This window comes from Variovorax sp. 05T418 (assembly GCF_056396385.1).
Map to the genome: position 1 here is coordinate 57,672 of NZ_JBFTLJ010000004.1, position 108,681 is coordinate 166,352.

The 108,681-nt window shown below is 66.9% G+C and carries 118 protein-coding genes, 2 tRNA genes and 1 riboswitch (2 of these 121 running past the window's edge); of the genes, 56 read left to right on the forward strand and 64 right to left on the reverse strand.

All coding sequences use genetic code 11. The features are described 5' to 3' along the window. The 4 genes in view from AC1DMS_RS08705 to msuE are tightly spaced (at most 51 nt apart) and all read right to left on the reverse strand, a layout consistent with a single transcriptional unit that may run on beyond the window. Positions 1-418, reverse strand: the beginning of a protein-coding gene (locus tag AC1DMS_RS08705; RefSeq protein WP_027729411.1) for a MetQ/NlpA family ABC transporter substrate-binding protein. Its footprint begins 446 nt before the window's first position; only the first 418 of its 864 coding nucleotides appear in the window; it begins with the start codon at positions 416-418; its stop codon lies off the left edge, out of view. A 46-nt stretch (positions 419-464) separates the two neighbouring features. Further along, on the reverse strand, positions 465-1,700 hold the full coding sequence (locus tag AC1DMS_RS08710; RefSeq protein WP_049805733.1) for an SfnB family sulfur acquisition oxidoreductase: 1,236 nt from the start codon (positions 1,698-1,700) through the stop codon (positions 465-467). A 51-nt stretch (positions 1,701-1,751) separates the two neighbouring features. Next, entirely contained in the window at positions 1,752-3,023 is a 1,272-nt protein-coding gene (locus tag AC1DMS_RS08715) for an SfnB family sulfur acquisition oxidoreductase (RefSeq protein WP_062362036.1), read from the reverse strand. A gap of 11 nt (positions 3,024-3,034) precedes the next feature. Then, positions 3,035-3,613, reverse strand: coding sequence for an FMN reductase (msuE, locus tag AC1DMS_RS08720; RefSeq protein ID WP_027729414.1), 579 nt, complete (start codon positions 3,611-3,613; stop codon positions 3,035-3,037). Positions 3,614-3,801: 188 nt separating this feature from the next. Between msuE and AC1DMS_RS08725 the strand changes: the two genes are divergently transcribed. Genes AC1DMS_RS08725 through AC1DMS_RS08740 form a run of 4 tightly spaced genes read left to right on the forward strand, consistent with a single transcriptional unit; the run spans position 3,802 to position 7,375 of the window. Continuing rightward, positions 3,802-4,863 carry an ABC transporter substrate-binding protein gene (locus AC1DMS_RS08725; RefSeq protein ID WP_049805735.1) on the forward strand — a complete coding sequence of 354 codons (1,062 nt, stop codon included), beginning with the start codon at positions 3,802-3,804 and terminating at the stop codon, positions 4,861-4,863. 13 nt (positions 4,864-4,876) lie between these two features. Next, entirely contained in the window at positions 4,877-5,686 is an 810-nt protein-coding gene (locus tag AC1DMS_RS08730) for an ABC transporter ATP-binding protein (RefSeq protein ID WP_478180873.1), read from the forward strand. Continuing rightward, positions 5,683-6,510, forward strand: coding sequence for an ABC transporter permease (locus AC1DMS_RS08735; RefSeq protein ID WP_478180874.1), 828 nt, complete (start codon positions 5,683-5,685; stop codon positions 6,508-6,510). The genes AC1DMS_RS08730 and AC1DMS_RS08735 overlap by 4 nt, the downstream gene beginning before the upstream one ends. Continuing rightward, positions 6,503-7,375 carry a substrate-binding periplasmic protein gene (locus tag AC1DMS_RS08740; protein WP_436035602.1) on the forward strand — a complete coding sequence of 291 codons (873 nt, stop codon included), beginning with the start codon at positions 6,503-6,505 and terminating at the stop codon, positions 7,373-7,375. The genes AC1DMS_RS08735 and AC1DMS_RS08740 overlap by 8 nt, the downstream gene beginning before the upstream one ends. Positions 7,376-7,387: 12 nt before the next feature. On the opposite strand, the gene AC1DMS_RS08745 is transcribed toward AC1DMS_RS08740, so the two are convergent. The 8 genes from AC1DMS_RS08745 to AC1DMS_RS08780 form a co-directional block, all read right to left on the reverse strand. Beyond that, positions 7,388-8,359 (reverse strand): ABC transporter substrate-binding protein, encoded by a 972-nt coding sequence (locus AC1DMS_RS08745; RefSeq protein ID WP_027729419.1) that lies wholly within the window; start codon positions 8,357-8,359, stop codon positions 7,388-7,390. Positions 8,360-8,397: 38 nt separating this feature from the next. Continuing rightward, a complete protein-coding gene (locus AC1DMS_RS08750) occupies positions 8,398-8,727 on the reverse strand; it encodes a 4Fe-4S dicluster domain-containing protein (RefSeq protein ID WP_027729420.1) in 330 nt (109 codons plus the stop codon). Then, entirely contained in the window at positions 8,724-10,346 is a 1,623-nt protein-coding gene (locus tag AC1DMS_RS08755) for an FAD-dependent oxidoreductase (protein ID WP_027729421.1), read from the reverse strand. Before AC1DMS_RS08755 ends, AC1DMS_RS08750 begins: the two co-directional genes overlap by 4 nt. A 127-nt stretch (positions 10,347-10,473) precedes the next feature. Further along, complete coding sequence (locus AC1DMS_RS08760) at positions 10,474-12,366, reverse strand: family 2A encapsulin nanocompartment cargo protein cysteine desulfurase (RefSeq protein ID WP_478181060.1); 1,893 nt, start codon at positions 12,364-12,366, stop codon at positions 10,474-10,476. A 66-nt stretch (positions 12,367-12,432) separates the two neighbouring features. Then, positions 12,433-13,365, reverse strand: a complete 933-nt coding sequence (locus AC1DMS_RS08765; RefSeq protein WP_478180875.1) for a family 2A encapsulin nanocompartment shell protein — start codon at positions 13,363-13,365, stop codon at positions 12,433-12,435. 59 nt (positions 13,366-13,424) lie between these two features. After that, positions 13,425-13,694 carry a helix-turn-helix domain-containing protein gene (locus AC1DMS_RS08770; RefSeq protein ID WP_012747027.1) on the reverse strand — a complete coding sequence of 90 codons (270 nt, stop codon included), beginning with the start codon at positions 13,692-13,694 and terminating at the stop codon, positions 13,425-13,427. Further along, positions 13,691-14,605, reverse strand: a complete 915-nt coding sequence (epsC, locus tag AC1DMS_RS08775) for a serine O-acetyltransferase EpsC (RefSeq protein WP_027729423.1) — start codon at positions 14,603-14,605, stop codon at positions 13,691-13,693. Before epsC ends, AC1DMS_RS08770 begins: the two co-directional genes overlap by 4 nt. Positions 14,606-14,645: 40 nt before the next feature. Then, the gene (locus AC1DMS_RS08780) at positions 14,646-15,131 is read right to left on the reverse strand and encodes a rhodanese-like domain-containing protein (protein ID WP_012747025.1); all 486 of its coding nucleotides are present in this window, start codon (positions 15,129-15,131) and stop codon (positions 14,646-14,648) included. Positions 15,132-15,427: 296 nt separating this feature from the next. Here AC1DMS_RS08780 and AC1DMS_RS08785 point away from each other — a divergent pair, with 296 nt between their 5' ends. The 7 genes from AC1DMS_RS08785 to AC1DMS_RS08815 all read left to right on the forward strand — a co-directional run bounded on the left by AC1DMS_RS08785 (position 15,428) and on the right by AC1DMS_RS08815 (position 21,582). Beyond that, positions 15,428-16,234, forward strand: a complete 807-nt coding sequence (locus AC1DMS_RS08785) for a transporter substrate-binding domain-containing protein (protein WP_478180876.1) — start codon at positions 15,428-15,430, stop codon at positions 16,232-16,234. Positions 16,235-16,244: 10 nt separating this feature from the next. Next, a complete protein-coding gene (locus tag AC1DMS_RS08790; protein WP_436289102.1) occupies positions 16,245-16,988 on the forward strand; it encodes an amino acid ABC transporter permease in 744 nt (247 codons plus the stop codon). Then, positions 16,978-17,799, forward strand: a complete 822-nt coding sequence (locus tag AC1DMS_RS08795; protein WP_278875109.1) for an amino acid ABC transporter permease — start codon at positions 16,978-16,980, stop codon at positions 17,797-17,799. The genes AC1DMS_RS08790 and AC1DMS_RS08795 overlap by 11 nt, the downstream gene beginning before the upstream one ends. After that, positions 17,786-18,649, forward strand: a complete 864-nt coding sequence (locus AC1DMS_RS08800; protein WP_436289101.1) for an amino acid ABC transporter ATP-binding protein — start codon at positions 17,786-17,788, stop codon at positions 18,647-18,649. The genes AC1DMS_RS08795 and AC1DMS_RS08800 overlap by 14 nt, the downstream gene beginning before the upstream one ends. 21 nt (positions 18,650-18,670) lie before the next feature. Continuing rightward, entirely contained in the window at positions 18,671-19,309 is a 639-nt protein-coding gene (locus tag AC1DMS_RS08805) for a cysteine dioxygenase family protein (protein ID WP_369664361.1), read from the forward strand. Then, positions 19,306-20,511, forward strand: coding sequence for a cystathionine beta-lyase (metC, locus tag AC1DMS_RS08810; RefSeq protein ID WP_436289100.1), 1,206 nt, complete (start codon positions 19,306-19,308; stop codon positions 20,509-20,511). Before AC1DMS_RS08805 ends, metC begins: the two co-directional genes overlap by 4 nt. 123 nt (positions 20,512-20,634) lie before the next feature. After that, complete coding sequence (locus tag AC1DMS_RS08815) at positions 20,635-21,582, forward strand: TRAP transporter substrate-binding protein (RefSeq protein ID WP_478180877.1); 948 nt, start codon at positions 20,635-20,637, stop codon at positions 21,580-21,582. A gap of 17 nt (positions 21,583-21,599) precedes the next feature. Here AC1DMS_RS08815 and AC1DMS_RS08820 read toward each other — a convergent pair whose 3' ends face one another. Continuing rightward, the gene (locus tag AC1DMS_RS08820) at positions 21,600-23,819 is read right to left on the reverse strand and encodes a rhodanese-like domain-containing protein (protein ID WP_369664359.1); all 2,220 of its coding nucleotides are present in this window, start codon (positions 23,817-23,819) and stop codon (positions 21,600-21,602) included. A 186-nt stretch (positions 23,820-24,005) separates the two neighbouring features. Here AC1DMS_RS08820 and AC1DMS_RS08825 point away from each other — a divergent pair, with 186 nt between their 5' ends. Beyond that, a complete protein-coding gene (locus AC1DMS_RS08825) occupies positions 24,006-24,974 on the forward strand; it encodes a tripartite tricarboxylate transporter substrate binding protein (protein WP_478180878.1) in 969 nt (322 codons plus the stop codon). A gap of 29 nt (positions 24,975-25,003) precedes the next feature. Here AC1DMS_RS08825 and AC1DMS_RS08830 read toward each other — a convergent pair whose 3' ends face one another. Next, positions 25,004-25,405, reverse strand: coding sequence for a hypothetical protein (locus tag AC1DMS_RS08830; protein ID WP_150106756.1), 402 nt, complete (start codon positions 25,403-25,405; stop codon positions 25,004-25,006). Positions 25,406-25,592: 187 nt separating this feature from the next. After that, positions 25,593-26,141: a helix-turn-helix domain-containing protein gene (locus tag AC1DMS_RS08835; RefSeq protein ID WP_012747015.1), complete on the reverse strand. Its 549-nt coding sequence runs from the start codon at positions 26,139-26,141 to the stop codon at positions 25,593-25,595. A 294-nt stretch (positions 26,142-26,435) separates the two neighbouring features. On the opposite strand from AC1DMS_RS08835, the gene AC1DMS_RS08840 reads away from it, so the two are divergent. Beyond that, positions 26,436-26,648, forward strand: a complete 213-nt coding sequence (locus AC1DMS_RS08840) for a helix-turn-helix domain-containing protein (protein WP_012747014.1) — start codon at positions 26,436-26,438, stop codon at positions 26,646-26,648. Positions 26,649-26,952: 304 nt separating this feature from the next. Here AC1DMS_RS08840 and AC1DMS_RS08845 read toward each other — a convergent pair. From AC1DMS_RS08845 to thrS, 9 genes are all read right to left on the reverse strand, one after another. Continuing rightward, positions 26,953-27,029 (reverse strand) — tRNA-Pro (locus tag AC1DMS_RS08845). A 26-nt stretch (positions 27,030-27,055) separates the two neighbouring features. Next, positions 27,056-27,535 (reverse strand): MerR family transcriptional regulator, encoded by a 480-nt coding sequence (locus tag AC1DMS_RS08850; protein ID WP_012747013.1) that lies wholly within the window; start codon positions 27,533-27,535, stop codon positions 27,056-27,058. A 65-nt stretch (positions 27,536-27,600) separates the two neighbouring features. After that, positions 27,601-27,972 (reverse strand): integration host factor subunit alpha, encoded by a 372-nt coding sequence (locus AC1DMS_RS08855; protein ID WP_012747012.1) that lies wholly within the window; start codon positions 27,970-27,972, stop codon positions 27,601-27,603. Between the two features lie 5 nt (positions 27,973-27,977). Then, positions 27,978-30,419 carry a phenylalanine--tRNA ligase subunit beta gene (gene pheT, locus AC1DMS_RS08860; protein WP_012747011.1) on the reverse strand — a complete coding sequence of 814 codons (2,442 nt, stop codon included), beginning with the start codon at positions 30,417-30,419 and terminating at the stop codon, positions 27,978-27,980. A gap of 42 nt (positions 30,420-30,461) precedes the next feature. Next, positions 30,462-31,538: a phenylalanine--tRNA ligase subunit alpha gene (gene pheS / locus AC1DMS_RS08865; protein ID WP_062362120.1), complete on the reverse strand. Its 1,077-nt coding sequence runs from the start codon at positions 31,536-31,538 to the stop codon at positions 30,462-30,464. A gap of 113 nt (positions 31,539-31,651) precedes the next feature. Continuing rightward, positions 31,652-32,011, reverse strand: a complete 360-nt coding sequence (rplT, locus tag AC1DMS_RS08870; protein ID WP_012747009.1) for a 50S ribosomal protein L20 — start codon at positions 32,009-32,011, stop codon at positions 31,652-31,654. Between the two features lie 24 nt (positions 32,012-32,035). Next, positions 32,036-32,239 carry a 50S ribosomal protein L35 gene (rpmI, locus tag AC1DMS_RS08875; RefSeq protein ID WP_007832497.1) on the reverse strand — a complete coding sequence of 68 codons (204 nt, stop codon included), beginning with the start codon at positions 32,237-32,239 and terminating at the stop codon, positions 32,036-32,038. 170 nt (positions 32,240-32,409) lie between these two features. Continuing rightward, positions 32,410-33,030, reverse strand: coding sequence for a translation initiation factor IF-3 (infC, locus tag AC1DMS_RS08880; protein ID WP_080515731.1), 621 nt, complete (start codon positions 33,028-33,030; stop codon positions 32,410-32,412). Positions 33,031-33,135: 105 nt separating this feature from the next. Beyond that, complete coding sequence (gene thrS / locus AC1DMS_RS08885) at positions 33,136-35,043, reverse strand: threonine--tRNA ligase (protein ID WP_412510663.1); 1,908 nt, start codon at positions 35,041-35,043, stop codon at positions 33,136-33,138. Here thrS and AC1DMS_RS08890 point away from each other — a divergent pair. Beyond that, on the forward strand, positions 35,042-35,428 hold the full coding sequence (locus AC1DMS_RS08890) for a hypothetical protein (RefSeq protein ID WP_478180879.1): 387 nt from the start codon (positions 35,042-35,044) through the stop codon (positions 35,426-35,428). The two genes, thrS and AC1DMS_RS08890, sit on opposite strands and share 2 nt — an antisense overlap. Here the strand turns inward: AC1DMS_RS08890 and aceA are convergent. After that, entirely contained in the window at positions 35,338-36,657 is a 1,320-nt protein-coding gene (gene aceA / locus AC1DMS_RS08895) for an isocitrate lyase (protein ID WP_012747006.1), read from the reverse strand. The two genes, AC1DMS_RS08890 and aceA, sit on opposite strands and share 91 nt — an antisense overlap. A gap of 247 nt (positions 36,658-36,904) precedes the next feature. Then, a complete protein-coding gene (locus AC1DMS_RS08900) occupies positions 36,905-37,333 on the reverse strand; it encodes a gamma-glutamylcyclotransferase family protein (protein ID WP_012747005.1) in 429 nt (142 codons plus the stop codon). Between the two features lie 39 nt (positions 37,334-37,372). Between AC1DMS_RS08900 and AC1DMS_RS08905 the strand changes: the two genes are divergently transcribed. Both AC1DMS_RS08905 and AC1DMS_RS08910 read left to right on the forward strand, forming a co-directional pair. Continuing rightward, entirely contained in the window at positions 37,373-38,299 is a 927-nt protein-coding gene (locus AC1DMS_RS08905) for a DMT family transporter (protein WP_012747004.1), read from the forward strand. A gap of 155 nt (positions 38,300-38,454) precedes the next feature. Continuing rightward, a complete protein-coding gene (locus AC1DMS_RS08910) occupies positions 38,455-38,898 on the forward strand; it encodes an SWIB/MDM2 domain-containing protein (protein ID WP_012747003.1) in 444 nt (147 codons plus the stop codon). 88 nt (positions 38,899-38,986) lie between these two features. Here the strand turns inward: AC1DMS_RS08910 and AC1DMS_RS08915 are convergent, their stop codons facing one another. Next, the gene (locus AC1DMS_RS08915) at positions 38,987-40,705 is read right to left on the reverse strand and encodes a thiamine pyrophosphate-binding protein (protein WP_478180880.1); all 1,719 of its coding nucleotides are present in this window, start codon (positions 40,703-40,705) and stop codon (positions 38,987-38,989) included. A 93-nt stretch (positions 40,706-40,798) separates the two neighbouring features. Here AC1DMS_RS08915 and AC1DMS_RS08920 point away from each other — a divergent pair, with 93 nt between their 5' ends. The 13 genes from AC1DMS_RS08920 (at position 40,799) to arsC (ending at position 53,345) form a co-directional block, all read left to right on the forward strand. Next, positions 40,799-41,455: a TetR/AcrR family transcriptional regulator gene (locus AC1DMS_RS08920; RefSeq protein WP_478180881.1), complete on the forward strand. Its 657-nt coding sequence runs from the start codon at positions 40,799-40,801 to the stop codon at positions 41,453-41,455. Between the two features lie 157 nt (positions 41,456-41,612). Next, on the forward strand, positions 41,613-42,596 hold the full coding sequence (locus AC1DMS_RS08925) for a tripartite tricarboxylate transporter substrate binding protein (protein WP_012747000.1): 984 nt from the start codon (positions 41,613-41,615) through the stop codon (positions 42,594-42,596). Between the two features lie 33 nt (positions 42,597-42,629). Continuing rightward, positions 42,630-43,403, forward strand: coding sequence for an ABC transporter permease (locus tag AC1DMS_RS08930; protein WP_012746999.1), 774 nt, complete (start codon positions 42,630-42,632; stop codon positions 43,401-43,403). A 44-nt stretch (positions 43,404-43,447) separates the two neighbouring features. Beyond that, positions 43,448-44,467, forward strand: coding sequence for an ABC transporter substrate-binding protein (locus tag AC1DMS_RS08935; RefSeq protein WP_436287628.1), 1,020 nt, complete (start codon positions 43,448-43,450; stop codon positions 44,465-44,467). 47 nt (positions 44,468-44,514) lie between these two features. Beyond that, positions 44,515-45,294 (forward strand): ABC transporter ATP-binding protein, encoded by a 780-nt coding sequence (locus AC1DMS_RS08940; RefSeq protein ID WP_012746997.1) that lies wholly within the window; start codon positions 44,515-44,517, stop codon positions 45,292-45,294. Positions 45,295-45,303: 9 nt separating this feature from the next. After that, positions 45,304-46,734, forward strand: coding sequence for an enolase C-terminal domain-like protein (locus AC1DMS_RS08945; RefSeq protein WP_478180882.1), 1,431 nt, complete (start codon positions 45,304-45,306; stop codon positions 46,732-46,734). A 32-nt stretch (positions 46,735-46,766) separates the two neighbouring features. Next, positions 46,767-47,930: a Gfo/Idh/MocA family protein gene (locus AC1DMS_RS08950; protein ID WP_478180883.1), complete on the forward strand. Its 1,164-nt coding sequence runs from the start codon at positions 46,767-46,769 to the stop codon at positions 47,928-47,930. 16 nt (positions 47,931-47,946) lie between these two features. Beyond that, positions 47,947-49,134 (forward strand): dihydrodipicolinate synthase family protein, encoded by a 1,188-nt coding sequence (locus AC1DMS_RS08955; RefSeq protein WP_478180884.1) that lies wholly within the window; start codon positions 47,947-47,949, stop codon positions 49,132-49,134. Positions 49,135-49,142: 8 nt separating this feature from the next. Then, positions 49,143-50,021, forward strand: a complete 879-nt coding sequence (locus AC1DMS_RS08960; RefSeq protein WP_436311015.1) for a sugar phosphate isomerase/epimerase family protein — start codon at positions 49,143-49,145, stop codon at positions 50,019-50,021. A gap of 217 nt (positions 50,022-50,238) precedes the next feature. After that, positions 50,239-51,336: a DNA glycosylase AlkZ-like family protein gene (locus AC1DMS_RS08965; RefSeq protein WP_307594137.1), complete on the forward strand. Its 1,098-nt coding sequence runs from the start codon at positions 50,239-50,241 to the stop codon at positions 51,334-51,336. Positions 51,337-51,454: 118 nt separating this feature from the next. Next, positions 51,455-51,624, forward strand: a riboswitch (FMN riboswitch). 95 nt (positions 51,625-51,719) lie between these two features. After that, the gene (locus AC1DMS_RS08970; RefSeq protein WP_307594135.1) at positions 51,720-52,235 is read left to right on the forward strand and encodes a 6,7-dimethyl-8-ribityllumazine synthase; all 516 of its coding nucleotides are present in this window, start codon (positions 51,720-51,722) and stop codon (positions 52,233-52,235) included. A 32-nt stretch (positions 52,236-52,267) separates the two neighbouring features. After that, positions 52,268-52,951: a glutathione S-transferase family protein gene (locus AC1DMS_RS08975; RefSeq protein ID WP_478180885.1), complete on the forward strand. Its 684-nt coding sequence runs from the start codon at positions 52,268-52,270 to the stop codon at positions 52,949-52,951. A gap of 10 nt (positions 52,952-52,961) precedes the next feature. After that, positions 52,962-53,345: an arsenate reductase (glutaredoxin) gene (gene arsC / locus AC1DMS_RS08980; protein ID WP_018902987.1), complete on the forward strand. Its 384-nt coding sequence runs from the start codon at positions 52,962-52,964 to the stop codon at positions 53,343-53,345. A gap of 18 nt (positions 53,346-53,363) precedes the next feature. Here the strand turns inward: arsC and AC1DMS_RS08985 are convergent, their stop codons facing one another. After that, positions 53,364-54,617, reverse strand: coding sequence for an MFS transporter (locus tag AC1DMS_RS08985; RefSeq protein WP_307594132.1), 1,254 nt, complete (start codon positions 54,615-54,617; stop codon positions 53,364-53,366). An 88-nt stretch (positions 54,618-54,705) separates the two neighbouring features. Between AC1DMS_RS08985 and AC1DMS_RS08990 the strand changes: the two genes are divergently transcribed. From AC1DMS_RS08990 to AC1DMS_RS09015, 6 genes are all read left to right on the forward strand, one after another. Next, positions 54,706-55,548 (forward strand): AraC family transcriptional regulator, encoded by an 843-nt coding sequence (locus AC1DMS_RS08990; RefSeq protein WP_012746986.1) that lies wholly within the window; start codon positions 54,706-54,708, stop codon positions 55,546-55,548. Between the two features lie 87 nt (positions 55,549-55,635). Beyond that, complete coding sequence (locus tag AC1DMS_RS08995; protein WP_012746985.1) at positions 55,636-56,352, forward strand: phosphatase PAP2 family protein; 717 nt, start codon at positions 55,636-55,638, stop codon at positions 56,350-56,352. Positions 56,353-56,445: 93 nt separating this feature from the next. Then, a complete protein-coding gene (locus tag AC1DMS_RS09000; RefSeq protein ID WP_012746984.1) occupies positions 56,446-56,688 on the forward strand; it encodes an acyl carrier protein in 243 nt (80 codons plus the stop codon). Beyond that, on the forward strand, positions 56,685-57,896 hold the full coding sequence (locus tag AC1DMS_RS09005; RefSeq protein ID WP_478180886.1) for a beta-ketoacyl-[acyl-carrier-protein] synthase family protein: 1,212 nt from the start codon (positions 56,685-56,687) through the stop codon (positions 57,894-57,896). The genes AC1DMS_RS09000 and AC1DMS_RS09005 overlap by 4 nt, the downstream gene beginning before the upstream one ends. Positions 57,897-57,971: 75 nt before the next feature. Further along, the gene (locus AC1DMS_RS09010; protein ID WP_478180887.1) at positions 57,972-58,394 is read left to right on the forward strand and encodes a DUF2501 domain-containing protein; all 423 of its coding nucleotides are present in this window, start codon (positions 57,972-57,974) and stop codon (positions 58,392-58,394) included. 354 nt (positions 58,395-58,748) lie between these two features. After that, on the forward strand, positions 58,749-60,494 hold the full coding sequence (locus AC1DMS_RS09015; protein WP_307594125.1) for a SulP family inorganic anion transporter: 1,746 nt from the start codon (positions 58,749-58,751) through the stop codon (positions 60,492-60,494). A 5-nt stretch (positions 60,495-60,499) separates the two neighbouring features. Here AC1DMS_RS09015 and AC1DMS_RS09020 read toward each other — a convergent pair whose 3' ends face one another. From AC1DMS_RS09020 to clpB, 5 genes are all read right to left on the reverse strand, one after another. Further along, complete coding sequence (locus AC1DMS_RS09020; RefSeq protein WP_012746980.1) at positions 60,500-61,078, reverse strand: DUF3299 domain-containing protein; 579 nt, start codon at positions 61,076-61,078, stop codon at positions 60,500-60,502. Positions 61,079-61,138: 60 nt separating this feature from the next. Beyond that, positions 61,139-61,546 carry an alternative ribosome rescue aminoacyl-tRNA hydrolase ArfB gene (gene arfB / locus AC1DMS_RS09025; RefSeq protein ID WP_012746979.1) on the reverse strand — a complete coding sequence of 136 codons (408 nt, stop codon included), beginning with the start codon at positions 61,544-61,546 and terminating at the stop codon, positions 61,139-61,141. 16 nt (positions 61,547-61,562) lie between these two features. Further along, positions 61,563-62,747, reverse strand: coding sequence for an acetyl-CoA C-acyltransferase family protein (locus AC1DMS_RS09030; RefSeq protein ID WP_478180888.1), 1,185 nt, complete (start codon positions 62,745-62,747; stop codon positions 61,563-61,565). A 121-nt stretch (positions 62,748-62,868) separates the two neighbouring features. Continuing rightward, on the reverse strand, positions 62,869-63,210 hold the full coding sequence (locus tag AC1DMS_RS09035; protein WP_230537705.1) for a hypothetical protein: 342 nt from the start codon (positions 63,208-63,210) through the stop codon (positions 62,869-62,871). A 9-nt stretch (positions 63,211-63,219) separates the two neighbouring features. Then, positions 63,220-65,841, reverse strand: a complete 2,622-nt coding sequence (gene clpB, locus AC1DMS_RS09040; protein WP_027730342.1) for an ATP-dependent chaperone ClpB — start codon at positions 65,839-65,841, stop codon at positions 63,220-63,222. Between the two features lie 140 nt (positions 65,842-65,981). On the opposite strand from clpB, the gene AC1DMS_RS09045 reads away from it, so the two are divergent. Beyond that, positions 65,982-66,974 (forward strand): Bug family tripartite tricarboxylate transporter substrate binding protein, encoded by a 993-nt coding sequence (locus tag AC1DMS_RS09045; RefSeq protein ID WP_478180889.1) that lies wholly within the window; start codon positions 65,982-65,984, stop codon positions 66,972-66,974. Here the strand turns inward: AC1DMS_RS09045 and AC1DMS_RS09050 are convergent, their stop codons facing one another. Beyond that, on the reverse strand, positions 66,975-67,451 hold the full coding sequence (locus tag AC1DMS_RS09050) for a molybdenum cofactor biosynthesis protein MoaE (RefSeq protein WP_062362134.1): 477 nt from the start codon (positions 67,449-67,451) through the stop codon (positions 66,975-66,977). A 251-nt stretch (positions 67,452-67,702) separates the two neighbouring features. On the opposite strand from AC1DMS_RS09050, the gene AC1DMS_RS09055 reads away from it, so the two are divergent. Then, positions 67,703-68,599 (forward strand): 4-hydroxy-tetrahydrodipicolinate synthase family protein, encoded by an 897-nt coding sequence (locus AC1DMS_RS09055; RefSeq protein WP_369664350.1) that lies wholly within the window; start codon positions 67,703-67,705, stop codon positions 68,597-68,599. Here AC1DMS_RS09055 and moaD read toward each other — a convergent pair. The 6 genes from moaD to AC1DMS_RS09085 form a co-directional block, all read right to left on the reverse strand. Beyond that, positions 68,586-68,837: a molybdopterin converting factor subunit 1 gene (gene moaD / locus AC1DMS_RS09060; protein WP_062362136.1), complete on the reverse strand. Its 252-nt coding sequence runs from the start codon at positions 68,835-68,837 to the stop codon at positions 68,586-68,588. The genes AC1DMS_RS09055 and moaD overlap by 14 nt on opposite strands. 12 nt (positions 68,838-68,849) lie before the next feature. Continuing rightward, entirely contained in the window at positions 68,850-70,127 is a 1,278-nt protein-coding gene (locus AC1DMS_RS09065) for a molybdopterin molybdotransferase MoeA (RefSeq protein WP_478180890.1), read from the reverse strand. Then, on the reverse strand, positions 70,120-70,665 hold the full coding sequence (mobB, locus tag AC1DMS_RS09070; protein WP_012746970.1) for a molybdopterin-guanine dinucleotide biosynthesis protein B: 546 nt from the start codon (positions 70,663-70,665) through the stop codon (positions 70,120-70,122). Before mobB ends, AC1DMS_RS09065 begins: the two co-directional genes overlap by 8 nt. An 83-nt stretch (positions 70,666-70,748) precedes the next feature. Beyond that, positions 70,749-72,164, reverse strand: a complete 1,416-nt coding sequence (gene thrC / locus AC1DMS_RS09075) for a threonine synthase (protein WP_478180891.1) — start codon at positions 72,162-72,164, stop codon at positions 70,749-70,751. Between the two features lie 21 nt (positions 72,165-72,185). After that, a complete protein-coding gene (locus tag AC1DMS_RS09080; protein WP_478180892.1) occupies positions 72,186-73,508 on the reverse strand; it encodes a homoserine dehydrogenase in 1,323 nt (440 codons plus the stop codon). Between the two features lie 88 nt (positions 73,509-73,596). After that, complete coding sequence (locus AC1DMS_RS09085) at positions 73,597-74,826, reverse strand: pyridoxal phosphate-dependent aminotransferase (RefSeq protein WP_012746967.1); 1,230 nt, start codon at positions 74,824-74,826, stop codon at positions 73,597-73,599. A 103-nt stretch (positions 74,827-74,929) separates the two neighbouring features. On the opposite strand from AC1DMS_RS09085, the gene AC1DMS_RS09090 reads away from it, so the two are divergent. From AC1DMS_RS09090 to AC1DMS_RS09120, 7 genes are all read left to right on the forward strand, one after another. Further along, positions 74,930-75,310: an Mth938-like domain-containing protein gene (locus AC1DMS_RS09090; RefSeq protein ID WP_012746966.1), complete on the forward strand. Its 381-nt coding sequence runs from the start codon at positions 74,930-74,932 to the stop codon at positions 75,308-75,310. Between the two features lie 133 nt (positions 75,311-75,443). Further along, the gene (locus AC1DMS_RS09095; RefSeq protein WP_007830801.1) at positions 75,444-75,920 is read left to right on the forward strand and encodes a peroxiredoxin; all 477 of its coding nucleotides are present in this window, start codon (positions 75,444-75,446) and stop codon (positions 75,918-75,920) included. A 211-nt stretch (positions 75,921-76,131) separates the two neighbouring features. Further along, positions 76,132-77,919, forward strand: coding sequence for a PhoH family protein (locus AC1DMS_RS09100; protein ID WP_412510648.1), 1,788 nt, complete (start codon positions 76,132-76,134; stop codon positions 77,917-77,919). A 156-nt stretch (positions 77,920-78,075) separates the two neighbouring features. Then, positions 78,076-78,447 (forward strand): VOC family protein, encoded by a 372-nt coding sequence (locus tag AC1DMS_RS09105; protein ID WP_478180893.1) that lies wholly within the window; start codon positions 78,076-78,078, stop codon positions 78,445-78,447. Positions 78,448-78,455: 8 nt separating this feature from the next. Then, the gene (locus AC1DMS_RS09110; protein WP_412510646.1) at positions 78,456-78,905 is read left to right on the forward strand and encodes an EVE domain-containing protein; all 450 of its coding nucleotides are present in this window, start codon (positions 78,456-78,458) and stop codon (positions 78,903-78,905) included. Positions 78,906-78,932: 27 nt separating this feature from the next. Further along, complete coding sequence (locus tag AC1DMS_RS09115; protein ID WP_478180894.1) at positions 78,933-79,400, forward strand: GyrI-like domain-containing protein; 468 nt, start codon at positions 78,933-78,935, stop codon at positions 79,398-79,400. 55 nt (positions 79,401-79,455) lie between these two features. After that, positions 79,456-80,163, forward strand: coding sequence for a helix-turn-helix transcriptional regulator (locus tag AC1DMS_RS09120; RefSeq protein ID WP_478180895.1), 708 nt, complete (start codon positions 79,456-79,458; stop codon positions 80,161-80,163). A gap of 19 nt (positions 80,164-80,182) precedes the next feature. Here AC1DMS_RS09120 and dnaB read toward each other — a convergent pair whose 3' ends face one another. The 7 genes from dnaB to ppsA form a co-directional block, all read right to left on the reverse strand. Beyond that, positions 80,183-81,592 (reverse strand): replicative DNA helicase, encoded by a 1,410-nt coding sequence (dnaB, locus tag AC1DMS_RS09125; protein ID WP_018903000.1) that lies wholly within the window; start codon positions 81,590-81,592, stop codon positions 80,183-80,185. Positions 81,593-81,762: 170 nt separating this feature from the next. Further along, positions 81,763-82,215 (reverse strand): 50S ribosomal protein L9, encoded by a 453-nt coding sequence (rplI, locus tag AC1DMS_RS09130; RefSeq protein ID WP_007830783.1) that lies wholly within the window; start codon positions 82,213-82,215, stop codon positions 81,763-81,765. Between the two features lie 15 nt (positions 82,216-82,230). Beyond that, on the reverse strand, positions 82,231-82,512 hold the full coding sequence (gene rpsR, locus AC1DMS_RS09135; protein WP_007830781.1) for a 30S ribosomal protein S18: 282 nt from the start codon (positions 82,510-82,512) through the stop codon (positions 82,231-82,233). A gap of 21 nt (positions 82,513-82,533) precedes the next feature. Further along, on the reverse strand, positions 82,534-82,851 hold the full coding sequence (gene priB, locus AC1DMS_RS09140; RefSeq protein WP_230537706.1) for a primosomal replication protein N: 318 nt from the start codon (positions 82,849-82,851) through the stop codon (positions 82,534-82,536). A gap of 4 nt (positions 82,852-82,855) precedes the next feature. Beyond that, on the reverse strand, positions 82,856-83,230 hold the full coding sequence (rpsF, locus tag AC1DMS_RS09145) for a 30S ribosomal protein S6 (RefSeq protein ID WP_012746958.1): 375 nt from the start codon (positions 83,228-83,230) through the stop codon (positions 82,856-82,858). A gap of 115 nt (positions 83,231-83,345) precedes the next feature. Beyond that, positions 83,346-83,864 (reverse strand): hypothetical protein, encoded by a 519-nt coding sequence (locus AC1DMS_RS09150; RefSeq protein ID WP_478180896.1) that lies wholly within the window; start codon positions 83,862-83,864, stop codon positions 83,346-83,348. Between the two features lie 196 nt (positions 83,865-84,060). Beyond that, positions 84,061-86,454 (reverse strand): phosphoenolpyruvate synthase, encoded by a 2,394-nt coding sequence (gene ppsA, locus AC1DMS_RS09155; RefSeq protein ID WP_478180897.1) that lies wholly within the window; start codon positions 86,452-86,454, stop codon positions 84,061-84,063. A 190-nt stretch (positions 86,455-86,644) separates the two neighbouring features. Here ppsA and ppsR point away from each other — a divergent pair, with 190 nt between their 5' ends. Next, positions 86,645-87,466: a posphoenolpyruvate synthetase regulatory kinase/phosphorylase PpsR gene (ppsR, locus tag AC1DMS_RS09160; protein WP_012746955.1), complete on the forward strand. Its 822-nt coding sequence runs from the start codon at positions 86,645-86,647 to the stop codon at positions 87,464-87,466. On the opposite strand, the gene ahpF is transcribed toward ppsR, so the two are convergent. Both ahpF and ahpC read right to left on the reverse strand, forming a co-directional pair. Continuing rightward, positions 87,460-89,031 (reverse strand): alkyl hydroperoxide reductase subunit F, encoded by a 1,572-nt coding sequence (gene ahpF / locus AC1DMS_RS09165; protein ID WP_012746954.1) that lies wholly within the window; start codon positions 89,029-89,031, stop codon positions 87,460-87,462. The genes ppsR and ahpF overlap by 7 nt on opposite strands. 90 nt (positions 89,032-89,121) lie before the next feature. Next, positions 89,122-89,685 carry an alkyl hydroperoxide reductase subunit C gene (gene ahpC, locus AC1DMS_RS09170; RefSeq protein ID WP_007830764.1) on the reverse strand — a complete coding sequence of 188 codons (564 nt, stop codon included), beginning with the start codon at positions 89,683-89,685 and terminating at the stop codon, positions 89,122-89,124. Positions 89,686-89,947: 262 nt separating this feature from the next. Between ahpC and bfr the strand changes: the two genes are divergently transcribed. Beyond that, the gene (gene bfr / locus AC1DMS_RS09175; protein ID WP_012746953.1) at positions 89,948-90,424 is read left to right on the forward strand and encodes a bacterioferritin; all 477 of its coding nucleotides are present in this window, start codon (positions 89,948-89,950) and stop codon (positions 90,422-90,424) included. A 27-nt stretch (positions 90,425-90,451) separates the two neighbouring features. Here bfr and AC1DMS_RS09180 read toward each other — a convergent pair whose 3' ends face one another. Genes AC1DMS_RS09180 through AC1DMS_RS09195 form a run of 4 tightly spaced genes read right to left on the reverse strand, consistent with a single transcriptional unit; the run spans position 90,452 to position 94,322 of the window. Continuing rightward, positions 90,452-91,006, reverse strand: coding sequence for a cytochrome b/b6 domain-containing protein (locus AC1DMS_RS09180; RefSeq protein ID WP_478180898.1), 555 nt, complete (start codon positions 91,004-91,006; stop codon positions 90,452-90,454). Positions 91,007-91,017: 11 nt separating this feature from the next. Next, positions 91,018-91,314 carry a PepSY domain-containing protein gene (locus tag AC1DMS_RS09185; protein WP_369664344.1) on the reverse strand — a complete coding sequence of 99 codons (297 nt, stop codon included), beginning with the start codon at positions 91,312-91,314 and terminating at the stop codon, positions 91,018-91,020. Between the two features lie 37 nt (positions 91,315-91,351). Further along, the gene (locus AC1DMS_RS09190) at positions 91,352-92,038 is read right to left on the reverse strand and encodes a Fe2+-dependent dioxygenase (protein ID WP_478180899.1); all 687 of its coding nucleotides are present in this window, start codon (positions 92,036-92,038) and stop codon (positions 91,352-91,354) included. A 19-nt stretch (positions 92,039-92,057) separates the two neighbouring features. Beyond that, entirely contained in the window at positions 92,058-94,322 is a 2,265-nt protein-coding gene (locus AC1DMS_RS09195) for a TonB-dependent receptor (protein WP_478180900.1), read from the reverse strand. Positions 94,323-94,627: 305 nt separating this feature from the next. Here AC1DMS_RS09195 and AC1DMS_RS09200 point away from each other — a divergent pair, with 305 nt between their 5' ends. The 5 genes from AC1DMS_RS09200 to hemP all read left to right on the forward strand — a co-directional run bounded on the left by AC1DMS_RS09200 (position 94,628) and on the right by hemP (position 97,175). Then, positions 94,628-94,900, forward strand: a complete 273-nt coding sequence (locus tag AC1DMS_RS09200) for a (2Fe-2S)-binding protein (protein ID WP_018903007.1) — start codon at positions 94,628-94,630, stop codon at positions 94,898-94,900. A 108-nt stretch (positions 94,901-95,008) separates the two neighbouring features. Then, positions 95,009-95,710 (forward strand): energy transducer TonB, encoded by a 702-nt coding sequence (locus tag AC1DMS_RS09205; RefSeq protein ID WP_412556318.1) that lies wholly within the window; start codon positions 95,009-95,011, stop codon positions 95,708-95,710. Between the two features lie 22 nt (positions 95,711-95,732). Continuing rightward, positions 95,733-96,449 (forward strand): MotA/TolQ/ExbB proton channel family protein, encoded by a 717-nt coding sequence (locus AC1DMS_RS09210; RefSeq protein WP_012746947.1) that lies wholly within the window; start codon positions 95,733-95,735, stop codon positions 96,447-96,449. Positions 96,450-96,453: 4 nt separating this feature from the next. Beyond that, positions 96,454-96,867 carry an ExbD/TolR family protein gene (locus AC1DMS_RS09215; RefSeq protein WP_478180901.1) on the forward strand — a complete coding sequence of 138 codons (414 nt, stop codon included), beginning with the start codon at positions 96,454-96,456 and terminating at the stop codon, positions 96,865-96,867. A 95-nt stretch (positions 96,868-96,962) separates the two neighbouring features. Then, on the forward strand, positions 96,963-97,175 hold the full coding sequence (gene hemP, locus AC1DMS_RS09220; protein ID WP_018903010.1) for a hemin uptake protein HemP: 213 nt from the start codon (positions 96,963-96,965) through the stop codon (positions 97,173-97,175). Positions 97,176-97,351: 176 nt separating this feature from the next. On the opposite strand, the gene AC1DMS_RS09225 is transcribed toward hemP, so the two are convergent. Further along, positions 97,352-97,759 (reverse strand): GlcG/HbpS family heme-binding protein, encoded by a 408-nt coding sequence (locus AC1DMS_RS09225; protein WP_012746944.1) that lies wholly within the window; start codon positions 97,757-97,759, stop codon positions 97,352-97,354. Between the two features lie 165 nt (positions 97,760-97,924). Here AC1DMS_RS09225 and AC1DMS_RS09230 point away from each other — a divergent pair, with 165 nt between their 5' ends. Beyond that, entirely contained in the window at positions 97,925-98,626 is a 702-nt protein-coding gene (locus AC1DMS_RS09230; protein WP_012746943.1) for a Bax inhibitor-1/YccA family protein, read from the forward strand. A gap of 60 nt (positions 98,627-98,686) precedes the next feature. Here AC1DMS_RS09230 and rlmD read toward each other — a convergent pair whose 3' ends face one another. From rlmD to surE, 5 genes are read right to left on the reverse strand one after another with little or no spacing between them, the layout of a single operon-like run. After that, complete coding sequence (gene rlmD, locus AC1DMS_RS09235; protein ID WP_478180902.1) at positions 98,687-100,135, reverse strand: 23S rRNA (uracil(1939)-C(5))-methyltransferase RlmD; 1,449 nt, start codon at positions 100,133-100,135, stop codon at positions 98,687-98,689. A gap of 54 nt (positions 100,136-100,189) precedes the next feature. Next, positions 100,190-101,194 (reverse strand): sigma-70 family RNA polymerase sigma factor, encoded by a 1,005-nt coding sequence (locus tag AC1DMS_RS09240; protein ID WP_478180903.1) that lies wholly within the window; start codon positions 101,192-101,194, stop codon positions 100,190-100,192. A gap of 4 nt (positions 101,195-101,198) precedes the next feature. After that, positions 101,199-102,095, reverse strand: a complete 897-nt coding sequence (locus tag AC1DMS_RS09245; protein WP_012746940.1) for a peptidoglycan DD-metalloendopeptidase family protein — start codon at positions 102,093-102,095, stop codon at positions 101,199-101,201. Between the two features lie 11 nt (positions 102,096-102,106). Next, a complete protein-coding gene (locus AC1DMS_RS09250; RefSeq protein WP_062362153.1) occupies positions 102,107-102,880 on the reverse strand; it encodes a protein-L-isoaspartate(D-aspartate) O-methyltransferase in 774 nt (257 codons plus the stop codon). Positions 102,881-102,882: 2 nt separating this feature from the next. Then, positions 102,883-103,641 (reverse strand): 5'/3'-nucleotidase SurE, encoded by a 759-nt coding sequence (surE, locus tag AC1DMS_RS09255; RefSeq protein WP_018903013.1) that lies wholly within the window; start codon positions 103,639-103,641, stop codon positions 102,883-102,885. A 127-nt stretch (positions 103,642-103,768) separates the two neighbouring features. Between surE and AC1DMS_RS09260 the strand changes: the two genes are divergently transcribed. After that, on the forward strand, positions 103,769-104,755 hold the full coding sequence (locus AC1DMS_RS09260; RefSeq protein ID WP_012746937.1) for an NADPH:quinone oxidoreductase family protein: 987 nt from the start codon (positions 103,769-103,771) through the stop codon (positions 104,753-104,755). Positions 104,756-104,840: 85 nt separating this feature from the next. Here the strand turns inward: AC1DMS_RS09260 and AC1DMS_RS09265 are convergent, their stop codons facing one another. From AC1DMS_RS09265 to AC1DMS_RS09275, 3 genes are all read right to left on the reverse strand, one after another. Next, a complete protein-coding gene (locus AC1DMS_RS09265; protein WP_012746936.1) occupies positions 104,841-105,185 on the reverse strand; it encodes an H-NS histone family protein in 345 nt (114 codons plus the stop codon). Positions 105,186-105,449: 264 nt separating this feature from the next. Then, positions 105,450-105,525: transfer RNA gene (locus tag AC1DMS_RS09270), tRNA-His, on the reverse strand. Between the two features lie 75 nt (positions 105,526-105,600). Beyond that, complete coding sequence (locus tag AC1DMS_RS09275; RefSeq protein WP_478180904.1) at positions 105,601-106,293, reverse strand: YbhB/YbcL family Raf kinase inhibitor-like protein; 693 nt, start codon at positions 106,291-106,293, stop codon at positions 105,601-105,603. On the opposite strand from AC1DMS_RS09275, the gene AC1DMS_RS09280 reads away from it, so the two are divergent. Genes AC1DMS_RS09280 through AC1DMS_RS09290 form a run of 3 tightly spaced genes read left to right on the forward strand, consistent with a single transcriptional unit; the run spans position 106,292 to position 107,052 of the window. Next, the gene (locus AC1DMS_RS09280; RefSeq protein ID WP_155247783.1) at positions 106,292-106,453 is read left to right on the forward strand and encodes a hypothetical protein; all 162 of its coding nucleotides are present in this window, start codon (positions 106,292-106,294) and stop codon (positions 106,451-106,453) included. The genes AC1DMS_RS09275 and AC1DMS_RS09280 overlap by 2 nt on opposite strands. Beyond that, a complete protein-coding gene (locus AC1DMS_RS09285) occupies positions 106,450-106,698 on the forward strand; it encodes a GlsB/YeaQ/YmgE family stress response membrane protein (protein ID WP_012746934.1) in 249 nt (82 codons plus the stop codon). The genes AC1DMS_RS09280 and AC1DMS_RS09285 overlap by 4 nt, the downstream gene beginning before the upstream one ends. A 21-nt stretch (positions 106,699-106,719) precedes the next feature. Continuing rightward, the gene (locus tag AC1DMS_RS09290; RefSeq protein ID WP_012746933.1) at positions 106,720-107,052 is read left to right on the forward strand and encodes a hypothetical protein; all 333 of its coding nucleotides are present in this window, start codon (positions 106,720-106,722) and stop codon (positions 107,050-107,052) included. A gap of 21 nt (positions 107,053-107,073) precedes the next feature. Here AC1DMS_RS09290 and AC1DMS_RS09295 read toward each other — a convergent pair whose 3' ends face one another. Together AC1DMS_RS09295 and AC1DMS_RS09300 are read right to left on the reverse strand one after the other, a co-directional pair. Then, positions 107,074-107,748, reverse strand: a complete 675-nt coding sequence (locus tag AC1DMS_RS09295; RefSeq protein ID WP_478180905.1) for a histidine phosphatase family protein — start codon at positions 107,746-107,748, stop codon at positions 107,074-107,076. Between the two features lie 111 nt (positions 107,749-107,859). After that, positions 107,860-108,681: the final stretch of a SurA N-terminal domain-containing protein gene (locus AC1DMS_RS09300; protein ID WP_012746931.1), read on the reverse strand. The gene runs 1,089 nt beyond the window's last position; only the last 822 of its 1,911 coding nucleotides appear in the window; its start codon lies beyond the right edge, outside the window; its stop codon occupies positions 107,860-107,862.

Below are 108,681 nucleotides of genomic sequence, written 5' to 3' on the forward strand. Positions count from 1 at the left end.
CCTTGAACGATTTGAACTTGCGCGAATAGATCGCGATGGGGCCGATCCAGGTGCGGCCGAAGCCGACGATCCTGTAGCCGCGCGAACGCACCTGCGCCGCGAGGAAGGGCCGGTGCTGGAAGCTGTTGGCGTCCAGGTCGCCGGCATCGAGCGCGGCGTTGGGCCGGCTGTAGTCGGTGAAGGGCACGATCTGGATCTTCAGGCCGTAGTCGCGCTCGGCCACGCGCTTGGCGACCTCGAAGGTCTGCTCGTGCGGCCCGGTCGTGACGCCTACCTTCAGGACCTTGGTGGTGCCGGGCGGCTCCTTGAGGGCCGCGAAGGCGGGCAGGCCCGCGCCGGCGGCGGTGGCGGCGGCCGAGGCGAATTGCAGCAGGCGGCGGCGCGACAGCGCGGCGGAAAGCGATGGGAAGCGGCTCAAGCAAGACTCCGAAGAAGAACGGGAAAAGAAGAAAAAGAATCGGTGCTCACAGCGCGCCGTGCCGCGGCGGGAACCGGTCGTTGAGGTGGTAGTTGCCGATGTGGTGGTACTTCCAGCGCACCGGGTCGTGCAGCGTGTGGGTGCGCGCGTTGCGCCAGAAGCGGTCCAGCCCCAGGCCGTCGAGCGTGGCGCCGGTGCCGGCCAGCTCGAACAGGCGGTTGCCGGCGTCGAGCGAGGCGGTGGTGCTCAGCACGCGGGCCTCGGCCACTGCGATCGATGCCGCGGCCACGCTGTGCTCGCCGGGCGCGCGCTGGGCCGCTTCGACGAAGCGCGCGGCGCGGCGCAGCAGGGCCTCGGCCGCGCGCAGGCGCACCGCCACCTCGCCGGTCAGCTGGATCGCGAGCGGGTCTTCGCTGGCGCGTTCCACGCCGGCATCGATCCACGGCCGCGCTCGCTCGCGCACGAAGGGCAGCGTGGCCTCGAAGGCGCCGCGCCCGATGCCAAGGTCGATGGCGGCATGCAGCAGCTGCGCGAACGGGCCGATGGTGGTGGGCCGTTCGAAGGAGGCCAGGAAGGGAACGACCCAGGCCGGGTCGATCTGCACCCCCTCGAAGCGCACCGAGCCGCTGCCCGTCACGCGCTGGCCGAAGCCGTCCCAGTCGTCCACGATGCTCACGCCCTCGGCGCGGCGCGGCACGAAGGCGAGCTTGGTCACTTCGCGTTCGCCCTCCTGTGCCACGACCAGCGTGGGAATCCAGTGCGCGAACAGTGCGCCGGTGCAGTAGAACTTCTGCCCGTCGACCTGCAGGCTGCCGCCCTCCTCGTGCAGGCGCGTTCGGCGCTTGAAGTCCTTGTGGCCGATCTCCGCGAGCGCATTGCCGAAGCGCTCGCCTTCGAGCACGCGGCGGTAGAAAAAGCTTTTCTGGGCCTCGGTGCCGCCGACGCGCAGCACCTCCAGCGCGTAGTAGTGGTTCTGCGGAATCTGCCCGAGCGAGCCGTCGGCGGCCGAGATGATGGCGATCACCTCCGCCAGCGTGCGTGCCGACACGCCGGCGCCGCCATGCTCGCGCGGCACCGTGATGGCCCAGAGCCCGCTGGCGGTGAAGCGCTCCAGCTCGTCCCAGGGCAGGCGCCGCTCGCGGTCGCGCACCGCGGCATCGCGCGCGAAGTCGGCGGCGAGCTCGCGCGCGATCTGCAGCGCCTGGGCATCGTCGCGGATGCGCAGCGGCCTCTGCGCAGGGACGGGTGCGGGCTGTGCATCGGCGCGGGCGGGAGCTCGCATCGCGGGCGCCTCGGATGTGCGATCGGGAAGAAGAGCGGTGAGCGTCATCGATCAGTTCCAGGAATGCCGCGGCGGTGGCACGTGGTTGAGCAGGTAGTTGCCGATCAGGTGCGCCTTCCAGCGCACCGGGTCGTGCAGGGTGTGGGTGCGGGCGTTGCGCCAGTGGCGGCCGAGGTTGTGGGCTTCGCGCGTGGCCGAGGAGCCGGCGAGCTCGAACAGCTTCTCGCTGGCATCGAGCGCGATGCGCGTCGTCAGCACCTTGGCCTCGGCCACGGCAACCGAGGCGCGCGCGCTGGATTCGGCGGTGACGGGCCGGGCCGCCATGGCATCGAGCGTGCGGCCACTTTCCAGCAGCACCTCGTGCGCGGCATGCAAGTCCACCTCGAGGCGGCCCACGTCCTGGATGATGTAAGGGTCGTCCGCCGCGCGGGCCACGCCGGCATCGGTCCAGGGCCGCGCATACTCGCGCACGAAGGCGATTGCCTCGGCGAGCGCGGCCTGCGCAATGCCCTGGTCGATGGCCGCCTGCAGGAGCTGCGAGCCGGGGCCGAACAGGCCGGGCCGGTCGGCCAGCTGCCACAGCGGCAGCACGTCCGCCTCGTCGACCGGCACGGCCTCGAAGCGCACCGTGCCGCTGGCCGTGGTGCGCTGGCCGAAGGAGGACCAGTCGTCGACCACCGTGAGCCCGGGCGCATCGCGCGGCAACCACACCTGCACGGCGCGGCCCTGGTCGTCGAGCGCGCGTGCCGGCACGCGGTGGGCGAACAGCGCACCGGTCGAATAGAAGCGCTCGCCGTCCAGGCGCAGTCCCTGGGGCGTGCGGCGCAGCCGTGTCGCGCCCTCCGCGATGGTCTTCGATCGCCGCTCCGGCCCCGCATTGCCCAGGCGCTGGCCCGCGAGCACCTCGGCGTAGAAGCGGGTCTTCTGCGGCTCGGTGCCGATCTCGCGGAGCACGCCCAGCACGCCGAAGTGGTTCTGCGGGATCTGGCCGAGCGAGGCGTCGGCGGCCGACAGGATCACGAAGACCTCGGCCAGCGTGGCGTAGGACACGTCGGCACCGCCATGCGCGCGCGGCACGGTGATGCCGCCGAGCCCGCTCTCGGACCAAAGGTCGAGCTCATCCCACGGCAAGCGCCGCTCGCGGTCGCGCGCAGAAGCACCGGGGGCGAACAGCGCGGCAAGGCGGTGGGCGGCCTCCAGCGCTTCGCCGTCGCTGCGGATGCGCCGCACGCGCGCGGGATCGGGGTCGCGCGGTTTGCGCGGTTTGCGCGGTTTGCGCGGCACGGCGAATCCGTCGGGAAGAAGTTCAAGCGGGGAGGACATCGGCGAATCGCTCAGGCCAGCGCCAGCGAAGGCACTTCGAGCGGCCTGCCCGCGCGCTGGCGCAGCACGGGCAATGCGCGCTCGACGGCCAATGCGATGCGTGCGCGCAGTGCATCGCCGCTCACGCGGTAGTTGTCGAATTCCTTGTCGGTCGCATAGACGCCGACTGGCAGCGTGTGGGCCTGGAAGAAGCTGAACAGCGGGCGCAGCTGGTGGTCGATGGCCAGTGCGTGGCGGTCGCTGCCGCCGGTGGCCGCAAGCAGCACCGGCACGTCGATCAACGCTTCGTGATGAACGAAGTCGAAGAAGTGCTTGAAAAGCCCGGTGTACGAACCGCGATAGATCGGGCTCGCCACCAGCAGCAGGTCGGCGGATTCCACGTCCTTGAGCGACTGCTCGACCTCGGCTGGAAGCTGGCCGCGCTGCAGCACGCCGCCGAACTTCGGCACCAACTGGCCCAGTTCGACGAGGCGCGTCTCGGCGGGCCAGGCGTCGGTCAGGCCCTCCAGCAGTTCCTCGACCAGCGCGAGCGTGCGCGAAGGGCGTTGCAGGCCGCCGGAGACAGCGACGATCTTGAATTTGTGAGTCATGGTGGAAGAGCAGAAGAAGAAAAAGGCCAGGCCATGAATGTGCCGGCCGCGCGGCGCTTTTGGCGCATGGCTGCTAGAAGCATTTCAGCTATGGATGCGCGGTTTTCTTCGTTGAGGAAGCAGGCGTGGCTTCCTAGGATCGGCGCTTCGCAACCAGCCAGACCGCTCCCGCGCCGGAGCGCGCCGCCATGCCCATCGAGACGCCCTCCTCTTCCCATGCCAGCGCCCCGCCTTCGAGGCGCCTGGCGCTCAAGACCTTCGCTTCGCTCGCCTCCGTGGCGGCCATCGGCAGCCTCGGGCTTTCGGGCTGCTCGCGCGAGGCCGGTGGCCCGGCCGTGGTGAAGAAGACCGGCGACAAGGTGGCGTTCAAGTACCCGAACAACCCGTCGTTCGACCTGATCTACCTGGCCGACGAGCTCGGCTACTTCGACGGCACCAACACCCGCCCCGAGTACGTCGGCAAGATCGCCGCGCCGCAGATCATTCCGCTGGTGGGCACGGGCGAGATCGACTTCGGCAGCCGCATGGTGCCGCTGGTGATCTCGGCCATTGCGTCGGGCGCGGACCTCAAGGTGGTGGCCGCGGGCGGCAAGACGCTGCAGGAGGCGCCGCACATGAAGTACTTCGTTCGCAAGGACTCGGGCATCCGCAACCCGAAGGACCTGGAGGGCAAGACCATCGGCTTCAACAGCTTCGGCGCCTGCGCCGAGTTCGTGACCAAGAAGTACCTGCGCCAGCACGGCGTGGACGTGGCGAAGATCAACTTCGTCGTGGTGCCCGACGAGCAGGCCGAGCAGACGCTGGTGACCGGCAACACCGACCTCGCGATCATCCACGCGCCCTTCTCGGGCCGGGCCGACAACGCCGAGCCCCTGGTGCGGCTGTGGAGCGACTACGACCTGGACGGCGGCCTGGGCGGCATGGCGCCGTACAGCGCGCATGGCCAGTTCATCCGCCAGCACCCCGAGGCGGTGCGCGATGTGGTGGCGGCGCTCGCCAAGGCCGGCAACTGGGTCAACGCCAACACCGAGGAAGCGCGCAAGCTGGTGGCCAAGCGCATCAACATGGACCTGAAGAACGTCGACCGCTACGCCTATGTCGACGACCTGGTGGTGACCGAGCCGCCGATCCAGTACTACATCGACATCCTGCAGTCCGAGGGCAAGCTCGCGGCCGGCAAGGTGGCGGTGAAGGACGTCTACACGAACGAGTTCAATCCCTTCGCGCAGCAGCAGGCCGCGAAGTCCTGACCCCACGCCCGCCATGAGCTTCAAGATCTCGGCCCGCGACCTGCGGATGGACTATGCGGCGCGCGGTGCGAGCGAGCGCGTGCGCGTGCTCGAAGGCTTCGACCTGGATGTGCGCGACGGCGAATTCCTCTCGGTGCTCGGCCCCTCGGGCTGCGGCAAGTCGACCTTCCTCGGCATCCTGGCCGGGCTGACGGAGCGCACCGGCGGGCGCATTGCCATCAACGGCCAGCCGCTTGCGGGCATCAACCGCAACCAGGGCGTGGTGTTCCAGGGCTATGCGCTGTTTCCGTGGCTCTCGGTGCTCGACAACATCGCCGTGGGGTTGGAGATTCGCGGCATTGGCAAGGCCGAGCGCCGCCGCACCGCGCACGAATACCTCGAACTGGTGGGCCTGCATGGGTTTGCAGACCGCTACCCGCACGAGATCTCGGGCGGCATGAAGCAGCGCGTGGCCATTGCACGCTCGCTGGCCTACAGGCCCGACGTGCTGCTGATGGACGAGCCGTTTGCGGCGCTCGATGCGCAGACGCGCGAGGTGCTGCAGGGCGAGCTGCTGCGCATCTGGGAGCAGTACCGCAAGACCATCGTCTTCATCACGCACAGCCTGGAGGAAGCGGTGTACCTCTCCGACCGCGTGGCGGTGACGACGCAGCGGCCCGGGCGCATCAAGGACATCATCGACATTCCGCTCGCGCGCCCGCGCTTGGCGCAGGTGCGCCATACGGCCGAGTTCGCGGCGCTGCGCCAGCGCGCGTGGGAGGTGCTGAAGGATGAAGTGCAGCTCGGGCTGAAGCCGCGGTCGCTCGAGGGAGTGGTGTCATGAGCGCGGTGCTCGATGCGCCGGCGGCCCGCCCGCCGGGCCGCTTCTTCAGGTTCGCGCGCAGCCTTGGCCGCGTGGCCGAACGCGGCATTGGCATCGTGATCTTCCTGGCGCTGTGGGAGGCATTGCCGCGCCTGAGCGTCGTGAGCGATGCCTACCTGAGCCCACCGTCCGCCGTGCTCGCGAGCATCGCCCAGCTCGTCGACACCGGCCAGCTCTGGAAGCATGTGGCGGCGAGCCTGCAGCGCTCGCTGTGGGGCCTGCTGCTCGCGAGTTTCTCGGGCGTGGTGCTGGGTCTCCTGATCGGTAGCTCGAAGCGGCTGGCGGCCATCGTCGATCCGGTGCTGCAGCTGTTTCGCCAGACCTCGGCCTTCGCGCTGTTCCCGGTGTTCATCCTGTTCCTGGGCATCGGCGAGCTGTCGAAGGTGGCGATCATCTTCTGGGCCTCGTTCTGGCCCGTGCTGCTGAGCACGGTGAGCGGCGTGAAGCAGGTCGACCGGCTGCTCGTCAACTCGGTGCTGTCGATGGGCGCCTCGCAGCGCTTCGTCTTCTTCAAGGTGGTACTGCCGGCGTCGCTGCCGTCGATCTTCACCGGCGTGCGGCTGGCGGGCGCCTACAGCATCACGGCGCTGGTGGCGGCCGAGATGATTGGCGCGCATTCGGGCCTGGGCTTTCTCACGCTCAATTCGCAGGAGACCTTCCAGATCCCGACGATGTACGCCGGCATCCTGCTGCTGGCCGTGCTCGGCCTGCTGCTCAACTACCTGCTGGCCTTGCTGGAGCGCCGGCTGCTGCGCTGGCGCAAGGGGCTGAGCCTCGATGACTGAGCACAGGTTGCCCAAGCGCGGGCTGGCACTGGCCGGCACGGCGCTCGTGCTGGCCATGGCGGTCGCGGGCCTCGGCGGCGCCCGGGCTTTCACGACGCCGCCGCTGTCGGGCCTGCCCAAGGGACCGGTGCTCGCCCATGCGATCGAGCGCGGCAAGCTGGTCGTCGGCGTGCGCCGCTATCCGCGCCCTGCCCCGCCCGAGGCGCCAACGCCGCCGGAACCCGACGGTTTCGACGCCACGCTCGCACGGCAACTGGCGGCTTCGCTCGGCGTGCCGCTGGAGCTGGTCGGCCTCGACCCTGCGGCGCAAGAGGCTGCGCTGCGCGAAGGCCGCGTCGACCTGCTGGTGGCCGGCGTGCCCGCGCAAGCCACCTCCGGCATCGCGGCCGCCCCCGGCAGCTACGACATCGGCCGCGGCCTGGTTGTCTCGCTCAGGCGCGGCAAGGTTCAGGAGCCATCTGCGCTGCGCGGCGCACCGGTCTGCGTAGGCGAAGGTTCGGGCTACGCCGCCGCGGTGTCGCAGCGCTATGGCGCGCAGCCGCGCAGCTATCCCTCTTCGGTGCATGCGGCGTCGGCCTTCATGGCCGGCGAATGCGCGGCGCTCGCCGAGGACGCCGAGGTGCTGGAACGGCTCATGCGGAGCGAGGAATGGCGCTTCTACAAGCCGCTGGCGAGCGGCCTGCGTCCACCGTCGGATGCAGCCATCCGCCTGCCCGAGAGCGATGTCGTCTCGCGCGATTACCTGGCGGCGGCCCTGCGCCAATGGCGTGCCGACGGTACGCTGGACAAGGCGCGCGGCGCGCGCGTGGGCAACCTGCAGTTCGAGATCACGCTGCTCAAGGACGGCTTCGTCTGCCATTCCTGAGCACGGTGCGCATCAGTCTTCCTGGGCGCGCCATTGCGCGAGCGCGAAATCGCGGCTCACGAGGTTCTCGGCGAGCAGGAACTTCTTGACCTCGTCCAGCAGCGCCAGGCCTTCGGGCGGATACGCGGCCTCGGGGAAGTGGGAGAGCGGGTGCGAGATCTTCACGATCTCGAGCGGAAAGCCGCTCACCTCCGAGTGAAAGGCGTAATAGTCCGCGCTGTTGCGCCGGATCTCCTGCAGCGCCGTGCGGCGTGCGCGCGTCCAGGCCGCAGGCAGTCCGGGCGCGGCCGCCAGCAGCTTGCTCGACGCAACGATCACCGAGGTGCCGCGCAGCGCCGGGTGCTTCTCGGCCTCGTCGATGACCGGATAGCCGCGCGAAGCGAGCAGCGGTCCCACGTCGACCTGCGCTGCGAAGGCCGCGATCGAGCCCTGGTCGAGCGCCGCCTCGCCGTCGCGCGGGAACATGTGGATCACCTTGACGGATTTCTGCAGCCCGTTCTCCTTGAGCAGGCCCAGCACGTAGCGGTGCATGTAGGAGCCGCGCGCCACGCCGATGGACTGGCCTTCGAGCGCCTTCACGCTGCGCACGCCGTCGCGCGGCGTGAGCAGCCAGACGTTCATGCCCACCGCGTCGAAACCGATGAGCTGGCCCTCGAGGCCGCGCGAGCGGGCCACCACGGCGGGCGTGTCGCCGTAGATGCCGACATCGAGCGCGCCCGAAAGAAAAGCCTCGTTGAGATCGGGCCCGTTCGGAAAATTGCGCGTCGTCACTTCCTTGAAACCGAGCGGGGCCAGCTCGCGCAGCAGGTGGCCCTGGCGCAGCGCCCAGCCGGTGGCGGCCGCGGGCTTCTTGCCGGGGCCGATGTAGCCGAGACGCAGCACCTGGCCGCTGCCCTGCGCAAAGGAGAAACGGGGCAATGCGCTCGCGGCGGTTGCGGCAACGGCGCCGCGCAGCAACCGGCGGCGGCTGGAGAGATCGGACATCGGGAGGACTCGCAGCAGGAAGGAAGAAAAAAAAGGGCTCAGTGCGCCCGCCGCAGGAGCTCGAAGCTCGCATCGGCCGAAGCGGTCGACTGCCGGCCGCGGCCCCAGCCGATGGCACTGCGGTAGCTGCCCATCAGGGCCGCGGCCGCGGCATCGCGCTCCTCGGCGGTGGCACTGCGGTCGGCAATGGGCGCGACGTAGAGCGCATCCTCGGGGCAGTACAGCTCGCACATGAAGCAGGTCTGGCAGTCGTCCTGCCGGGCGATGCGCGGCGGGCCGCCCGGCACCGCCTCGAACACGTTGGTCGGGCAGGCGTTCACGCAGATGTTGCAGCCGGTGCAGCGCTCGGCGCTGATGACTTCGATCATGCGGCCACCTCGTCCCGCACGGCATGACGCTGCACCCAGACCTCGTCGAGCCCGCCGCTGAGCAGCCGGTGGCGCTGCGCCGGGTCGGCCGCACCGTGTTCGCGCCGGCGGTGCATGCCGCGCGTTTCGGTGCGCTGCAGGGCGCTGCGATACATCCAGCGCGAGGTGGCCAGCATGGCGGCGGCTTCGCGTGCGCGAACAGCCTCTGTCGCCGTGGCAGCCGGCGCGCTGGTGCGCAGGCGGGTCCAGAGGGCATCGAGCCGTGCGAGTGAATCGCGCAGCGCATCGCCTTCGCGGAACCAGTTGCGCTGGTAGGGGAAGACTTCCGCCTGGACGGTGCGAATCACTTCCTGGCTGTCGAAGGCCGCGGCGCCGCGCGAGGAAAGCGCCACGCCGCCGGCGCGCAAGGCCGTGCGGCTGGAACCCACGGCGCGCGCGTCGCGTCCGAAGGCCGCCGCGCCTGCGCCGGCCCAGAAGCCGGAGGACAGGGCCCAGGCCGCGTTGTGGCTGCCGCCGCCCGTGAAGCCGCCGCAGATCAGCTCGCGCGTTGCCGCATCCCCCGCGGCGTAGAGGCCGGGCACGGAGGTGGCGCAGCTGTCGTCCACCAGGTGCAGGCCGCCCGTGCCGCGCACCGTGCCTTCGAGCCGCAGCGTCACCGGAAAGTGCTGCGTGAACGGATCGATGCCCTGGCGGTCGAAGGAGACGAAGAAGTTGGGCTGCGCCGTGCGCATCCATGCGCGGATCTGCGCGTCGGCGCGGTCGAGGCAGGCGAACACCGGTTGCGATTGCAGCGTCTGCGCGATGACGCCGCGCCCTTTGGAGGAGCCCGCACCTTCGATGGCCGTGCCGTCGGCCGTGTAGAAAGTCGCCCAGTTGTAGAACAGCGACTTGGTGACCGACGAGAAGGCCGGCCCCAGTCCGTAGGCGTTCGAGAACTCCATGCCCGACAGCGCCGCGCCGACCTCGGCCGCCATCAGCTGGCCGTCGCCGGTGAGCACATTGCAGCCGAGCGCCCGGCTCAGGAAGGCACAACCGCCGGTGGCGATGACGACCGCGCCGGCACGCACCACCCAGGTGCTGCCGCTTTGGCGGTTCACGCCGGTGGCGCCGCAGACAGTGCCGTGCTCGTCCACCAGCAATTCCAGCGCCGGGCTGTGGTCGAGGATGCGCGCGCCCGCTTCCTTCACCCGCTTGCGCATCAGCCGCATGTATTCGGGCCCTTGCAGCGAAGTGCAGCGCAGCGCGCCCTGGTCGTCGGCGGGGAACGGATAGCCCCAGTCCTTGAGCCGCTCGACGTTGGCCCAGGTCTGCTCGAGCACCCGGTCCATCCAGGCATGCTCGGCGAGATGGCCGCCCATGGCAAGCCGGCTGGCCTTGGCCTCTTCGCGCGCCGAGCCGTCCGGTGGCACATGCCACAGGCCGGTGCCCGAGGGCGCGGTGGCGCCCGAGGTGCCGCAGAAGCCCTTGTCGGCCAGCAGCACGCGCGCGCCCTGCGCGGCCGCGCTCACCGCGGCCCATGCGCCCGCCGGGCCGCCGCCGATCACCAGGACATCGGCCTGATGCCTGTCGGAGCCGTCGCTCCCCGAAAGAAGCTGCCGCTCGAAATCTCTCGCGCCCATGGTTGGTTGCCTCGCAATGCAAAGAAGGCGACCGTATCAACGGCCGCCTGCGTGCACAACGAAGAAAAGCAGGGATCGATATGCGCCCGGCGCACGAAGCCGCCGAGCCGGCCCGGCCCCCCGGCGTTCAGCCGCGCCGCTGCCCTGCCAATCGCCGCACCACCGACACCAGCCGGTCGATCTCGTCGAAGGTGTTGTAGAACGCCAGCGACGGCCGCACGGTGGTCTCGACACCGAAGCGGCGCAGGATCGGCTGCGCGCAATGGTGGCCCGTGCGCACGGCAATGCCTTCGTCGTTGAGCGCGTGGCCCACCTCTTCGGTGGTGTAGCTGTCGAGCACGAAGGACATCACGCTGGCCTTGTCGGCCGCCGTGCCGATCAGCCGCACACCCGGAATCGCGCCGAGCTGCGCCATGCCGTACACGAGCAGGTCGTGCTCGTAGCGCGCGATGTTCTCGATGCCGACCTTGTTCACGTAGTCGATGGCCGCGCCCAGCCCCACGGCATCGGCAATGTTGCCGGTGCCGGCCTCGAACTTGTTCGGGATCGGCTGGAACACGGTCTTCTCGAAAGTTACGTCGGCAATCATGTTGCCGCCGCCCTGCCAGGGCGGCATGTCCTCCAGCACTTCGCGCTTGCCCCAGACCACGCCGATGCCGGTCGGGCCGAACACCTTGTGGCCGGAGAACACGAAGAAGTCGGCGCCGATGTCCTGCACATCGACCCGCATGTGCGAGACCGATTGCGCGCCGTCGACCAGCGCCTTGGCGCCCGCGCGGTGCGCCAGCTCGACGATCTCCTTCACCGGCACCACGGTGCCCAGCGCGTTCGAGACCTGCGTGACGGCGACGATCTTCGTGCGGTCGTTCAGCAGCTTGGGGTATTCGTCGAGCAGCACCTGGCCCGAATCGTCCACCGGGATGACGCGCAGCTTCGCGCCCTTGGCGGCGGCGAGCTGCTGCCACGGCACGATGTTGGCGTGGTGCTCGAGGTTGGAGACGATGATCTCGTCGCCCTCGCCCACATGCTGCCCGCCCCAGCTCTTGGCCACGAGGTTGATGGCCTCGGTGGTGCCGCGCACGAAGATCACTTCTTCGACCTCGGGTGCGTTGATGAACTTTCGCACGCGCTCACGCGCGCCTTCGTAGGCATCGGTGGCGCGTGCGGCCAGTTCATGCGCCGCGCGGTGGATGTTGGAGTTCTCGTGTTCGTAGAAGTACGCGATGCGGTCGATGACCGATTGCGGCTTGTGCGTGGTGGCGGCGTTGTCGAACCACACGAGCTGCCGGCCGTTCACGCGCTCCTGCAGGATCGGGAAGTCGCGGCGCACGGCGTGGACGTCGAACGGCGGATGCCGGCCGCTGCCCGCGAGCGGCACCGCATCGGGCCCGCGCGGATCGGGCTTGGCCGGCGTGACGAAGCCATTGGGCAGGCGCACCGCGTCAACGAAGTAGAACTGCGGCTTCTCACTCCCTTGCATCCGGGATTGGCTCCCTCGCCCCTCCGGGGAGAGGGCTGGGGTGAGGGGCTGCGGCGACGGAACGCCAGCAAGTGGTTGAACGCTCCCGCCCTCCCCCGCAAGCGGGAGAGGGGGCAACACCTGCCCGGGGGGCGAGATGGCGGGGGTCGTGCCAGCGGATGGATGGCCGTAACCGTCGCTCAAGAAGTAGAACGGCGAGGCCCCGGCCTGCGGCGCCACGGGTGCGCCGACTTGCTGCGGCACGCCCTGCACCGCACCGCCCGAACGCGGCTCGAAAGCCGGCGCCACCGACAGCACCGTGTCGGGCACGCCATTGCCCGCCACCGCGTGCGGCGCCAGCGCCGGCGCGCGATTCGCGAGCGAAGGCAGCTGCGTGGGCGATGCCGGCAGCAGGTTGGCGCCCGGAATCTGCCCCTGCGGAATCGGCGTGCCGGGCACGCTGGGCCCGAAGCCCGCGGGGCTCGCCAGCGGCGACCCCGGGGGCGCGATGTTGGCAGGAAACTGCGCGCCCGGCGGTGCGGAGAACATGGCGCTCGCCATGCGTGCGAGAACGGCCGGATCGAACGGCGCCTCGCCTGGAATCGAGGGTGTGCTGCTCACCGCGGCTTACTTGTAGGTGTCGGGATAGTCGTGGTACTTGCCGATCTCGACGTCGTCGAGCACGGCCAGCGCATCGGTGGTCAGCACCGCCAGCGAGCAGTACAGCGAGATCAGGTACGACGCGATCGCATGGTTGTTGATGCCCATGAACCGCACCGACAGGCCCGGGCCCTGCTCGYCCGAGAGCCCCGGCTGGAACAGCCCCACCACGCCCTGGCGCTTGTCGCCCACGCGCAGCAGCAGGATCTTGCTCTTGCCGTCGGCCACGGGCACCTTGTTCGACGGGATCAGCGGAATGCCGCGCCAGGTGATGAACTGCGAGCCGAACAGGCTCACCGTCGGCGGCGGCGTGCCGCGGCGCGTGGCCTCGCGGCCGAAGGCGGCAATGGCCAGCGGATGCGTGAGGAAGAAGGCGGGCTCCTTCCACACCTTGGTCAGCAGCTCGTCGAGGTCGTCGGGCGTGGGCGCGCCGGTCAGCGGGAAGATGCGCTGCTCTTCGCTCACCTGGGCCAGGAGGCCGTAGTCGGGGTTGTTGATGAGTTCGCTCTCCTGGTTCTCCTTGATCGTTTCGATCGTGAGGCGCAGTTGTTCCTTGATCTGGTCGTGCGGGCTGCTGTAGAGGTCGGAGATGCGCGTGTGCACGTCCAGCACGGTGCTCACGGCGTTGAGGTAGTGCTCGCGCGGGTTCTCTTCGTAGTCGACGAAGGTGCGCGGCAGTTGGTTCTCTTCTTCGCGCGAGGTGCAGGTGACCTTGATCGATTCGGGATTCCTGACCTTGTTGACGCGGTAGATGCCCGCCTCCACCGGCACCCATTGCAAGAGGTGTGTCAGCCAGCGCGGGCTGATGGTCTCCAGCTGCGGGACTGTCTTGGTGGCGTTGGCCAGCTGGCGGGCGGCGTTGTCGCCAAGGGCGGTGATACCACCGACTGTTGCGCTCATGAATCAAGGCTCCGTATGGGGAAGGTGGCCGCAAGTGTCAGGCGGCCTGGGGTTTTCCCTCAACAGGCTATAGCCGCCAAGTTGATCCTGCGCACCAGGCGCGATTGCTCCAGCTGCTCGCAACGCAGCAGCAGGCCGACCATGTTGATGTCCAGCGCCGCGGCCAGCTTGTGCGCCGTGACGATCGACGGAATGACGCGTCCGCGCTCCACCTCGCCGACATAGGAGCGGTTCAGGTCGGCGCGCTCGGCCAGCGCCTCCTGCGACCAGCCCTTGCCTTCGCGCAGCTGGCGGATGGTCACGCCGAAGTCTTCGACGAAGTCCTTCATGCGCCCGCTCCCTGCGGCGCGTTCTGCAGGCTGGCCTGCGTGACGCTCGCGCCCGGCCTCACATCCTCCGTGATCCAGACATTGCCGCCAATGACCGCGCCCTTGCCGAGCGTCACGCGCCCGAGGATGGTGGCGCCGGCGTAGATCACGACGTCGTCCTCCACCACCGGGTGGCGCGGCAGGCCCTTCTGCAGGTTGCCTTCGGCATCGGTCGGAAAGCGCTTGGCACCGAGCGTGACGGCCTGGTACAGGCGCACGCGGTTGCCGATGACCGCCGTCTCGCCGATGACGACGCCCGTGCCGTGATCGATGAAGAAGCCCGCATCGATCTGCGCGCCGGGGTGGATGTCGATGCCGGTCTGCGCATGCGCGAGCTCGGCCACGATGCGCGCCAGCAGCGGCAATTCAAGCTTGTAGAGCTCGTGCGCCAGCCGGTGGTGGATCATCGCGAGCACGCCGGGATAGCACAGCAGCACCTCGTCCACGCTGCGCGCGGCCGGATCGCCCTGGTAGGCCGCGAGCACGTCGGTGTCGAGCAGGCGGCGCAGGCCCGGCAGCGCGCTCGCGAAACGGCGCACCGCATCGGTCGCGGCATCGTCGATCTCGCCCGGGGAACGCGGCTCGTGGCGGGCGTTGAATTCGAGCTCGAGGCGGGCCTGCGCCAGCAAGGCCTGCAAAGCGGAATCGAGCGAGTGGCCGACGTAGAAGTCTTCGCTCTCATGGCGCAGGTCGGGCGGGCCGAGCCGCATCGGAAACAGCGCGCCCTTGAGCGATTCGACGATCTGCGCGAGCGCGTCGCGCGACGGAAACTCGCGTGCGCCGGGCTCGCGCGAGCGCCGCTGTGAATCGCGCCATTCGTCGCGCACGCCATGCAGCGCGCGCACGATGCCGCCCACCTCGAAATGAGCCATGTGGTTGTTCTCCCTGGAAAGGAATGCTGGAACGCTGCCGTCAGTCCTGCACCCACGGCAGGCCGTGGAAGCGCCAGCCGTCGGAGGCGCCGCGGTGCTGGCGTGCGTCGATCTCGCCCTCGAAGCCTTCGAGCACGTTGAACACGTGCGTGAAGCCGGCCTTGGCGGCCGCTTCCGCCGCGAGTGCCGAGCGCTTGCCGCTGCGGCACAGCAGCAGCGCCACCGCGTCCTTGCCGCCGTGCTTCGCCAGCCTGGCCTCCAGCTCGCGCACGAAGCGCGGATTGCGCGTGAGCGCCGTGCCGGTCGCCCAGGCCACGTGCAGGCTCTCGGGCACATGGCCCACGAACTTGCGCTCTTCGCCCGAGCGCACATCCACCAGCACGGCCCGGCCGCCCTGCACCAGCGCCCATGCGACGGGCGGCGTCACGCCGCCGGCATAGGGCCATCCCGCATCGGCCGCACGAATGCGCGCTTCCTCCAGGGCGGGCGGCAAGAGGGCGAGATCTTCTTCAACTTCCACTGACATGCGCTTGGGCTCCTGTGCGTTGCTTCTTCATTCGCCATCCGGCTTGGTGGCGATGGCCATCACTCTAGGAGCGGGGCGATGAAGTTCAAACAACCGAAAAGTCGATTCCAAACAACCAAATGGTCTAACGACCCGATCCGTCTTCGCACGAAAAAATGCATATCGATAGTCGAAGGCATTCGTTGCGGCGGCGGACGCGGCCTCGCAAGATCGCCGGCTCTCTCTCCGCCCGATTCCTTCGCTCTTCCCATTCGATGACCTCCCGCCTCCGACCCACCCCCCTCTTCTCTTCCCGCATGGCCATCGCACTGGCCGCGGTTCTGGGCCTGGGCGCAGCTGCGGCGCACGCCGACGCCACGCTCGATCGCATCAAGCAGCGCGGCAAGGTGGCCATCGGTGTGGTGGTGGGCGGCGGTCCCTTCGGCTCGATCGATCCGGCCACGCAGCAGTTGGTGGGCTGGAACCCCGACCTGGCGCGTGATCTTGCAAAGCAGCTCGGCGCCGAGGCCGAGCTGGTGCAGGTGCAGCCTTCGAACCGCGTGCAGTTCCTGCAGTCGGGCAAGGTCGACCTGCTGATCGCCTCGATGGAATACAACGCCGACCGCGGCGAAATCCTGGGCCATGCGCCCACGCCCTTCTACCGCGTGGGCGGCACCGCCGCGGTACTCAAGACCAGCGGCATCGCCAAGTGGGAAGACCTGCGCGGCAAGGTGGTCTGCGCCTCCCAGGGCAGCAGCTACGTGAAGCCGCTGCAGGAACAATACGGCGCGCAGGTGCGCGGCTTCAAGACCTCTGCGGAATCGCTGCTCGCGCTGCGCGGCGGCAACTGCGTGGCGGCCGTGCACGACGCCACGCTGATCCAGCCGCTTCTTCGCAGCAACGCCGAATGGGCCGCCTACGCGGCGCCGATCCGCGACGAGATATTGCCCGCGCCCTCGGTGGTGTGGACCCGCAAGGGCGAGGCCGACACCATCGCCGCCGTCGACAAGGTCGTGCAGCAATGGCACCGCAGCGGCTGGCTGATTGCCACCGAAAAGCGCAACGGCATCGAGCCGCCGCAGCCGCTGCTGACCGAACTGCAGGCCAGGTTCAAGGCGCCCTGATGAGCGTCGGATGAGCGAAGCACTGCTCGCGCAGGCCGTGGCCGCCCTCAAGACGGTGGGGCTGAACTACGCCTTCGTGCTCGACCTGGGCGAGCGCAGCGCCTTCCTGCGCGGACTCGGCGTCACGCTGCAGCTGTGCCTGCTGACCATTCCCGCAAGCCTTGCGGCCGGCGTGCTGATCGCATCGGCGCTGACGTCGGGCCGTGCCTGGCTGGTGCAGCCGGCGCGCGCCTTCGTCGAGGTCACGCGCAACACGCCGACGCTGGTGCAGCTGTACTGCGCGTTCCTCGTGCTCAACATGCTGATCACGCAGCACGTGAAGCTGCCCGGCGGCAATCCGCTCACGCCCTTCGTGTGGGTGGTGATCGTGGTGTCGCTGCACAAGGGCGTGTTCCATGCCGAGGCGCTGCGCGCGGGCATCGAGGCCGTGCCGCGCGTCACGCTGGAGGCGGCGCGCTCGCTCGGCTTCTCGCAGCGCCAGCTGCTGTGGCGCGTGGAGCTGCCGCTTGCGCTGCGCTTCGCACTGCCCGCGCTGGTGAACAACCTGGTCGACCTGGTCAAGATGACCGCGGTGGCCTCGGCCATCGCGGTGGGCGACGTGACCTACGAATCGATCATGATCTGGACGCAGCGGGACAACGTGCTCGAACTGCTGTTGCTGATCCTGGTCTTCTTCGGCCTCTTGACCTGGCTCGTGAGCCTGGTGGGCCGCTGGCTCGAGGAACGATTGAGGATGTCCGGCTATGGCCAGTGAGATCGCGCTTCCTCAAGGCAGCGCCCCGGCCATCGCCGCGGACGCCGGCACGCCCGCGTGGCGCAGGCCGTGGGCCCTGGCCGCGTGGGCCGCCTTGGCGCTCGTGGCTTTCTGGGCCGCCACCGGCACCACGCCCACGGCCTTCGTCCATCTCTGGACATGGCTGCCCGCGCTGCTGCGCGGCCTCCTGGCGAACATCGAGATCAGCGTGCTCGCAATGGTGCTGGGCACGCTGGCCGGGCTGCTGGTCGGGGCGCTGTCGCTCTCGCCGCTGCGGGTGCTGCGCGTCGCCGCGCGCTGGTATGTGCAGGTCTTTCGCAATGCGCCCGTGCTGGTGCTGGTCTATTTCACGACCTATGTGTTCCCGTTCGAGCTGCACCTGGTGTCGTGGACTTTTCCTTTCCCCGACTGGATCAAGGTGGTGCTGGGCCTGGCACTGCCGGCCAGCGCGAACGTGGCGGAGATCTTCCGCGGCGCGATCCAGTCGATCCCGAGCGCGCAGTGGGAGGCGGCGCAATCGCTGGCCTTCAGGCGCAGCGAGATCTTTCGCCTGATCGTGCTGCCGCAGTGCCTGCGCCGCATGCTGCCGCCGTGGATGAACCTCTATGCCAGCATCACCATGAGCACGGCGCTGGCCTCGCTGGTGGGCGTGCACGACGTGGTCGACACGGCACAGATCGCGAGCAACACGGTGGCGCGCACCGACTTCACCATCCTTGTCTATTTCACGCTGCTGGGCCTGTTCTTCGCCTGCTGCTATCCGATCGCGCGCGCCACCCGCGCGCTGGAGCGTCGCCATGACCGCCACTGATAGATCCTCCGCCACCACGGCTGCCGCACACGAAGCGCCGCTCGTGGCGCTGCGCGATGTGCACCTGCGTTTCGGTGCCAACGAGGTGCTCAAGGGCATCGACCTGGAGGTGCGGCGCGGCGAGGCCGTGTCCATCATCGGCCCCTCGGGGTCGGGCAAGTCGACCATCCTGCGCTGCATCACCGGCCTGCTGCGGCCGCAGCGCGGCGCGATCCGCGTGGGCGACACGCAGGTGGACGCGCTGCGCTCCGAAGCCGAGCTGATCGCGCTGCGCAAGCGCGTGGGCTTCGTGTTCCAGCAGTACAACCTGTTCCCGCACCTCACCGTGCTGGAAAACCTGGTGATCGCGCCCACGCGCGTGGCGGGCCGCGACCGCGCCGCGGCACAGCGCGAAGCGCGTGCGCTGCTCGACAAGGTGAGGCTGTCGCACAAGGAGGCGGCCTATCCCGGCGAGCTTTCCGGCGGGCAGCAGCAGCGCGTTGCGATCGCGCGGGCGCTGGCGATGCGGCCCGAGCTGATGCTGTTCGACGAAGTGACCTCGGCCCTCGACCCCGAGACCGTCGGCGAGGTGCTGACCGTGATCCGCGACCTGGTGCAGGAGGGCCTGACCTGCGTGCTGGTGACGCACGAGATGCGCTTTGCCGAGGAGATCAGCGACCAGGTGTATTTCACCGAGGCCGGGGTCATCGTCGAGCACGGCCCTGCGCCGCGCATCTTCGGCCAGCCCGAAAGCGAGCGCACCCGCGCCTTCCTGCGCCGCGCGCTCGGCGAAGGCGCGCGCACGGCGCCTGCACGGCCCGCTCCCCTTCCTGAAGCGCTGCCCTTCGAGCGGCTGCGCTTTGCGCTCTGAACCCACCACTGCCCTCAAGCCATGACCACCACCCACAGCCTCTCCGGCACTGCATTGGCCGCCCGGCGCCGCGTCGCCGTCGACCAGGCACTGACCGATATCCGCGGCATCGCGAGCACGCAGCCCTTCGACCGCACCGTTCTTGCGCGCATCACGGCGCGCCTCGAAAAGCTCGCGCAGCAGACCGAGCTTTTCACCCGCACCGACTTTCCGCCGCCGGCCGCCACGGAAGGCGTGGGCGCCTCCACGCGCTACCGCCTGAACCCCGAGGACGGCGACGACGACATCGCGCTCTACCTGAACTCCATCAACCCGGGCAAGACCTCGATCCCGCACAACCACACGACCTGGGCGGCCATCGTGGCCGTCGAAGGGCAGGAGGAGAACCGCATCTACCGCCGCACCGACGATGGCCGCGACCCGGCCGTGGCCCGGCTGGAGCTCGACCGCGAAGTGACGGTTCAGCCCGGCACGCCGATCGCCTTCCTGCCCGACGACCTGCACAGCATCCACGTGATCGGCAACGAGCCCACGCTGCACTTCCACCTGTATGGCCGTCCGCTCGAAACGCTCTCGCAGCGCATCGGCGTGAACCTGGAGACTGGCGCGATCGTCAACTACAACGCCACGCAGCTCAAGCCGGGCAAGGCGGTGGCATGACCGCGGCACCTCCCCGAAAGCGCCTGCATTCCGCCACCCGGCTGCTGCATGCGGGCGCCCCCGCGCTGCGCGACGGCGCGGGGCCGGTCAACGTGCCCGTGGTGCGAACCAGCACCGTGCGCTTCGAGAACACGGCCGCCCAGGCCGACCATCACCACCGCCGCACGGCGGGCGAACGCGTGGCCTCCTATGGCCGCCATGGCCTGGACACCCACCGCGCGCTCGAAGACGCGGTGGTCGGCCTCGAGGGCGGGCACCGCGCCTTCCTCACGCCCTCGGGGCTGTCGGCGATCACGCTGGTGCTGCTCGCACTGCTTTCGCCCGGCGACCACGCGCTGGTGGCCGATGGCGTGTATGCACCGCTGCGCCGGGTCGACAGCACGCTGCTGCAGCGCCTGGGCATCACGGTCGAGTATTTCTCGCCCACGCACGACGACCTCGCCAGCCGGCTGCGGCCGAACACGCGCCTGCTGTACCTCGAGTCTCCGAGCTCGCTGCTCTACGAGGTGCTGGACGTGCCCGCGCTGAGCGCCGTCGCACGCGACCGCGGCGTGACCGTGGCCACCGACAACACCTGGAGCGGCGGCTGGTTCCATCAGCCGCTGGCGCTGGGCGCCAACATCTCGATCCAGGCGGCCACCAAGTACATCTCTGGCCATTCCGACCTGATGCAGGGCATCGTGGTGGTCGACAGTCCTGCGCTGGCCGCCAAACTCTCGACCGCCTACGAGGCGCTCGGCCTCACCATCGGCGCCGACGATGCCTACCTCGCCCTGCGCGGCCTGCGCACGCTGCCGGTTCGGCTGGCACAGCACCAGCGCAATGCCACCGCCGTGGCCGAGTTCCTGCAGCAGCAGCCGCAGGTGTCGCGCGTCTTCTACCCGGCGCTGCCCACCGACCCCGGCCATGCACTGTGGAAGCGCGATTTCAGCGGCGCGAGCGGCCTGGTCTCCTTCGAATTCCGCCATGCCACGCCGGCCGCTGCCAATGCCTTCGTCGATGCGCTCAGACTGTTCGGCATCGGTGCCTCGTGGGGCGGCTACGAAAGCCTGGCGTTGGCCGCCCAGCCCGAAAGGCTGCGCGAGCACAGGCAGTGGACCGGCGATGCGCCCGTGGTGCGGCTGCACATCGGGCTCGAAGATCCGCGGGACCTGATCGCCGACCTGGCGCAAGCCTTCGCTGACGCTGCGCCGGCACTCTGAACACAGGCAAAAAGTAGTTTCAACCTGACTGGATGTTCAGGTTTTCCAGGCCTCCCGCTGTTATTCTGCGCAACATATTTGTTAGCGAAAGTATTCATGCGCGCTGGATCCTGGAGTTTTGCATTGACCATCCTCTGCTTGGGAAACCTTGCTGCCGAAGCTCAAACACCATTGCGCGCCTGGAACACCCACCCCGACGGCTACCCGGTCACGGAGGCCATGAAAAGCTTCATCCAGGAAGTGGACGCGGMAACCAAGGGCAAATACAAGATCGAGCTTTTCTCCAACGCCGTGCTGGGCGACCAGGGCAAGGCCGTCGCCATGCTCAAGGCCGGCGAGATCGACGTGGCCGAGTTCAATTCGGCGCCGCTGTCCGAGGCCGCGCCGGGGCTCAAGGCATTCAATCTCCCGTTCCTGTTCCACGACTCTGCGCACATGTTCCGGTATCTGGATGGCGAGATGGGCACGCGCCTGGCGGAGACGCTGAAGGCTTCGGGCTACGTGGTGCTGGGCTGGTACGACGGCGGTGCGCGTTCGTTCTACTGCGCCAACAAGCCGGTGACGAAGCGCGAGGATCTGGTGGGGCAAAGAATCCGGGTGCAGCAATCGGAGGTGTACATCGAGATGGTCAAGCTGCTGGGTGCCACCCCGGTGGTCGTGCCCTACAAGGAAGTGCTCGATGGATTCCAGAAGGGAACGATCGACTGCGCCGAAGGCAACATGGCCTCGTACGAAGCCACCGGGCACTACAAGGTGGCCAAGTACATGCTGCTGGACAGCCACATGATTTCTCCCGAGGCACTGGTTGTCTCCAGCAAGCTGTGGAACCGGCTCAGCGCCGAGGAGCGCACCGTGTTCCAGAAGGCCGGTAAAAAATCGGCGGTCCTGATGCGCGAGCTGTGGGAGAAACGAAGCATCGCGGCGCGTGCCGCGGTAGCCAAGGACGGCGTCCAGTTTGCCAACGTGCAGGACTTTTCTCCCTACATCCGGAAGATGTCGCCGCTCTATACCAAGTACATGACCGACCCGGCCACCCGAGCCGAATTGTTCGCCATCGTCGGGAACCAGTAAGCGCTGCCCGGCCCCGTTCAGGCCGAGGCCGGCTCGACAAGGCGGATGCCCACGTCGCCCTCGCGCTCGAGCTGCGCCACCAGGCCCACCTCCCAATCCAGGTACTGCTTGAAGCCGGCGTCGCGCCTGGCAAGGTCGGCGTGTGCGTAGGGGCTGTGCCCATGGTCGTCGTCGCCCGTCAGCACGCCCTCGGGCCCGCTGCCCGTGGGCAGCCGCGCGGCGGCCCAGGCCTGCGTGCCGCCCGCGAGCGCGTGGACCTCGCGGCCGATGCGCGCACCCAACTCCGCGGCCACGATGCGCGCGAGCACGCCGTCCGACGAGGTGAGCACGATTTGCTGCGATGCAGGCAGGTCGGCGATGAACTCCTGCAGCCGGTCGGGTACCGCGAAGCGCGCGCCTGCGACATGCCGGCGCTCGTAGGCCGAGCGGCGCTCCACGTCGAACACCACCGCCGTGCCGGCCTCGAGCGCGGCAGCGGCTTCGCGCGGCGCGATCTGCGGTGTGCCCGTGCGCAGCTGCAGCACGCGCACGGCTTCGGGGCCGAGCACCAGCACCGGCAAGGCCGGCGGTGAAAGCACGAACACCTCGTGGCCGCCCAATTGCGCGAGCCATGCGCCGGTGGTCAGCGCGCGCACGCCGTCCCAGTCGGCCAGCACGATGCGTGCGCCGCGGGTGCCCACGTATTCGTCGGTGGCCTGCACCAGCTGGCCGCCGGGCGCCCAGCGCCAGCCTTCGAGATGGCCGGCCTCGTATTCCTGGCGCGTGCGCACGTCGAAGCGGTAGAGCGAGCGCTCGCCGGCCTCGGCTTCGAAGCGCGCCAAGGTGGCTGTGTCGATGCGGCGCACGCCTGCGCGCGCCGCCACGCTCTCGGCTCGGGCGCGGGCCTGCTGCCGCGCGTGCGCGTCCGGCTCGGGCAGCGGCGCCGCGCGGCCATGGCTGAGCTTGCGGCCCGCCAGCAGCCAGGCCATGGTGCCGTCCTTGAGCGAGACCACCGGGTTGGGAATGCCCGCGTCGATGAGCGTCTGCGCGCCCACGATGCTGCGCGTGCGGCCGGCGCAGTTGACCACCACCAGCGTCTCGGGCCGGGGCGCGAGCGCCTGGATGCGGTAGACCAGCTCGGCACCCGGCAGGCTGTGGGCGAACGGCAGGCTGAAGTCGGCAAACTCCTCGGGCGTGCGACTGTCGACCACCACGATGTCGTCGCCGCGCTCCACGCGCTCGTGCAGTTCGTCGACCGAGATCCACGGCGTGTGCTTCCGGTGCTCGATGACTTCGCCGAAGGCCTTGCTCGGCACGTTGCTGCCGCTGAAGAGTTCATAGCCCGCGGCGGCCCACCCTTGCGTGCCGCCGGCCAGCACCGACACGTTGCGCCAGCCCAGGCGCACGAGCTTGGCGGCGGCCTGGTGCGCGAGCGATTCGTCGGCATCGGCCAGCACGATGCGGGTGCTGCGGCGCGGCACGAGGCGGTCGATCAGCACTTCCAGCCGCCACAGCGGCGCCGAGGCCGCAAGCAGGATGTGGCTGCGCACGAAGACGCCGGCCTCGCGCACGTCGAGCAGCGCGATCTCCTCGCCATCGGCCAGCGCGGCCTTCAGTGCCTGCGGCGTGATCGCCGGATGGCGGATGTTCTTCGGCGCCGCGAATTGGCGATAGCTGCCGCCCGCCGCGCCTTCGAACACCACGCGCTTGTCGAGCAGCTCGAGCGCGCGGCCGTAGAAGTGCAGGTGGCGCCCGTCCTGGCCGCCGACCAGCTCGATGGTGTGCACATCGTCGGGCAGCAGCACGACGACGCTTCCGGCAGCGACGTCGACGGTGCGCTGGTGTACCAGCGCATCGCGTGCGGGATCGCCCGTCTTCTCGCGGCGATAGAGCTCGTTGCGTTCGCTGCCCTCCACGCCGGCGATCACCGCCCAGGTCGTGTGGTCGTGCGGCGGCTGGGCCTTGCCTGCCACGCCGGCCGACAGGTACAGCGCGAAGCCGCCGTCGGTGTCCTCGGCCAGCCGGTAGACCTGCGCGGGGTGCTCGGCATCGACCGGGAAGTGAGCGGCCGGAAACAGTGCGCGGCGCTGCCCCAGCCGGACCAGCGCATCGGCCACGGGCTGCAGCGTGTCGTGGGAGGCGGCTGCGCCGGGAAGCAGCAGGCTTCGGACCTGCGCGAGGAAGGCTTCGACGGCGCGCGCGCGTTCACTGGCAACATCGTTTCCCGCGGTTTCGACAGACAGTTCGCTCAGGCTCATGGGGGGCGGCTTTCAGGCAAGAGAAGACAACAGGGCTGCGGACAGCCTACGCAGCCGGCCGCGCGCTCCCAACGAAGTTTTTCTTCTACGCATATCCGGATTGCTTCGTTGGCCGGCGCCGGGCGCGCCTCTAGATTGCGCCACCTGATGCAAATATTCTTCCTACCCCGCGTCCCACGTCGCGCCATGCTGCTGAGCGCGCTCGCATTTGCAGCCCTTCTTCACCCGTTCACCGCCGCCGCCGCCGACGAGGCGGCCGGATTCCCTTCGAAACCGGTACACATCGTGGTGCCCGTGGCCGCAGGCGGCAGCGCCGACAAGCTCACGCGCCTCATCGCCGAATGCCTGACCGAACGCTGGGGCCAGAACGTGGTGGTCGAGAACGTCGCGGGCGCCAGCGGCACCATCGGCGCCGCGCGCGTGGCCAAGGCCACGGCCGACGGCCACACGCTGCTGCAGCAGGGCGAGGGCCTGACGCTCAACGCCATTCTTTTCGAGCGCCTGCCCTACGACGGACAGAAGGCCTTCACGCCGGTGATCAAGGCGGTGGTCAATCCGCAGATCCTCGTGGTCAACCCGAAGACCGGCATCAACGACTTCCGCAGCTACCTGGCCCGCGCCAAGGCGCAGCCGCAGTCGATCAGCCTCGGCCTGCCGGGCAACGGCGGCATCGCGCACGTGGCGCACGAAATGATCGCGCAGGACACCGGCGCGCAGGTGAACTACATCCCCTACTCCGGCGGCGGCCCCGCGACCCTCGACGTGCTCGCGGGGCATGTGGACGCCACCCTGATCACGCTGGCCGCGGTGACCGACCATGTGCGCGCCGGCAAGCTGCGCGCGCTGGCCGTGACCACCGGCTACCGCTCGAGCGCCCTGCCCGACGTGCCGACCATGAGTGAAGCCGGCCTGCCCGGCTTTGCCGTGGAGAGCTGGCAGGGCTACTTCGCACCGGCCGGCACGCCCGCCGCAGTGGTGGCAAAGATCAACCGCGACATCCAGGCCGTGATCTCCGCGCCGGAAACCCAGGCGAAGCTGGAGGACATGGGCTTCAAGGTCGCAGGCGGCACGCCTTCCGACATGGCGCGCACGCTGTCGGCCGAACGATTGCGCTACGCGAAGACCATCCAGACGGCGGGCATCACGCTGCGCTGACAACACCGGCGTTGGCCTTGGCAACCAGCCTACCTGCTTGCGGTCAGGCGGACAGGAGGCTTTGTCCCCCCCACCTGGCGCCGGCAGTCGCCGGATTTCAGTGCATGCCCCTGGTCGCGATTCGCCAACTTCCCCAATGAAAAAGAGCGTCCGGAGGATGATTCCCGACGCGTGTGAAACCGATCGAAGATGCCTTGCAGCCCGCATGAGCACTGGCTTATGGAATGCTCCCGGTCCAAATCGGAGCTGTAGACCGCCTGCAGCTTGGCGAAGCGTTCCAGAGTGATATCTAGTTCTGCCGCCCGCGCGGTGAGTTCCTGGCGACGGTCAACTGCGGCACGCCGCTCGGCCGCGTTGTCATCCTGCACGGTCTGCAACTCGGCCGTGGTCATAGTCCCACTGGCTTCCATTTCCGCGAGCTGGGCGTCCACCTGCGTCCGGTCTGCCGGCGCGTCGCCCCCCATTTTCTGGGGCGGCAGCATCGACTACGTCGACTCGGCCGGCCCATCGCATCCCACGTGCGAAACCAGACGAGATGACTGTCGGCGGCGAAGCCTATCGGCGCGCGCATTGCATGCGCCCTATCAGTTGACGGTCAGGGAAATTGGCTCAGCAGGTTCAGCCACGCAATGTGAATACGACCGAGAGGTATGAGAGCGGCGTTTCAAGGATCGCTTCCACACCATGAGGCACGCTGGCCTCGAAAAGAAGCGAGTCGCCCTGCCCGACGTTCACGATTTTGCCGCCGTACCTGTACTGCGCGCGTCCCGAGATCACGTACAGGAACTTGATCCCCGGGTGCTGAAAACTGCTATAGGGCTCAGCCTGCGGCAGGAGCGTCACCAGATAGGGCTCAACGAACAAGTTGCCCGACAGCAAATGGCCAAGCAACTCATAGCGGTAGTCCTTCACCGCGCCAATACGGCCGACGACGATTCCGCGACCGGCCGGCACGAATGACCAGTCCGTACGGCGTGCGTGGTCGCAGAAGAATCGCGACAGCGGAACGTTCAGGCCGACAGCGATGCGGTTGAGTGTCTCCACGGAAGGAGACACGAGACCACGCTCGACGCGGGAAAGCAGCGAACCGGAGACGCCGCAACGGTGGGCCAGCTCGTTGCCGGAGATCCCGGCGGCCATCCGAAGCGCTTTTATCTGAAGCCCCAATTGCGCCGTGGACTCGCTCCGCGGAGGAACGGAAGGACGGCGGCGCGGGCGCGACAGCGCGACCGGGACGTGCGGCTTCCCTGCCGTTGGGAATGGCGAGGCTGGAGCTATCTTCCTCACGATAGCCAACGCACCCGGCGGGCAGGACAACTCGTCCGCGCATTCAGAGGGAAATTGGCGACTGTCTGCGGCATGGATTCAGCCCTCGAATCGTCCAAAAGTGATGATTAGTCTACATGATATGTGACGATAAGTCCGTGGTCAATTGGTCTACAAAGAAGCCCAATCGCGGCCGTGATTTCACTGTCCGTTCGATTCGGGAAACGTCTGCGGGAGCTCCGCAAAGAACGCGATCTTTCGCAAGAAGAATTCGCGGCTCACTGCGGCCTTGACCGTACCTACGTCAGTGGAATGGAACGCGGCGTGCGAAACCCCTCCCTCGCGGTGATCGAGACCCTGGCAGGCGCTTTGGGAATCCGCGTCGAGGAGTTGTTCAGAGGACTGTAGTTTCCAATGCGTCCGCCGCGCCCCGATGTACGCGCATAGGCTGCAGCGAGCAGCTCTCGAGGGTGGCTGTCTCACCTGCAAACGGTCGGCCGCATGCGCGTCGAGGGATTGGGCCCCGGGGACCGATGGGTCGCCACAACAGAGTAGCGGGCCACAGACTTCGGCATGAGGTGGCATTAGCCGATCGGCCAACGCCACTCTAGCTGCGCGGATCCACCGCATCAGGCAGTAGGCGGCAAGCAGGCGGACGCGGAAAAATGACGAAGGGGTTAGCAACTTCAACGCTGCTAACCCCTGTCAATATTGGTCGGTGTGAAAGGATTCGAACCTTCGACCCCTTGCACCCCATGCAAGTGCGCTACCAGGCTGCGCCACACACCGAAGCTCTCAATTATAGCCGGCTGAAATCACCGTCCGACGGTCAGCAGCTCACGAATTTCAAAAAGCTCGCGGCGCAGGTGCAGCAACTGCGACGGATCGACCGTGCGAGGCGCGGCCTTGGGCTCGGCCTCGGGGCCGGTCCTGTCTTCTTCCTGGTGGATGGCCGCATCGAATTCTTCCTGGTCGATCTCGACGGCCTCCATGCCCTCGAGCGGCACCACCCCGGCCTTGCGCCGGTCGCGTTCGCCCTGCACGAGTTCTTGCAGTTTGTTGCGCGCGCCGCTGATGGTGAAGCCCTGGTCGTAGAGCAGGTCGCGGATGCGGCGGATCATGAGCACCTCATGGTGCTGGTAGTAGCGCCGGTTGCCTCGCCGCTTCATGGGCCGCAGTTGCGTGAACTCCTGCTCCCAATAGCGCAGCACGTGCGGCTTGACGCCGCAAAGCTCGCCGACCTCACCAATGGTGAAGTAGCGTTTGACGGGAATGGGCGGGAGCGTTTTCTCCATTGAAATCAAGACCGTGCGCGGGAAACCTTAGAGATTACTCTACGCACGCGCCGGGCACCAAGCACTTATTCGGCGCCCAGGCTCCACTCGACCTCGGAAGTACCGCTCTGCTCGATGCTTCCGTGGATTTGTTCCTTGAGCTTGGCGCTCGCATGGAAGGTGGCGACGCGGCGCTCGCCGATGGGAATGGCCTCGCCGGTGCGCGGGTTGCGGCCCGGCCGCGGCGCCTTCACGCGGATCTGGAAGTTGCCGAAGCCCGAGATCTTGACGTCGGTGCCCTCGATCAGGCTGTTGGCGATGAGGTCGAAAAACGCCTCGACCATGTCCTTGGATTCGCGCTTGTTGAGGCCGATCTGCTCGAACAGCAGGTCGGCCAGGTGCGCCTTGGTGAGTGCGGGCGTTTCGAGGGCTTCGAGCGTGAATTCCGCGGCGTTCATTCTCATCAACCTCTCAGGCGTGCGCCGAGTCTGGCGCTCAGTTGTTCGACGATGGCGCGCACGGCGGGTTCCACCTGCTCGTCGGTCAGCGTGGCGCTGTCGTCCTGGAAGCTCAGGCGCACCGCCATGCTTTTTTCCCCTTGCGCCAGGCCGCCGGATGCCGGCGCCGCGCCGTCGCGCGCGGGTTGCGGACGGTAGATGTCGAACAGCGTGGCGTCGCGCAGCAGCCCCTGCCCCGCTGCCGCCGATTGGATGGCCTGCATCAACGCATTGTGCGTGACGGCTTCGGCCACCACCACCGCAATGTCGCGCTCCACGGCCTGGTGCTTGGGCACCGGCCGCGCCAGGGGCACGGGGCGCGCGGCAACCGCGTCGAGGTCGAGCTCGAACAGCACCGGCGCCAGTGCGAAGTCCCACTTCTGGCGCCAGCGCGGATGCAGTTCGCCGATGAAGCCGATGGCCTTGCCATCGACCAGCACGCGCGCCGAGCGGCCGGGGTGCAGGGCCGGGTGCTCGGCCAGCTCGAAGCTGGCCACCCGCGGCGCGAGCAGCGCTTCGACGTCGCCCTTGGCATCGTAGAAGTCGACGCGCTGCGGCTTGCCGTCCCAGCGCGCTTCTTCCGCATCGCCCCAGGCGAGGCCGGCCACGCGCATGGGCTGGTCGACGCCGCGCACGGTGCTGTCGGTGGTGGCCACGCTGTCGTCGCGCATGAACACGCGGCCCACTTCGAACACGCGCACGCGCGGCGCCTTGCGGTCGAGGTTGAACTTGAGCACCTGCAGCAGCGAGCCCAGCAGGGACGAGCGCATCACGCTCATCTGGCTGGCAATGGGGTTGAGGAGCCTCACCGGATTGGCATTGCCGGCCAGGTCCTGCTCCCAGTGCGCTTCGACAAAACTGAAGTTGATGGTTTCCTGGTAGCCGAGCGCGGCCAGGCTGCGGCGCACCGCGAAGCGGCTGCGCCGGGACTCGGGCCGCACGCGCGCGGTGATGGGCGCGAGCGGCGCATTGGTCGGCAGGTTGTTGAAGCCGATCAGGCGCGCAACCTCTTCGATCAGGTCTTCCTCGATCAAGAGGTCGAAGCGGTGCGGCGGCGGCGTGACGGTCAAGGTGCCCTCGCCTTCGCGCAGCGCAAAGCCGAGGCGGCGCAGCGCATCGGCGCATTGCGCCTGCGTGAGCGGCATGCCGATGACGCGCGCGGCACGCGCCACGCGCAGCGTGACGGGCATGGCCTCGGGCACGTTCAGGATCTTGTCGTCCATGGCGCCGGCCTGGCCGCCGCAGATCTCGATGATGAGCTGCGTGATGCGCTCGATGATTTCCACCGTGCGGCTCGGATCGACGCCGCGCTCGTAGCGGTGCCCCGCATCGGTCGAGAAGTTGAAGCGGCGCGAGCGGCCCTGGACGGCCTCGGGCCACCAGAACGCGGCCTCGACGTAGATGTTGCGCGTGTCGTCGGACACCGAGGTGGCATCGCCGCCCATGATGCCGGCGAGCGATTCGACCGCCTGGTCGTCGGCGATCACGCCGACCTTGTCGTCCACGCTGATCGTGTTGCCGTTCAGCAGCTTGAGCTGCTCGCCCGCCTTGCCCCAGCGCACCGTGAGGCCGCCGTGGATCTTGTCGAGGTCGAAGATGTGGCTGGGCTGGCCGTACTCGAACATGACGTAGTTCGAGATGTCGACCAGCGGCGTCACGCTGCGCTGGCCGCAGCGCGCCAGGCGCTCGACCATCCATGCGGGCGTGGCCACCTGGGTGTTCACGCCGCGCACGATGCGGCCCGAAAAACGGCCGCAGAGCTCGGGCGCTTCCACCTTGACCGGCAGCACGTCGGCAAACGATGCGGCCACCGGCGCGATGGCGGGCGTCTTGAGTGGCGCACCGGTCAGTGCCGCGAGCTCGCGCGCCACGCCGTACACGCTCAGGCCGTGCGCAAGGTTGGGCGTGAGCTTGAGCGTGAGCAGCGCGTCGTCGAGCTTGAGCATGTCGCGCACATCGGCACCAATGGGCGCGTCGGCATCGAGCTCGAGCAGGCCGCCGTGGTCTTCGCTGAGCTTGAGCTCGCGCGCCGAGCACAGCATGCCCTGGCTCTCGACGCCGCGCAGCTTGCCGAGCTTGATGAGAAAGGGCTTGCCGTCTTCACCGGGCGGCAGTTCGGCGCCGACCAGTGCGCAGGGCACCTTGATGCCGACGCGCGCATTGGGCGCGCCGCACACGATGTTGAGCAAGGCACCCTGCCCCGCGTCGACCTGGCACACACGCAGGCGGTCGGCATTGGGATGCTGCACGGCTTCCTTGATTTCGCCGACCACGATGCGGCTGAAGGGCGGCGCCACGGGGCGGCGCTCTTCGACCTCGAAGCCGCCCATGGTGAGCGTTTCGGCCAGTTCGGCGCTGCCAAGGGGCGGATTGCAGAACTCGCGCAGCCAGGATTCCGGGAATTGCATCTCTTCGATCTCGTATTCGGTTTTGTTTCTATGGACGGGTGCTTACTGGAACTGCGAGAGAAAGCGCAAGTCGCCGTCGAAGAACAGCCGCAGGTCGTTCACGCCGTAGCGCAGCATGGTGAGCCGGTCGGGGCCCATGCCAAAGGCAAAGCCGATGTAGCGCTCGGGGTCCAGCCCCATGTTGCGCACCACGTTCGGATGCACCTGGCCCGAACCCGCCACTTCGAGCCAGCGGCCGGCCAGCGGGCCGCTCGCAAACTGGATGTCGATCTCGGCGCTGGGCTCGGTGAACGGGAAGAAGCTCGGGCGGAAACGCAGCACGAGGTCGTCGCTCTCGAAGAAGGTGCGGCAGAAGTCGGTGAACACCACCTTCAGGTCCTTGAAGCTCACGTTCTCGCCGAGCCACAGGCCTTCGCACTGGTGGAACATCGGCGAGTGCGTGGCGTCGCTGTCGACGCGGTAGGTGCGGCCCGGCGCAATCACGCGGATCTCGGGCGCCTTGACGGTGCCGGTGGCGTCGGCCGCGGCCGCCGCGAATTCGGCGGCGTACTTCTTGATGTGCTGATGCGCATAGCGCACCTGCATCGGGCTGGTGTGCGGACGCAGGTTGTAGGGAATGCCGTCGTCGCCGTTGAGGTCGACGTAGAAGGTGTCCTGCATCGAGCGCGCCGGATGGTTCGGCGGGTTGTTGAGCGAGGTGAAGCTGTGCCAGTCGCTCTCGATCTCGGGGCCGTCGGCCACGTCGAAGCCCATGCTCGAGAAGATCTCCTCGATGCGCTCCAGCGTGCGGCTCACGGGGTGCAGGCCGCCCGGAATGCGGCGGCGTCCGGGCAGGCTCACGTCGAGCGCCTCGGCGCGCAGCTGCAGCGAAAGCTCTTCGTCGGCCAGCTGCTGGCGGCGGTCGGTCAGCGCGGCTTCGATCGCCTGCTTGGCCACGTTGATGGCGGCGCCGCGCGACTTCTTCTCGTCGACGCTGAGCGCGGCCATGCCCTTCATGAGCTCGGTGATGCGGCCCGACTTGCCGAGGAACTGGGCCTTGGCGTTTTCGAGCTCGGCGGGCGTTTTCGCTTCGGCGAAGGCGGCGCGGGCGGTGGCGACAAGGGAGTCCAACTCGTTCATAGCAACAAAAATTAGGCGGGGAAATAAAAAAAGAGCTGGAGCCTTTTCAAGCGCCAGCCCTTGTGCCGTGGGCGCAGGAAACCGCCCGAAGGCGGCACTCCTGCTGTGCAGAATCAAGCAGCCAGCTTGGCCTTGACCTGCTCCACGATGCCGGCAAAAGCGGCCTTGTCGTGCACTGCGATGTCCGCAAGCATCTTGCGGTCGATCTCGATCCCGGCCTTGCGGATGCCGTTGGCGAACTGGCTGTAGGTCAGGCCCAGTTCGCGCGAGGCGGCGTTGATACGCGCGATCCACAGTTGACGGAAAACGCGCTTCTTGGTGCGGCGGTCACGGTAGGCGTATTGCCCAGCCTTCATCACCGCCTGTTTGGCGATGCGGAAGACATTGCCGCGGCGACCGCGGAAACCCTTGGCGAGTGCGAGAACTTTCTTGTGGCGGGCGCGAGCCGTTACACCACGTTTGACGCGAGGCATGTGTGTACTCCTTGTTCGTCTGAGTTAAATGCCACGGCCGGGCAGCATGGCGGCGACAGAAACCATGTTGGTCTCATGCACTGCGACTGCACCACGCAGGTGACGTTTGTTCTTGGTGGTCTTCTTCGTCAAGATGTGACGCTTGAAGGCTTGACCGCGCTTGACGGTGCCACCGGGACGAACGCGGAAACGTTTTTTCGCGCTGCTCTTGGTCTTCATTTTGGGCATGTGAATGCTCCTTTAGTTTGTGCTCGTGAGGCGCCGCGGATACTCCACGGACTTGTTGGCCCCGAGACACTTCTTTATCCCGCCACTGCCTGCCCTTCTTGCGAAGCGCCGGCAGCGGCGAAATTCTTCATCAAACCCTGCTATCTCTACCCGCTGCCGTAGCAGCCTTTTCAGGCCGCCGCGGGCGCCGAAGCTTCCGAAGAAGCCGGCTTTGCGGCACCACCGCCGCCGCCCGGCTTCTTGCGGCCCGGCGCGATCATCATGATCATCTGCCGGCCTTCGAGCTTTGGAAACTGCTCCACGACGATCAGGTCGCCCAGCTCATCGCGGATCCGCTGCAGCAGCGCCAGACCGAGCTCCTGGTGCGTGATCTCGCGACCGCGGAAGCGCAGCGTGATCTTGCATTTGTCGCCCTCTTCAAGAAAGCGCTTGATGTTGCGCATCTTGATGTTGTAGTCGCCGTCGTCGGTACCGGGGCGGAACTTGATTTCCTTGACCTCGATGACCTTCTGCTTCGACTTGGCCTCGGCCGCCTTCTTCTGCTCGTGGTACTTGAACTTGCCGTACTCGATCAGACGGCACACGGGCGGATTGGCCGCGGCAACGACCTCTACCAGATCCACGTCAGCCTCACCGGCGAGGCGCAAGGCCTCGGAGAGACTCATAACACCCAATGGCTCGTTTTCCGGGCCTACAAGGCGGACTTCCGGGGCCATGATTTCCCGGTTCAGGCGGTGTTGGCGTTCCTCGCGGTGGCGGCGGTCGCGAAATGCAGTAGCGATGGTCAGAATCCTTCAAAAATTGCTACAAAATCTGTAGCGGACGCCGGGTCAGTCCTCGCGGACAAGCGGCATGATTTGGACGAGAAGCACATATGAGGGTGCTTCCGGGACAAATCAACGCTTGTCAGCAACATCCTGGACGAGCCGTTGCACGAACGATTCGAGGGACATTGCACCGAGGTCTTGATTGCCCCGGGCGCGCACTGCGACGGCACCAGCTTCTCTCTCTTTGTCGCCTACGACAAGGATGTAGGGAAGCTTTTGCAACGAATGCTTGCGTATTTTATACGTAATCTTCTCGTTGTGCAGATCCAGCTGGACCCTAAGCCCTTGATTCTGCAGCGTTTTCGCCACTGAAGCGGCGTAGTCGGCCTGGCCTTCGCTGATGTTGAGCACCGCCACCTGCACCGGAGCGAGCCATGCGGGCAGCGCGCCGGCATGGTGTTCGATCAGCATGCCGATGAAGCGCTCCAGGCTGCCGACGATGGCGCGGTGCAGCATGACGGGATGGGCGCGGCCGCTCGTTTCCGTGACGTACTCGCCGCCCAGGCGCTCGGCCGTGTTGAAGTCGACCTGCATCGTGCCGCATTGCCACTGGCGGCCCAGCGCGTCCTTCAGCGTGTATTCGATCTTGGGGCCGTAGAAGGCACCGTCGCCGGGCGAGATGATGAAGTCGACGCCCGAACGGCGCAGCGCCTCCATCACCGCGTGCTCGGCCTTGTCCCAGAGCTCGTCGGAGCCCACGCGGTTGTCGGGGCGCGTGGCCACCTTGTAGAGGATTTCCGTGAAGCCGAAGTCGGCGTAGACCTTCTGCAGCTGCGCCGTGTAGGCCACGCATTCTTCGAGGATCTGGTCTTCCGTGCAGAAGATGTGGCCGTCGTCCTGCGTGAAGCCGCGCACGCGCATGATGCCGTGCAGCGCGCCGCTGGGTTCGTTGCGGTGGCACTGGCCGAACTCGCCGTAGCGCAGCGGCAGGTCGCGGTAGCTGCGCAGGTCGCTCTTGAAGATGAGCACGTGGCCCGGGCAGTTCATCGGCTTGAGCGCGTATTCGCGCTTTTCCGACTCCGTCGTGAACATGTTGTCGCGGTAGTTCTGCCAGTGGCCCGTTTTCTCCCACAGGCTCTTGTCGAGGATCTGCGGGCCCTTCACTTCCCAGTAGCCCGTGTCGCGGTAGATGCCGCGCATGTACTGCTCCACCGCCTGCCACAGGGCCCAGCCCTTGGGGTGCCAGAACACCACGCCCGGCGCCACTTCGTCGATGTGGAACAGGTCGAGTTCCTTGCCCAGCTTGCGGTGGTCGCGCTTCTCGGCTTCCTCGATGCGCTGGATGTACTGGTCGAGCTGCTTCTTGTCGGCCCAGGCCGTGCCGTAGATGCGCTGCAGCTGTTCGTTCTTGGCGTCGCCGCGCCAGTAGGCGCCGGCGAGCTTCGTGAGCTTGAAGACCTTCAGGAAGCGCGTGTTCGGCACGTGCGGGCCGCGGCACATGTCGACGTATTCCTGGTGGTAGTACAGGCCCATGGCCTGTTCGTCGGGCATGTCCTCGACCAGGCGCAGCTTGTAGTCCTCGCCGCGCGACTTGAAGACCTCGATGACCTCGGCGCGCGGCGTCATCTTCTTGACCACGTCGTAGTCCTGCGCAATGAGCTCGCGCATGCGCGCCTCGATGGCGGCCATGTCCTCGGGCGTGAAGGGGCGCTCGTAGGAGATGTCGTAGTAGAAGCCCTCCTCGATCACCGGGCCGATGACCATCTTGGCCGTCGGGTAGAGCTGCTTCACGGCGTGGCCAACCAGGTGGGCCGTCGAGTGGCGGATGATCTCCAGGCCCTCGTCGTCCCTGGGCGTGATGATCTGGAGCTTGGCGTCATGGTCGATGACGTCGCTGGCATCGACGAGCTTGCCGTCGACCTTGCCGGCCACCGTCATCTTGGCGAGCCCGGGTCCGATGGACTGGGCAACTTCGGCCACCGAAACCGGGCCGGGGAACTCGCGGCGCGAGTTGTCGGGAAGCGTGATCTGGATCATGGAAAACCTCGGGCGAAAAAACAAAAAGCGCGGTGACTGGCCGCGCTTTGCTTGGGATGAGAGCTGGCAGAAACCAGCGAGCGCGGGCTACCGGCCCTTTTCTTCGGAGACGAAGAAAAAGCCGCTGAATCCTTGCGGAGTAGTTCGCGGTGTCATAACCAAGGTGCCTTTCTCGCTCTTGTTGGGTGCAGAGAGCCGCAATTCTATCCGCTGGCCGCCAGGCCAAAAAAAAGCCCGGCGCTCGGCCGGGCTCGAAGGTGACAGCGAAATCGTTGTGCTGGCGGAATCAGCGGATCAGTGGAACTGCTCTTCCTCGGTCGAGCCGGTCAGCGCCGTGACGCTGGACTTGCCGCCCTGGATGACCGTGGTCACCTCGTCGAAGTAGCCGGTGCCGACTTCCTGCTGGTGCGACACGAAGGTGTAACCGCGATCGCGCGCCGCGAATTCGGGCTCCTGCACCTTCTCGACGTAGGCCGACATGCCGCGCTGCACGTAATCTTGCGCCAGGTCGAACATGTTGAACCACATCGAGTGGATGCCGGCCAGCGTGATGAACTGGTACTTGTAGCCCATGGCGCCGAGTTCCTTCTGGAACTTGGCAATGGTGGCGTCGTCGAGGTTCTTCTTCCAGTTGAAGGACGGCGAGCAGTTGTAGGCCAGCATCTTGCCGGGGTGCACCTTGTGGACCGCATCGGCGAAGCGCTTGGCAAACTCGAGGTCGGGCGTGCCGGTTTCGCACCACACCAGGTCGGCGTAGTGGGCGTAGGCAATGGCGCGGCTGATGGCCTGGTCGATGCCCTTCTTCGTCTTGTAGAAGCCTTCGGCGGTGCGTTCGCCGGTGAGGAAGGGCTTGTCGTTCTCGTCGTAGTCGCTGGTGATGAGGTCGGCGGCTTCGGCGTCGGTGCGGGCAATCACGAGCGTCGGCGTGCCGCAGACGTCGGCGGCCATGCGCGCGGCGATGAGCTTCTGCACGGCCTCGGTGGTGGGCACGAGCACCTTGCCACCCATGTGGCCGCACTTCTTGACCGAGGCGAGCTGGTCTTCGAAGTGCACGCCGCCGGCGCCGGCCTTGATCATGGCCTTCATCAGCTCGAAGCCGTTCAGCACGCCGCCAAAGCCGGCTTCGGCATCAGCGACGATGGGCGCGAAGTAGTCGACATAGCCCTTGTCGCCGGGGTTCACGTTCTTGGACCACTGGATCTCGTCCGCGCGGCGGAAGGTGTTGTTGATGCGCTCCACCACGGTCGGCACCGAGTCCACCGGGTACAGCGACTGGTCGGGGTACATCGACGAGTAGGTGTTGGCGTCCGCGGCAACCTGCCAGCCCGACAGGTAGATGGCCTTCACGCCGGCCTTCACCTGCTGCATGGCCTGGCCGCCCGTGAGCGCGCCGAGGCAATTGACGTAGGGCTCGTTGTTCACCAGCTCCCAGAGCTTCTCGGCGCCGCGGCGCGCAAGCGTGTGCTCGATGGGGAAGGAGCCGCGAAGGCGAACCACGTCGGCGGCGCTGTAGCCGCGCTTGATGCCCTTCCAGCGGGGATTGGTGGCCCATTCTTTCTCGAGGGCGGCAATTTGCTGTTCGCGGCTCAATTGTTCGGTGAGGGTCTGGGGCATGGTCACTCCGTGAGGTTGGTTGAAAGGATCGGGCGCTGCGGCCGTGGAGCTACTCTAAACCGAAGCCAGACTCTTATGTCTTATAGAAGACATATTTTTAGTCCATCAAAATCAACCACTTACGAAGACATTTCTCCATGCAAAATTATTTTTCTCATATTGAGAAAAAATATTGCGCCGCAGCAGCCGCTCTTTTCGCAATGTGCAATCGACCTTTCAGGCGTGAAAACGAAGCGCCGCGCACGCCTCAGCTGGCAGCGGCATGGGCCATCCAGTCGCCGCTGTCGATCACCGCGCGCCCCTCGATGCGCGATGGATGGATCTCGTAGACCAGGCATTCGAAACGCTGCGCACCTGCTGCCACGATCAGGTGGCGGCGGATGTATTCGCCGGAGCCGTCGTCGGCGACGCCCTCGAGCCGGTCGAGCTCGGCCTCCACCTGGGGCGCGACGCGGTAGATCTCGCCGAAGACGCGCCGCTGCCCGCCGAGCACCGCGCCGGGGTAGGCGCCGAGGTCGTACAGCGTGGCGGCAATGCTTGCGTCGGCCACGTGGACCGGCACGGGCCGATAGCGCGCGATGTCGTTGCGCCCGCCGCGGCGCAGGGTGCCGTAGACGAAGACGTGGCGCTGCGCGCCTGCGTCCGGCGCGACATCGGGCCCGGGAGATTGGGGCATCATCGAATCCATCGTTCCAACAACAAGCCGTCCAGTCTATTGAACACCGCTGCTCCCGCCAGCCGCCTGCTGGCCTATGGTTGCCTGGCCCTGAGCATGTCGCTCGTCGGCGGCTACGTCGCCCTCTCCAAGCCGCTGGTGGCGGCCTTCCCGGTGCTGTTGCTCGCCTGGCTGCGCTTCGGCATCGCGGCGCTCGCCATGCCGCACTGGCTGCGGCGCGCTCCGGGGGAACCGCCGATGAGTGCACGCACGCGCGGGCTGGTCTTTCTCGAATCGTTCCTCGGCAACTTCCTGTTCTCGATCTGCATGCTGTTCGGCGTGAGCCTGACCAGCGCGGTGTCCGCCGGCGTGATCATGGCTTCGATCCCGGCGGCCGTGGCGGTGGCGAGCTGGCTCTTCCTGCGCGAGCGCATCACGGTGCGCATCGGCCTGGCCATAGGCTGCGCTGCGATCGGCATCGGCCTGCTGGCCCTGACGCCCGCGCATGCACCGGCAGCGGGCGACAACGGCGCCGCCGCGCCTTCGATGCCTTGGCTCGGCAATCTGCTCGTGTTCTGCGCGGTGCTGTGCGAAACCGCCTATGCGGTGATCGGCAAGTCGCTCACCGGCCGGCTCGGCCCCAAGCGGATCTCCTCGCTCATCAACCTCTGGGGCTTCGTGCTGTCGATGCCCTTCGGCATCTGGTTTGCGCTGCAGTTCGACTTCACGGCGGTGCGCCTCGGAACCTGGGCACTGCTCGTGGTCTATGCGCTGGCCGCGAGCATCTGGACCGTGTGGCTCTGGATGACCGGATTGCGCCATGTGCCCGCTGCGCAAGCGGGCGTGTTTGCCGTGATGCTGCCCGTGAGCGCGGCCCTCGTGGGCGTGCTGGTGCTCGGCGAAAGCCTCTCCGCGGCGCAGCTGCTTGCGTTCGCTCTTGCACTCGTTGGCGTGGTGCTGGCGACCTGGCCCGCGCGCCGAAGCTGAAAACCACGGGTTCTCCCCTCTGAAAAAACAACAACTCCCAATGAAAAAACCGCTTTTTCCCTTGGAAACGCGTTTTTTCTCCTTTAGCATCCGCAATGCCACTGGAGACGCAAGTTTTTCATTGGTGACTGTTTAACCAAAAAAGGAAATCAACCATGGCAACTGCAAAGAAGGCTCCGGCCAAGAAAGCTCCGGCAAAGAAGGCCGCTCCCGCAAAGAAGGCTGCGGCTCCTGCGAAGAAGGCCGCACCGGCCAAGAAGGCGGCTCCCGCAAAGAAGGCTGCTGCTCCTGCGAAGAAGGCTGCACCCGCGAAGAAGGCTCCTGCAAAGAAGGCCGCTCCCGCCAAGAAGCGCACGCCCAACGCTGCGTTCATGAAGGCCCTGACCCCCAGCCCGGCACTCGCCGCCGTTGTGGGCTCGACGCCTCTGCCACGCACCGCAGTCGTGAGCAAGCTGTGGGACTACATCAAGAAGAACAACCTGCAGGACAAGGCCAACAAGCGCAACATCAACGCCGACGCCAAGCTGAAGGAAATCTTCGGCAAGCCGCAAGTGTCGATGTTCGAACTGGCCGCGCTGATCGGCAAGCACGTCAAGTAAGCACCCGGGGGCCCCGCGCTCCCGCATCAAAAAGCCGGCTCATGCCGGCTTTTTTTTCGCCTGTGGCAACCGCGCGCCGCGGCTCTCTTCACCCCCGCGCCTGCGCCGCCCGCGTGATCGACGCGAGCGTGCCGCGCGTGGTGATCACCTCCGGGTCCAGCGGGATCTCGATCAGCGTGCCCGTATCGGCCGCCAGCGCGCGCAGCAGCGCGGCCTCGAACTGCGCGGTTTCGGTCACGCGCTCGGCCGCGTAGCCGTAGGCCCGCGCGAGGCCGCAGAAGTCGGGATTGCGCAGCGCGGTGCCGCTCTCGCGCTCGGGGTACTCACGCTCCTGGTGCATGCGGATGGTGCCGAACATGCCGTTGTTCAGCAGCACGATGATGCTCTTGCCTCCATGCTGCGCAGCGCTCGCGAGCTCTTGCCCGGTCATCAGGAAATCGCCGTCGCCCGCGATCGTGAAGGCCACGCGCCCCGTTGCCAGGTTGGCCGCGATGCCCGCCGGCACGCCGTAGCCCATCGCGCCGCTGGTGGGTGCCAGCTGCGTCTTGTGGCCCTTTGCGAGGCCGTGATAGCGGAAGTAGCGGTGCACCCAGCTCGCGAAGTTGCCGGCGCCGTTGGTGATGGCCGCGTCCGGCGGCAGGTGCTTTTGCAACAGCGCGACCACTGCGGCCATGTCGATGGGGCCGCGCGGCGTTTCGGCCGGCATGCCGGCGAGCGGCTGCGGCTCGAGGTTCGCCTCGTAGTCCGCATGGGCCTGCAACGTCCATTCTTCCCACGGCAGCGTGGGCGGTGCGCTCAGCACCTCGAGGCTGCGCGCGGCGGCGCTCATGCCGGCGTTGATGGCCAGGTCGGCCTGGTAGACGCGGTTGAGTTCCTCGGCACTGGCGTGGATATGCACCAGTTTTTGTTGGGCCTTCGGCGCCTCGAGCAGCGTATAGCCGCCGGTGGTCATCTCGCCAAGGCGCGGGCCGATCGCGAGGATCAGGTCCGCGTCCTTCACGCGCTGTGCGAGCTTCGGATTGATCGCAATGCCGACGTCGCCCGCATACAGCGGATGGTGGTTGTCGAAGGTGTCCTGGAAGCGGAAGGCATTGGCCACCGGCAGCCGCCAGTTCTCGGCAAAGCGCTGCAGCGCCTGCGCGGCCTGCGCCGTCCAGCCGCCGCCGCCGGCAATCACCAGCGGCCGCTCGGACTTCAGCAGCAGTTCGCGCAGCGTGCGCAGCGCGCCCGGGTCGCTCCATGGCTGGACCGCCTCCACGCGCTTCAGCGGCCGCGCCGCGGTCTGGCTGCGCAGCATGTCCTCCGGCAGCACCAGCACCACCGGCCCCGGACGGCCGTTCATCGCGGTGGCGAAGGCGCGCGCCACGTATTCGGGAATGCGGTCGGCGTCGTCGATGCGCTCCACGCGCTTGGCAAAGCCCTTGGTGCCCGGGCCGAAGAAGCTGCCGTAGTCCACTTCCTGGAAGGCTTCGCGGTCGCGGAAGTCGCTGCCCACGTCGCCGACGAAAAGCACCATCGGCGTCGAATCCTGGAACGCGGTGTGCACGCCGATCGATGCGTTGGTGGCGCCGGGTCCGCGCGTCACGAAGCAAACGCCCGGTCGGCCCGTGAGCTTGCCGTGCGCCTCGGCCATGAAGGCCGCGCCGCCCTCCTGCCGGTTGACGATGAAGCGGGCCCGATCGCGGTAGGCGTGGAAGCCGTCGAGCACCGCGAGAAAGCTCTCGCCGGGCACGCCGAACGCGATCTCCATGCCCTGCTCGACCAGGCATTCGACGATCAGGTGGCCGGCCGGTTGTGATGTACTCATGGGAAGTCGAACCTCAGCTGCAATGTCTCCGGCAATTATGTGCGCCCGCTCCCAACGCCTTGCGTTAATTCACCAATTGGTTAAATTCGCGCCATGAAGGCCCCCAAGGATTCCCCGCCCGAAACGGCCGAGCCGCGTTCGCGCGATGCCGACCGCTCGCAACTCGCCATCCTTGCGTCGGCGCGCGACGAGTTCGCCCAGCGGGGCCTGGCCGGCGCACGCATGGACAGCATCGCCGAGCGCGCAGGCCTGAACAAGCGCCTCATCTACTACTACTTCGGCAGCAAGGACGACCTGTTCCTGGCGGTGCTCGAGCGCACCTACGCCGACATCCGCGAGGCCGAGCAGCGGCTGCACCTGGACGAGATCGACCCGGTCGAGGCGATCCGCCAGCTGGTCTCCTTCACCTGGCACTACTACCTGGAGCACCCCGAGTTCATCACGCTGCTGAACAGCGAGAACCTGCATTGCGCGGCGCACCTCAAGCGCTCCGAACGCATCCAGGAGATGAACTCGCCGCTGGTGCAGCTGCTGGACGCGGTGCTCGAGCGCGGCCGGCGCGACAAGCTGTTCCGCGCCGGCGTGGACCCGGTGCAACTGTACATCTCGATCGCGTCGCTGTGCTACTTCTATCTCTCGAACAACCACACGCTCTCGGCCATCTTCGGCCGTGACCTGCGTGCGCCCAAGGCCATGGCCCAGCGCCTGTCGCACATGACCGACCTCGTGCTGGGCTACGTGCTGCACTGAGCCTGCGGGCCCCTGCGGCCTTTCCAGACCTCCTTCGGGTATTCACTAGGCAGCGGCGGTTGACGCTGCGGCGCAGCCCTTCCTAAAATCGCTAATTCACTTATTGGTGAATTGATCGATTCAAGACAGCGGCCCCACCGCGCGGAGACAACCGACCATGAAGCAACTCGCACGCACCACCGCCCTTGCGGCGCTCACCTGCCTGGGCGCACTGCTGCCCGGCCTCGCATCCGCGCAGAACGGCTATCCCAGCAAGCCGATCCGCGTGATCGTGCCCTTTGCGGCAGGCAGCACCACCGACATCATTGCCCGCGCCATCGCCGACAAGATGAGCCAGAGCATGGGCCAGACGCTGGTCATCGACAACCGCGGCGGCGCGAGCGGCACCATCGGCCAGCAGGCAGTGGCCACGGCCGCGCCGGACGGCTACACGGTCATGATCCACTCGTCGTCGCACACGGTGAGCCCCTCTACCTTCGCCAAGCTGCCGTTCGACACGGTGGGCGACTTCGCCGGCATCACGCCGATCTCGTCGCTGCCCAACGCGCTGGTGATCTCGCCGGCGAAGAACATCAAGACGCTGCCGCAGCTTTTGGCCGCCGCACGCGCCAAGCCCGGCAGCATGAACTTCGCATCGGCCGGCCAGGGCAGCGCCACGCACCTGAACGCCGAGAAGTTCAAGATGGCCGCGAAGATAGACGCGACCAACATTCCCTTCAAGGGATCGGGCGAGGCCGTCACCGAGGTGCTCTCGGGCCGCGTCGACTACTACTTCTCGCCCATCGCGCCGGTGATAGGCCAGATCAAGGAGGGCCAGCTGCTCGCGCTCGCCGTCGGCTCGCCCAAGCGCGCCGCCGCCCTGCCCGACGTGCCCACCACCAGCGAGGCCGGCGTGCCCGGCTCGGAGTTCAATTTCTGGATCGGGATGATGGCGCCGGCCAAGACGCCGCGCGACATCGTCCACCGCCTGCACGACGAAGTGGCAAAGGCGCTGGCCACGCCCGAGGTGAAGGAGCGCTTTCTCAAGCTGGGCGCCGATGCCTGGACGCTCAAGCCCGAGCAGTTCGACGCCTACATCAAGGACGAGATCGCGAGCAATGCCCAGCTCGTGAAGGCCGCGGGCCTGTCGGTCCAGCAGTAGCAAGCCTCCGTCGACAAGCCCCGAGTCGTCTTCATGCTCCGCAAGCTCCTGCTTTCTCCGGCCCTGCGCCCGTTCCTCTTGATCCTGCTGCTGCTGGTGCTGTGGGACGTGGCGATCCGGCTCTTCAGGATTCCGGCCTACCTGATTCCACCGCCGTGGGAAGTGGTGAAGCAGCTCGTGGCCGAATGGCCGCGCCTGTTGGCCGAGAGCTGGAAGACCACGCTCGCCACGCTCGGCGGCTTCGGCCTGACGATCTTGATCGGCATACCGATTGCGATGGTCATCGCCTACTCGCGGCTGGTCGAGTCGTACGTGTACCCGCTGCTGGTGTTCTCGCAGAGCATTCCCAAGGTGGCGATTGCGCCTCTCTTCGTGGTGTGGTTCGGCTTCGGCATCTTTCCGAAGGTGATCAGCGCGTTCCTGCTGGGTTTCTTTCCGGTGGTGGTGTCGACGGTGATGGGCTTCAAGTCGGTCGAGCCCGACATGCTCGACCTGGCCCGCTCGATGGGCGCGAGCCGGCTGCAGACCTTCTTCAAGATCAGCCTGCCGCAGGCCATGCCCGCGATCTTCAGCGGCCTGAAGGTGTCGGTGACGCTGGCCGTGGTGGGTGCGGTGGTCGGCGAGTTCGTCGGCTCCAACTCGGGCATCGGCTACGTGCTGCAGGTGGCCAACGGCAACTTCGACCTGCCGCTGATGTTTGCCGCGCTCGTGGTGCTGTCGAGCATCGGCGTGATTCTTTTCGTCGCGGTCGACATCGTCGAGCGCGTGATGATTCCGTGGCATGCCTCGCAGCGCCACGCGAACTGAGTTCCTTTCTTCGTCATACCCAGAAAACTCCAGGAGACAACGTCATGAAGAAACTGCTTCCCTCGCTGCTCGCCATCTCGGTCCTTGCCGCGCTCGCCAGCTTTGCCATCGCTCCCGCACATGCGCAGGCCGACAAGCCCAAGGACAAGGACAAGGTCACGCTGATGCTCAACTGGTACCTGTACAGCGAGCATGCGCCCTTCTTCCTCGGCAGGGAAAAGGGCTTCTACGCCGACGAGGGCATCGAGCTGGAGATCCAGGAAGGCCGCGGCTCCGCCGTCACGGCGCAGGCGGTGGCCGCGAAGTCGGCGACCTTCGGCTACATCGACGTCACGACCATGATCAAGGCCGCCGCCAAGGGCGCGCCGCTCAAGTCGACCGGCGTGCTGTTCCAGGTGAGCCCGATGTCGGTCATGGGCTTCAGCGAGAAGAACATCAAGGTGCCCAAGGACATCATCGGCAAGACCGTGGCCGTCACGCCGGGCGACTCGATGTCGCAGATGTGGCCTCTTTTCCTCAAGGTCAACAACATCAAGCCCGAGCAGGTGAAGATCGTCTCGGGCGATGGCCAGACCAAGCTCAATGCGGTGATCAACGGCCAGGCCGACCTGCTGCTGGGCTACGTGATGGACCAGGCCATCAAGCTGCAGGACGCCACCGGCAAGCCCGTGACGCCGATCCGCTTTGCCGACTCGGGCGTGAACCAGATCAGCTCCGGCATCATCGCCAACAAGAACCTGCTGGCCGAGAACCCCGACCTCGTGAAGCGCTTCATGCGCGCATCGACCAAGGCCGCCGAAGCCGCCGAGAAGAGCCCCGAAGCCGCGGTCGACGCCATGCTCAAGGCCAACCCGAAGGCCGGCGTGCGCGACACGCTGATCGTGGGCATGAAGCAGAGCGTGGCGCTCTACCACACGAAGGAAACGGCCAACCAGCGCCCGTTCCGCGTGGCGATGAAGAACGTGAACGACTCGCTCGACCTGCTGGTGCAGTACGGCGGCATGGACGCCTCGACGCGCGGCAAGCCGGAAGACTACGTCACCCTCGACTTTCTCCCGAACTGATCTTTCGTCCGCGCGCCCGCTCGCTGTTGCCACCCCTCACGCACTCCATGTCCCAAGCCAACCTGATCGAAGCGCGCGGCGTCGCCAAAACCTACCAGAGCAAGGACGGCCCGGTCGAGTCGCTGAAGCCGCTCGACTTTGCCATCCGTGAAGGCGAGTTCGTCTCGGTCGTCGGCCCTTCGGGCTGCGGCAAGAGCACGCTGCTCAAGATGGTGGCCGGCCTGCTGCCGATCAGCGGCGGCGAGCTCACGCTGGCGGGCAAGCCGATCAAGGGGCCGCAGAAGGACGTGGGCATCGTGTTCCAGAGCGCGGTGCTGCTGCCCTGGCGCAGTGTGCAGGACAACATCCTGCTGCAGGCCGAGATGCGCCACCTGCCCAAGGCCGCCTCCGAGGCCCGGGCGCGCGAGCTGATGGAGATGGCGGGCCTCAAGGGCTTCGAGGGCAAGTACCCCTGGCAGCTTTCGGGCGGCATGCAGCAGCGCGCGTCGATCTGCCGCGCGCTGCTGCACGACCCCTCGGTGCTGCTGATGGACGAACCCTTCGGCGCGCTCGACGCGATGACGCGCGAGAAGATGAACCTGGAGCTGCAGCGCATCTGGATGGCCTCCAGGAAAACCGTGATGCTGATCACGCACAGCATCCCCGAGGCGATCTTTCTCTCGGACCGCGTGATCGTGATGAGCGAGCGCCCCGGCTCGATCGCCGCGGTCTACGACATCGACCTGCCGCGCCCTCGCACGCTCGACGTCATGGCCTCGGCCGAGTTCGGCGCCTACACCAAAGAGGTGCGCGCGCACTTTTTCTCGCAGGGCATCCTGGACCACTGAGCCGCACCCATGGACGCGCCCCGTTTCCACGTCGAGGAGATCCGGTTTGCCGAGCGCGACGTCGCGCTCAGGCTGCCGTTCCGCTTTGGCGCCGCCACCGTCACGGCCTGCCCGCAGGTCTACGTGCGGGCGCGCATCCGCTTCGAGAACGGCCGCACGGCCGAGGGCTGTGCGGCCGAGATGATGGTGCCCAAGTGGTTCGACAAGAACCCGGCGCTCACCAACGAGCAGAACTTCGAGCAGCTTCGCTTTGCGCTGCGCGATGCGCGCGAAGCCTATCTGGCCGAGGACGAAGCGCAGACCGCCTGGACGCACTTCGCATCGAACTACGCCGCGCTGCAGGCCCGCGCGAAGTCCAAGGGCCTGCAGGCGCTGGTGGCGAGCTACGGCCCCGCGCTGATCGACCGCGCGCTGATGGATGCGCTGTGCCTGCACATGGGCCAGAGCTTTGCCGCGGCGATGAGCGCCAACCTGTGCGGCATCGATGTTGCGGGCAGCGGGCTGGCCGACGATCTCGCGGGCTTCGGCATGCCCGGCTTCCTGGCCGGCCGATCGCCGCGCGCGCGCATCGCGGCGCGCCACACGGTCGGCTTGGCCGATGCCATCGACGACAGCGACCCGCTGCCCGATGCACCGGCCGACGGCCTGCCCACCACGCTGGCCGCGGCGGTGCAACGCTACGGCCTTACGCATTTCAAGCTCAAGCTCTGCGGCCACACGGCGCAGGACATCGCGCGCCTGGAGCGCATCGCCCGCGTGATCGATGGCCACGCGCAACTCGTGACGCTCGACGGCAACGAGCAGTACGCCGATGCCGGCGACTTCGCCGTCTTTCTCGACCGCATGCTGTCGACGCCCGTGCTGTGGAAGCTCGCGCAGAAGACGGCCTTCGTCGAACAGCCGATCCGCCGCGATGCCGCCCTGCAGCGCAACGTGGCGGCACTGGGCAAGCGCATTCCCCTGCTCATCGACGAATCCGACGCCACGCTCGATGCCTTCGTGCAGGCCCGTGCGCTGGGCTACACCGGCGTGTCGAGCAAGAGCTGCAAGGGCTTCTACAAGTCGGTGGTCAATGCGGCGCGCTGCGCGCACTGGAACGCTTCCGAGAAAGCGGACCGCTTTTTCCTGTCCGGCGAAGACCTGACCATGCAGGCCGGCATCGGCGTGCAGCAGGACCTCGCGCTGGTCGGCTGGCTCGGCCTCTCGCATGTCGAGCGCAACGGACACCATTACGTCAACGGCCTTGCGGCCGTGCCCGAGGCGGAGCAGCAGGCCTTGCTGAAGCTGCATCCCGGCCTCTACGAACCGAGCGACGGCGCCGTGCGCCTCGCCATCCGCGGCGGACAGCTAGCCCTGTCGCCGCTCGCCACCGCGCCCGGCTTTGCCACCGGCAAGCCCGGCGCCGGCATCTCGTGGGACGCCATGCGTTCCGTCTATTGAAGCACCCCTCTCGCATCCCAAGGAAGAAAACGATGGCCACCCAACGACTCGGAATCATCATGCACGGCGTCACCGGCCGCATGGGCATGAACCAGCATTTGATCCGCTCCATCTGCGCGATCCGCGCCCAAGGCGGCGTCACGCTGTCGAATGGCGACAAGGTGATGCCCGACCCGATCCTCATCGGCCGCAACGCCGAGAAGATGGAAGCGCTCGCCAAGGCCCACAACATCGCGCGCTGGGGCACCGACCTGGACGCGGCGCTCGCCAACAAGGACGACACGATCTTCTTCGACGCCGGCACCACGCAGATGCGCCCGACGCTGCTGGCCAAGGCGATCCGCGCCGGCAAGCACGTGTACTGCGAAAAGCCCATCGCCACCAATCTCAATGAGGCCGTCGAGATCGCGCGCCTGGCGGAAGGCTCGGGCCTGAAGCACGGCGCGGTGCAGGACAAGCTGTTCCTCCCGGGCCTGCGCAAGCTCGACATGCTGCGCCGCGCGGGCTTCTTCGGCCGCATGCTCAGCGTGCGCCTGGAGTTCGGCTACTGGGTGTTCGAGGGCGACCTGCAGCCGATCCAGCGTCCGAGCTGGAACTACCGCAAGGAAGACGGCGGCGGCATGATCCTGGACATGATGTGCCACTGGCGCTACGTGCTGGACAACCTGTTCGGCGAAGTGAAGTCTGTGTCGTGCATTGGCGCGACCCACATCCCCAGGCGCTGGGACGAGGCCGGCAAGCCCTACGAGGCCACCGCCGACGACGCGGCCTACGCCACCTGCGAGCTCACGGGCCATAACGGCGAGCCGGTGATCGCGCAGATCAACATGAGCTGGGCGACGCGCGTGCGCCGCGACGACCTCGTGACCTTCCACGTCGACGGCACCGACGGTTCGGCCGTGGCGGGCCTGTCGAGCTGCCGCGCGCAGTCGCGCGTGGCCACGCCGCGGCCGGTGTGGAACCCGGACGAGAAGCAGATGATGAATTTCTTCGACCAGTGGCAGGAGATTCCGGATTCGCAGGTCTACGACAACGGCTTCAAGATCCAGTGGGAGCACTTCATCCGCCACGTGGTCGAGAACGAGCCCTACAAGTGGACCTTGCCCGAAGGCGCCAAGGGCGTGCAATTGGTCGAGGCTGCGCTCGAATCGTGGAAGGGCCGCCGCTGGGTCGACGTGCCTGCGCTGAAGGTCTGAAGAAGAAGCACAAGCCATGGCATTGACGCTGAACCTTCCCACCGCGAGCGGCGCGCTCGCGCCTTACGCCCTGCGCGGCACCGCGCCGGTGAAGCCCGATGCGGGCATCAAGTTCAACCGCATCGCCTACTCGGCCGCGCACGTGGTGGCCGACCCGCTGGCCGCGGTCGACCCCTGGCTGCAGGCCGCCGTCGACTGGGACGCGACCATCGCCTACCGCCGCCACCTGTTCTCGCTGGGCCTGGGCGTGGCCGAAGCCATGGACACCGCGCAGCGCGGCATGGGCCTGGACTGGCCGACCTCGCTCGAGCTGATCCGCCGCTCGCTCGATGCCGCGAAGGACGTGCCCGGCGCGCTGGTCGCCTCGGGCTGCGGCACCGACCACCTGAACCTCGACGAGGTGAAGAGCGTCGACGACGTGATCCGCGGCTACGAAGAGCAGATGGCGGCGATCGAGGCGCTCGGCGGCAAGCTGATCGTGATGGCGAGCCGTGCGCTCGCGCGCGTGGCCAGGAGCCCTGCCGACTACGAGCGCGTGTACGACCGCATCCTGTCGCAGGCCAGGCAGCCGGTGGTGCTGCACTGGCTGGGCGAGATGTTCGATCCGGCGCTGGCCGGCTACTGGGGCACGAAGGACACCGACGCCGCGATGGACACCGCGATCGGCATCATCGCGGCGCACCCCGACAAGGTCGACGGCATCAAGATTTCTCTGCTCGACAAGGACAAGGAAATCGCGATGCGCCGGCGCCTTCCGCCCGGCGTTCGCATGTACACGGGCGACGACTTCAACTACGCCGAGCTGATCGCCGGCGACGGCTTCGGCCGCGAGCCCACGCACGGCAAGAGCGACGCGCTGCTGGGCATCTTCGACGCCATCGCGCCGGCTGCGAGCGCGGCGCTGGGTGCACTGGCCCAAGGCAATACGGAAAAATTCCACGCGATCCTCGGCCCGACGGTGCCGCTGTCGCGCCACATCTTTGCGGCGCCCACGCGCTTCTACAAGACCGGCGTGGTGTTCATGGCCTGGCTCAACGGCCACCAGAAGCACTTCACGATGGTGGGCGGCCAGCAGAGCACGCGTTCGCTGCAGCACTTCGCCGAGCTGTTCCGGCTGGCCGACGCGGCCAACCTGCTGGAGCAGCCGGAACTGGCGGTGCGGCGCATGAAGACGCTGCTTGCGCTGCACGGCGTGGACAATTGATCGAAGCCATGCGCGATTTCTCGCAGAACCACGACTGGCTGTCGATCAACACCGCCACCATCCGCAAGCAACTGGGCGCCGAGGTGCCGCTCGACCGCATCATCGACCAGTGCGCCGAACGCGGCATCCGCGCGATCAGCCCCTGGCGCGACCAGGTGGCGGCCGTCGGGCTCGACAAGATCGCAAAGCAGCTGAAGGCGCACGGCATCGGCCTGTCGGGCTACTGCCGCGGCGGCTTCTTTCCGGCGGCGAATGCGGCGGGCCTCCAGGCCGCGCTCGACGACAACCGCCGCGCCATCGACGAGGCCAAGACGCTCGATGCGCCTTGCCTCGTGCTGGTGGTCGGCGCCCTGCCCGGCGCGCTCGAAGGCAAGGCCGCCTACAAGGACATCGCCCGCGCGCGCGGCGAGGTGCGCGACGGCATTGCCGCATCGCTCGAATACGCACGCGAAGTCGGCATGCCGCTGGCCATCGAGCCGCTGCATCCCATGCAGGCGGCCGACCGCGCCTGCATCAACACGCTCGAACACGCGCTCGACATCTGCGACGAGCTCGATGCGGGCAAGAGCGGCATGCTGGGTGTGGCGCTGGACATCTATCACGTGTGGTGGGATCCGAAGCTGCAGCAGCAGATCGCGCGCGCCGGCCGCGAGCGGCTGCTGGCGTACCACGTCTGCGACTGGCTCACGCCCACGCGCGACCTGCTCTCGGACCGCGGGATGATGGGCGACGGCGTGGTCGAGCTCAAGAAGATCCGCGGCTGGGTCGAGGACGCGGGCTTCGCGGGGTTCAGCGAAGTCGAGATCTTTTCGAATCTCGACTGGTGGCAGCGGGCCGGCAGCGAAACGCTCGACGTGTGTATCGAACGGCACAGGCAAGCCGTCTAGCAAAAGTATTCGGAGCTTTTGTTCGGGGCGCGTGCACAGCTGATCAACGACTGCTCCGTATAACGCTCCCGCCGATCGGGTGCCTTGCGCAGCGAAATCAAGGGGGAGGCCGAAGGCCGGAGGACATTCGCGGAGCAAGGTACCCCGTCGGCGGGAGCGCGCCCTGAACAACAAGGCCCCTAAAACAGCAGCGCCCACTTGTGCTGCAATCCGCCCCATGGCCACCCCGACCCTCGACGACCTGCGCCGCTACGCCATCGCGCGCACCCTCTTCAAGCCGACCACGCTGCCGGGCGCAATTCGCCGGCTCGGCTTCGTTCAGGCCGACCCGATCCGCGCCCCTGCGCGCGCACAGGACCTGACCTTGCGCCACCGCGTGAAGGACTACCGCGCGGGCGATCTCGAAAGCCGCTACACCCGACTTGCCATTGAGGAAGACTGCCTCGTCAACTACGGCTTTCTGCCGCGCGAGCACTTGGCGCTGATGCATCCGCGCGAAGCCAGGCAGCCCTGGGACGCGGACACCCGCCGCAAGGCCGCTGACGTGCTGGCCTTCGTGCGCGAACGCGGGCCCGTGCATCCGCGTGAAGTCGAACAGCACTTTGCACACGGCAGCGTCAAGAACTACTGGGGCGGCTCGAGCAATGCGACGACGCGGCTGCTCGATGGCCTGCACTACCGCGGCATGCTGCGCGTGGTGCGGCGCGACAGCGGCACGCGCGTCTACGAGGCCGTGACGCATGTGCCGGCCGACGACAGCCCCGCCGGCCGCGCGCAACGCGCCGCCGCGCTGATCGACCTGGTGGTACGCAAGTACGCGCCGCTGCCGGCCGCGAGCCTGACGTACCTCGTGCGGCTGCTCGGCTACGGCGCGCCGCATCTGTCGGCGCAGACGCAGGCCGCGCTGCGCCTCGCACGCGACGAACGGCTCGCAAGCTGCCGCATCGACGGCACCACCTGGTACTGGCCCGGCGATGAAAACCCGGCCTCGCGGCGCCATGCGCCCGATGAAGAAGTGCGCCTGCTCGCGCCCTTCGACCCCGTGGTGTGGGACCGCCGCCGCTTCGAGCTGCTGTGGGGCTGGACGTACAAGTTCGAGGCCTACATGCCGGCGCCGAAGCGGCAGTTCGGCTACTACGCGCTGCCTCTGCTCTGGCACGAGCGCGTGATCGGCTGGGCCAATATCACTGCACCCGAAGGCCGGCTGCAGCCCGCCTTCGGCTACGCCGGCGGCAAGCCACCCCGCGATGCGCTGTTCCGCGCGGCGCTCGACGACGAACTGCATCGCATGACGCAGTTCCTCGCGAAGCGCTGAGCCGTACGCACCCGCGCGCGGCGAAAATCCCCGCGCCGCCGAAGGTCTGGCGCGCGGGCGACAAGCAGCGCCGCCGTCCGCTCCTAGAATCGCACCGTCGTCCGGCATGCCGGACGGCAAGCGTTCTCAGGGCGGGGCGAAACTCCCCACCGGCGGTAATGGCGGCTTCTTCGAAAGAGGGGCCGCACGAGCCCGCGAGCGCCCAAGGCCTGCAATGGGCTGCGGGGTCAGCAGATTTCGGTGCAATTCCGAAGCCGACGGTCACAGTCCGGATGAAAGAGAGCGCGAAATGCGGGCCGGCCCGCGCGCCTTGCAATGGCGCGCATGCTGCCCTGCGGTTTCGTGCGCCCTGATTCAGGAAACCTGCTTTCAAGAGGCACACCATGAGTCAGATCAACGACCTTCCCCTTTCCGCCGTCAACGCGCCGGGCAAGCCGCGCGGCGAGCGCATTGCCTTTGTCGAGGCGCAATGGCATTCCGACATCGTCCACCAGGCGCGCGACGCCTTCCTTGCCGAGATGGAGCGGCTCGGCGTGGCGCGCGAGCTGATCGACATCTTCGACGTGCCCGGCGCCTTCGAGATTCCGCTGCATGCCAAGCGGCTTGCCAACTCGGGCAAGTACGCGGCCATCGTGGGCTGCGCGCTGGTTGTGGACGGCGGCATCTACCGCCACGAGTTCGTGGCCGGCACCGTGGTCAGCACGCTGATGTCGCTGCAGCTCGAGACCGACGTGCCGATTTTTTCAGCCGTGCTCACACCGCACCACTTCCACGAGCATGTGGAGCACCGCAAGTACTTCCACCGCCACTTCGCCGTCAAGGGCACCGAAGTGGCCGAGGCCTGCGTGAAGACGCTCGAAGGCCTGAAGAAGGTCGACGCCTTGCTGGCCACTGCGTGACAAGCGGCACGCTGCTGCAGTAATCTGGGCGGATGACTTCTTCATCCGCCTCGAACGACCGCTACACCCTCTACGGCGCGCCCGGCTCGGGCGCCACGCCGGTCCATGCGGCGCTGACGCTGATCGGCGCGCAGGTCGAGACCGTCGATGTCTCGCCCTGGGAGAGCGACTCCGAGCGCGAGCGCATGGCGGGCGTCAACCCGATGCAGCAGGTGCCCGCGCTCGTGCTGCCGTCGGGCGAGTTGATGACCGAGAGCGCGGCCATGCTGATCTGGCTTGGCGACCGCTATCCGGAAGCCGGGCTCTGCCCCGCGCCCGGCGATCCGCTGCGTGCGCGCTACCTGCGCTGGATGGTCTACCTGCCGGCGGCCATCTACTCGCTGTTCTGGGTGCGCGACGAACCCACGCGCCTCACGCCCGACCCGGCCGCGCAGGCCGTGATGCTCGAACGCACGGCCGAGCGCATTGCGCACTGCTGGCACCTGATGGACACGCAGATCGACGAGCCCTCGCCCTACCTGCTCGGCGAGAAGATCAGCATGCTCGACCTCTACGTGACCGTGCTGTCGCGCTGGACGCCGCGGCGCAGGCGTTTCTACCGCGTGGCGCCGCGCATGGCGCAGGTGGTGCGGCGCGTGGATGCCGATCCGCGCCTGGCCGATTTCTGGGCAGCGCGCTTCCCCTTCTCGATGGACCAGGAAACACAGAAAGACTGACGACGACACCATGGCCGCACGCACCCCGACCACCGACTACCCGATGACCATCTTCCACAAGCCCAACTGCAGCACCTCGCGCAACGTGCTGGGCCTGATCCGCGAGAGCGGCGTGGAACCCGAGATCGTCCTGTACCTGGAAACGCCGCCCTCGAAGAAGAAGCTGCGCGAGCTGGCCAAGGCCATGGGCCTGGGCGCGCGCGACCTGCTGCGCACCAAGGAAGCGCCCTACGAAGAACTGAAGCTGGCCGATCCGAAATGGAGCGACGACCAGCTGTTCGACTTCATCGCCGCGAACCCGATCCTGCTGCAGCGCCCGATCGTCGTCTCGCCGCGCGGCACGCTGATGTGCCGGCCCTGGGAGCGCGTGCGCGAGATCCTGCCCACGGCTTGAGGCGAAATCCGCGGGAGATCAGGCCGAGGCCGGCACCAGCGCCGTGCGGCGCACCCGCGTCACGTTGAAGGCACTGGCAATCAGCACGGCCTGCACCAGCGCCAGGCCGGCGATCACGCTCGCGTACTGGCCATGGTCCATCAAGCGGCCGAACACCAGCGGCGCGAGCGCCTGGCCGATGTCCAGGCCCGCATACACCACGCCGTAGACGCGGCCGGTGGCATTGGGCGGCGTCGAGCGCTTGACCAGCAGGTCGCGCGAAGGGCCGGCAACGCCCGACACGAAGCCCATGGCGCCGAACAGCACCGGCACCATCACCGGCGGAAACTGCGCAAAGGCCAGCACCAGCGCCAGCGCGGCCGCCACCCCGAAGCCGATGCCCACGATGCGTTCGCAGCGCGACGGATCCGAGGCCAGGAAGCCGCCCGCCACCATGCCGGCCGCGCTTGCCACCATGTAGACCGTGAGGCACACCGCCACCAGCGCCACCGGCACCGCGTGCAGGTGGCCCGCCGCCGCCGGCGCGAAGGTCTGCACCACGCTGATCACGGCGGCATAGAAGAAAAAGAAGCCGAAGCACATCCACACGGCCGGAATGCGCAGGAAGTCGAACTCGCCGCCGACGGGTGCCGGCTCGCCATGCCCGGTGGCCTTGTGCACCGCCTTCACGTCCAGCGCCAGCACGCCGCGGTAGGCCCAGAGCACCAGCAGCACCACGATGGCCAGCGCACCGGCCGAAGCCAGCGCCACGCGCCATGAGAAGGCGATGGCGATCGGCACCACGAAGGCCGGCGCCAGCGCCCAGCCCAGGCTGCCGGTGATGCCGTGCACGCTGTAGGCGTGGCCCAGGCGGGTCGGCGCCACCTTGCGGTTGAAGAGCGTGTAGTCGACCGGGTGGAACACGCCGTTGCCGATGCCGCCCACGACGGCGCACAGCAGCAGCATCCAGTAGCTCTGGGCCAGCGCATAGCCGAAGGCCGCCAGGGCCAGCGCGCCCAGCCCCACGAACAGCACCGGCCGCGGACCCAGCTTGTCGACGATGAAGCCCGAGGCCGCCTGCACGATGCACGAGACCACGAAGAACACCGTCAGCACCGCGCCCAGCTCGGTGTAGCTCACGTTGAACGCGTCTTTCAGCCAAGGGAACAGCGGCGCCAGGATCAGCTGGCTGAAGTGGCTGATGGCATGGGCCAGGCCGACCAGGCCGATGAGCTGTGCGTCGCCGCGCAAGCTGGTGGAAGGAGTGGCTGTCGGGGAGGAAGTGGAAGACATGGATTGCTACAAAAAACCGGGCAGGCACCGATGCTATGCCCGCTGGCCGCGGCAGAATGGCGATACAGCGACAACATTTGTCGAAACCATGCCAAGCGCCGTTTCACTCCCTTCCCCGGTCACCAGCGTCGCCTCGCTCACGCCGCATCTCTACGCACCCGACGCGGTCAGGCCGCTGCGCGCCAAGGAACATTTCCTGAGCGCCGACACCTTCGTCGAGCTGCACCAGCACCCGTGGCCGCAGCTCACCTTTTCGACCCGCGGCGTGATCCGGCTCAGCACGCAGGACGGCAGCTACATCGTGCCGCCCTCGCGCGCGGTCTGGGTGCCGGCCAACATGCCGCACAGCATCATGCTGATCGAGGATGCCGAGCTGCGTACCGTGTATCTGCATGCTTGGCTCGGCCCGCCCTGGGAAAAATGCGAGGTGCTCGAGATCAGCCCGCTGCTGCGCGCGCTGATGCTCGCACTCGACACCACGCCCGACGGCCTGCCGCCGGCCGACCCGCACGCGCCGCAGCGCGAACGCATGATCGCGCCGCTGCTGGTGGACGAGCTCGAGCGCGCCACGCAGATCCGCATCGACGTGCCGCTGCCGTCCGACAAGCGGCTGCGCCAGCTGTGCGAGACGCTGCTGCGCAACCCGGCCGACCGCGCCACGCTGGCCGAGCGCGCCGCCGCCATCGGCGCCAGCGAGCGCACCGTGGCGCGGCTGTTCCGCGACCAGCTCGGCATGAGCTGGCAGCAGTGGCGGCAGCAGGCCGTGATGGCGCATGCGCTGCCGCTGCTGGCGCGCGGCATGGCCGTGAGCCAGGTGGCCGCGGCCAGCGGCTATGCCACCGACAGCGCGTTCTGCGCCATGTTCAAGGCCGCCACCGGACGCTCGCCCACTTCCTTCCAGCACAAGAAGCGATCCGCCGCGCTCGCCTGAAGCTCGCCTCGATGCCGCCACGCCGTCACGGCGCTCTGGCAAGATCGGCCGGCCGACGAAAACCACGGACCTCCGACCCACCTGCCCATGGCGCCCCTTCCGCGAACGCACAGCCCCCAGACCTGGACCGCAGACATCGGCGCGCGCATTCGCCGCCTTTTCTGGCTCAAGGCGATCGGCACCACGATCTTCACCTGGCTCTTCTTCATCGGCTACTTCCACATGCTGCGCAACCCGGCCTACCCGGTCGTGGTGATGCCGCTCACGGCGCTGGACCACCTGATTCCGTTCCAGCCCTACACGCTGGGCGCCTACCTCTCGCTGTGGTTCTACGTGGGCATCGCGCCCGGCCTGCAGCCCAACTTCCGCGAGCTGGTGGTGTACGGGCTGTGGATCGGCGCGCTGTGCCTGACGGGGCTGGGCCTCTTCTACTTCTGGCCGACGCAGATACCGCCGCTGGCCATCGACGTGTCGGGCTATCCCGGCTTTGCGATGCTGCAGGGCGTGGACGCCGCGGGCAACGCCTGCCCCTCGATGCACGTGGCGGTGGCCATCTTCACGGCCATCCGGCTGGACCATGTGCTGCGCGAGGCGCGCACGCCGGTCTTCCTGCGCCTTGCCAACTGGCTGTGGTTTGCCGCCATTGCGTATTCGACATTGGCCGTCAAGCAGCACGTGGTGCTCGACGCGCTGGCCGGCGCGCTGCTGGGAATGGCCTTCGCGCTTCCTTCGCTGCGTTGGCGGCCGGAGGGCATGCGCCGGAGCAATACCCTGGTGGGAGCGGATATCATTGGCCATCACTGACCCACAAGCCGAGCGAGGAAGGGGTCGATCCCATGGCGCGCCCCGAGGGCGGCGATCGATCAGCGGCCGGCACACGACAACAGGCATCGCACGATGAGTTCGCTGAAGGAATTGCAGGACCTGATCCACGAGAAGTACGGTATCGAACCGTCCAAGCTCGACCCCAACGCATCGATGCGCGAAACCGGCGGGCTCGACTCGCTGGCATTGGCCGAGTTCCTGTTTGCCATCGAAGACCACTTCGGCATCACCATGCCCGATGAAGACGCCAACATCGACACGCTGAACGAACTCGCGGTGCTGGTCGACAAGGTCAGGGCCGCGAAGACAGCGTGAAGCACGAGGTCTGCGTCACCGGCCTGGGCGTCGTGGCGCCGCACGGCGACGAGCCCGGCGCGCTGTTCCAGGCCCTGCTCGACGGCCGGTCGGCCATCCGGCCGGTCTTCCCCGAACTGCCCAAGCCCGCCGCCGCCGCCACGGTGGACTTCGACGAAACACGCTGGTTCACCAAGCTGCAGCTCGCCGGCGTCGACCGCGTGAGCCAGCTCGCGGTGGCCGCCGCCGACCTCGCGCTGCGCGATGCCGGCCTTGCCGCCCACAACGACGCCGATCCTGAACGCATCGGCATCTATGCCGGCTGCGGCATGGGCGGCGCCGCGGCGCTCGAAGCCGCCTACCGCGGCAACGGGCGGGTCTCGCCGCTCACCATTCCCGCCTTCATGCCCAACGCGCCCGCCGCCCACGTGGCCATGCGCCAGGGCGTGCAGGGGCCGGTGCTGACCTACTCGGTCGCCTGCGCCTCGTCGTCGGTGGCCATTGCCGAAGCGGCCAAGGCCATCGAGCGCGGCGAAGTCGACATGGCCATTGCCGGCGGCAGCGAAGCGCTGATCGTGCCGGGCGTGGTGCTGGCCTGGCAGGCCATGCAAACCCTGGCCAGCTTCCAGCCCGGCGAAGCGGCCGGCGCGGTGCGGCCCTTTGCGAGCGACCGCAGCGGCTTTGCGCTGGGCGAAGGCGCGGCCTTCCTGGTGCTCGAATCCGCCGAACGCGCACGCAGCCGTGGCGCCCGCAGCTACGCCACGCTGGCCGGCTGGGGCCTCGGCAGCGACGCCACCCATCTCACCAAGCCCGACGCACCCGGCCAGGCGCGCGCGCTGCGCCAGGCGCTGCGCCAGGCCGGCCTCCAGCCGCGCGACGTGGGCTACTGCAATGCGCACGGCACGGCCACGCGCATCGGCGACGTGGTCGAGCGCAATGCGCTGGCGGATGTGTGGGGCGATGACCTGGACAGCCTGCGCGTCAGCTCCACCAAGGCGCTGCACGGCCACATGCTCGGCGCCGCGGGTGCCATCGAGGCGCTCATCACGGTGCTGGCGCTGCACCGCCGCCAGTTGCCGCCGAACGCGAACTGCAGCGAGGTCGATCCGGCCTGCAGCCTGAACCTCGTCACGCAGCACGACACCAGCGCGCCCAACATCGAGGCGGCCATGAGCAACTCCTTCGCATTCGGCGGCACGAATTCCGTGCTGCTCTTCCGCCGCGCGTGAAACCGGGGTTCCGTCGGGGGTATGCTGACGATGGAATCTTCATTCAATCACCTCGACAAACGGGAGTTCGTCATCATGCGTTTTCGCACCGCACTGATTTCCATCGCGCTGGTTGCGGCCAGTGTCTCGGCCTCGGCCCAGTCGGACCTGCTCGGCAAGCTCAAGGACCAGATGGGCTCCTCGGGCGGCGGCGCTGCCCTCGGCGAGAACCTCGGCTTCAAGATGCCCGCGATCGGCTCCAGCACCATGGGCAATGCGGCCGGCGTGCTGCAGTACTGCGTCAAGAACAACTACCTGGGCGGCGACGCGGCCTCGGTGAAGGACAAGCTGCTGGCCAAAATCACCGGCCAGAAGCAGCAGGAAACCGGCTTCGCGAGCGGCGCCAAGGGGCTGCTCAAGGGCGGCGACGGCAAGACGCTCAACTTGAAGATGCTCTCCTCGAAGGTGAAGGAAAAAGCCTGCGACTACGTGCTCAAGAACGCGAGCTCGCTGGTCTAGGGCCTGTTAACGCTATGGAAGGGGTCGCGAAGCTCGCCACAGCCCGCCCATCAAGGCGCGTGACGCCGTGCGTGCGTCCGCACGCACAAGGAGCGCAACGCCGAGGGGCGGGCTGTGGCGAGCTTCCCTTCGGGTTGCTTCGCCAAGGGGCCGTCTGCGGCGTTGCCCGCGCTTGCAAGGCCAAAGCCTTGCTGCGCCCGGGCGCCTTGCATCCAGCCCCTTGGCGAAGCAACGCGATCCCCTTCCATAGCGTTAACAGGCCCTAGTTGCTCTCCCATGCGCGCGGCCCGAATGGCCGCGCAGGTTTCCCTCTGCGGTGGCGCAGGACAATCGCCAGCAAGCCACCCACCATCCATGAATCCGGCAGCCACCCCCTCCTCCGCTTCTTCCTCCCTGCGCCAGCGCATCGCGCGCTGGGTTCCCTGCCTGGCCTGGCCCCGTCCGTCCGCGGCGCTGCTGCGCAACGAGGCCATGGCGGGCATCACGGTGGCGCTGATGGTGCTTCCGCAGGGCGTGGCCTATGCGGCACTGGCGGGCATGCCGCTGGTCACCGGCGTGTATGCGGCGCTGTTCCCGGCGCTCATCGCGGTGATCTTCAGCTCGTCGCAGCGGCTGTCGGTCGGGCCCACGGCGCTCACCAGCCTGCTGGTGGGCGCATCGCTCGCGCCGCTGGCGGTGCCCGGCAGCGCCGAATGGGTGGAAATGGCGGTGTGGCTCACGCTGATGTCGGGCGCGATCCAGATCGTGCTGGGCATCGGGCGCTTCGGCTGGCTGCTGCGGCTGGTCAACTCGCCGGTGCTGATCGGCTTCACGCAGGGCGCGGCGGTGCTGATCGCCATCTCGCAGCTGCCGGCGCTGCTCGGCTTCACGGGGCGCACCCTTCCCCAGGTGCTGCAGGGCGGGCCGCCGCCGGACCTGGTCGCCATTGCCTTCGGGCTCGGCAGCATCGCCGTGCTGTGGCTCGGCAAGCGGCTCGCGCCGCGCTTCCCGACCACCATGGCACTGGTGGCGGGCGCCGCGGCCATCAGCTGGAGCATCGACTACGCACTGCGCGGCGGTGCCGTGGTGGGCAGCCTGCCTTCGGGCCTGCCTTCTTTCTACTGGCCGGGCCTGCTGCCGCTGAACACGTTCAGCGCGCTGGTGCTGCCCGCGCTGATGATCACGCTCGTGAGCTTTCTCGAAACCGCGTCGAGCGCCAAGGTCGACAATGCGCGCGCCGGCACGCTCTGGAACGAAAACCAGGACCTGATCGGCCAGGGCCTGGCCAAGCTGGCCTCGGGCTTCACGGGCGCCTTTCCCACCAGTTCCTCGTTCTCGCGCTCGGCCATCACGCTGTATGCGGGCGCCCAGACCGGCTGGGCCACGCTGTTCAGCGTGGTGGTGGTGGCCGGCGCGCTGCTGTGGCTGATGCCGCTGCTCTATCACGTGCCGCAGGCGGTGCTGGCGGCGGTGGTGGTCACGGCCATCCTGGGGCTGGTCAAGCCGGCGAGCTTCGTCGCGCTCTGGCGCGTGTCGCGCATCGAGGCTGGCATTTCGTTCGGCACCTTCGTGCTGACCATTGCCACGGCGCCGAGCATCTACTGGGGCGTGCTGGGCGGCCTGCTCGCGAGCCTGGCGCATTACATGTACCGCCACCTGCATCCGCGCATCATCGAGGTGGGCCTGCATCCCGACGGCAGCCTGCGCGACCGCAAGCTATGGAAGCTGCCGCCGCTGGCACCACAGCTCTATGCGCTGCGCATGGATGCCGAGCTCGACTTCGCCTCGGCCTCCACGCTCGAACGCGCGCTCACGACCGCGCTGGCCGAGCGCCCCGAACTCACCGACGTGTGCCTTTTTGCGCAGCCCATCAACCGCATCGACATCACGGGCGCCGAAGTGTTCGGCTCGATCCGCCGGATGATGGAAGCCAAGGGCGTACGCCTGCACCTGAGCGGCCTGAAGCTGCCGGCCATGCAGGTGCTGGAGCGCGCTGGCCTGCTCGCGCCGGGGCCGATGCTGTTCAGCTACCGCACCGACGGCGAGGCGCTGGCGGCGCTGACGCAGCAGCAGGCCGAAGTTCCGCCGCTGCCGGTGCCGGAGGGCGACGACGGCGGCTGAACACGTCAGCGCGCCGTGACGAAAGGCTCCACCGAGGCCGACTTGATCTCGTAGCCGCTCACGCCCATGTCCACGGAGGAATAGCGCGCCGCCTTCAGCAGGCCGCTCACGTGCACCGTGTCCATCGCATGCAGGCCCTTCACGGTATCGGCCGCGACCACGTGCACGATCTGGTTGGCGGGCGGCGGCGGGGTGTGGATGCAGGCGCCGAAGTAAGGCACCAGCAGGAACTCGCGGATGCCGCCCTGCGTGTTGTCCAGCGGAACGACAAAACCCGACAGGCGCGCCGCCGTGCCGTCGAGCGCCACGTTGACCGGCGCGTTGTCCCAGACGGCGCGCATCTCGTCCAGCATCTGGATCGCGCGCGGGTCGTTGTCGCGCAGCGACTCCAGGCTCAGGTTGCGGTAGCGCTTGGTCGGGTCCCAATCCTTGGGAACGAGCGCTTCCCACTTGAGTTCCTGCACGGCACCCGCCGGCGCTGCGCCGCTGCCCGCGGCCGGCCCGCAGCCCGCCAGGGCAGCGGCCCCCAGCGCCAGCAGGAAGGCCGGCAAAGCGCGGCGGAAGAAGGCTCTCATGCTGTCCATTGTGCTTGCGGCCGGTGTCCGCCGCCTTAGCGGGGCCTTAAGCGCCGGCCAGCCAGCCGGTCAGTCCCGCACCGGCCCGCGCAGGTTCTTGATCTGCGAGCGCTGGCTCTTGCCTTCGAGCCGGCGCTGCTTCGAACCGTAGGTGGGCTTGGTGGCGCGCCGCACGCGCGGCGGCGTGGCCACGCTGTCGACCACCTCCTGCAGCCGCGCGAGCGCATCGGCGCGGTTCATTTCCTGCGTGCGGTGCTGCTGCGCCTTCAGCACGAAGACGCCCTCCTGCGTGATGCGGCTGTCGCGCAGCGCGAGCATCCGCTCCTTCACGTCGGCGGGCAGCGAGCTCGCATGGATGTCGTAGCGCAGGTGCACCGCGCTCGACACCTTGTTGACGTTCTGGCCGCCCGCGCCCTGCGCGCGGATGGCGCTGAACTCGACCTCGTCGGGGTCGATCAGGATGGGTGGGCGGAGCATGCCCGCAAGTGTGCCTTCAAACGCGTTCGAACACGGCGGCGATGCCCTGTCCGCCGCCGATGCACATCGTGACCAGCGCATAGCGCCCGCCGGTGCGGTGCAGTTCGGCAATCGCCTTCGTGGTGATGATCGCGCCGGTCGCACCCACGGGGTGGCCCAGCGAAATGCCCGAACCGTTCGGGTTCACCTTGGCCGGGTCGAAGCCCAGCTCCTTGATGACCGCGCAGGCCTGCGCCGCGAAGGCTTCGTTCGACTCGATCACGTCGAAGTCGGCGACCTTCAGCCCGGTGCGCTCCAGCACCTTGCGCGTGGCCGGCACCGGGCCGATGCCCATGTACGCGGGCTCCACGCCGGCGTGCGCATAGCCGACCAGGCGCGCCAGCGGCTTCAGGCCCCGCGCCTTGACGCTCTCGCCGCTGGCCAGCACCACGGCGGCCGCACCATCGTTGATGCCCGAGGCATTGCCGGCCGTCACGAGGCCGTCCTTCTTGAACGCGGGCTTCATCTTCGAGAGCGTCTCGGCGGTGGTGTCGGCGCGCACATGCTCGTCGGTGTCGAACAGCACGACGCCCTTGCGCGTCTTCACCTCGACCGGGACGATCTGCGCCGTGAAGCGGCCCGCCGCAATGGCCGCCGCCGCGCGCTGCTGGCTGGTGGCGGCCAGCTCGTCCATCTGCTCGCGCGTGATGCCGTAGCGCGCCGCCACGTTCTCGGCCGTGATGCCCATGTGGATCTTCTCCCACGGGTCGTGCAGGATGCCCAGCATGTAGTCGACCAGCACCGCATCGCCCATGCGTGCGCCGTAGCGCGCGGATGTGTCGAAGTAAGGCCCGCGGCTCATCGATTCCGAGCCGCCGCCGATGGCGATGTCGCAGTCGCCCAGCGCAATGGCCTGCGCGGCCGACACGATCGCCTGCAGGCCCGAGCCGCAGAGGCGGTTGACGTTGAAGGCCGGCGTCTCGATCGGGCAGCCCGCATCGATGGCGGCCACGCGGCTCAGGTAGGCGTCCTTCACGTCGGTGGGAATCACGTTGCCCATGACCACATGGCCGATGGCATCGGCCGCCACGCCGCTGCGTTCGATGGCGGCCTTGACGGCGGTGGTGGCCAGTTGCGTGTTGGGCACATCCTTCAGCGCGCCGCCGAAGGTGCCGATGGCAGTGCGGGCGGTGCCGACCACGAAGATGTCGCGTGTTGTCATGGGAATGTCTCTCCTGGATGAAAGCAATATCCGCCTGGGCGGCGGTCGCAGGAGGACGATTTTGACGGCGAACCGCGCAACCGGCTGTCGCGGGCGGCATATTCGCCGCCCGGGCAGCGGATCAGCCGCGCGAAACCGATTTCGGAGAAACGTCGGTCACGTCGCGGGCGCTGCCGCGAATGCGTTCCGGGCGCACCACGGATTCGCCGCGCGCGCGTGCGTTGGCGGTGTCGGCCGCGCTCGGTTCGCCCGGCCGTGCCGCATTGCGAAAACGCTCGAAGCCTGAACGCGGGTTGAAGCGCCCGCCCATCGAAGCCATCCAGGGCGTCACGGGTTTGCCCGTGATCCGTCCCCAGGCGTAGCGGACGCCCCACACGGCCGCCAGCAACATGACGGCGACCGCCAGGCTGGCCGCAAAGACCAGCCCCAGGAGCAGAAGAATGACGCGAAAAATGAAGTTCATCATCCGACTTTAGGCCGCAACCGCCTCCGATGGTTCCCCGGCCTTCGTGAACGAGAACTGGCCGGGGGTGCGGATCGGGTCGGTATTCACTTCGATGGTGTCCTTCGGTCCGAAGCTGCCGTCGAGCAGCAGCTTGGAGAGCGGATTCTCGATGCGCTGCTGGATCGCGCGCTTGAGCGGCCGCGCGCCGAACACCGGGTCGAAGCCGACCTTGGCAATCTCGGCCAGCGCCGCGGGCGACACCTCCAGGCCCAGGTCCATCTTGGCGAGCCGCGCCTGCAGCACCTTGAGCTGGATCGCGGCAATCGATTCGATGTTCTTCGCGTCGAGCGCATGGAACACCACGGTCTCGTCGATGCGGTTCAGGAACTCGGGTCGGAAGTAGTTCTTGAGTTCGTCCCACACCGCTTCCTTGATCTCCTCGGCGGGCTGGCCCACCATCGACTGGATGATCGGCGAGCCGATGTTGCTGGTCATCACGATCACGGTGTTCTTGAAGTCCACGGTACGGCCCTGGCCGTCCGTGAGGCGGCCATCGTCGAGCACCTGCAGCAGCACGTTGAACACGTCGGGGTGGGCCTTCTCGACCTCGTCGAGCAGCACCACGCTGTAGGGCTTGCGGCGCACGGCCTCGGTCAGGTAGCCGCCCTCCTCGTAGCCCACGTAGCCCGGCGGCGCGCCGATCAGGCGGGCGACCGAGTGCTTCTCCATGAACTCGCTCATGTCGATGCGGATCAGGTGGTCTTCGCTGTCGAACAGGAAGCCCGCGAGTGCCTTGCACAGCTCGGTCTTGCCCACGCCCGTGGGGCCGAGGAACAGGAACGAGCCGGTCGGGCGGTTCGGATCGGAGAGGCCCGAGCGCGAGCGGCGGATCGCATTGGCGACAGCGCCGATGGCCTCGTCCTGCCCCACCACGCGCTCATGCAGCTTGTCTTCCATCACGAGCAGCTTGTCGCGTTCGCCCTGCATCAGCTTGGCGACCGGAATGCCGGTGGCGCGCGCCACGACCTCGGCGATTTCTTCGGAGCCCACCTGCGTGCGCAGCAGCGTCGGCGCGCTGGACTTGCCCTTGCTCGCCTCGCTTTCCTCGGCCTCGCGCAGGCGCTTCTCCAGCGCCGGCAGCTGGCCGTATTGCAGCTCGGCGAGCTTGTTGAAGTCGCCCTTGCGCTTCCACTCCTCGATCTCGAACTTGATCTTGTCGATGTCCTCGCGGATCTTCGCGCTGCCCTGCGCCTGCGCCTTCTCGGCCTGCCAGATCTCGTCGTAGTCGGCGATCTCCTTCTGCAGGCGCCCGATCTCGTCTTCGATCAGGCCGAAGCGCTTCTGCGAGGCTTCGTCCTTCTCGCGGCGCACGGCCTCGCGCTCGATCTGCAGCTGGATCAGTCGGCGGTCGAGCCGGTCCATGACCTCGGGCTTGGAGTCCATCTCGATCTTGATCTTGGCCGCGGCCTCGTCGATCAGGTCGATGGCCTTGTCGGGCAGGAAGCGGTCGGTGATGTAGCGGTCGGAGAGTTCGGCCGCGGCCACGATGGCCGGGTCGGTGATCTGCACGCCATGGTGCACTTCGTACTTTTCCTGCAGGCCGCGCAGGATGGCGATGGTGGCCTCCACGCTGGGCTCGCCCACGATGATCTTCTGGAAGCGGCGCTCCAGCGCGGCGTCCTTCTCGATGTACTTGCGGTATTCGTCGAGCGTGGTGGCGCCCACGCAGTGCAGCTCGCCGCGCGCGAGCGCGGGCTTGAGCATGTTGCCCGCGTCCATCGCGCCCTCGGCCTTGCCGGCGCCCACCATGGTGTGCAGCTCGTCGATGAAGACGATGGTCTGGCCTTCGTCCTTGGCAAGCTCGTTGAGCACGGTCTTCAGGCGTTCCTCGAACTCGCCGCGGAACTTGGCACCGGCCAGCAGTGCGGCCATGTCGAGCGACAGCACGCGCTTGCCCTTGAGCGACTCGGGCACCTCGCCCGCGACGATGCGCTGCGCCAGGCCTTCGACGATGGCGGTCTTGCCCACGCCGGGCTCGCCGATGAGCACGGGGTTGTTCTTGGTGCGGCGCTGCAGCACCTGGATCGCGCGGCGGATCTCCTCGTCGCGGCCGATCACCGGATCGAGCTTGCCCAGGCGCGCGCGCTCGGTCAGGTCGAGGCAGTATTTCTTGAGGGCTTCGCGCTGGCCTTCGGCATCGGCGCTGTTCACGCCCTGGCCGCCGCGCACAGCGTCGATGGCGGATTCGAGCGACTTGCGGCTGAGGCCGTTTTCCTTGGCGATGCGGCCGATGTCGGACTTGCTGTCGGCCACGGCCAGCAGGAAGAGCTCGCCCGCAATGAACTGGTCATTGCGCTTGATGGCTTCCTTCTCGGTGGCCTGCAGCAGCTTGCCGAGCTCGGGGCCGACCTGCACGATGTCGTGGCCCTGCACCTGCGGCAGCTTCTTGATGGCCGCCTCGGCAGCGTTCGCGAGCCCCTGCACGTTGACGCCGGCGCGCTCCAGCAGGGCGCGCGGGCCGTCTTCCTGGCGCAGCATCGCGACCAGCAGGTGGGCCGGTTCGATGTAGGCGTTGTCGTTGCCGAGCGCGAGCGTCTGGGCATCGCTCAGCGCTTCCTGGAATTTGGTGGTGAGTTTGTCTTGTCGCATGGTGGTATTCCTGCATCCAAAATAGGGCTGTTCCGCCGGGATTCAAGTTTTGAATCGCGCTGGCGGAATGGGCACGGCTATTGCACGGTGCCGGGCACCTTCCTGCCGTAGGCATTTCTCTCTCTCGAATGGAGTCGATCATGGTTTTTTCAATGCAGCGCGTCCAGCCGGTTCGCCGGGCGCTCGGCGCCGGTCTCTTTCTAGCGGCCATGGGCCTCGCCGGCCTTGCGCAGGCGCAAGGCACGCCCATCCGCATCCTGGTGGGCTTTCCCGCGGGCGCGGGCACCGACGCCATCGCACGCACGCTGGGCGAAAAACTCAAGGACGTGCTGGGCGTGCCGGTGGTGGTCGAGAACCGCGCCGGCGCCGGCGGACAGATCGCGGCGCAGGCGCTCAAGGCAGCGCCGGCCGATGGCCACACGCTGTTCCTCTCGCACGACCATTCGATCTCCATCCTGCCGCAGGTGGTGAAGAACCCCGGCTTCAACCCTGCGACCGACTTCGTGCCGGTGGCCGGATTCGCCACCTTCGCCAATGTGCTGGCCGTCTCGGGCGGCACGCCCGCCAAGAGCATCGACGAATATGTGAAGTGGGTTCGCACCCAGCGCGGCGGCAAGGAAACCATCGGCATTCCGGCACCGGCCTCGATCCCCGAGTTCCTGGTGAAGATGATCTCGGAAAAATACAAGATCGACGTGCAGCCCGCGCCCTACCGCGGCAGCGCGCCGATGACGGCGGACATGCTGGGCAACCAGATCACGGCCGGCATCGCCTCGGTGCCCGACTTCATCGAGAACCACAAGGCCGGCAAGGTGCGCATCGTGGCCTCCATCGGCTCCAAGCGCCAGGCCGTGCTGCCGAACGTGCCCACCTTCACCGAGCTGGGCTTCTCCAACCTGGAAGACCTGCCCTACTACGGCATCTTCGCGCCCGTGGGCACGCCGCAGCCGATCATCGACAAATACGGCGACGCGCTGCAGAAGGTGCTGGCCATGCCCGACGTGAAGCAGAAGCTCACGACCATGGGGCTCACGGTCGGCTACGAGCCGCAGGGCCAGTTCGCGGGCCGCGTGCGCAGCTACACGCAGACCTGGGAACGCATCATCCAGTCGAGCGGCTTCAAGCCTCTCTGACTAAGCGTTGGGGGCCGTGATGCCCCAGCGCGCCAATGCGGCGTCGTCGCTGACGCGCGCATCGACCCAGCGGGCGCCTTCGGGCGTCTGTTCTTTTTTCCAGAACGGGGCCTGGGTCTTCAGGTAGTCCATCAGGAACTCGCAGGCCTCGAAGCTCTGGCCGCGGTGGGCCGAGACCACCGCCACCATCATGATCTGGTCGAGCGGCTGCAACAGGCCCACGCGGTGGATCACGCGCGCACCCAAAATATCGAAGCGCTTGTGCGCCTCATCGATCATGGCTTCAATGGCCTTTTCGGTCATGCCCGGGTAATGCTCGAGCTCCATCGAGGCCACGCTGCTGCCGTCGTTGCGATCCCGCACGGCGCCGACAAAGCTGCAGACCGCACCCACGCGTTTGTCGCCGGCGCGCAACGCGGCGACCTCCTGCCCCAGGTCGAAATCGGCTGTCTGGATCGAAACGCGTGCACCACTCATGCCGGGATTGTGGCATCGCGCTAGACTTCGGCAATGCCCCGCCTCGCCATGCTTTCTTCAGTGCCCTCGCACACCGAAGGCAGCCGTGCGCGCCAGGGCAGCAAAGCCAAAAAACCAAAGCTCGTCTGACCGGAGCTGCGGTTCCGTCGTCGGATGAGCGACGGAACCTGCCAAGGCCTTGGCCCCGATTGGGTTGCGCGCGCATCGAACGACGGTTCCTTCCATCGGTCGATTCCCTCGAGGAAACCCGCGTGCCGTCATCGTCCATCCCCTCCTCCAGCCCTGATTTCTCGGGCCTCTGGATTCCCCTTGTCACGCCGTTCCAGCACGGCGCCGTCGACCACGCCGCGCTGTCGGCGCTGACACGCCGGCTCGCCGGCGACGGCGTGACCGGCTTCGTGGTCTGCGCCTCGACGGGCGAAGCCGCCGCGCTCGATGAAGCGGAACAGCTCGCCGCGCTCGACACGGTCCAGGCTGCCGCCGGCGGGCTGCCGATCATCATGGGCCTGTCGGGCTACCACCTGGGCAAGACCACGGCCTGGGTACGGCGGCTCGCCGAACGGCCGCTGGCGGGGCTGCAGGTGTCCGCGCCGCACTACATCCGGCCCTCGCAGGCCGGCCTGCTCGAATGGTTCCGCGCCATCGCCGACGCCAGCGCGGTGCCACTGCTGGTCTACGACATTCCCTACCGCACCGGCGCGACCCTCACGCGCGAAACGCTGCTGGCGCTGGCCGAACACCCGCGCATCCGCGGCATCAAGGACTGCGGCGGCGACATGGCCAAGACGCGCGCCCTGATTGCCGACGGCAGGCTCCAGGTGCTGTCGGGCGAAGACCACCAGATCTTCGGCACCGTGGCCGAAGGCGGCGTGGGCGCCATTGCGGCGAGCGCGCATGTGCAGACGCGGCGCTTCGTGCAGGTGCTGCGCCTCCTGGCCGAGAACCGGCTGGCAGAAGCGCGCGCCGAATGGCAGCCGCTGCAGCCGCTGATCGAAATGCTGTTTGCCGAGCCGAACCCCGCGCCGCTCAAGGCGCTGCTGGCGCACGGCGGATCGATGCGCGACGAGCTGCGCTCGCCGATGACCCGCGCCTCCGATGCCTTGCGCGAGCGCCTGGTGGTGCTGGACGCCCGGCTCAGCCGCCCGTAACGGGCGGGAAGAAGGCGACCTCGCAGCCTTCGCGCAGCGCGGCCGCCTCGTCGCTCATGGCCTGGTCGAGCGCCATGCGCACGGCCTTGCCGCGCGCCAGCGCCGCGGCATACGCCCCGCCGCGCGCGATGAGTTCGTCGCGCAGCGCGGCCAGGGTGGCGGCACCGGTGTCGACGGTTTCGCCGCTGGTGTCGAGCGCCTCGCGCACGGAGGCGAAGTAACGGATCTGGACCTTCATGGACAGCCTCGGTCAGGCCAGCAGCGAGGCCAGGGGGATGAAATTCACCGTGTCGCCGGCCTGGATGGTCTGGCCCGGCGGGTTGTCGACGACGCCGTCGCCCCAGACCATCGAGGTCAGCACGCCCGAGCTCTGGTTGGCGAACAGGTCGAGCCCGCCCGTGGCATTGCGCCGGGCGCGCAGGAACTCGCGGCGGCGATCGGCGCGCGGCCAGTCGAAGTCGGCGCGCATCTGCACGGGCTCGGGCGCCACGCGGCTGGCACCCTGCAGCGTCAGCAGGAACGGGCGCACGAGCAGCAGGAAGGTCAGGAAGCTGGACACGGGGTTGCCGGGCAGGCCCGTGACGTGGCAGCGCCCTTGCGCCTCGCCACCGGCCCTTGCGATCGAGCCATAGGCGAAGGGCTTGCCGGGCTTCATCGAGAGCGACCACAGCTGCAGCTCGCCGAGCGCCTGCACGGCGGCCTTGATGTGGTCTTCCTCGCCCACCGACACGCCGCCGGTGGTGATGATCAGGTCGCTGGTCTCGGCGGCACCGCGCAGCGCCTCGATGGTGGCCTCACGCCTGTCGGGCACGATGCCCAGGTCGGTCACCTCGCAGCCGAGCCGGTGCAGCAAGGCGCGCATGAAGAAGCGGTTGGAGTTGTAGATCGCGCCGGGCTTCATGGCCTCGGGCGCGACCTCGCCGGGCATCACCAGTTCGTCGCCGGTGGACAGCAGCGCAACGCGCGGCCGCCGCGCCACCTGGAGCCGGTCGAAACCCACGCTGGCGGCGAGCCCGAGCGCGGCGGGCGTCAGGCGCTCGCCCTGGCGCAGCACCACGTCGCCGGCGGCCACGTCTTCTCCGGCGCGGCGAATCCACTGGCCGGCCGCGGGAACGGTGTCGATGCGCACCGCGCCGAGCGTGCCTTCCTGCGGCACGGGCTGGGTGTCTTCCTGCATCACGATGGCGTCGGCGCCCTCGGGGATCTGGGCGCCGGTGAAGATGCGCGCCGCGGTGCCGGCCGCGAGCGGCGTGCCCACGGTGCCCGCAGGAATGCGCTGTGCGACCTGCAGCACGGCGCCCGGCGCGGCGCAGTCGGCCACGCGCACCGCATAGCCGTCCATCGAGCTGTTGTCGCGCGGCGGCACGGTGAGCGCGGAGACGATGTCCTGCGCGAGCACGCGGCCGTCCGCATCGAAGGTGGCCACGCTTTCGGCGGGCAACTTGGGCAGCGCCTTGGCGAGCAGGCTCGCAAGCGCTTCGTCGAGCGCCATCAGCGGCGGGCGCGAGGGAGCGGTGGAATCAGCCATGGTGTTCGGGGTTGTATTCGAAGCGGCTTGCGCTGTCGATCAACCACTGCGCGATGCCCTCGATGTCGTCGAGGTCGAACAGCGGCAGGCTGGTGGGCACCGGCAGGCTCGCGGGCGCATCGGTGGCAATGGCGGTCACGAAGGCGTCCTCGATGTACTGCGAGGGCCGGGGCGGCTTGCCGTCTTCGGGGGCGCGCCAGACTTCGATCTTGAGCAGGTCGCTGTGCTTGAAGCCCTCGACCAGCACCCAGTCGACGCCGTCATGGAGCTCGGCGATGAGGTCGTGCACCGACAGCTGCGCGGGCTGCTCGAATTCGCGGATCAGCGCGAGCCGCCTGTCCGATGCCACCACCACCTCGAAGGCCCCCGCCTCGCGATGCCGGTAGGTGTCCTTGCCGGGATGGTCGATGTCGAACTTGTGGTGCGCATGCTTGACCACCGACACGCGCTGGCCATGGAGCTTGAGCACGGGAATCAGGCGTTCGACCAGCGTGGTCTTGCCCGAACCCGAATACCCGGAAAAGCCGATCACCTTCATGTCGAGTTCCTGTGGCGGCCGTCTATGCGGCCGCCGAATGCATGTGCGGGGCAGCCGCTGCAGGGCGCGGCTTGCGGCAAGGGTCAGTCACAGTTCTGCGCGATGTAGGCCTTCACGGCCTCGGCATCGGCCGGCAGCTTGACGACCCGCTTGGGCAGCGCCTCGATGCCTTCGAACCTGGCCGGGCGTGCGGGCTCGTGGCCCAGCGCCTCCACCAGCGTGGCGGCAAACTTGATCGGCAGCGCGGTCTCCAGCACCACCATCGGCACGCCGGGCGCGAGGTGTTCGCGCGCAGCCTTGAGGCCGTCGGCCGTGTGCGGATCGACCAGCGTGGCAAAGCGCTTGTCGGTGTCGCGGATGGTGGCCAGGCGGTCGGCATGGGTGCTGCGGCTGCTCTTGAAGCCGAAGCGCTCCGCGGCCTGCCTGAACGCGGGATCGGCGCTCAGGTCGAAACGGCCGTGGCGGCCCAGATCGTCCACGAACAGCGAGCGCAGCTTGCCGGCATCGCGCCCCACCAGGTCGAACACGAAGCGCTCGAAGTTGCTGGCCTTGCTGATGTCCATCGACGGGCTCGAGGTTTCGTGCGTGTCGGCCGCGGCGCGCACGCGGTAGATGCCGGTGCGGAAGAACTCGTCGAGCACGTCGTTCTCGTTGGTGGCAACCACCAGCGTCTGGATCGGCAGGCCCATCATGCGCGCCACGTGGCCCGCGCAGACGTTGCCGAAGTTGCCCGAGGGCACCGTGAAGCTCACGGGCTTGTCATTGCTGGCCGTGGCCTGGAAGTAGCCCGCGAAGTAGTAGACGACCTGCGCAAGCAGCCGCGCCCAGTTGATCGAGTTGACCGTGCCGATGCGGTACTTGCGCTTGAAGCCCAGGTCGTTCGACACGGCCTTGACGATGTCCTGGCAGTCGTCGAACACGCCGCTGATGGCGATGTTGTGGATGTTCTGGTCCTGCAGGCTGAACATCTGTGCCTGCTGGAACGGGCTCATGCGGCCGTCGGGCGAGGTCATGAAGACGCGCACGCCCTTCTTGCCGCGCATGGCGTACTCGGCCGCGCTGCCGGTGTCGCCGCTGGTGGCGCCCAGGATGTTGAGCTCGGCGCCGCGGCGGGCCAGTTCGTACTCGAACAGGTTGCCCAGCAGCTGCATCGCCATGTCCTTGAAGGCCAGCGTGGGGCCGTTGGACAGGGCTTCGAGGTACACGCCGTCTTCCAGCTCGCGCAGCGGCACGATCTCGTCGCTGCCGAACACTTCGGCCGTGTAGGTCTTGGCGCAGATCGCCTTCATGTCGGCCGGCGGAATGTCGTCGATGTAGAGCGAGAGGATCTCGAACGCCAGTTCTGCATACGGCAGCTCGCGCCATTTGGCGAGCGTGGCGGTGTCGACCTGCGGGTAGTGCTCGGGCAGGTACAGGCCGCCATCGGGCGCGAGGCCTTCAAGCAGGATTTCGCAGAAACGCTTGCGGTCGGGGTGGCCGCGGGTGCTCAGGTAGTTCACGGTAGGTCTCTTGCGCCGTCCTCAGGACAGCTCTTCCTTGCGGATGCGCACGATCGGCTGCAGCACGGTGGGCAGTGCCTGCAGTTCGGCGAGCACGTCGTTCACCGTGCCTTCGCGCGCATCGTGCGTGAGGATGATCAGGTCGGTCTGGGTCGAGCCCTCGCCGCCCACTTCGTCGGCTTCGCGCTGCAGCACCGCGTCGATGCTGATGCCCGCGGTGGCCAGGAGGCCCGTGACCTTGGCAAGCACGCCGGCCTGGTCGGCCACGCGCAGGCGCAGGTAGTAGCTGGTGACGACCTCGGCCATCGGCAGCACCTTCAGGTCGCTCATGGCATCAGGGTGGAAGGCCAGGTGCGGCACGCGGTGTGCGGCATCGGCTGTGTGCAGGCGCGTGATGTCGACGAGGTCGGCGATCACCGCGCTGGCGGTCGGCTCGCTGCCCGCGCCCTTGCCGTAGTACAGCGTGGTGCCGACGGCGTCGCCATGCACCACCACCGCGTTCATCGCGCCTTCGACGTTCGCCAGCAGCCGCTTCGACGGCACGAGCGAGGGGTGCACGCGCAGCTCGATGCCCTGCGCGGTGCGCTTGGTGATGCCGAGCAGCTTGATGCGGTAGCCGAGCTGTTCGGCGTACTTGATGTCCTGCGCGGCGAGCTTGGTGATGCCTTCGATGTGGGCCTTGTCGAACTGCACCGGAATGCCGAAGGCGATGGCGCTCATCAGCGTGACCTTGTGGCCGGCGTCCACGCCCTCGATGTCGAAGGTGGGGTCGGCTTCGGCGTAGCCCAGGCGCTGCGCCTCCTTGAGCACGGTGGCGAAGTCGAGCCCCTTGTCGCGCATCTCGGAGAGGATGAAGTTGGTGGTGCCGTTGATGATGCCGGCCAGCCACTGGATGCTGTTGGCGGTGAGGCCCTCGCGCAGCGCCTTGATGATCGGAATGCCACCGGCCACGGCCGCTTCGAAGGCCACCATCACGCCCTTGGCATGCGCGGCCGCGAAGATCTCGGTGCCATGCACCGCAAGCAGCGCCTTGTTGGCCGTGACCACGTGCTTGCCGGCCGCAATCGCCTCGAGCACCAGCTGCCTCGCAATGCCGTAGCCGCCGATGAGCTCGATGACGATGTCGATGTCCGGATTGGCGATGACTTCGCGCGCATCGGCTACCACCTTCACGCCTTCGCCAGCCACTTCGCGCGCACGCGCCGCGTCCAGGTCGGCCACCATCGTGATCTCGATGCCCCGGCCGGCGCGGCGCTTGATTTCTTCCTGATTGCGCAGCAGCACCTTGAAGGTGCCGCGGCCGACCGTGCCTGCGCCGAGCAGGCCTACTTGGATGGGTTTCATTGGGAGATTCGCGTGGATGGTTCGTAAGGGGTGGTGAGGGAGGCACCGCCGGCCGCCGCGGCCAACCGCGCGGCGAGCGGGCGCGCCGTCAATCCGTCTTGCTGCGCAGGCGGTACAGCTCCAGGAACCTGGCAATGCGGTTGATCGCTTCGCGCAGGTCGTCCTCGTGGGGCAGGAACACGATGCGGAAGTGGTCCGGCGTGGCCCAGTTGAAGCCCGTGCCCTGCACCAGCATCACCTTGGTCTCCCTCAGCAGTTGGAGGAAGAACTGGCGGTCGTCGGTGATCGGGTAGACCTTGGGATCGAGCTTGGGGAACATGTAGAGCGCGGCGCTCGGCTTGACGCAGCTCACGCCCGGAATGGCCGTGATGAGCTCGTAGGCCAGGTCACGCTGGCGCCGCAGGCGGCCGCCGTCGCCGACCAGGTCGTTGATGCTCTGGTAGCCGCCGAGTGCGGTCTGGATGGCCCACTGCCCCGGCACGTTGGCGCACAGGCGCATGTTCGAGAGCATGTTCAGGCCCTCGATGTAGTCCTGCGCCCGCGCCTTGTCGCCCGAAACCACCATCCAGCCCGCGCGGTAGCCGCACGAGCGGTAGCTCTTGGACAGCGAGTTGAAGGTCAGCGTGAGCACGTCGGTCGACAGGCTTGCGATCGCGGTGTGCCGCACGCCGTCGTACAGCACCTTGTCGTAGACCTCGTCGGCGAAGATCACCAGGTGGTGCTCGCGCGCAATGTCGACGATGCTCTTGAGCAGTTCGTCGGAATACAGCGCACCGGTCGGGTTGTTGGGGTTGATGACCACGATGCCCTTGGTGCGGGGCGTGATCTTGGCGCGGATGTCGTCCAGATCGGGCATCCAGCCGTTGGCTTCGTCGCAGAGGTAGTGCACCGGCTTGCCGCCCGAGAGGCTCGAGGCGGCCGTCCACAGCGGATAGTCAGGGGCCGGAAGCAGCATTTCGTCGCCGTCGTTCAGCAGCGCGTTGGTGGCCATGGCGATCAGCTCGCTCGCGCCGTTGCCCAGGTAGATGTCCTCGAGCGTGACGCCCGCAACACCCTGCTTCTGGGTTTCGTGCATCACGGCCTTGCGCGCCGCGAAGATGCCCTTGCTGTCCGAATAGCCGGCCGACCCCGGCAGGTTGCGGATCATGTCCTGCTGGACCTCTTCCGGCGCATCGAAGCCGAACACGGCCAGGTTGCCGATGTTGAGCCTGATGATCTTCTGGCCCTCTTCCTCCATCTGCTTCGCGGCGTCCATGATGGGGCCGCGGATGTCGTAGAGCACGTTGGCCAGCTTGGCCGATTTCTTGAACTGCTTCAAAGGGCCCTCCCGGGCGCGGGTTACTTACTCGAGGTCGAAAGGCCCTGAAGGGCCTCGTGTCACTGGGAAAACCTATAATTTGACCACAGTTCCCAGTGCCCCGATGAAGCTCCAGCCCGACAAATCCGACGCCCAGTCCCTTACCGCGCACGGCCCCGGGTGGGTCGCAATCAACAACGAAAAGGTCGAGGGCAGCGTGGTGGTGGGCTCCCGCGGCGAGCGCTTCGAATGGAACTGCTCCCGTTTCGACCAGCTCGGGCCCGAGCATTTCGCCCAGCTTGCGTCGCTGGGCGCGGAATTGGTCATTTTCGGAAGCGGGTCACGCATCCGCTTCCCGCAGCCTGCCTGGCTCCAGCCCCTGATGGCCAGGCGCACCGGCGTGGAGACCATGGACACCCCCGCCGCCTGCCGCACCTACAACATCCTGGCCGGCGAAGGCCGCCACGTGATCGCCGCCCTCCTCGTGGAACCGCCCGAGCGGTGAGAGAAGGCTTTTCGGGGTAAAATACCGGGTTGCGAACAGGCCTGCTGCTCCAGTTAGCAACGACCAATCCTCCATTCGTCGAGTGTGCTGCAAAGCGCCCGATCAATGGAAACCAACGGAGAAAACAAGTTTCATGGCGATCGTTGTCAACAAACCCATTCCTGAATTCGACGCCAACGCCACGGGCGGACTGAAAGTCTCGAATACCTCTCACCTCGGCCACGTGCTGGTCATGTATTTTTACCCGAAAGATAACACTCCGGGTTGCACGACCGAAGCCATGCAGTTTCGCGACCGCTACAAGGACTTCGAAAAGGCCGGCGCCACGGTGTTCGGCGTGTCCCGCGACAACATGAAGTCGCACGACGAGTTCAAGGCCAAGCTCGAACTCCCGTTCGAACTCATCGCCGATACCGAAGAAAAAATGTGCCACATGTTCGGCGTGGTCAAAAACAAGATCATGTACGGCAAGAAGGTCAAGGGCATCGAGCGCAGCACCTTCCTGATCGGCGCGGACGGCATCCTCAAGGCCGAATGGCGCGGCCTCAAGGTCCCGGGCCATGTCGACGACGTGCTCAAGGCCGTCAAGGCCCTCAAGAAGGCCGCCTGAGCGTTACAAGAAGCGCCGTCTGTGCGCTTTTGCATCCGGCCGTGGGAAATGCCCAACGGACTTTGCAAAGAGCGCGAGACGCGTCACCGCCGGTGTGCATAATGGCCTCATGCCGTTGAGCTCCACGACCGCATCCCCCGAACAAAGCCGCCTTGGTCTACAGGCGGCTTTTTCGTTTTCTGGTTTCCACTTCCTGCGAGCGAACTGACACATGCCATTGCCTCCCGCCCCCACGAAACGCGCCGCATTGCTCTCGCCGGATGCGCACGATGCACCCGCCCGCTCCTCGCACAGGGGATCGCGCCGCTCGGGCGAATCGCGTACCGATTCGGCGTCGTCGAGCGGCTCTTCCCAGCCGCTGGAATTGTTCGACCGACACGCCGCCGACGCGGTAGGCGGCAGCAGCGAGGCCGCGCCGCCGATCCGCGCGAAAGCCAAACCCGCGCCTTCCCGCGGCCAGCGGCAGCAGCCCACCGCGCGCCGGGAGCCCGAGGCGCCGGCGCCCGCCGTGCATGCACCCGCGCCACAGCAGCAGCAGATCGCGGCAACGCAGGCCCCGGCGCGGCCCAAGCGCAGCAAATCCAACGGCCCGGCCAAGCTCTTCGTGCTCGACACCAACGTGCTGCTGCACGACCCGATGTGCCTGTTCCGCTTCGAGGAGCACGACATCTTCCTGCCGATGATCGTGCTGGAGGAACTGGACGGCCACAAGAAGGGCACTACCGAAGTCGCCCGCAACGGCCGCCAGACCAGCCGCACGCTCGATGCGCTGGCGGCCGCCCAGGACGCCGACATCGCCAAGGGCCTGAAGCTCGACACCACCGGCCATCGCGAGGCCGGCGGCAAGCTGTTCTTCCAGACCGCGCCGCTCGACTACTCGCTGCCGATCAGCCTGCCCCAGGGCAAGGCCGACAACCAGATCCTCGGCGTGGTGCAGGCCTTGCGCGACCTCTACGCCAACGACCAGCCCGGCCGTCCGAAGCAGGAAGTGGTGCTGGTGTCCAAAGACATCAACATGCGCGTCAAGGCGCGCGCCCTGGGCCTGGCCGCCGACGACTACCAGAACGACAAGACGCTGGAAGACGGCGACCTGCTCTACGCGGGCTCGCTCGCGCTGCCGGCCGACTTCTGGACGCGCCAGAGCAAGACGGTCGAAAGCTGGCAAAGCGGCAGCAACACCTTCTACCGGGTCAGCGGACCCCTGGTGCCCAACCTGTACATCAACCAGTTCGTCTACTTCGAGGCCCCGGGCGAGCCGAGCATGTACGCGCGCGTCACCGAGATCCGCGACAAGACCGCGGTGTTCAAGACCCTCAAGGACTACAGCTCGGGCAAGAACGCGGTCTGGGGCGTGAACACCCGCAACCGCGAGCAGAACTTCGCGATGAACCTGCTCATGGATCCGGAAGTCGACTTCGTCACGCTCACCGGCACCGCCGGCACCGGCAAGACGCTGATGGCGCTCGCCTCGGGCCTCACGCAGGTGCTCGACGACCGGCGCTACACCGAGATCATCATGACCCGCGCCACGGTGAGCGTGGGCGAGGACATCGGCTTCCTGCCCGGCACGGAGGAAGAAAAGATGGGCCCGTGGATGGGCGCGCTCGACGACAACCTCGAGTTCCTTGCCAAGGGCGACGGCGGCGGCGCCGGCGAATGGGGCCGCGCGGCCACCAACGAGCTGATCCGAAGCCGCATCAAGGTCAAGAGCATGAACTTCATGCGCGGGCGCACCTTCCTGAACAAGTACGTGATCATCGACGAGGCGCAGAACCTGACGCCCAAGCAGATGAAGACGCTGATCACCCGCGCCGGTCCGGGCACCAAGATCATCTGCATGGGCAACCTTGCGCAGATCGATACGCCCTACCTGACGGAAGGCTCCTCGGGCCTCACCTTCGCGGTCGACAAGTTCAAGGGCTGGCCGCACGGCGGGCACATCACGCTGGCACGCGGCGAGCGCTCGCGGCTGGCCGACTTCGCGAGCGACGTGCTCTAAGCGCCGCCGGTCCACGGCCGTCCAAAGGCCCGCAACGCTCCCCGGAGCGGCGCGGGCTTTTTTTCGTCCGCGGTGACAGGCTCCTGACAACACGCTGTCAGGAGGCGGCCCGCACCATCAGGGCTCCTTCAACAACGCAACGAAAGCGAGTCCTCCATGCCAAACGCCATCAGCTGGTTCGAGATTCCCGTCACCGACATCGACCGCGCCCAGGCCTTCTACGAAACCGTGCTCGGCCGCAAGCTGCGCCGCGAAGACTTCGGCGACCAGACGCTCGCCGTGTTCCCCTACGACAAGCCCGCCACCGGCGGCGCCCTGCAGGCCGGCGCGAACGCCAGCGCACGCGCGGGCAGCGGCATCCGCATCTACCTGGACTGCATGCCGAGCATCGATGCCGTGCTGGCGCGCGTCGAGGCAGCGGGCGGCCAGATCGTCGCGCCCAAGTCCGCGCTGCCGCCGGGCATGGGCTTCATCGCCCATCTGCGCGACACCGAAGGCAACGAAGTCGGCCTCCACGCCCTCGCCTGAGTCGCACCATGGCACAGCGCAACTGGATCGCCGTTGCCAGCGCCGAGCACGCCCGGCGGGGCCGCGACCACCAGCCGCTCGGCTTCATGCAGGTCGGCCACGGCAAGCTCGGCCCGCTCAAGCGGGTTGCGGCGGGCGACCGCGTCGCCTACTACGCGCCGGCCACGGTCTTCGGTGGCACCGACAAGCTGCAGAGCTTCGTCTCGATCGGCATCGTGCAGCCGGGCGCGCCGTATGAGGCGGACATGGGCAACGGCTTTGTTCCGTGCCGGCTCGACGTGGCCTACGCGGCCTCCCGCGAAGCGCCGATCGCGCCCTTGCTGGAACAGCTGGCCTTCATCGAAAACCCGAAGCAGTGGGGCTACAAATTCCGCTTCGGGCTGTTCGATGTCTCCGACGCCGACATGGCGCTGATCGCACGCGCCATGAAAGCCGACCTGAAGGCGCTCGCGCTCTGAGCGCCACAATCCGAAGATCGACCATCCATGCAGAAGAATCCCCCGATGGAACCCATCCGCCGGTACCACCACGCCTTCCGGGTCGCAGGCCTCACGGTCCGCACCACCAACCGCGAAGAGGACGACCCCGCAACCGCCCGCATCGGCGCGCTGTGGAATCGCTTCTTCGGCGAAGAGACGTACCGGTCGACGCCCGGCCGCACCAGCGATGCCCGCATCTACGGCGTCTACTCCGGCTACGAATCCGACGCGCACGGCGCCTTCGACCTGACCGTGGGCGTGGCCGTCGCGGACGCAGCGGGCAGCGTGGCCATCGACGCCGGCAACTATCTCGTCTTCACGGGCCAGGGCGAGATGCCGCAGATGGTGATCGCCGCCTGGCAGCGCATCTGGCAGTATTTCGAAGCAAACCCGGAAATCGTGCGCCGCTACCGCAGCGATTTCGAAGCCTACGAGGGGCCGGACAAGGTGGCGATCCACATTGGAGTTTCATGAACACACGCCAGGGCCGGCGCGAGGCGCTTGCCGGACCATCCCGGGGAGCCTGCTGATGCGGCGTGCCGACCGCCTGTTCCAGCTGGTGCAGATCATCCGCGGGCGCCGGCTCACCACGGCGGCCTTCCTGGCGCAGCGCCTCGAGGTGTCGGAGCGGACTGTCTACCGCGACGTGGCCGACCTGCAGCACCAGGGCGTCCCCATCGAGGGCGAGGCCGGCGTGGGCTACAGGCTGGGTGCGGGCTTCGAACTCCCGCCGCTGATGTTCACGCAGGACGAGGCTTCGGCGCTCGTGGCCGCGGCACGCCTGGCACAGAGCTGGGTCGATCCGGCGCTCGCGCGCGACATCGAGACCGGGCTCGGCAAGATCCTCTCGGTGCTGCCGCCGGCGGCGCGCGTCTCGGCCGAGGCGCTGGCGCTCTACGCGCCTGCACTGGGCCTGGGCGACGCCCTGCGCACGCGGCTGCAGACCCTGCGCGAAGCCGTGCAGGCGCGCCAGAAACTGCGCCTTCACTATCGCGACGTGTCGGGCGATGCCAGTGACCGCATCGTGCGTCCGCTCGGCTGCTTCTACTGGGGCAAGGTCTGGACGCTCTCGACCTGGTGCGAGCTGCGCAACGACTTCCGTGGTTTTCGCATCGACCGCATGGACGCGGTCGACGTGCTGCCCGAACGCTTTCGCGACGAAGCAGGCAAGACGCTGGCCGACATGCTGCGCCAAGTGAAGGCGCGGGCGGCCGAAGCGAAGCTGCCGCAGCAGTAGAAATGAAGATGAGGCAGGGTCAGTAGTCGTCGCTGCTGCCGTAGCTGGCCAGGTTCTCGAACTTGGTGAGCGGCTTGAGGAAGGTCAGCTTGACGGTGCCCGTGGGCCCGTTGCGGTGCTTGCTGATGATCACCTCGGCCACGCCCGGCTCCTTGCTGTTCTTGTCGTAGTAGTCGTCGCGGTAGATGAACATGATGATGTCCGCGTCCTGCTCGATGGCGCCGGATTCGCGCAGGTCGCTCATCATGGGACGCTTGTCGGTGCGGCTTTCGACGCCGCGGCTCAACTGCGACAGCGCGATCACCGGGCACTTGAGCTCCTTGGCGAGCATCTTCAGGCCACGCGAGATTTCGCCCACGGCCGTGGCGCGGTTCTCGTCGTTCATGCTGGTCGACACGCTCATGAGCTGGAGGTAGTCGACCACGATCAGGCCGAGGCGCCCGTACTGGCGCGCCAGGCGGCGCGCGTTGGCACGCAGCTCGCTGGTGGTCAGGCCAGGGGTCTCGTCGATGTGCAGCGACACGTTGCGCAGCTTCTCGATCGCTTCCGTGAGGCGCGGCCATTCTTCGTCGCTGAGCTTGCCGGTGCGCAGGTGTCCCTGGTCGATGCGCCCGATCGAACCCACGATGCGCACCGCCAGCTGCGACGCACCCATTTCCATCGAGAAGACCGCCACTGGCAGCCCTTCGTTGAGCGCCACGTGCTCGGCGATGTTGATGGCCAGCGAGGTCTTGCCCATCGAAGGACGCGCGGCCAGCACGATCATGTCGCCCGGCTGCAGGCCCGAGGTCATCTTGTCGAACTCGTAGAAGCCGGTGCGCACGCCCGTGATGTCGTTCGGGTTCTCCGCCATCTCGGTCACGCGGTCGAGCAGTTCGACCACCAGGGCATCCATGCTCTGGAAGCCCTGCTTCATCCGCGTGCCTTCTTCACCGATGTTGAAGATCTTCTGCTCGGCCTCGTCCAGGATCTTGTCGACCGACTTGCCCTGCGTGTTGAAGGCGTTGGTCGCGATCTCGTCGCTTGCGGAGACGAGTTTCCGCAGGATCGAGCGTTCGCGCACGATCTCCGCGTAGCGGCGGATGTTGCTCGCGCTCGGCACATACTGCGCGAGCGAATTGAGGTAGACCAGGCCGCCGATTTCATCGGCCTTGCCCAGGCCCTGCAGCTGCTCGTAGACCGTGATGACGTCGGCCGGCTTGCTGGCGTTGATCAATCCGCCGATCGCGGCATAGATCAGCTTGTGTTCGTGGCGGTAGAAGTCGCCATCCACCAGCAGGTCGCCCATGCGGTCCCAGGCACCGTTGTCGAGCAGCAGGCCACCGAGCACGCTCGACTCGGCCTCGATCGAATGAGGCGGAATGCGAAGCTGGGCAACTTGACGATCGGCCGACGGGTCATTGTCGGCATAGGAAAAAACGGCGGACATGGACTTCCCTTGCAACCCTGCATGCTAAGCCGCGCACGCACTGGCGTGTGTGGACAACGTTGTGAATAAACAGTGATCTTTCGGTGCATCGCGCTGGAAAACCGGTGCGCAGAAAGACAAAAGCCGCCCGGAGGCGGCTTTTGCGGCAGCGCACAAGGCGCTGTGGACGATCAGGCGGTTTCGCCGTAGACCGTGACGGTGATGTCGACCACCACGTCGGTGTGCAGCGCAACGCTCACGGTGCTGTCGCCGACGACCTTGATCGGGCCGTTGGGCAGGCGCACTTGCGACTTGGCAACCTTGTAGCCTTGCTTGCCCAGTTCTTCGGCGATGTCGCCGTTGGTGACCGAGCCGAACAGGCGGCCATCGACGCCGGCCTTTTGGGTCAGCTTGACGGTCGTGCCGCCGAGCTTCTCGCCCTGGGCTTGCGACTCGGCCAGCTTGGCGGCCGCAGCCTTTTCGAGTTCGACGCGCTTGGCTTCGAATTCGGCCTTGTTGGCAGCGGTGGCGCGGCGGGCGCGGCCCGTCGGGATCAGGAAGTTGCGTGCATAGCCGTCCTTGACCTTGACGATGTCGCCGAGGCCGCCGACGTTCAGAACCTTGTCCAGAAGAATGATTTGCATGGTGTGTGCTCCTTCTTAGACGCGGTGCTGGTCGCTGTACGGCACCATGGCCAGGAAGCGCGCGCGCTTGATGGCGGTGTTCAGCTGGCGCTGGTAGATCGCGCGCGTGCCGGTCAGGCGGGCGGGGATGATCTTGCCGTTTTCGCTGATGAAGTCACGCAGCGTGTCGATGTCCTTGTAGTCGATTTCCTCGACGCCAGCGACGGTGAAGCGGCAGAAGCGCTTGCGCTTGAACAGCAGCGACTGGGTGTTGCGCTTCGGGCGCTTGTCTTTGTTGAATTTCTTGAACGTGGCCATTTGGGGACCTCTTGTCGAAAATTAATCTTGCTGAAAATCCTGGATGTGCAGGACCGGATGCTTGCCATTGCCCGGTGTCGCGAGGAAACCCTGAAAACGCCAGAGACTTCCCATCGACTGCGTTGCGAGCCGTTCGGCGATGGCGCCGAAGGCAACGGCCCTGAGGGCCGTTTTCACCTGCCTGGCTTTTCCTGCCTCCTGGAGCGTCGACTCGTGTTCGAGCTTCAGATCGATGGCGGGAAGGCCGGCCGGCGTGTATCGCAAGGCTCCGAGTTCGGCAACCGAGGCGGTCAGCACCAGCTGATTGACACCGGTTGCCGCAGCAGCGGCAGCGGTCACGCCATCAGCTGTTGTTGGCGGCGTATTCGGCCTGCTGAGCCTTGCGGGCTTCTTCGCGCTCGACCGTCTTCATCATCGACGAAGGACCGGTTTCGGCCTTCTTCTTCTGGACGGTGAGGTGGCGCAGCACGGCATCGTTGAACTTGAACGCGTGTTCCAGTTCGCCCATCACGGTTTGCTCGGCTTCGATGTTGACGCACAGGTAGTGCGCCTTGCTGAGCTTGTTGATCTGGTAGGCCAGCTGGCGGCGGCCCCAGTCTTCAACGCGGTGGACCTTGCCGCCGCCGGCCGTGATGAGGCCCTTGTAGCGCTCCAGCATGGCCGGAACTTGTTCGCTCTGATCCGGGTGGATCAGCAAAATGATTTCGTAGTGACGCATGGCACTCCTTGTGGATTCTTCCGTGGAAGAGGAAAAGCCACCTGCAGCGTCGGGCGCAGTGTGGCAAGGCAAAGCCGGCTATTGTAGCACTGCTTGCGGCCACGCGTGCCCAGCGTCAGTCTTTCAGGGCCCTGTCCAGCGCCGCGGCCTTTTCCGCGCCCACTGCGGCGCGGATCTTGGGCGCCAGGGCGACCAGGTCTTCGTAGCTGGTGGTGCCTTCGACCTGCAGGTTGAGCCTGAAGCCCATCAGGCCGAGCGAGCCGGTCAATTGGGTGGCAATGGGATAGGCATCCTTGTAGCGCTGCTGCCTGCTGCGCCCGGAGGGTGGCGCAGGTTCGGCCGGTTTTGGCGCCGCCGGCGCCTTGCTTGCGGCTGCCGGTGCAGCAGGCGCCTCGGACACGGGCGCCCTGGCTGGCGCCGGCGCAGCCGGCTTGCTTGCCGCCGCGGGTCCGAGCAGCCCCAATTCGACCATCTGGTCGATTTCTTCTCGCCCGATGCCCGTTCCGGAGGCAAGCACCTCGTCGACCGAGCGCTTGCCGTCGAACAGGATGAACGCGGTGCGCTGGCGCGGCGAAAGCGGCACCGAGCGATCCTTGAGAACCTGCTGTCCGGCTTCTGTCTTGACAAGAATCATGATGGTTTCTTTCGCGAAATACCGGCGTGTGCGGCAACGAGCGGTTCGCCTTGCGAACCCACTCGCCGCCGGATGTCACGAGTCTGACACGAGTAACACATTGTGATTCATTCCGGCAGGCCGCAAAGCGGGAATTTCCCGATGGGAATCCCGCAGGCCTGCCGTGCGGCGGGCAGGTCCGCCGCCCTCCTCCCTGTCAGCGCTTGGCGAGCTGCTGCCAGGTGTCGATGACGCTGTCCGGATTGAGCGAAATCGACTCGATGCCCTGCTCCGCCAGCCAGAGCGCGAAGTCCGGGTGGTCGCTGGGGCCCTGGCCGCAGATGCCGACGTACTTGCCCTCGGCCTTGCAGGCCTTGATGACGCGGCTCAGCAGCGCCTTGATGGCCGGGTCGCGCTCGTCGAAGTCGGCGGCCAGCAGTTCGAGCCCCGAATCGCGGTCCAGGCCGAGCGTGAGCTGGGTCAGGTCGTTCGAGCCGATCGAGAAGCCGTCGAAGTACTTCAGGAACTCTTCCGGCAGGATGGCGTTGCTCGGCACCTCGCACATCATGATCAGCTTGAGCTCGTTCTCGCCGCGCTTGAGGCCATGTTCGCCAAGCAGCGTGGTGACGCGTTCGGCCTGGCCCAGCGTGCGCACGAAGGGCACCATGATCTGCACGTTGACGAGGCCCATGTCGTTGCGCACGCGCTTGAGTGCCTCGCACTCCATGGCAAAGGCCTCGCCGAAGTCCTTGCTCAGGTAGCGCGCGGCGCCGCGGAAGCCGAGCATCGGGTTTTCTTCTTCCGGCTCGTAGCGGCTGCCGCCGATCAGCTTGCGGTATTCGTTCGACTTGAAGTCCGACAGGCGGACGATCACCTTCTTGGGCCAGAAGGCCGCAGCGATGGTCGCGATGCCTTCGGCCACCTTGTCGACATAGAAGGCGCGCGGCGAGGCATGGCCGCGGGCCACGGATTCAACGGCCTTCTTCAGGTCGTTGTCGACGTTCGGATAGTCGAGGATCGCCTTCGGATGCACGCCGATGTTGTTGTTGATGATGAACTCGAGGCGGGCCAGGCCCACGCCGTGGTTCGGCAGCTGCGCGAAGTCGAAGGCCAGCTGCGGGTTGCCGACGTTCATCATCAGCTGGATGTCGATCTCGGGCATCACGCCGCGCTGCACTTCGGTCACCTCGGTTTCGAGCAGGCCGTCGTAGATGAAGCCGGTGTCGCCCTCGGCGCAGCTCACGGTCACCAGCGTGCCGTCCTTCAGCAGGTCGGTGGCGTCGCCGCAGCCGACCACGGCCGGAATGCCGAGCTCGCGCGCGATGATGGCCGCGTGGCAGGTGCGCCCGCCGCGGTTGGTGACGATGGCGGCGGCGCGCTTCATCACCGGCTCCCAGTTGGGGTCGGTCATGTCGGTGACGAGCACGTCGCCGGCCTGGACCTTGTCCATTTCGCTGATGTTGTGCACGAGCCGCACGGGGCCGGTACCGATCTTCTGGCCGATGGCACGGCCTTCGGCGAGCACCGCCCCCTTGCCCAGCAGCTTGTAGCGCTGCTCGGCCTTGCCCTGCTGCTGGCTCTTCACGGTTTCAGGGCGCGCCTGCAGGATGTAGAGCTGGCCGTCGGTGCCGTCCTTGCCCCACTCGATGTCCATCGCGCGGCCATAGTGTTCTTCGATCACGAGCGCGTACCTGGCGAGCTGCTCGACGTCCGCGTCGCTCAGCGAATAGCGGTTGCGCTGCTCGGTCTTGACGTCGGTGGTCTTCACCAGCTTGCCGGTGGCCTTTTTCTCCTCGGGCGACGCGAACTCCATCTGGATCAGCTTGGAGCCCAGGTTGCGGCGGATCACGGCCTTCTTGCCGGCGCGCAGCGTGGGCTTGTGAACGTAGAACTCGTCGGGGTTCACGGCGCCCTGCACCACCGTTTCACCGAGGCCGTAGCTGGAGGTGATGAACACCACGTCCTCGAAGCCCGACTCGGTGTCGATGGTGAACATCACGCCGGCCGCGCCAAGGTCCGAGCGGACCATGCGCTGCACGCCCGCCGAGAGCGCCACCACGTCGTGCGCGAAGCCCTTGTGCACGCGGTAGCTGATGGCGCGGTCGTTGTAGAGGGAAGCAAAGACTTCCTTCATCTTGTGCAGCACGTCGCCGATGCCGACCACGTTCAGGAAGGTTTCCTGCTGGCCCGCGAAGGAGGCGTCGGGCAGGTCTTCGGCCGTGGCCGAGGAGCGCACGGCGAACGAGGCGGCGGGGTTGCCTTCGCTCAGCTTCGCGAACGCCTCGGTGATGGCTTTCTGCAGGTCGGCCGGAAAGGGCTGGGCCTCGACCATCGCACGGATCTCGGCGCCGGCCACGGCCAGCGCCCGCACGTCTTCGGTGTCCAGGGCGGCGAGCCGCTTGCTGATCTTGTCGGCCAGGCCGTCGTGGGCAAGGAACTGGCGGAACGCATGCGCCGTGGTCGCGAAGCCCGTGGGCACCCGCACGCCCTGCGGCAATTGCGAGATCATTTCGCCGAGGCTGGCGTTCTTGCCGCCGACCGACTCGACGTCGGTCATCCTCAGGTTTTCAAACGGTACGACCAGGGCGGTCGCGTCGAAAAGTGCAGACATGGGAAAGCTCCAGAAGTTGAAACCGGTGCTGCATGCAGACGGCGCGGCACGATCGTTGTCGTTGCTTTGGGTGCGGGCGCGGTGTGCATGGAAAGAATTGGGGGTGGGAAGGCGGATTCCCGATAATGGCCCGGATTGTAGGCGTGGCGAGATTGCACGCGCCGCAGGACAAGGCCGCAAGAGCAACACCATGCACACACGCACCGTTTTCTTCATTTCCGACGGCACCGGCATCACCGCTGAAACATTCGGTAACGCCGTGCTGGCCCAATTCGAGATGAAGCCGCGCCATGTGCGGCTGCCGTTCACCGACACGGTCGACAAGGCGCACCAGGCGGTGCGGCAGATCAACCACACGGCCGAACTGGAAGGTGTGCGCCCCATCGTCTTCACGACGCTCGCGAACATGGAAGTGCTGGAGGTGATCGAAACCGGCTGCAAGGGCATGCTGCTCGACATGTTCGGCACCTTCGTGCGGCCGCTGGAGATCGAGCTGGCGGTGAAGTCGAACCACCGCATTGGCCGCTTCAGCGACGTCAGCAAGAGCAAGGAATACGACGCCCGCATTGCGGCCATCGATTTCAGCCTGGCCCACGACGACGGCCAGAGCAACCGGGACCTCGAAGGCGCCGACGTGATCCTGGTGGGCGTGAGCCGCAGCGGCAAGACGCCGACTTCGCTCTACCTGGCAATGCAGCACGGCCTGAAGGCGGCCAACTATCCGCTGATTCCGGAAGACTTCGAGCGCAAGCAATTGCCGCCGGCGCTGATGCCGCACCGCAAGAAGATCTTCGGCCTCACGATCCAGCCCGAGCGCCTGAGCCAGATCCGCAACGAGCGCCGGCCGGATTCGCGCTACGCCAGCCTCGAGAACTGCCGCAACGAGGTGAGCGAAGCCGAGGCCATGATGCGCCGCGCCGGCATCCGGTGGCTCTCCACGACCACCAAGTCGATCGAGGAGATCGCCACCACCATCCTGCAGGAGCTGAAGCCGGAGAGGCTGGTCTACTGAGCCGCCTGCTCGGCCGGGGCCGAGGTCCGGATCAGGTGATCGAAGGCGCCGAGCGCCGCCTTCGCCCCGTCGCCGGCCGCGATGATGATCTGCTTGAACGGCACGGTCGTCACGTCGCCCGCGGCAAACACGCCCGGCACCGAGGTCTGGCCCCTGGCGTCGACCACGATCTCGCCGTGCTTTGTCAGCTCGACCACGCCCTTGAGCCAGTCGGTGTTGGGCACCAGGCCGATCTGGATGAACACGCCTTCGAGTTCGACCTTCTTCAGCTCGCCCGTCGCGCGGTCCTTGTAGACCAGGCCGTTGACCTTCTGGTCGCCGGTGATCTCGGTGGTCTGCGCGTTGGTGAACACGTCGACGTTCTTCAGGCTCTTGAGCTTGCGCTGCAGCACGGCGTCGGCGCGCAGCTGCGTGTCGAACTCGATCAGCGTGACATGGCCGACGATGCCGGCCAGGTCGATGGCCGCTTCGACGCCCGAATTGCCGCCGCCGATCACCGCCACGCGCTTGCCCTTGAACAGCGGGCCGTCGCAGTGCGGGCAGTAGGCCACGCCCTTGTTCTTGAACTCGTGCTCGCCCGGCACGTTGATGTTGCGCCAGCGCGCGCCGGTCGAGATGATGATCGATTTGCTCTTGAGCGAAGCGCCGCTCTCCAGTTGCACCTCGATCAGGTCCTTGCCCGGAACCAGCGCCTTGGCGCGCTGCAGGTTCATGATGTCAACGTCGTAGTCGCGCACATGCTCTTCGAGGGCGTGGGCGAACTTCGGTCCTTCGGTTTCCTTGATCGAGATGAAGTTCTCGATGCCCAGCGTGTCGAGCACCTGGCCGCCAAAGCGCTCCGAGGCCACGCCGGTGCGGATGCCCTTGCGCGCCGCATACACGGCCGCCGCCGCGCCGGCCGGGCCGCCGCCGACGATCAGCACGTCGAACGGGTCCTTGGCGGCGATCTTCTTCGCTTCGCGCTCGACGCCGCTGGTGTCGATCTTCGCGAGGATCTCTTCCAGGCTCATGCGGCCCTGGCCGAACTCGGTGCCGTTCAGGAACACGGTGGGCACGGCCATCACCTGGCGTTCCTTGACCTCTTCCTGGAAGGTGCCGCCCTCGATCATGGTGGTGCGGATGCGCGGGTTCTGGATGGCCATCAGGTTCAGGGCCTGGACCACATCGGGGCAGTTGTGGCAGGTGAGCGAAACGTAGATCTCGAACTCGAAGTCACCGTCGAGCGCGCGGATCTGGTCGAGCACCGCCTGCTCGACCTTCGGGGGATAGCCGCCGATCTGCAGCAGTGCAAGGATCAGCGAGGTGAATTCATGGCCCATCGGCAGGCCGGCAAAACGCGGGCCGTGGTTCTCGCTCGGGCGGTTGACCGAGAAAGAGGGCTTGCGATGGTTGTCGTCGCGGCTTTCGGTCAGCTTGACCAGCGGCGACGCTTCGGCGACGTCCTTCAGCAGCGACAGCATTTCGCCCGAGGCCTTGCTGTCGTCGAGCGAGGCGACGATCTCGATCGGCTGCGTGGCGCGTTCGAGGTAACTCTTCAATTGGGCTTTGGTGCTGGCGTCGAGCATGACGGACTCTCTTTCGATAACTGAAAACTATCAACTGGGGACAAAAAAGCCCGGGGCCGCGTGAGCGCCCGGGCTTTCGCGCGGGGGCGCTTAGATCTTGCCGACGAGGTCGAACGACGGCGCGATGGTCTTGTCGCCTTCGTTCCACTTGGCCGGGCAGACTTCGTTCGGGTGGGCGGCGGTGTAGACCGCTGCCTTCAGCTTGCGCAGGGTTTCCTTGACGTCGCGGGCGATCTCGTTGGAGTGCACTTCGGCGGTCTTGATGATGCCTTCCGGATTGATCACGAAGGTGCCGCGCAGTGCCAGGCCTTCTTCAGGGATGTGCACACCGAAAGCGTTGGTCAGCGTGTGGGTGGGGTCGCCCACCAGGGGGAACTTGGCCTTGCCGACGGCCGGCGACGTGTCATGCCACACCTTGTGCGAGAAGTGCGTGTCGGTGGTCACGATGTAGACCTCGGCACCCAGCTTCTGGAACTCGGGGTAGTTGTCGGCCGCGTCTTCGACTTCGGTCGGGCAGTTGAAGGTGAAGGCTGCGGGCATGAAGATCAGCACGGACCATTTGCCCTTGAGCGTCTCGTCGGACACATCGATGAACTTGCCGTTGAGGTAGGCCTGGGTCTTGAAGGGTTGGACTTGGGTGTTGATCAGGGACATGGTGATTCCTTGGATGCTGCAGGTGGACAAAAATAAGTGCGAGCCATGAGTATAACTACCAATCTCATATTTTCAATAGTTATGGGCTATTGAAAGTATTGGAGCTTGCTATGTTTGCGATCGGCTCCACGCTGTTGTTCGGCAGGCCGCAATACGAACGTGTATCACCATCACACGCATGCAGACCGGTTCAGCATGGGATTGCTTGCAAGGGCTCGCCCGCCCCTTTCACAATCGGTGCTTTCAGAACAAGGAAAAGAACATGAAGGGCGACCCCAAGGTCATCGAACATCTGCAGGCGCAGCTCAAGAACGAGCTCACTGCCATCAACCAGTACTTCCTGCACTACCGCATGCTCAAGCACTGGGGCCTGGACAAGCTGGCCAAGAAGGAATACGAGGAATCGATCGGCGAAATGAAGCACGCCGACAAGCTGATGGACCGCATCTTCATGCTCGACGGCCTGCCGAACCTGCAGGACCTGGGCAAGCTGAACATCGGCGAGGACGTGCCCGAACTGCTGAGCTGCGATCTGGGCGCCGAAACCGGTGCGCAAGCCACCATCAAGGACGGCATCGCCTACTGCGAGACGGTGCGCGACTACGTTTCGCGCGACCTGCTGCAGGAGATCCTGGACGACACGGAAGAACACATCGACTTCCTCGAAACCCAGATCGATCTGATCGACAAGGTCGGCGTGCAGAACTATCTGCAATCGCAGATGGGCGAGATCAGCTGATCCGGCAAGGCCGGAGCGACGTAGTTCTCAATCGACGTCGCCCGGCTCCGGCGGGCGCTTGTGCCCGCTGAGCATGGCGGCCGCCAGGTTTTCCCGGTGCCGCCAGCTCGTGAAGGCAACACCGGCCAGATGCAGGGCAATCAGTGCCACCAGCGTCCAGGCCAGGCTGCGGTGGAGCCATTCCACCCAGGCCAATCCCCAGAACACGTCGAGCGAGTACATCCAGCCCGTGACGCCCACCGCCGCCACCGTGGCAAGCAGGGCTACGGCCATCCAGCCGCCCAGCGGGTTGTGGCCCAGATAGCGCCTTTCGCGCCGGGCCAGCACCTCGGCCGCGTAGCGCCGCACCTGCGCGGGAGACCGGACGAACTGCCGGAACCTCGCATGGCGCCCGCCCCACCAGCCGCCGATGCAGCGGCCGGCGATCAGGGCCAGCGCCGCGTAGCCCGCCAGTTCATGCAGCCGCAGCAACGCCTCGCCGCTGAACCATGCCGCGGCAATGGCTGCGACCAGCGCCCAATGCGTCGCGCGCAGCCAAAGCGCCCAGACCTGCACCGGCGGACGCCCGGGAACCGCACGCACCGCGCGCTTCCTCAGGACGGCTGCTTCACCTGCCCTACCTTCTCGAAGGTCTTGGGATCGAAGAAGGCCTCGGTGCGCTGGCCCTTCTCGTCGAAGCCGTAGACCTCGTAGCAGCCATTGAAGTTCTTGACCTGGCGAACCTTCCAGCCTTCGCTGGTCAGCTTGCGCTGCAGCTCCATCTGCGGGCGCATCTCCGCCTTGGGAACCGGCGCGCACTTGACCGCGTCGTGATCGACGAACTGGGCGGAGGCCGGCGCAGCCCAGAGGACCGCGGTGGCGGCGGCGGTGAAAAGAAGCGACTTGTTCATGAATGATCTCCTGGCGTTGCAGGCGCCGCGCCGCGGCTCAGACGTCGAGCCACATGCGCAGCAGGTTGTGGTACGTGCTCGTGAGGCCGATCACGCCGGAATCGGTCTCGCCATATTGGCTGCGAAGATGGCGCAGGTGGTTGTCCATCTCGAACAGCAGGCGGCGCTGCTCGTCGCTGCGCACCATGCTCTGGATCCAGAAATAGCTCGCGGTGCGGTAGCCCCGCGTCACCGGCAGCACCCGGTGAACACTGGTGCCTGGATACAGCACCATGTCTCCGGCCGGCAGCTTGACGCGCTGCACGCCGAAGGTGTCCTCGATCACGAGTTCGCCGCCGTCGTATTCGTCGGGCTCGGCCAGGAACAGGGTGCACGAGATGTCGGTGCGCACCCGGCCCGAGCCGTCGCGCAGGAAACGGACGGCACTGTCCACATGGTTGCCGAAGCTGTTGGACGCACCGCCGTAGCGGTTGAACAGCGGCGGCGAAATCTGCTTGGGCAGCGCGGCCGAGAAGAAAAGCTGGTGCCGCTCCAGGCCGCGCAGCAGCAGTTGCTGCAGCGCGCGGGTTTCTTCGCAGTCTTCCCTCAACTGTTCGTTGTTCTTCGCATGCGCCGACTGGCTGCCGGCGGTGATCCGGCCGTCGTCCCAGGGGGCGTCGGCGAGGATCCCGCGGGCCTCGCGCAGCTCCTCGGAGGTGAGCACCTGTTTGATGTGCAGCAGCATGGCCCCGAGGATAGTCCGATCAGAAGCGCACGCCGACCGTGCCGAGCACCTGGCGCTTGGCGCCCAGGATGGCAAAGCCCGGATACAGCTGATCGCCGTAGGCCTTGTTGCTGAGGTTGTTGATGTTGATCTGCGCGTACACGTCCGGCGTGAACTTGTATTCGAGCATTGCATCGGCCACGACATAGCCCGGCACGCGGGCGGTCGCCGACGCGGCGCCGGTGGTGCCCGTCAGCGGCCGGTTCTCGGTCGCGCCATGCGCGCCCAGTGCGATGCGCAGCTTCGGCGTTGCCTGGTAGCTGACCCAGACCGCACCCGACTGCTTGGGCGTGAGACCCACGCGCTGGCCGACCGAGGCCTGCGCCGCAGCCGCGCTGCCGGCCTGGTCGATCTTGGCGACCGGCATCCAGGTGTACGAAGCGTAGACCTCCCACTGCCGGCCCAGGCGGCCGACCACGTCGAGTTCGACGCCTGCGGTGTGCCGCTTGCCCGAGAGCGTGTAGGCCGAGCCGGCAAAGTCGGCATCGGTGGTGCGCTCGTTGTACTTCTCGGTGCGGAAAATCGCGCCGCGCGTGGAGAGCGCGCCATCCAGCCAGTCGAGCTTGGCACCCACTTCGAGGTTGCGGCTCTTCTCGGGCGGCGTGTTGGCGTTCTGCGGCGTGACGTACTGGTAGGTGTCGGCCGAGGTGTTGAACGAGGTGCCGTACGACACGTAGTACGACTGGGAATCGGAGGGCTGGTACATCACGCCGCCGCGGTAGCTCCACGGCGAGTTCGACAGGTGCGTGCTGGTGACGCTCAGCGGCGTGCTGCTCACTGCGCCAGTGCGGTAGTTCAGCTGCTCGAAGTCGCCCTTGAAGCTGTCGTAGCGAATGCCGCCGAGCACCTTCCAGTGCGGCGCGACCTGGACCAGGTCCTGCACGTAAAGGCCGTAGGCCTTCGCGTCGTAGTTGCTCGAATTGCGCCATTGCGGCGACAGGCCGGTGCCGACCAGGCCGGCTCCGTCGTCGGGTGTACCGACGCGCGTGGGCGGACGGATGCCGAGCGTGCTGCCGTTGTTCTGGAAGCGAACGGCCTCCTCCTTCGAGGCATCGATGCCGGCCAGCAGCTCATGCTTCACGCCGAGCGCATCGAAGGCCAGGCTGTAGTCGCTCTGCGCATAGGTGCCCTTGTAGCGGTCCTTGCGTGGCGTGAGGCTGCTGCGCGTGAGGAAGGTCGACGGATCGAGCGCCGTGACCGCCCGGGTGCCGGCCGGGCAGGTTCCAGCCGCCGTGGGAAGCGCGCCGCAGGCGCCCACCGCCGTGCTCCATTGCGCCCGCTCGAACACGCCGCTGCGCACTTGCGTGCGCAGTTCGCCGCCGTTGGCGAACCTGTGCTTCCATGCGCCGTGCACGTAGTTTGCCTCGCCGTCGACGAAGTCCGCCGAGGTGCCGTAGAAGTTGCCGGGCTTGACCGGCGCCAGGCTGCCGTTGACGTAGCGCACGGCCGACATCGGCACGTTGTTGTTCTTCAGGTGGAACAGGCCCACGGTGAATTCGTCCGCGGTCCCCAGGCCCCAGCTGTACGAGGGTGCGATGCCGTACTTGTCGATCTTCGCGCCGCCGTTGTCGGCCTTGTTGTACATCGCGTTGATGCGCAGTGCCGAGGTCTCGCCGGTGCGCACGTTGAAATCGGCGGTGGTGCGAAAGTAGCCGCCACTGCCCAGCGTGCCCACGACGTCGGTCTGGTCGGCCAGCAGCGGCCTCTTGCTCACCTGGTTCACGACGCCGCCCGTGGAGCCGCGACCGAAGAGCATGGAGGCCGAGCCGCGCATCACTTCGACGCGGTCGAGGTTGAAGGTGTCGCGGTCGTACTGCGAGGGGTCGCGCATGCCGTCGATCATCAGGTCGCCGGTGCTGGCGATCGGGAAGCCGCGCAGCCGGATGTCCTGGTCGGTGCCGTTCTCGGTCGCGGCAAAGGTGATGCCCGCCGAATAGTGCAAGGCGTCCTTCAGCGTGTCGAGCTTGACGTCGTCGATCAGCTTTTCGGTGATGACGTTGATCGACTGCGGAATGTCGCGGATGTCCTGCGTTCCCTTGCCGATGTTGGTCTTCCTGGTCTGGACCTGGTCCTTGCCCTGGACTTCGGCCTGCTCGGTCACCGTCACGGTTCCAAGCGTGCCGCCCTGCACCGGCGCTTCAGGCGTCTGCGCCCAACTGCTGACAGAGGCGGCCAGCATCAATGCGCCGAAAGGCAGCATCGCTGCTTCGCGCGGCACGCCGGTCGCCGCAGGCGTGCAAGACATGGGATGCGGCGCACGAGCGCGCCGACGGGCAGCATTGGACAAGAGAACCTCCCGAAAAGCCAAACGGCTGGTTTGAATGGCTGGCTGGGCCGGTGCTTCACCGGTGGTGGCTTGCCGAAATTTGGCTGGAGTGTAGGGCGAAGGTAGTCCGAATCATTCGCACTTAGATTCTCGTGTTGCGAAAATGCTACTTTTTCCCAACGAATACCGAAGACTTCTTTGAGGGATAGTTATTGAAAATGCGAGGGATTCGTATTTATAATCGGCCGAACCCTAACCAGCCAGCCACTGCCGCTTTCACCACCATGATCGTTTGCGTCTGCCGCCGAGTCTCCGACCGCGAAATCGCACGTCACGTGCGCGCGGGCATGACCTTCGACGAAGTCCAATTCGAACTTGGCGTGGCCACCCAGTGTGGCCAGTGTGAAGGCTGTGCGCGCGATATCGTCGCGCAGTGCAGCGCCTCCCACCCGGTCGCCGCGTTGAACCGCGAATCGGGAACGAGTGCGATCCAGCTTGCCACCTCCATTTCGGAAAGCAAGGCATGGAACTCTTCTCGGCACTCGGCGGCAGCCTGATCCTCGTTGCAGGCTCGGTCTGGTGGATCTTTCGTAAGTAAACAGTAGTCGTAGCGGTTTTGCTGCAATCGAGGCACGCTCCGTGGGTGCCCGCATTCGAATTGGTTGATCGTGTCTGACCGCTTTGCCCCTCCCCCCTCCGTACTGGGCCTCTCGCGCAATGCACTCATTGCCGGGGGCGTGATCCTGTTTCATGCAGCCGCGCTGTGGGCGCTGCAAAGCGGCCTGCTGCGCCGCGCTGCCGAAGTGGTGATCCCCGTTGAAATCCTGAGCCAGTTCGTCGAGCCGCCCAAGCCGGCCGAACCGCCGCCTCCTCCTCCACCGCCGCCTCCGCAGCGCAAGCCCGAGGCGGTCAAGCCGCCGCCGCGGCCGGTGGCCATCCGCGAGCCGAAGCCCACACCCGCGCCCAGCGCGCCGGTCGGCGTGCCCGAGCCTCCGCCGCCCGCGCCGGTTGCGGAAGCTCCCGCTCCCACGCCGCCCGCGCCTCCCGCTCCGCCGCCGGCGCCGCCTGCACCACGGACGATCGAAATCTCGGAAGGCCAGACGCGCTACGTCCGGGAACCCAAGCTCGTGTATCCCAGCATGAGCCGGCGTCTGGGCGAGTCGGGCACCACTGTGGTCTCGATCTATTTCGACAGCGAAGGCTTTGCCAAGCGCGTCGAGCTCTTCAAGTCCAGCGGATTCGAGCGACTCGACGAAGCGGCGCTCAGCGCCGCCCGCACCGCCCAGGTCACGCCCTTCAGGCAAACGGGAGGCAATGCACAGACCACCTACCTGCTGCGGGCTCCCTTCTCATTCAAACTGAACTAATCTTTCTCTGGAGCAACTTCGTATGGATTCCCAATTCGGCTTGATGAACGTCTGGAACCAGGGCGATTTCGTCACCAAGGCCGTCGCGCTGCTGTTGATCGGCATGTCGCTTGCGTCGTGGATCGTGATCATCATCAAGGCGCTCGACGTCATCAAATACAAGCGCCTTGCCAAGCATTCGCAGGACTTCTGGCATAGCGAAGACTTCGCCACCGCGCTCAACAAGCTCGGCAAGGACGACAGCAACCCGTTCCGCGCCCTGGCACTCGAAGGCCGCGAAGCGGCCGCGCACCACCGCAACACGAAGGCCCATCTGCACGATGCACTGGACGTGAGCGACTGGATCACGCGCGCGCTGCGCAACGGCATCGATGCCTTCACCGCGCGCCTTCAGACGGGCCTCGCCATCCTGGCGTCGGTCGGTTCGACGGCACCGTTCATCGGCCTGTTCGGCACCGTCTGGGGCATCTACCACGCGCTCATGAGCATCAGTACGGCCGGCCAGGCCACCATCGACAAGGTGGCGGGCCCGATCGGCGAAGCACTGATCATGACGGCGCTGGGCCTTGCGGTGGCCATTCCGGCGGTGCTGGGCTACAACGCGCTGGTGCGCGGCAACAAGTTTGTTCTCACCAAGCTCAACAGCTTCGCCCATGATCTGCACGCCTACTTCGTGACGGGCGCGCGCGTGCAAAGCGGTGGCGGCGACGCCATCGTGGTTCCGCTCAAGAAGGGCTGAGATCATGGCTTTCGGAACCCAGGACGAGCCCGATGAGGTGATGAACGAGATCAACATGACGCCGCTGGTCGACGTCATGCTGGTGCTGCTGATCATCTTCATCATCACGGTGCCGGTGATGAAACACGCAGTCAACATCGACCTGCCCCGCGCCACCAGCGAGCCCGAGCAGCCCAAGCCGCAGAACATCCTGTTCAGCATCACGGCCGACGGCAGCTACTACTGGAACGAGCAGAAGATCGACGACGCGGAACTGCCCGCCCGCCTCGCCGCCGAGGCCGCCAAGGATCCGCAGCCCGAACTGCACATCCGCGGCGACAAGGAAGTCCGCTACGAGCGCGTGGCCAAGGCGATGTCGGCAGCCCGCGAGGCCGGCGTGCGCAAGATCGGCTTCATTACCGAACCCGACGCGAAATAAGTCACTGAATGGCCTTAAAAAAAGTTGATCGCGGTGATTGACTTTTTATTGCGAATCATTATCATTCACTCATCGCTTCGATAAGGGAATTTCAGATGCAAGCCAAACCGAACGCCTTTTCTGTTCTGAGCCATCCTTCGCTCGATCAATCGGGTGGCGGACATGCGTCCATCCAGGCACCGCGCCCGGCGCCCATGGTCGAAAGCACGGAGCTTCTGAAAGGAAGCAAGACCGTGGGCATCATGCACAACGGTTCCCTCTACAGGCTACAGGCCACCAAACTCGGCAAGCTGATTCTTACCAAGTAAGACCTCAGCCCGCCCTTCGCGCAAGTTTCATCGTGGGGCGACTTGAGGAGATTCATCTCCGAGGGTCGTTTTTTGCTAGCCAACGGTTCGCCGACTAGCCAAGCTTTTTTTCACGCTGGATATCCAACAAAAACGCCGACTCGAAGTCGGCGTTTTGCTTTGGCGCTTTCGAAAGCTCAAAGACCGAGGGCTGCAATGCCTGCCTTGGCAATCTGGGCGTCCTCGTTCGACTTCACGCCGCTCACGCCGACGGCGCCGATCACCTGGCCGTCCTTCACGATGGGCACGCCGCCCTCGAGCAGGCCCTGAACCGCGGGCGCCGTGAGGAACGCGCTGCGGCCGCCGTTGATGATGTCTTCGTAGACCTTGCTCTCGCGGCGGCCCATGGCTGCGGTGTGCGCCTTGGCGGGCGCGATGTGGGACGACAGTGCCGCGGCGCCATCCAGGCGCTGGAGCCACAGCAGGTTGCCGGCATCGTCGGAGATGGCGATGGTCACAGCCCAGTTGTTCTTGAGGGCCTCGGCTTCGGCAGCGGCGGCAATGGCCTTGACATCGGCGAGTTCGAGGAAGGACTTGGTCTTCATGGTGAGAATCAGGTTGCGTAAAACCCGACAGCATAACGGCCAACAGTGCCCTGGGCACCCTTGCGCTTAGGACCATCGTCCATACGGTCTTTGTGCCGCCCCCCTCTTGCAGCCCCCTAGAATGCGCCCAACTGCGTGATTGCAGCAACCAAAGGAGCTACGGCCATGAACGACCGCGTTACCACCCTCGACACTTCCGCCGGCTACGGCCAGGCGCTGCCGCAGGCTGAGCGCCAACGCGTCCTGCGCAATACCTACTGGCTGCTGGCGCTGAGCATGCTGCCCACCGTGCTGGGCGCCTGGATCGGCGTTGCCACCGGCATCACAAGCTCGCTCACGGGCGGCCTGGGCCTCATGGTTTTCCTCGGCGGCGCCTTCGGCTTCATGTTCGCCATCGAGAAAACCAAGAACTCGGCCGCCGGCGTGCCGGTGCTGCTGGGCTTCACCTTCTTCATGGGCCTGATGCTGTCGCGGCTGATCGCGATGGTGCTGGGTTTCAAGAACGGTTCCGAGCTCATCATGACGGCGTTCGGCGGCACCGCCGGCGTTTTCTTCGTGATGGCATCGCTGGCCACGGTGATCAAGCGCGACCTGTCCGGCATGGGCAAGTGGCTCTTCGTCGGCGCCATGGTGCTGATGGTGGGTGCCATCATCAACGTCTTCGTCGGCTCGAGCGCCGGCATGATGGCCATCTCGGTGGCGGCCATCGGCATCTTCTCGGCCTTCATGCTCTATGACCTGAAGCAGATCATGGATGGCGGCGAAACCAACTACATCAGCGCCACGCTCGCGCTCTACCTTGACCTGTTCAACGTGTTCCAGAGCCTGCTGGCCCTGCTGGGCATCGCCGGCGGCGAACGCGACTGAGCGAACAGCGAACAAGGCGCCGTGTGCGCCAATGAAAAAGGGCCCCGAGGGGCCCTTTTTTCATGCCAGGTCGAACACCGCAATCGACTCGACGTGCGCCGTGTGCGGGAACATGTTGATCACCCCCGCGAACGTGCAGCGATAGCCGGCCTGGTGCACCAGCAGGCCGGCGTCCCGCGCCAGGGTGGACGGGTTGCAGCTCACGTAGACGATGCGCTTGGGCGGTGTCCAGCCATCGGTTCGAAGCTCGGGCTGCAGGTGCAGGTCGGCCATGGCCTTGGCCAGCGCGAAGGCGCCTTCGCGCGGCGGGTCGACCAGCCACTTGTCGGCGCTGCCATCGGCCACCAGCATGGCGGGGGTCATTTCGAAGAGGTTGCGGGCCACGAACCGCGTCGCCGACAGCGCCCGCCTGGCGGAGGTGGCGGGCTGGTTCTTGCTGAAGTTGTCGCTTGCGCGCGCGACCAGGGTGTCGCTGCCCTCGATGCCCAGGACCTCGCGCGCACGGCTGGCCAGCGGCAGGGTGAAGTTGCCCAGGCCGCAGAACCAGTCGATCACGCGCTCGTCGGCCTGCACGTCGAGCAGGCGCAGCGCCTTTCCTACGAGGGCGCGGTTGATGTGCGGATTGACCTGCGTGAAATCGGTGGGCTTGAACGGCATCGTCACACCGAACTGGGGCAGCTCGTAGGACAGCGGCATGCCGCCTTCTTCGAGCAGCTTCACGGTGTCCGGCCCCTTGGCCTGCAGCCACCACTGGACGCCGGCGTTCTGCGCCGCAAAAGCCTTCAGGCGGCCGATGTCCGCATTGGAGAGCGGCTCCAGGTGCCTCAGCACCAAGGCGATCGTGCCGAGCGAGGTGGTGCCGGGGGCATCGCCGCAGGCGAGCTCGATCTGCGGGCAGGTCTCGCGGGCGTCCAGCGAGCCGATCAATGCGCGCAACGGCATCAGCATGTCGCTGACCTGCTTGGGCAGCACCGGGCATACCTGCATGTCGGCGAGGTACCGGCTCTTGCGCTCGTGGAAGCCGATCAGCACCGTGCCCTTCTTGACCACATGGCGCACCGAGAGCCGGGCGCGATAGCGGTAGTGCCAGGCCGGCCCTTCCAGCGGCCGCAGCACGTTGTCGGGCCGCACCTTGCCGAGGTGCCACAGGTTGTCCTCGAGGGCGCGCTGCTTCACCGCGACCTGCGCCGCCTCGTCCAGGTGCTGCATCTTGCAGCCGCCGCAGGCACCGGTGTGCAAGCCGAAATGCGGGCAGCCGGGCTGCACCCGCTGCGACGATTCGCGCCGGATGGCCGTGACCGTGCCCTGCTCCCAGTTGTTCTTGCGGCGATGAACGTTGAACTGCACTTCCTCGAAAGGCAGGGCCCCTTCGATGAACACGACCATGCCTTCGGCGTTGTGCGCCACGCCTTGCGCGTCGAGGTCGAGCGACTCGACCTTGAGCCATTCGCCCGCCGCGGTGGCCGGGGTTTTCGCGGGGACTTTCTTTTCTTCGATGGATTCCGTCATCCCCCGATTGTCTCAGCGCCGGCCCTGCCCCTCCTCAGCCGCGGCAAGCCGCCGCTAGAACAGGGCGTCGCGCCCCACGCCCGAGCGGATCAGCTGGCGCCGCATCTTGGCCAGCGCCTCGTTCTGGATCTGCCTCACGCGCTCGCGCGTCAGCCCGAGGCGCACGCTCAGCACCTCGAGCGTCTCGGGCTCGCGGTCGTGCAGGCCATAGCGGCCCTCCAGCACCTCGCGCTCGCGAGCATCCAGTGCGTGGACCCATTGATCGAGCAGGCGCGCGACCTCGTGGGTGTGCGTGACGTCGGTCGGGTCGCCCTGCTCGTCCTCCGACGCCACGGTGTCGGCCAGGGTGAAGCCTTCGTCTCCGTGCGCGTCGCCGGCATCGAGCGAGCGCGGCGCCTCGGCCAGCGCCAGCAGTTCCGCGACCGCCTGCACCTCCAGGCCCAGAAATGCGGCGACGTCCTCCACGCGCACGCCGTCGGGCCGATGCGCCAGGAACTCGGCATCGCCTTCGAGCGTGCGGCGGGCCCGCAGCACCTGCTGCAGCTCACGCACCACATGCACCGGCAGGCGGATCGCACGCGCCTGGGTCAGTACGGCGCGCTCGACCGACTGGCGGATCCACCAGGTTGCATAGGTGGAAAAGCGAAAGCCCCGCTCGGGCTCGAACTTGGTGATGGCGTGCATCAGGCCGAGATTGCCTTCCTCGATGAGATCGGAAAGCGGTACGCCCCGGCCCAGATAGGCCTTGGCGATGTTCACAACCAGCCTCAGGTTGTGCTCGATCATCGATTGCCGCGCGGCAAAGTCGCCGGCGCGCGCGGCGCATGCGGCCTGGTATTCCTCTTCGGGCGTGAACAGTTCGGTACGCCGCACCTGGCGCAGGTAGATCGTCAGGGCATCGGCGCCCTCGCCGCCGGGCAAATCGGTTGTTGCGGCAATCAGGTCTGCAGCAGGTGCCGCAGGCTTCGCAGGCGAGCCCTGCGAGCCGCCCTCTACGGCCCTGCCCCGGCCCACCGGCCGACGCACGGGCAGTGCGCGACGGGGGCTGGAAGCGGCCATGGCATCACCGGCTCGGCAAGTAGCGCGCCGGGTCGACGGGCTTGCCCTGGCGGCGGATTTCGAAATGCAGCTTGACGCGGTCGGCGTCGCTGTTGCCCATCTCGGCGATCTTCTGGCCCTTTTGCACCGACTGGTCTTCCTTCACGAGCAGCGTCTGGTTGTGCGCGTAGGCCGTGAGGTAGGTGTTGTTGTGCTTCAGGATGATCAGGTTGCCATAGCCGCGCAAACCGGCGCCGGCATAGACCACGCGGCCATCGGCCGCCGCGAGGACAGCGTCGCCCGCCTTGCCGCCGATGTCGAAGCCCTTGTTCTTGGCGTCGTCGAAGCCCGCGAGCAGCGTGCCGTGAGCCGGCCAGATCCAGCCGAGGTCTTCGTCGCCCGAGCTTGCTGCGGGCGCCGACGGCGACGCCGTCACTGGCGGCTTGCCGACCGCAGCGCTGGCGGGCGCCGCGGGCACCACCGCCGACGGCGGCGCGACGGGCTTGGTCACCACGCCCTCGGAAGAGGAAGACGCTGGCGCGGTTGCAACGGCGGTGCCCGGTCCCACCGGCGGCACCACGCGCAGCACCTGTCCGACTTCGATCAGGTCGGGATTTTCAAGATTGTTCCAGCGGACGATGTTCTGCCAGCTCTGGCCGGTTTCGTTGCCGATGCGGCGGATCGTGTCGCCGGGCCGCACGGCGTAATAGCCCGGCTTGCCATAGTTCTCGATGCCTGGAAGCGGCTTGCCCGACGCGTCGGTGGTGATGAGCGGGCCACCGGGTGCCGCATTGGGCGCACGCGTCATCGTGCCCCGGTCTTCGACCGGTGCCGGCCCTCGCGGTGCGGCGCAGCCCGCGATCACGAGCACAACGGCCAACGTGATACCAGCGCACCAACTCCGATTGCCAAAACCCTGCATTTGTTGTTCCTTCAAGCGATGCCCGATTTTAGGGGGACAAAGTGAACCGCCTCAAGAATGCGGCGCTCGAGTCCACGGGCGGTTTTATCGATGACGACGAGCGCCTGCCCGCCGCCTGCCGAGTGCGTGGGCGCCACGATGCGTCCGCCGACGGCGAGTTGTTCGATCCAGGCCTGCGGCACTGCCTCGCCGCCTGCCGCGGCGATGATGCCGGCATAGGGCGCACCCTTGGCATAGCCGACCATGCCGTCGCCCAGCATCAGGTGAACCGTGGCCAGCCGGAAATGCCGCAGGTTGGCGCGCGCGCGCTCGTGCAGTCCGCGCAGGCGCTCGATGCTGTACACCTCCGTGGCCACGTGGTTCAGCACTGCGGCCTGGTAGCCGCAGCCAGTGCCGATTTCCAGCACGCGGCCGAGACGGTCCTGCGGCTTGCCGGCCAGTGCGGGCGCGCCCAGCAGGAGTTCGATCATGCGGGCCACCACGCTCGGCTTGGAGATGGTCTGGCCCAGTCCGATCGGCAGGCTCGTGTCTTCATAGGCCTGGTTGACGAGCGCGCTGTCGACGAAGCGATGCCGCTCGACCGCGCTCAGCGCGCGCAGCACGCGCGCATCGGCAATGCCCTGGGCGGCGAGCTTCTGCACCATGCGCGCGCGCACGGCGTCGGAGGCCATCGAAGGCGTGGACGGCACCATCGGCTTGGCAGGCACGGCGGGCAGGCGCCCGCGCGTGGCGGCCGAGGCGGTGGGTGTCAGGCGAACCGGGAATCCAGGCCGTTGCGTGGCCATGCTCAATTACCGAGACGGGCAACCGTCTCGCGCCATTGGCCCAGGTTGGCATGGTCGGTCAGGTCGATCTGCAGCGGCGTCAGCGCAATGTGGCCGGCAGCGGTGGCATGGAAGTCGGTGCCCTCGCCGCTGTCCTTGGCGCCACCGGCACCTGCAATCCAGTACATCGTCTCGCCCCGCGGGCTTTCCTGCGTGATGACTTTCTCCGCGGAATGGCGCCGGCCCAGCCGGCAAACCTGGATCGGCTTGAGCTCTTCGAGCGGCCGGTTCGGAACGTTCACGTTGAGCAGGAAGGCGCCGCCGTCCAGCATGCGCTCGCGTTCGATCTGCTGCACCAGGCGCCGGGCCACCTGCGCGGCCGCGTCGACATGCGCCCAGCCCTTCTCGATCTGCGAGAACGCGATGGCCGGGATGCCGAACAGATAGGCCTCCATGGCCGCACCCACGGTGCCGGAGTAGATGGTGTCGTCGCCCATGTTGGCGCCGTTGTTGATGCCGGAGACCACCAGGTCGGGCCGGTAGCCGAGCAGCCCCTTGAGCGCGATGTGAACGCAATCGGCCGGCGTGCCCGTCACGTAGCGAAAACCGTTGTGCGCCTTGTGCACGTAGAGCGGCGCCGCCAGCGTGAGGGCATTGGACTTGGCGCTGTTGTTGTGCTCGGGTGCAACCACCTCGACGTCCGCGATGTCTTTCAATGCGTCGTGCAATGCGACGATGCCCGGCGCCTGAAAACCATCGTCGTTGGAAATAAGTATCTTCATGGTGCTTTTCAGTGCCCGGATTGTAGGCGCCGCGTGCGTCGCAGCAGGGACAACGGCGCCCTGCCGCGCCCCCTATCATCGCCTCGCATCATTGCCCACACACGACTGATTCAAAGGAGACCCGAGCATGCACGCATGGCTTTGCGAAAACCCCACCGGCGTCGATGCGCTGGCCTGGAAGGAACTGCCGACGCCGGCGCCGGGTCCGGGCCAGGTGCTGATCGAGATCAGGGCAGCCAGCCTCAACTTCCCCGATCTGCTGATCGTGCAGAACAAATACCAGATCAAGCCGCCGCTGCCCTTCGTGCCCGGTTCGGAATACGCCGGCGTCGTCCAGGCGGTGGGCGAAGGCGTCACCCATCTGAAGGTCGGCCAGAACGTGGCCTGCCTTTCGGGCACGGGCGGGTTCGCAACCCACACGCTGGCACCGGCGGCGCTGTGCATGCCGCTGCCCGAAGGCTTCGGCCATGTCGACGCGGCGGCGTTCATCATGATCTATGCCACCTCGTGGCATGCGCTGATGGACCGCGCGCAGCTCAAGGCCGGTGAAACCGTGCTCGTGCTCGGCGCGGCAGGCGGCGTGGGCACCGCCGCCATTCAAATCGCAAAGGCGGCAGGCGCCAAAGTGATTGCGGCGGCTTCTACCGACGAGAAATGCGAACTCTGCCGCTCCATTGGCGCCGACGCCACCATCAACTACACCACGCATGCGCTTCCAGGCGGCTTTCGCGATGCCATCAAGGCCGCGACCGACGGCAAAGGCCCCGACGTCATTTACGACCCGGTGGGCGGTGATTTCGCCGAGCCTGCATTTCGCTCGATTGCATGGCGCGGACGCTATTTGGTGGTCGGCTTTGCCTCCGGGCCGATTCCGTCGCTGCCATTGAACCTCACGCTGTTGAAAGGCGCTTCCCTGGTCGGTGTGTTCTGGGGCGATTTCGCCAAGCGCGAGCCCAAGGCCAATGCACAAATGATGGCCGAATTGGCGCACTGGTACGGACAGGGAAAGATCAAGCCCGTGATCGACAGCACGATGCAGATGTCACAATTGAAAGCTGCCTATGCCCACATGGGATCGCGCGGCGTCAAAGGAAAACTCGTGATGGTGAACTGAGCGCTGCGGGTTTGCCCGGATTCGCACCCAATAAAAAAGCCCGCAGATGCGGGCTTTTTTATTGGCGGGTGGCCTGCTTCGGCGCTTACTTGATCTCGAACTCGGAAAGCGACTTGCCTGCGGCCAGTGCTTCGGTGACCCAACGCGGCTTGCGGCCGCGGCCGCCAGACCAGGTTTCTCCGGTCGGACCACGGTATTTGGCTGCTGCCTTGACCGCGGGAACCCCTGCACTGCGCTTGACCGAGCCGCCGCGTGCACTGAGTTTCAGGTCCGACGCAGTCAGGCCGTATTCAGCGATCTTCCGGCGCACATCTTCAATCACGCCCGCGCGCTCTTGGTTGCGAAGGTCTTCGGCCTGCTTGCGCAATTGCGCAATCTGCTCGTCGTACTTCTTGATCTGGGAATTGATATCGGCAAGGGTCGAAGCCATTGTTGGACTCCTGAAAATTGGAAACGGGGCGGATTTTAATTCAATTCCAATTTATTACAAGCAGGCCGTCGCGTGAAAATTGAGGATCCCGCGCCCGGTCTGCGGCGGCGCACAATGCAGCGCGCACCAGTTTGGATGCCTTTTTATCAAGCCAAAGGAAGAGCGCTGCGCCGGCTGCAGGAGCCGGAAATGACAACGCCGGGGCTGGCCCGGCGCTGTGTTCCCGTGGACGCTATTGCGCAATAGCAGTCGGGAAAGGTATTTTGGGGTGGCTGATGGGACTCGAACCCACGACGACCAGAATCACAATCTGGGACTCTACCAGCTGAGCTACAGCCACCGCAGAGCCTTCAATTGTAGCGGCAAAAACCCCGGTTTTCGCCACGGGGGCATGCGAACGGGCCTGAAATTCTTCTCAACCCGTGGCGAGGGGCCCGGCCGGGGCCGTCTTCTTGATCTTGATCGAGCCGTCCGGCCTTTCGCAGATGCCGATCAGCAGGCCGCTCGCGAGCGCGTGCTCGCGCAGCGCGTCGAACACCTCGTCCCGCCCGGGCGCCGTGGAAAACGCGGGCGTGTCGTCGAGCGCAAACAGCTGGAAGGCGTAGCGGTGCGCGCCGTGCCCCGGGGGCGGATCGGGAGGCAGCCAGGCGGCCTGCAGCCCGGAATTGCGCCCGACGCGCAAACCGGCGGCGCCGGCGTTGTCCCGGCTCGGAATGGCCGCCTCGTCGAGCTTGCCCTCGGCCGGCTGCAGCCCGACGACGATCGCATGCACGAGCGGATTCGGCGTGGGTGAATCGGCATCCTCGACCACCAGCACCAGCGATTCGGTGCCCGCCGGAAGCCCGGTCCACTGCAGCGGCGGCGACAAGCCCTCGCCATCGGCCGTATAGCGCGACGGCAAGGGCGCGTGGTCCGCGAAAGCAACGCTGCTCAAGGCAATCGACGCCATCCCCTGCCGCATGCCAAGCGTATTGAAGACGATCTTGTCCAACCCCGCGCGCATTCCCTGCAGCGCGTGGCCGATGACTTCAGGCAGTTTTTCCAGCATGGTCCCGGTATAGCGCTGCGCCGCGAAGCACCCTGTAGGACGCAGCAGCAACCACGACATGGCCGTCTGCGCCAAAGTTCTCGGACTCGAGCCCGATGTGATCGAGCCGGCTTCGGCAATCGCGCTGCTCCGCTATCATGAACGCCGCTTGCTTCGACGGTTCGCGCTTTTCGCCGTGACCGCCACTTTCCAATTCACCGCCAAAGGAATTTCTTCATGAGCATCGTCTGGACCATCCTGATCGGGTTCATCGTGGGTCTCGTGGCGCGGGCCGTCAAGCCGGGCGACGATTCCGCAGGCTTCATCGTGACCACGCTGATCGGCGTGGCGGGTTCCCTGATCGTGACCTATGTCGGCCAGGCACTCGGCTGGTACACCGCGGGCCAGGGGGCGGGCTTCATTGCCTCGGTGCTCGGCGCGATCGTGCTGCTGATCCTGTACGGCCTGATCAAGCGCAAGAGCTGATCCGGCCGGCAGTGCGGATCGATGCCGCGCAAACCACGGGCGAAGCACCACGTCTACGTGGTCGAACTCGATGACCGCGTCTGGAACCATGGCCGGTTCAGGCGCGCCAATCCCGACTACCAGCTCGGCAAGCCCTTCGTCTACGTCGGAATGACGGGGCTCGACCCCGACATCCGCTTCGACAAGCACAAGGCCGGCATCCAGGCCAACAGCTTCGTCCAGGCCTTCGGGCTCAGGCTGCTGCCCGCGCTCTACGAACGCTACAACCCGATGAGCTACGAGGACGCGCGCTCGATGGAGGTCGAGCTCGGCATCGCGCTGCGCAAGAGCGGCTACGGCGTCTGGCAGGCCTGATGCAGCCGCTGCTGCAGACGCTCAGGCGTAGGTCACCCAGCCTTCGTAGGCCGGAGCGTCCAGGTGCGGCAGCGTGTTGTAGGTGACGAGCATGTGCCGCTTGGGCGTGAAGGCAAACTCCGTCACCGCGGTGTTTCGGATGCGCAGGTTCAGTTCGACCGTCGTCTCGGGGCTCGTGCCCAGCACATGGCCCACGGCCGTGCTGATCGGTCCGCCGCTCGACACCACCAGCACCTTGGCGCCGTGGTGGCGGCCGCGCACATGGTCGAGCGCCGTCGTCACGCCCGCCAGGAAATCGACGTAGCTCGGCATGCCGGCGGGCTGGGTCCGGCCCTGCATCCAGGCGCCCAGGCCGTCGCGCAAGAGGCGGAAGTGGTGGCGGTACATCTCGGGCGAGTCGGGCTTCTCGAGCTTGCCTTCGTGGATGGTGGCGATGACAGCCTCGCTGTCGTACTCGTTGAGCCCGGGCCACGCCAGCACATCGTCGCGCTTCAGCCCGAGCCCCTCGGCAATGCCTTCCCAGGTCTGGCGATGGCGCTTCAGGGTGCCGGTGATCACGGCATCGAAATGCATGCCGCGCTCCCGCCAGTATTCGCCAAGGCGCACGGACTGCCTGTGGCCGAGCTCGCTCAGGTTGTCATAGTCGGCGGCGCCGAAACTGGCCTGGCCGTGGCGCACGAGATAGAGGGTTCCCATGCACGGGATTCTGGCGACAAGCGCCCCTTGCGCTTGTCCCACGTGCGACGAAATACGTGGTCGCGTCCTGGCAGCTGAGCCGGAGGCGACACGGCGCGCAACAAGCCCGGGTCAGCGGGCCATCGGCAGCGTCTCCGCCGGCTTCGGCACGAGGATCTCTGCCTTGAAGCGTTCCTTCAGCAAGTTGTAGTACGCAACTTCTTCCGCCGCAGCCACCGACTGGCCGACCTGCGCGTTCTCCTGCTGCGTTTGTTCGGGCGCCGACGGCGTGCGCGGAACCACCTTGGTCACGCGGACCACTGCGTAGCCTTGCGTGCCCAGGTCCACGCCCACCAGCGCGGGCAGCTTGGACGCATCGGCGCGCAATGCGGCATCGATGACGGCAAGGGGCTGGGCCTGCGCTTCGCGGCGCGACACCGTGACCGGTGCGCCGAAGGTGGCGCCGTCGGCCTTGGCGGTCCAGGCGGCGAGCTTGGCTTCGCCCTCGGCCTTGGCCATGACCGCGGCGCGCTCGGTGATGAGCTGCGCACGGATCTTGTCCTTGACCTCGGCCAGCGGCATCGGATGCGCGGGCGTGTACTGCGTCACACGGCCTGCCGCGAGCTGGTTGGAGCCGACTTCGATGGCTTCGGTGTTCTGCTTGCGGTCCAGCGAATCGGCCGCGAACAGCGCGTTCAGGAAATTGCGGTTCGCGAGCACGCCGGCGGCGCCCGGCGGCGGCGTGCGCGAGACGTTGCTGGCCGTCTGGATCGTGAGCCTCAGCTTTTCCGCCGCGGGCTTGAGGCTGTCGGGCTGCTGGTAGACCGCATCGGTGAAGGTTTCGGCGGCCTTCGCGAATTCCTGCGTCGCCTGCTGCGAACGGACTTCGTTCTCGATGGTGGCGCGCACCTGCTCGAACGGCGGCACCACGGCCGGCTTGATGTCGGCGAGGCG

Coding starts and splice junctions, on each gene's coding strand:
- AC1DMS_RS09185 (WP_369664344.1), bottom strand. CDS start 91,314: ATGAACAAGTCGCTTCTTTTCACCGCCGCCGCCACCGCGGTCCTCTGG.
- AC1DMS_RS08920 (WP_478180881.1), top strand. CDS start 40,799: ATGAAGGCCCCCAAGGATTCCCCGCCCGAAACGGCCGAGCCGCGTTCG.
- AC1DMS_RS09050 (WP_062362134.1), bottom strand. CDS start 67,451: ATGAGTGGTGCACGCGTTTCGATCCAGACAGCCGATTTCGACCTGGGG.
- AC1DMS_RS08805 (WP_369664361.1), top strand. CDS start 18,671: ATGACCACCACCCACAGCCTCTCCGGCACTGCATTGGCCGCCCGGCGC.
- metC (WP_436289100.1), top strand. CDS start 19,306: ATGACCGCGGCACCTCCCCGAAAGCGCCTGCATTCCGCCACCCGGCTG.
- AC1DMS_RS09245 (WP_012746940.1), bottom strand. CDS start 102,095: ATGCAGGGTTTTGGCAATCGGAGTTGGTGCGCTGGTATCACGTTGGCC.
- AC1DMS_RS08995 (WP_012746985.1), top strand. CDS start 55,636: ATGGCGCCCCTTCCGCGAACGCACAGCCCCCAGACCTGGACCGCAGAC.
- AC1DMS_RS09225 (WP_012746944.1), bottom strand. CDS start 97,759: ATGAAGACCAAGTCCTTCCTCGAACTCGCCGATGTCAAGGCCATTGCC.
- pheT (WP_012747011.1), bottom strand. CDS start 30,419: ATGCAATTCCCGGAATCCTGGCTGCGCGAGTTCTGCAATCCGCCCCTT.
- AC1DMS_RS08710 (WP_049805733.1), bottom strand. CDS start 1,700: ATGCGAGCTCCCGCCCGCGCCGATGCACAGCCCGCACCCGTCCCTGCG.
- AC1DMS_RS08985 (WP_307594132.1), bottom strand. CDS start 54,617: ATGTCTTCCACTTCCTCCCCGACAGCCACTCCTTCCACCAGCTTGCGC.
- AC1DMS_RS09215 (WP_478180901.1), top strand. CDS start 96,454: ATGGCTTTCGGAACCCAGGACGAGCCCGATGAGGTGATGAACGAGATC.
- AC1DMS_RS08795 (WP_278875109.1), top strand. CDS start 16,978: ATGGCCAGTGAGATCGCGCTTCCTCAAGGCAGCGCCCCGGCCATCGCC.
- bfr (WP_012746953.1), top strand. CDS start 89,948: ATGAAGGGCGACCCCAAGGTCATCGAACATCTGCAGGCGCAGCTCAAG.
- AC1DMS_RS08780 (WP_012747025.1), bottom strand. CDS start 15,131: ATGTCAGTGGAAGTTGAAGAAGATCTCGCCCTCTTGCCGCCCGCCCTG.
- AC1DMS_RS09230 (WP_012746943.1), top strand. CDS start 97,925: ATGAACGACCGCGTTACCACCCTCGACACTTCCGCCGGCTACGGCCAG.
- rpsR (WP_007830781.1), bottom strand. CDS start 82,512: ATGGCCACGTTCAAGAAATTCAACAAAGACAAGCGCCCGAAGCGCAAC.
- AC1DMS_RS08925 (WP_012747000.1), top strand. CDS start 41,613: ATGAAGCAACTCGCACGCACCACCGCCCTTGCGGCGCTCACCTGCCTG.
- dnaB (WP_018903000.1), bottom strand. CDS start 81,592: ATGTCCGCCGTTTTTTCCTATGCCGACAATGACCCGTCGGCCGATCGT.
- AC1DMS_RS09010 (WP_478180887.1), top strand. CDS start 57,972: ATGCGTTTTCGCACCGCACTGATTTCCATCGCGCTGGTTGCGGCCAGT.
- msuE (WP_027729414.1), bottom strand. CDS start 3,613: ATGACTCACAAATTCAAGATCGTCGCTGTCTCCGGCGGCCTGCAACGC.
- AC1DMS_RS08940 (WP_012746997.1), top strand. CDS start 44,515: ATGTCCCAAGCCAACCTGATCGAAGCGCGCGGCGTCGCCAAAACCTAC.
- thrS (WP_412510663.1), bottom strand. CDS start 35,043: ATGATCCAGATCACGCTTCCCGACAACTCGCGCCGCGAGTTCCCCGGC.
- rpsF (WP_012746958.1), bottom strand. CDS start 83,230: ATGCGTCACTACGAAATCATTTTGCTGATCCACCCGGATCAGAGCGAA.
- AC1DMS_RS08930 (WP_012746999.1), top strand. CDS start 42,630: ATGCTCCGCAAGCTCCTGCTTTCTCCGGCCCTGCGCCCGTTCCTCTTG.
- rpmI (WP_007832497.1), bottom strand. CDS start 32,239: ATGCCCAAAATGAAGACCAAGAGCAGCGCGAAAAAACGTTTCCGCGTT.
- mobB (WP_012746970.1), bottom strand. CDS start 70,665: ATGAAGGTGATCGGCTTTTCCGGGTATTCGGGTTCGGGCAAGACCACG.
- AC1DMS_RS08735 (WP_478180874.1), top strand. CDS start 5,683: ATGAGCGCGGTGCTCGATGCGCCGGCGGCCCGCCCGCCGGGCCGCTTC.
- AC1DMS_RS09280 (WP_155247783.1), top strand. CDS start 106,292: ATGGCCGTCTGCGCCAAAGTTCTCGGACTCGAGCCCGATGTGATCGAG.
- AC1DMS_RS08965 (WP_307594137.1), top strand. CDS start 50,239: ATGGCCACCCCGACCCTCGACGACCTGCGCCGCTACGCCATCGCGCGC.
- AC1DMS_RS09110 (WP_412510646.1), top strand. CDS start 78,456: ATGGCACAGCGCAACTGGATCGCCGTTGCCAGCGCCGAGCACGCCCGG.
- AC1DMS_RS09190 (WP_478180899.1), bottom strand. CDS start 92,038: ATGCTGCTGCACATCAAACAGGTGCTCACCTCCGAGGAGCTGCGCGAG.
- AC1DMS_RS08975 (WP_478180885.1), top strand. CDS start 52,268: ATGACTTCTTCATCCGCCTCGAACGACCGCTACACCCTCTACGGCGCG.
- AC1DMS_RS08770 (WP_012747027.1), bottom strand. CDS start 13,694: ATGAAGGACTTCGTCGAAGACTTCGGCGTGACCATCCGCCAGCTGCGC.
- AC1DMS_RS09000 (WP_012746984.1), top strand. CDS start 56,446: ATGAGTTCGCTGAAGGAATTGCAGGACCTGATCCACGAGAAGTACGGT.
- ppsA (WP_478180897.1), bottom strand. CDS start 86,454: ATGTCTGCACTTTTCGACGCGACCGCCCTGGTCGTACCGTTTGAAAAC.
- AC1DMS_RS09290 (WP_012746933.1), top strand. CDS start 106,720: ATGCCGCGCAAACCACGGGCGAAGCACCACGTCTACGTGGTCGAACTC.
- AC1DMS_RS08915 (WP_478180880.1), bottom strand. CDS start 40,705: ATGAGTACATCACAACCGGCCGGCCACCTGATCGTCGAATGCCTGGTC.
- AC1DMS_RS08945 (WP_478180882.1), top strand. CDS start 45,304: ATGGACGCGCCCCGTTTCCACGTCGAGGAGATCCGGTTTGCCGAGCGC.
- arfB (WP_012746979.1), bottom strand. CDS start 61,546: ATGCTCCGCCCACCCATCCTGATCGACCCCGACGAGGTCGAGTTCAGC.
- AC1DMS_RS08910 (WP_012747003.1), top strand. CDS start 38,455: ATGGCAACTGCAAAGAAGGCTCCGGCCAAGAAAGCTCCGGCAAAGAAG.
- AC1DMS_RS08785 (WP_478180876.1), top strand. CDS start 15,428: ATGGCCATCGCACTGGCCGCGGTTCTGGGCCTGGGCGCAGCTGCGGCG.
- AC1DMS_RS08725 (WP_049805735.1), top strand. CDS start 3,802: ATGCCCATCGAGACGCCCTCCTCTTCCCATGCCAGCGCCCCGCCTTCG.
- AC1DMS_RS08745 (WP_027729419.1), bottom strand. CDS start 8,359: ATGTCCGATCTCTCCAGCCGCCGCCGGTTGCTGCGCGGCGCCGTTGCC.
- aceA (WP_012747006.1), bottom strand. CDS start 36,657: ATGCCCCAGACCCTCACCGAACAATTGAGCCGCGAACAGCAAATTGCC.
- rplT (WP_012747009.1), bottom strand. CDS start 32,011: ATGCCTCGCGTCAAACGTGGTGTAACGGCTCGCGCCCGCCACAAGAAA.
- AC1DMS_RS09250 (WP_062362153.1), bottom strand. CDS start 102,880: ATGGCCACGCAACGGCCTGGATTCCCGGTTCGCCTGACACCCACCGCC.
- clpB (WP_027730342.1), bottom strand. CDS start 65,841: ATGCGACAAGACAAACTCACCACCAAATTCCAGGAAGCGCTGAGCGAT.
- AC1DMS_RS09015 (WP_307594125.1), top strand. CDS start 58,749: ATGAATCCGGCAGCCACCCCCTCCTCCGCTTCTTCCTCCCTGCGCCAG.
- AC1DMS_RS09045 (WP_478180889.1), top strand. CDS start 65,982: ATGGTTTTTTCAATGCAGCGCGTCCAGCCGGTTCGCCGGGCGCTCGGC.
- AC1DMS_RS08750 (WP_027729420.1), bottom strand. CDS start 8,727: ATGATCGAAGTCATCAGCGCCGAGCGCTGCACCGGCTGCAACATCTGC.
- AC1DMS_RS08820 (WP_369664359.1), bottom strand. CDS start 23,819: ATGAGCCTGAGCGAACTGTCTGTCGAAACCGCGGGAAACGATGTTGCC.
- AC1DMS_RS08850 (WP_012747013.1), bottom strand. CDS start 27,535: ATGGAGAAAACGCTCCCGCCCATTCCCGTCAAACGCTACTTCACCATT.
- AC1DMS_RS09285 (WP_012746934.1), top strand. CDS start 106,450: ATGAGCATCGTCTGGACCATCCTGATCGGGTTCATCGTGGGTCTCGTG.
- surE (WP_018903013.1), bottom strand. CDS start 103,641: ATGAAGATACTTATTTCCAACGACGATGGTTTTCAGGCGCCGGGCATC.
- AC1DMS_RS08900 (WP_012747005.1), bottom strand. CDS start 37,333: ATGCCCCAATCTCCCGGGCCCGATGTCGCGCCGGACGCAGGCGCGCAG.
- AC1DMS_RS09115 (WP_478180894.1), top strand. CDS start 78,933: ATGCAGAAGAATCCCCCGATGGAACCCATCCGCCGGTACCACCACGCC.
- AC1DMS_RS08760 (WP_478181060.1), bottom strand. CDS start 12,366: ATGGCGAGCGCCATGTTCTCCGCACCGCCGGGCGCGCAGTTTCCTGCC.
- AC1DMS_RS09105 (WP_478180893.1), top strand. CDS start 78,076: ATGCCAAACGCCATCAGCTGGTTCGAGATTCCCGTCACCGACATCGAC.
- AC1DMS_RS09150 (WP_478180896.1), bottom strand. CDS start 83,864: ATGATTCTTGTCAAGACAGAAGCCGGACAGCAGGTTCTCAAGGATCGC.
- ahpF (WP_012746954.1), bottom strand. CDS start 89,031: ATGCTCGACGCCAGCACCAAAGCCCAATTGAAGAGTTACCTCGAACGC.
- ppsR (WP_012746955.1), top strand. CDS start 86,645: ATGCACACACGCACCGTTTTCTTCATTTCCGACGGCACCGGCATCACC.
- AC1DMS_RS08855 (WP_012747012.1), bottom strand. CDS start 27,972: ATGAACGCCGCGGAATTCACGCTCGAAGCCCTCGAAACGCCCGCACTC.
- AC1DMS_RS08755 (WP_027729421.1), bottom strand. CDS start 10,346: ATGGGCGCGAGAGATTTCGAGCGGCAGCTTCTTTCGGGGAGCGACGGC.
- AC1DMS_RS09065 (WP_478180890.1), bottom strand. CDS start 70,127: ATGGCTGATTCCACCGCTCCCTCGCGCCCGCCGCTGATGGCGCTCGAC.
- AC1DMS_RS08790 (WP_436289102.1), top strand. CDS start 16,245: ATGAGCGAAGCACTGCTCGCGCAGGCCGTGGCCGCCCTCAAGACGGTG.
- AC1DMS_RS09030 (WP_478180888.1), bottom strand. CDS start 62,747: ATGACAACACGCGACATCTTCGTGGTCGGCACCGCCCGCACTGCCATC.
- AC1DMS_RS08890 (WP_478180879.1), top strand. CDS start 35,042: ATGGAAAACCTCGGGCGAAAAAACAAAAAGCGCGGTGACTGGCCGCGC.
- AC1DMS_RS08935 (WP_436287628.1), top strand. CDS start 43,448: ATGAAGAAACTGCTTCCCTCGCTGCTCGCCATCTCGGTCCTTGCCGCG.
- AC1DMS_RS09295 (WP_478180905.1), bottom strand. CDS start 107,748: ATGGGAACCCTCTATCTCGTGCGCCACGGCCAGGCCAGTTTCGGCGCC.
- AC1DMS_RS08740 (WP_436035602.1), top strand. CDS start 6,503: ATGACTGAGCACAGGTTGCCCAAGCGCGGGCTGGCACTGGCCGGCACG.
- rlmD (WP_478180902.1), bottom strand. CDS start 100,135: ATGACGGAATCCATCGAAGAAAAGAAAGTCCCCGCGAAAACCCCGGCC.
- moaD (WP_062362136.1), bottom strand. CDS start 68,837: ATGAAGGTCCAGATCCGTTACTTCGCCTCCGTGCGCGAGGCGCTCGAC.
- rplI (WP_007830783.1), bottom strand. CDS start 82,215: ATGCAAATCATTCTTCTGGACAAGGTTCTGAACGTCGGCGGCCTCGGC.
- pheS (WP_062362120.1), bottom strand. CDS start 31,538: ATGAACGAGTTGGACTCCCTTGTCGCCACCGCCCGCGCCGCCTTCGCC.
- AC1DMS_RS08825 (WP_478180878.1), top strand. CDS start 24,006: ATGCTGCTGAGCGCGCTCGCATTTGCAGCCCTTCTTCACCCGTTCACC.
- ahpC (WP_007830764.1), bottom strand. CDS start 89,685: ATGTCCCTGATCAACACCCAAGTCCAACCCTTCAAGACCCAGGCCTAC.
- AC1DMS_RS08960 (WP_436311015.1), top strand. CDS start 49,143: ATGCGCGATTTCTCGCAGAACCACGACTGGCTGTCGATCAACACCGCC.
- AC1DMS_RS09090 (WP_012746966.1), top strand. CDS start 74,930: ATGAAGCTCCAGCCCGACAAATCCGACGCCCAGTCCCTTACCGCGCAC.
- AC1DMS_RS09240 (WP_478180903.1), bottom strand. CDS start 101,194: ATGGCCGCTTCCAGCCCCCGTCGCGCACTGCCCGTGCGTCGGCCGGTG.
- AC1DMS_RS09035 (WP_230537705.1), bottom strand. CDS start 63,210: ATGAACTTCATTTTTCGCGTCATTCTTCTGCTCCTGGGGCTGGTCTTT.
- AC1DMS_RS09275 (WP_478180904.1), bottom strand. CDS start 106,293: ATGTCGTGGTTGCTGCTGCGTCCTACAGGGTGCTTCGCGGCGCAGCGC.
- AC1DMS_RS08715 (WP_062362036.1), bottom strand. CDS start 3,023: ATGTCCTCCCCGCTTGAACTTCTTCCCGACGGATTCGCCGTGCCGCGC.
- epsC (WP_027729423.1), bottom strand. CDS start 14,605: ATGGCTCATTTCGAGGTGGGCGGCATCGTGCGCGCGCTGCATGGCGTG.
- AC1DMS_RS09195 (WP_478180900.1), bottom strand. CDS start 94,322: ATGTCTTGCACGCCTGCGGCGACCGGCGTGCCGCGCGAAGCAGCGATG.
- AC1DMS_RS08970 (WP_307594135.1), top strand. CDS start 51,720: ATGAGTCAGATCAACGACCTTCCCCTTTCCGCCGTCAACGCGCCGGGC.
- AC1DMS_RS09210 (WP_012746947.1), top strand. CDS start 95,733: ATGGATTCCCAATTCGGCTTGATGAACGTCTGGAACCAGGGCGATTTC.
- AC1DMS_RS08800 (WP_436289101.1), top strand. CDS start 17,786: ATGACCGCCACTGATAGATCCTCCGCCACCACGGCTGCCGCACACGAA.
- AC1DMS_RS09120 (WP_478180895.1), top strand. CDS start 79,456: ATGCGGCGTGCCGACCGCCTGTTCCAGCTGGTGCAGATCATCCGCGGG.
- AC1DMS_RS09020 (WP_012746980.1), bottom strand. CDS start 61,078: ATGGACAGCATGAGAGCCTTCTTCCGCCGCGCTTTGCCGGCCTTCCTG.
- AC1DMS_RS08950 (WP_478180883.1), top strand. CDS start 46,767: ATGGCCACCCAACGACTCGGAATCATCATGCACGGCGTCACCGGCCGC.
- arsC (WP_018902987.1), top strand. CDS start 52,962: ATGGCCGCACGCACCCCGACCACCGACTACCCGATGACCATCTTCCAC.
- AC1DMS_RS09260 (WP_012746937.1), top strand. CDS start 103,769: ATGCACGCATGGCTTTGCGAAAACCCCACCGGCGTCGATGCGCTGGCC.
- AC1DMS_RS09200 (WP_018903007.1), top strand. CDS start 94,628: ATGATCGTTTGCGTCTGCCGCCGAGTCTCCGACCGCGAAATCGCACGT.
- hemP (WP_018903010.1), top strand. CDS start 96,963: ATGCAAGCCAAACCGAACGCCTTTTCTGTTCTGAGCCATCCTTCGCTC.
- AC1DMS_RS08990 (WP_012746986.1), top strand. CDS start 54,706: ATGCCAAGCGCCGTTTCACTCCCTTCCCCGGTCACCAGCGTCGCCTCG.
- AC1DMS_RS09095 (WP_007830801.1), top strand. CDS start 75,444: ATGGCGATCGTTGTCAACAAACCCATTCCTGAATTCGACGCCAACGCC.
- AC1DMS_RS08955 (WP_478180884.1), top strand. CDS start 47,947: ATGGCATTGACGCTGAACCTTCCCACCGCGAGCGGCGCGCTCGCGCCT.
- AC1DMS_RS09265 (WP_012746936.1), bottom strand. CDS start 105,185: ATGGCTTCGACCCTTGCCGATATCAATTCCCAGATCAAGAAGTACGAC.
- AC1DMS_RS09080 (WP_478180892.1), bottom strand. CDS start 73,508: ATGAAACCCATCCAAGTAGGCCTGCTCGGCGCAGGCACGGTCGGCCGC.
- AC1DMS_RS08730 (WP_478180873.1), top strand. CDS start 4,877: ATGAGCTTCAAGATCTCGGCCCGCGACCTGCGGATGGACTATGCGGCG.
- AC1DMS_RS09100 (WP_412510648.1), top strand. CDS start 76,132: ATGCCATTGCCTCCCGCCCCCACGAAACGCGCCGCATTGCTCTCGCCG.